This window comes from Methylosinus sp. shoA (assembly GCF_059718125.1).
Map to the genome: position 1 here is coordinate 793,087 of NZ_AP046091.1, position 110,605 is coordinate 903,691.

At 66.2% G+C, this 110,605-nt stretch carries 111 protein-coding genes, 1 tRNA gene, 1 other RNA gene, 2 pseudogenes and 3 riboswitches (2 of these 118 running past the window's edge); of the genes and pseudogenes, 50 read left to right on the forward strand and 65 right to left on the reverse strand.

Features of this window, described 5'->3' with window-relative positions; all coding sequences use genetic code 11:
- A protein-coding gene (locus AC6IW9_RS03640) for an LLM class flavin-dependent oxidoreductase (protein ID WP_497772428.1) crosses the window boundary here: on the forward strand, positions 1-137 show its 3' portion. Its footprint begins 868 nt before the window's first position; 137 of the gene's 1,005 nt are visible here — the last part of the coding sequence; its start codon lies off the left edge, out of view; the stop codon is at positions 135-137.
- A 10-nt stretch (positions 138-147) separates the two neighbouring features.
- On the opposite strand, the gene AC6IW9_RS03645 is transcribed toward AC6IW9_RS03640, so the two are convergent.
- On the reverse strand, positions 148-1,218 hold the full coding sequence (locus tag AC6IW9_RS03645; RefSeq protein WP_497769197.1) for an SGNH/GDSL hydrolase family protein: 1,071 nt from the start codon (positions 1,216-1,218) through the stop codon (positions 148-150).
- A 268-nt stretch (positions 1,219-1,486) separates the two neighbouring features.
- A complete protein-coding gene (locus AC6IW9_RS03650) occupies positions 1,487-1,681 on the reverse strand; it encodes a type II toxin-antitoxin system VapB family antitoxin (protein ID WP_497769198.1) in 195 nt (64 codons plus the stop codon).
- 108 nt (positions 1,682-1,789) lie between these two features.
- Here AC6IW9_RS03650 and uvrB point away from each other — a divergent pair, with 108 nt between their 5' ends.
- The 4 genes from uvrB (at position 1,790) to modC (ending at position 6,912) form a co-directional block, all read left to right on the forward strand.
- The gene (uvrB, locus tag AC6IW9_RS03655; protein ID WP_497772430.1) at positions 1,790-4,318 is read left to right on the forward strand and encodes an excinuclease ABC subunit UvrB; all 2,529 of its coding nucleotides are present in this window, start codon (positions 1,790-1,792) and stop codon (positions 4,316-4,318) included.
- A gap of 400 nt (positions 4,319-4,718) precedes the next feature.
- Positions 4,719-5,054 (forward strand): thioredoxin, encoded by a 336-nt coding sequence (gene trxA / locus AC6IW9_RS03660; RefSeq protein ID WP_497769199.1) that lies wholly within the window; start codon positions 4,719-4,721, stop codon positions 5,052-5,054.
- A gap of 65 nt (positions 5,055-5,119) precedes the next feature.
- Positions 5,120-5,815, forward strand: coding sequence for a molybdate ABC transporter permease subunit (modB, locus tag AC6IW9_RS03665; RefSeq protein ID WP_497769200.1), 696 nt, complete (start codon positions 5,120-5,122; stop codon positions 5,813-5,815).
- The gene (gene modC / locus AC6IW9_RS03670) at positions 5,812-6,912 is read left to right on the forward strand and encodes a molybdenum ABC transporter ATP-binding protein (protein ID WP_497769201.1); all 1,101 of its coding nucleotides are present in this window, start codon (positions 5,812-5,814) and stop codon (positions 6,910-6,912) included. Before modB ends, modC begins: the two co-directional genes overlap by 4 nt.
- 91 nt (positions 6,913-7,003) lie before the next feature.
- Here the strand turns inward: modC and purB are convergent, their stop codons facing one another.
- The gene (purB, locus tag AC6IW9_RS03675; protein ID WP_497769202.1) at positions 7,004-8,311 is read right to left on the reverse strand and encodes an adenylosuccinate lyase; all 1,308 of its coding nucleotides are present in this window, start codon (positions 8,309-8,311) and stop codon (positions 7,004-7,006) included.
- Between the two features lie 431 nt (positions 8,312-8,742).
- On the opposite strand from purB, the gene AC6IW9_RS03680 reads away from it, so the two are divergent.
- Positions 8,743-9,777, forward strand: a complete 1,035-nt coding sequence (locus AC6IW9_RS03680; RefSeq protein ID WP_497769203.1) for a hypothetical protein — start codon at positions 8,743-8,745, stop codon at positions 9,775-9,777.
- A 206-nt stretch (positions 9,778-9,983) separates the two neighbouring features.
- On the opposite strand, the gene fabI is transcribed toward AC6IW9_RS03680, so the two are convergent.
- Positions 9,984-10,850, reverse strand: a complete 867-nt coding sequence (fabI, locus tag AC6IW9_RS03685) for an enoyl-ACP reductase FabI (RefSeq protein ID WP_497769204.1) — start codon at positions 10,848-10,850, stop codon at positions 9,984-9,986.
- 264 nt (positions 10,851-11,114) lie between these two features.
- Here fabI and AC6IW9_RS03690 point away from each other — a divergent pair, with 264 nt between their 5' ends.
- The 3 genes from AC6IW9_RS03690 to AC6IW9_RS03700 all read left to right on the forward strand — a co-directional run bounded on the left by AC6IW9_RS03690 (position 11,115) and on the right by AC6IW9_RS03700 (position 14,500).
- Positions 11,115-11,603 (forward strand): sigma factor-like helix-turn-helix DNA-binding protein, encoded by a 489-nt coding sequence (locus tag AC6IW9_RS03690; RefSeq protein ID WP_497769205.1) that lies wholly within the window; start codon positions 11,115-11,117, stop codon positions 11,601-11,603.
- 17 nt (positions 11,604-11,620) lie between these two features.
- Entirely contained in the window at positions 11,621-12,466 is an 846-nt protein-coding gene (locus tag AC6IW9_RS03695) for an anti-sigma factor family protein (RefSeq protein ID WP_497769206.1), read from the forward strand.
- Between the two features lie 147 nt (positions 12,467-12,613).
- Positions 12,614-14,500 (forward strand): acyltransferase family protein, encoded by a 1,887-nt coding sequence (locus AC6IW9_RS03700; protein WP_497769207.1) that lies wholly within the window; start codon positions 12,614-12,616, stop codon positions 14,498-14,500.
- Between the two features lie 9 nt (positions 14,501-14,509).
- Here AC6IW9_RS03700 and AC6IW9_RS03705 read toward each other — a convergent pair whose 3' ends face one another.
- The 3 genes from AC6IW9_RS03705 to AC6IW9_RS03715 form a co-directional block, all read right to left on the reverse strand.
- Positions 14,510-14,959: a DUF2147 domain-containing protein gene (locus tag AC6IW9_RS03705; protein WP_497769208.1), complete on the reverse strand. Its 450-nt coding sequence runs from the start codon at positions 14,957-14,959 to the stop codon at positions 14,510-14,512.
- 66 nt (positions 14,960-15,025) lie between these two features.
- Positions 15,026-15,463, reverse strand: coding sequence for an anthrone oxygenase family protein (locus AC6IW9_RS03710; RefSeq protein ID WP_497769209.1), 438 nt, complete (start codon positions 15,461-15,463; stop codon positions 15,026-15,028).
- A 148-nt stretch (positions 15,464-15,611) separates the two neighbouring features.
- Positions 15,612-16,679, reverse strand: coding sequence for a GSCFA domain-containing protein (locus AC6IW9_RS03715; protein ID WP_497769211.1), 1,068 nt, complete (start codon positions 16,677-16,679; stop codon positions 15,612-15,614).
- 155 nt (positions 16,680-16,834) lie between these two features.
- On the opposite strand from AC6IW9_RS03715, the gene AC6IW9_RS03720 reads away from it, so the two are divergent.
- Positions 16,835-17,887 (forward strand): WcbI family polysaccharide biosynthesis putative acetyltransferase, encoded by a 1,053-nt coding sequence (locus AC6IW9_RS03720; RefSeq protein WP_497769212.1) that lies wholly within the window; start codon positions 16,835-16,837, stop codon positions 17,885-17,887.
- Positions 17,888-17,927: 40 nt separating this feature from the next.
- On the opposite strand, the gene AC6IW9_RS03725 is transcribed toward AC6IW9_RS03720, so the two are convergent.
- The gene (locus AC6IW9_RS03725) at positions 17,928-19,298 is read right to left on the reverse strand and encodes an ATP-binding protein (protein WP_497769214.1); all 1,371 of its coding nucleotides are present in this window, start codon (positions 19,296-19,298) and stop codon (positions 17,928-17,930) included.
- Positions 19,295-19,957, reverse strand: a complete 663-nt coding sequence (locus tag AC6IW9_RS03730) for a response regulator transcription factor (RefSeq protein ID WP_497769216.1) — start codon at positions 19,955-19,957, stop codon at positions 19,295-19,297. Before AC6IW9_RS03730 ends, AC6IW9_RS03725 begins: the two co-directional genes overlap by 4 nt.
- A 115-nt stretch (positions 19,958-20,072) precedes the next feature.
- Between AC6IW9_RS03730 and AC6IW9_RS03735 the strand changes: the two genes are divergently transcribed.
- From AC6IW9_RS03735 to AC6IW9_RS03745, 3 genes are read left to right on the forward strand one after another with little or no spacing between them, the layout of a single operon-like run.
- The gene (locus tag AC6IW9_RS03735; protein WP_497769218.1) at positions 20,073-21,209 is read left to right on the forward strand and encodes an efflux RND transporter periplasmic adaptor subunit; all 1,137 of its coding nucleotides are present in this window, start codon (positions 20,073-20,075) and stop codon (positions 21,207-21,209) included.
- A gap of 10 nt (positions 21,210-21,219) precedes the next feature.
- Positions 21,220-24,360 (forward strand): efflux RND transporter permease subunit, encoded by a 3,141-nt coding sequence (locus AC6IW9_RS03740; protein WP_497769221.1) that lies wholly within the window; start codon positions 21,220-21,222, stop codon positions 24,358-24,360.
- Positions 24,357-25,646, forward strand: coding sequence for a TolC family protein (locus tag AC6IW9_RS03745; RefSeq protein ID WP_497769222.1), 1,290 nt, complete (start codon positions 24,357-24,359; stop codon positions 25,644-25,646). Before AC6IW9_RS03740 ends, AC6IW9_RS03745 begins: the two co-directional genes overlap by 4 nt.
- A gap of 19 nt (positions 25,647-25,665) precedes the next feature.
- Here the strand turns inward: AC6IW9_RS03745 and AC6IW9_RS03750 are convergent, their stop codons facing one another.
- The gene (locus AC6IW9_RS03750) at positions 25,666-26,766 is read right to left on the reverse strand and encodes a histidine phosphatase family protein (protein WP_497769223.1); all 1,101 of its coding nucleotides are present in this window, start codon (positions 26,764-26,766) and stop codon (positions 25,666-25,668) included.
- Between the two features lie 70 nt (positions 26,767-26,836).
- Entirely contained in the window at positions 26,837-27,679 is an 843-nt protein-coding gene (locus AC6IW9_RS03755; protein ID WP_497769224.1) for a hypothetical protein, read from the reverse strand.
- Positions 27,680-27,953: 274 nt separating this feature from the next.
- Here AC6IW9_RS03755 and AC6IW9_RS03760 point away from each other — a divergent pair, with 274 nt between their 5' ends.
- Both AC6IW9_RS03760 and AC6IW9_RS03765 read left to right on the forward strand, forming a co-directional pair.
- Complete coding sequence (locus tag AC6IW9_RS03760) at positions 27,954-28,283, forward strand: hypothetical protein (RefSeq protein WP_497769225.1); 330 nt, start codon at positions 27,954-27,956, stop codon at positions 28,281-28,283.
- Positions 28,284-28,446: 163 nt separating this feature from the next.
- Complete coding sequence (locus AC6IW9_RS03765; protein WP_497769226.1) at positions 28,447-28,935, forward strand: TOBE domain-containing protein; 489 nt, start codon at positions 28,447-28,449, stop codon at positions 28,933-28,935.
- Here AC6IW9_RS03765 and AC6IW9_RS03770 read toward each other — a convergent pair.
- The 6 genes from AC6IW9_RS03770 to AC6IW9_RS03795 all read right to left on the reverse strand — a co-directional run bounded on the left by AC6IW9_RS03770 (position 28,850) and on the right by AC6IW9_RS03795 (position 33,895).
- On the reverse strand, positions 28,850-29,263 hold the full coding sequence (locus AC6IW9_RS03770) for a winged helix-turn-helix domain-containing protein (RefSeq protein WP_497769228.1): 414 nt from the start codon (positions 29,261-29,263) through the stop codon (positions 28,850-28,852). The two genes, AC6IW9_RS03765 and AC6IW9_RS03770, sit on opposite strands and share 86 nt — an antisense overlap.
- Before the next feature lie 84 nt (positions 29,264-29,347).
- Entirely contained in the window at positions 29,348-30,220 is an 873-nt protein-coding gene (locus AC6IW9_RS03775; protein ID WP_497769231.1) for a xanthine dehydrogenase, read from the reverse strand.
- 185 nt (positions 30,221-30,405) lie between these two features.
- The gene (locus tag AC6IW9_RS03780) at positions 30,406-31,377 is read right to left on the reverse strand and encodes an LLM class flavin-dependent oxidoreductase (RefSeq protein WP_497769234.1); all 972 of its coding nucleotides are present in this window, start codon (positions 31,375-31,377) and stop codon (positions 30,406-30,408) included.
- Between the two features lie 128 nt (positions 31,378-31,505).
- Positions 31,506-32,726: a class I SAM-dependent methyltransferase gene (locus AC6IW9_RS03785; RefSeq protein WP_497769238.1), complete on the reverse strand. Its 1,221-nt coding sequence runs from the start codon at positions 32,724-32,726 to the stop codon at positions 31,506-31,508.
- Positions 32,727-32,841: 115 nt separating this feature from the next.
- A complete protein-coding gene (locus AC6IW9_RS03790) occupies positions 32,842-33,378 on the reverse strand; it encodes a hypothetical protein (RefSeq protein ID WP_497769241.1) in 537 nt (178 codons plus the stop codon).
- Between the two features lie 328 nt (positions 33,379-33,706).
- Positions 33,707-33,895, reverse strand: a complete 189-nt coding sequence (locus AC6IW9_RS03795) for a hypothetical protein (RefSeq protein WP_497769243.1) — start codon at positions 33,893-33,895, stop codon at positions 33,707-33,709.
- Positions 33,896-34,031: 136 nt separating this feature from the next.
- Positions 34,032-34,121, forward strand: a riboswitch (glycine riboswitch).
- A 4-nt stretch (positions 34,122-34,125) separates the two neighbouring features.
- Positions 34,126-34,217, forward strand: a riboswitch (glycine riboswitch).
- Positions 34,218-34,265: 48 nt separating this feature from the next.
- Between AC6IW9_RS03795 and gcvT the strand changes: the two genes are divergently transcribed.
- From gcvT to AC6IW9_RS03830, 7 genes are all read left to right on the forward strand, one after another.
- Positions 34,266-35,429 carry a glycine cleavage system aminomethyltransferase GcvT gene (gcvT, locus tag AC6IW9_RS03800; RefSeq protein WP_497769246.1) on the forward strand — a complete coding sequence of 388 codons (1,164 nt, stop codon included), beginning with the start codon at positions 34,266-34,268 and terminating at the stop codon, positions 35,427-35,429.
- Positions 35,426-35,812 (forward strand): glycine cleavage system protein GcvH, encoded by a 387-nt coding sequence (gene gcvH, locus AC6IW9_RS03805; protein ID WP_497769248.1) that lies wholly within the window; start codon positions 35,426-35,428, stop codon positions 35,810-35,812. The genes gcvT and gcvH overlap by 4 nt, the downstream gene beginning before the upstream one ends.
- A 144-nt stretch (positions 35,813-35,956) precedes the next feature.
- Positions 35,957-37,291: an aminomethyl-transferring glycine dehydrogenase subunit GcvPA gene (gene gcvPA / locus AC6IW9_RS03810; protein ID WP_497769251.1), complete on the forward strand. Its 1,335-nt coding sequence runs from the start codon at positions 35,957-35,959 to the stop codon at positions 37,289-37,291.
- Entirely contained in the window at positions 37,291-38,802 is a 1,512-nt protein-coding gene (gene gcvPB, locus AC6IW9_RS03815) for an aminomethyl-transferring glycine dehydrogenase subunit GcvPB (RefSeq protein WP_497769255.1), read from the forward strand. The genes gcvPA and gcvPB overlap by 1 nt, the downstream gene beginning before the upstream one ends.
- 439 nt (positions 38,803-39,241) lie before the next feature.
- Complete coding sequence (locus tag AC6IW9_RS03820; RefSeq protein WP_497769258.1) at positions 39,242-39,859, forward strand: TetR/AcrR family transcriptional regulator; 618 nt, start codon at positions 39,242-39,244, stop codon at positions 39,857-39,859.
- 89 nt (positions 39,860-39,948) lie between these two features.
- Positions 39,949-41,085, forward strand: coding sequence for a methyltransferase (locus AC6IW9_RS03825; protein ID WP_497769261.1), 1,137 nt, complete (start codon positions 39,949-39,951; stop codon positions 41,083-41,085).
- Positions 41,086-41,163: 78 nt separating this feature from the next.
- The gene (locus AC6IW9_RS03830) at positions 41,164-41,895 is read left to right on the forward strand and encodes a trypsin-like peptidase domain-containing protein (RefSeq protein ID WP_497769264.1); all 732 of its coding nucleotides are present in this window, start codon (positions 41,164-41,166) and stop codon (positions 41,893-41,895) included.
- 89 nt (positions 41,896-41,984) lie between these two features.
- On the opposite strand, the gene AC6IW9_RS03835 is transcribed toward AC6IW9_RS03830, so the two are convergent.
- The 17 genes and pseudogenes from AC6IW9_RS03835 to AC6IW9_RS03915 all read right to left on the reverse strand — a co-directional run bounded on the left by AC6IW9_RS03835 (position 41,985) and on the right by AC6IW9_RS03915 (position 51,446).
- Positions 41,985-42,377: a hypothetical protein gene (locus AC6IW9_RS03835; protein ID WP_497772432.1), complete on the reverse strand. Its 393-nt coding sequence runs from the start codon at positions 42,375-42,377 to the stop codon at positions 41,985-41,987.
- The gene (locus AC6IW9_RS03840) at positions 42,371-43,429 is read right to left on the reverse strand and encodes an RCC1 domain-containing protein (protein WP_497769267.1); all 1,059 of its coding nucleotides are present in this window, start codon (positions 43,427-43,429) and stop codon (positions 42,371-42,373) included. The genes AC6IW9_RS03835 and AC6IW9_RS03840 overlap by 7 nt, the downstream gene beginning before the upstream one ends.
- Positions 43,430-43,468: 39 nt before the next feature.
- Positions 43,469-43,819, reverse strand: a complete 351-nt coding sequence (locus tag AC6IW9_RS03845) for an RHS repeat-associated core domain-containing protein (protein WP_497769269.1) — start codon at positions 43,817-43,819, stop codon at positions 43,469-43,471.
- A 145-nt stretch (positions 43,820-43,964) separates the two neighbouring features.
- Positions 43,965-44,231, reverse strand: a complete 267-nt coding sequence (locus AC6IW9_RS03850) for a DUF6959 family protein (RefSeq protein ID WP_497769272.1) — start codon at positions 44,229-44,231, stop codon at positions 43,965-43,967.
- A gap of 398 nt (positions 44,232-44,629) precedes the next feature.
- Entirely contained in the window at positions 44,630-45,202 is a 573-nt protein-coding gene (locus AC6IW9_RS03855; RefSeq protein ID WP_497769275.1) for an RHS repeat-associated core domain-containing protein, read from the reverse strand.
- 53 nt (positions 45,203-45,255) lie between these two features.
- Positions 45,256-45,549: a hypothetical protein gene (locus tag AC6IW9_RS03860; RefSeq protein WP_497769277.1), complete on the reverse strand. Its 294-nt coding sequence runs from the start codon at positions 45,547-45,549 to the stop codon at positions 45,256-45,258.
- Positions 45,546-46,082 (reverse strand): hypothetical protein, encoded by a 537-nt coding sequence (locus tag AC6IW9_RS03865; RefSeq protein WP_497769279.1) that lies wholly within the window; start codon positions 46,080-46,082, stop codon positions 45,546-45,548. The genes AC6IW9_RS03860 and AC6IW9_RS03865 overlap by 4 nt, the downstream gene beginning before the upstream one ends.
- A 228-nt stretch (positions 46,083-46,310) precedes the next feature.
- Positions 46,311-46,607, reverse strand: coding sequence for a hypothetical protein (locus tag AC6IW9_RS03870; protein ID WP_497769281.1), 297 nt, complete (start codon positions 46,605-46,607; stop codon positions 46,311-46,313).
- An 11-nt stretch (positions 46,608-46,618) separates the two neighbouring features.
- Positions 46,619-47,113 carry an HNH endonuclease gene (locus tag AC6IW9_RS03875; protein WP_497769282.1) on the reverse strand — a complete coding sequence of 165 codons (495 nt, stop codon included), beginning with the start codon at positions 47,111-47,113 and terminating at the stop codon, positions 46,619-46,621.
- Positions 47,114-47,131: 18 nt separating this feature from the next.
- Positions 47,132-47,431, reverse strand: coding sequence for an RHS repeat-associated core domain-containing protein (locus tag AC6IW9_RS03880; RefSeq protein ID WP_497769283.1), 300 nt, complete (start codon positions 47,429-47,431; stop codon positions 47,132-47,134).
- Between the two features lie 6 nt (positions 47,432-47,437).
- A complete protein-coding gene (locus tag AC6IW9_RS03885; RefSeq protein WP_497769284.1) occupies positions 47,438-47,833 on the reverse strand; it encodes a hypothetical protein in 396 nt (131 codons plus the stop codon).
- 267 nt (positions 47,834-48,100) lie between these two features.
- Positions 48,101-48,364: a hypothetical protein gene (locus AC6IW9_RS03890; RefSeq protein ID WP_497769285.1), complete on the reverse strand. Its 264-nt coding sequence runs from the start codon at positions 48,362-48,364 to the stop codon at positions 48,101-48,103.
- Positions 48,365-48,535: 171 nt separating this feature from the next.
- The gene (locus AC6IW9_RS03895; RefSeq protein WP_497769286.1) at positions 48,536-48,832 is read right to left on the reverse strand and encodes an Imm27 family immunity protein; all 297 of its coding nucleotides are present in this window, start codon (positions 48,830-48,832) and stop codon (positions 48,536-48,538) included.
- Complete coding sequence (locus tag AC6IW9_RS03900; RefSeq protein ID WP_497769287.1) at positions 48,829-49,671, reverse strand: polymorphic toxin type 10 domain-containing protein; 843 nt, start codon at positions 49,669-49,671, stop codon at positions 48,829-48,831. The genes AC6IW9_RS03895 and AC6IW9_RS03900 overlap by 4 nt, the downstream gene beginning before the upstream one ends.
- Positions 49,672-50,124: 453 nt before the next feature.
- Positions 50,125-50,616, reverse strand: coding sequence for a hypothetical protein (locus AC6IW9_RS03905; RefSeq protein ID WP_497769288.1), 492 nt, complete (start codon positions 50,614-50,616; stop codon positions 50,125-50,127).
- Positions 50,617-50,670: 54 nt separating this feature from the next.
- Positions 50,671-51,090 (reverse strand): annotated as a pseudogene (locus tag AC6IW9_RS03910) (RHS repeat domain-containing protein); the annotation flags it as partial.
- Positions 51,036-51,446 (reverse strand): hypothetical protein, encoded by a 411-nt coding sequence (locus AC6IW9_RS03915; RefSeq protein ID WP_497769289.1) that lies wholly within the window; start codon positions 51,444-51,446, stop codon positions 51,036-51,038. The gene AC6IW9_RS03915 and the pseudogene AC6IW9_RS03910, both read right to left, overlap by 55 nt.
- A 229-nt stretch (positions 51,447-51,675) precedes the next feature.
- Here AC6IW9_RS03915 and tnpA point away from each other — a divergent pair, with 229 nt between their 5' ends.
- Genes tnpA through tnpC form a run of 3 tightly spaced genes read left to right on the forward strand, consistent with a single transcriptional unit; the run spans position 51,676 to position 54,120 of the window.
- Entirely contained in the window at positions 51,676-52,083 is a 408-nt protein-coding gene (gene tnpA, locus AC6IW9_RS03920) for an IS66-like element accessory protein TnpA (protein ID WP_497763764.1), read from the forward strand.
- Positions 52,080-52,433: an IS66 family insertion sequence element accessory protein TnpB gene (gene tnpB / locus AC6IW9_RS03925; RefSeq protein ID WP_497763765.1), complete on the forward strand. Its 354-nt coding sequence runs from the start codon at positions 52,080-52,082 to the stop codon at positions 52,431-52,433. The genes tnpA and tnpB overlap by 4 nt, the downstream gene beginning before the upstream one ends.
- A 49-nt stretch (positions 52,434-52,482) precedes the next feature.
- The gene (gene tnpC, locus AC6IW9_RS03930; protein WP_497763766.1) at positions 52,483-54,120 is read left to right on the forward strand and encodes an IS66 family transposase; all 1,638 of its coding nucleotides are present in this window, start codon (positions 52,483-52,485) and stop codon (positions 54,118-54,120) included.
- Here the strand turns inward: tnpC and AC6IW9_RS03935 are convergent.
- The 8 genes and pseudogenes from AC6IW9_RS03935 to AC6IW9_RS03970 form a co-directional block, all read right to left on the reverse strand.
- On the reverse strand, positions 54,006-54,626 hold the full coding sequence (locus tag AC6IW9_RS03935) for a hypothetical protein (RefSeq protein ID WP_497769290.1): 621 nt from the start codon (positions 54,624-54,626) through the stop codon (positions 54,006-54,008). The genes tnpC and AC6IW9_RS03935 overlap by 115 nt on opposite strands.
- A gap of 9 nt (positions 54,627-54,635) precedes the next feature.
- Positions 54,636-54,698, reverse strand: a pseudogene (locus AC6IW9_RS03940) (hypothetical protein); the annotation flags it as partial.
- Between the two features lie 254 nt (positions 54,699-54,952).
- On the reverse strand, positions 54,953-55,432 hold the full coding sequence (gene comJ / locus AC6IW9_RS03945) for a competence protein ComJ (protein ID WP_497769291.1): 480 nt from the start codon (positions 55,430-55,432) through the stop codon (positions 54,953-54,955).
- Positions 55,433-55,434: 2 nt separating this feature from the next.
- Positions 55,435-57,024 (reverse strand): RHS repeat-associated core domain-containing protein, encoded by a 1,590-nt coding sequence (locus AC6IW9_RS03950; RefSeq protein ID WP_497769292.1) that lies wholly within the window; start codon positions 57,022-57,024, stop codon positions 55,435-55,437.
- A gap of 361 nt (positions 57,025-57,385) precedes the next feature.
- Complete coding sequence (locus AC6IW9_RS03955) at positions 57,386-57,892, reverse strand: DUF4265 domain-containing protein (RefSeq protein WP_497769293.1); 507 nt, start codon at positions 57,890-57,892, stop codon at positions 57,386-57,388.
- Entirely contained in the window at positions 57,879-60,008 is a 2,130-nt protein-coding gene (locus tag AC6IW9_RS03960; protein WP_497769294.1) for an RHS repeat-associated core domain-containing protein, read from the reverse strand. The genes AC6IW9_RS03955 and AC6IW9_RS03960 overlap by 14 nt, the downstream gene beginning before the upstream one ends.
- A complete protein-coding gene (locus tag AC6IW9_RS03965; RefSeq protein WP_497769295.1) occupies positions 59,944-60,270 on the reverse strand; it encodes a hypothetical protein in 327 nt (108 codons plus the stop codon). The genes AC6IW9_RS03960 and AC6IW9_RS03965 overlap by 65 nt, the downstream gene beginning before the upstream one ends.
- A 24-nt stretch (positions 60,271-60,294) precedes the next feature.
- Positions 60,295-64,398, reverse strand: coding sequence for an RHS repeat-associated core domain-containing protein (locus AC6IW9_RS03970; RefSeq protein WP_497769296.1), 4,104 nt, complete (start codon positions 64,396-64,398; stop codon positions 60,295-60,297).
- 517 nt (positions 64,399-64,915) lie between these two features.
- On the opposite strand from AC6IW9_RS03970, the gene leuD reads away from it, so the two are divergent.
- The 5 genes from leuD to ptsN all read left to right on the forward strand — a co-directional run bounded on the left by leuD (position 64,916) and on the right by ptsN (position 69,901).
- Complete coding sequence (gene leuD / locus AC6IW9_RS03975) at positions 64,916-65,521, forward strand: 3-isopropylmalate dehydratase small subunit (RefSeq protein WP_497769297.1); 606 nt, start codon at positions 64,916-64,918, stop codon at positions 65,519-65,521.
- 131 nt (positions 65,522-65,652) lie between these two features.
- Positions 65,653-66,621 carry an LPS export ABC transporter ATP-binding protein gene (gene lptB / locus AC6IW9_RS03980; protein WP_497769298.1) on the forward strand — a complete coding sequence of 323 codons (969 nt, stop codon included), beginning with the start codon at positions 65,653-65,655 and terminating at the stop codon, positions 66,619-66,621.
- A gap of 170 nt (positions 66,622-66,791) precedes the next feature.
- Complete coding sequence (rpoN, locus tag AC6IW9_RS03985) at positions 66,792-68,372, forward strand: RNA polymerase factor sigma-54 (RefSeq protein WP_497769299.1); 1,581 nt, start codon at positions 66,792-66,794, stop codon at positions 68,370-68,372.
- Between the two features lie 264 nt (positions 68,373-68,636).
- Complete coding sequence (hpf, locus tag AC6IW9_RS03990; protein WP_497769300.1) at positions 68,637-69,212, forward strand: ribosome hibernation-promoting factor, HPF/YfiA family; 576 nt, start codon at positions 68,637-68,639, stop codon at positions 69,210-69,212.
- Positions 69,213-69,436: 224 nt separating this feature from the next.
- Complete coding sequence (gene ptsN / locus AC6IW9_RS03995) at positions 69,437-69,901, forward strand: PTS IIA-like nitrogen regulatory protein PtsN (protein WP_497769301.1); 465 nt, start codon at positions 69,437-69,439, stop codon at positions 69,899-69,901.
- Positions 69,902-69,951: 50 nt separating this feature from the next.
- Here the strand turns inward: ptsN and AC6IW9_RS04000 are convergent, their stop codons facing one another.
- Both AC6IW9_RS04000 and AC6IW9_RS04005 read right to left on the reverse strand, forming a co-directional pair.
- On the reverse strand, positions 69,952-70,221 hold the full coding sequence (locus AC6IW9_RS04000; protein ID WP_040567183.1) for a con-10 family general stress protein: 270 nt from the start codon (positions 70,219-70,221) through the stop codon (positions 69,952-69,954).
- A gap of 163 nt (positions 70,222-70,384) precedes the next feature.
- A complete protein-coding gene (locus AC6IW9_RS04005; RefSeq protein WP_497769302.1) occupies positions 70,385-71,200 on the reverse strand; it encodes a response regulator in 816 nt (271 codons plus the stop codon).
- A 188-nt stretch (positions 71,201-71,388) separates the two neighbouring features.
- Here AC6IW9_RS04005 and AC6IW9_RS04010 point away from each other — a divergent pair, with 188 nt between their 5' ends.
- The 3 genes from AC6IW9_RS04010 to fumC all read left to right on the forward strand — a co-directional run bounded on the left by AC6IW9_RS04010 (position 71,389) and on the right by fumC (position 73,784).
- Complete coding sequence (locus AC6IW9_RS04010; protein WP_497769303.1) at positions 71,389-71,745, forward strand: NepR family anti-sigma factor; 357 nt, start codon at positions 71,389-71,391, stop codon at positions 71,743-71,745.
- Positions 71,745-72,323 (forward strand): sigma-70 family RNA polymerase sigma factor, encoded by a 579-nt coding sequence (locus tag AC6IW9_RS04015; protein ID WP_497769304.1) that lies wholly within the window; start codon positions 71,745-71,747, stop codon positions 72,321-72,323. Before AC6IW9_RS04010 ends, AC6IW9_RS04015 begins: the two co-directional genes overlap by 1 nt.
- Before the next feature lie 63 nt (positions 72,324-72,386).
- Positions 72,387-73,784 (forward strand): class II fumarate hydratase, encoded by a 1,398-nt coding sequence (gene fumC / locus AC6IW9_RS04020; protein ID WP_497769305.1) that lies wholly within the window; start codon positions 72,387-72,389, stop codon positions 73,782-73,784.
- Here fumC and AC6IW9_RS04025 read toward each other — a convergent pair whose 3' ends face one another.
- Complete coding sequence (locus AC6IW9_RS04025) at positions 73,785-76,034, reverse strand: transglycosylase domain-containing protein (RefSeq protein ID WP_497772436.1); 2,250 nt, start codon at positions 76,032-76,034, stop codon at positions 73,785-73,787. It abuts the gene before it with no gap.
- 122 nt (positions 76,035-76,156) lie between these two features.
- On the opposite strand from AC6IW9_RS04025, the gene AC6IW9_RS04030 reads away from it, so the two are divergent.
- Together AC6IW9_RS04030 and AC6IW9_RS04035 are read left to right on the forward strand one after the other, a co-directional pair.
- The gene (locus AC6IW9_RS04030) at positions 76,157-77,101 is read left to right on the forward strand and encodes a metallophosphoesterase (RefSeq protein WP_497769306.1); all 945 of its coding nucleotides are present in this window, start codon (positions 76,157-76,159) and stop codon (positions 77,099-77,101) included.
- 99 nt (positions 77,102-77,200) lie between these two features.
- A tRNA-Lys gene (locus AC6IW9_RS04035) sits at positions 77,201-77,276 on the forward strand.
- Between the two features lie 169 nt (positions 77,277-77,445).
- Here the strand turns inward: AC6IW9_RS04035 and AC6IW9_RS04040 are convergent.
- Positions 77,446-77,589: a hypothetical protein gene (locus tag AC6IW9_RS04040; RefSeq protein ID WP_497769307.1), complete on the reverse strand. Its 144-nt coding sequence runs from the start codon at positions 77,587-77,589 to the stop codon at positions 77,446-77,448.
- 221 nt (positions 77,590-77,810) lie between these two features.
- Between AC6IW9_RS04040 and AC6IW9_RS04045 the strand changes: the two genes are divergently transcribed.
- From AC6IW9_RS04045 to cobT, 5 genes are all read left to right on the forward strand, one after another.
- A complete protein-coding gene (locus tag AC6IW9_RS04045; RefSeq protein ID WP_497769308.1) occupies positions 77,811-78,203 on the forward strand; it encodes a type II toxin-antitoxin system HicA family toxin in 393 nt (130 codons plus the stop codon).
- Positions 78,204-78,403: riboswitch (cobalamin riboswitch) on the forward strand. It begins immediately after the preceding gene.
- Positions 78,404-78,556: 153 nt separating this feature from the next.
- Positions 78,557-79,540: an aminotransferase class I/II-fold pyridoxal phosphate-dependent enzyme gene (locus AC6IW9_RS04050; protein WP_497769309.1), complete on the forward strand. Its 984-nt coding sequence runs from the start codon at positions 78,557-78,559 to the stop codon at positions 79,538-79,540.
- Positions 79,537-80,466, forward strand: a complete 930-nt coding sequence (cbiB, locus tag AC6IW9_RS04055; RefSeq protein ID WP_497769310.1) for an adenosylcobinamide-phosphate synthase CbiB — start codon at positions 79,537-79,539, stop codon at positions 80,464-80,466. The genes AC6IW9_RS04050 and cbiB overlap by 4 nt, the downstream gene beginning before the upstream one ends.
- Positions 80,451-81,911: a cobyric acid synthase gene (locus AC6IW9_RS04060; protein WP_497769312.1), complete on the forward strand. Its 1,461-nt coding sequence runs from the start codon at positions 80,451-80,453 to the stop codon at positions 81,909-81,911. Before cbiB ends, AC6IW9_RS04060 begins: the two co-directional genes overlap by 16 nt.
- A complete protein-coding gene (gene cobT, locus AC6IW9_RS04065) occupies positions 81,908-82,942 on the forward strand; it encodes a nicotinate-nucleotide--dimethylbenzimidazole phosphoribosyltransferase (protein ID WP_497769314.1) in 1,035 nt (344 codons plus the stop codon). Before AC6IW9_RS04060 ends, cobT begins: the two co-directional genes overlap by 4 nt.
- Positions 82,943-82,965: 23 nt before the next feature.
- Here cobT and AC6IW9_RS04070 read toward each other — a convergent pair whose 3' ends face one another.
- The 8 genes from AC6IW9_RS04070 to AC6IW9_RS04105 all read right to left on the reverse strand — a co-directional run bounded on the left by AC6IW9_RS04070 (position 82,966) and on the right by AC6IW9_RS04105 (position 91,780).
- Positions 82,966-83,811, reverse strand: a complete 846-nt coding sequence (locus AC6IW9_RS04070; protein ID WP_497769317.1) for a C40 family peptidase — start codon at positions 83,809-83,811, stop codon at positions 82,966-82,968.
- Entirely contained in the window at positions 83,808-85,205 is a 1,398-nt protein-coding gene (locus tag AC6IW9_RS04075) for a leucyl aminopeptidase family protein (protein WP_497769320.1), read from the reverse strand. The genes AC6IW9_RS04070 and AC6IW9_RS04075 overlap by 4 nt, the downstream gene beginning before the upstream one ends.
- Positions 85,206-85,282: 77 nt before the next feature.
- Positions 85,283-86,914, reverse strand: coding sequence for an ABC transporter ATP-binding protein (locus tag AC6IW9_RS04080; RefSeq protein ID WP_497769323.1), 1,632 nt, complete (start codon positions 86,912-86,914; stop codon positions 85,283-85,285).
- The gene (locus AC6IW9_RS04085; RefSeq protein ID WP_497769325.1) at positions 86,911-87,357 is read right to left on the reverse strand and encodes a type II toxin-antitoxin system VapC family toxin; all 447 of its coding nucleotides are present in this window, start codon (positions 87,355-87,357) and stop codon (positions 86,911-86,913) included. The genes AC6IW9_RS04080 and AC6IW9_RS04085 overlap by 4 nt, the downstream gene beginning before the upstream one ends.
- A complete protein-coding gene (locus tag AC6IW9_RS04090; protein WP_497769328.1) occupies positions 87,354-87,590 on the reverse strand; it encodes a hypothetical protein in 237 nt (78 codons plus the stop codon). Before AC6IW9_RS04090 ends, AC6IW9_RS04085 begins: the two co-directional genes overlap by 4 nt.
- Positions 87,591-87,625: 35 nt before the next feature.
- Positions 87,626-88,804, reverse strand: coding sequence for an ABC transporter permease (locus AC6IW9_RS04095; RefSeq protein ID WP_497769330.1), 1,179 nt, complete (start codon positions 88,802-88,804; stop codon positions 87,626-87,628).
- A gap of 3 nt (positions 88,805-88,807) precedes the next feature.
- Complete coding sequence (locus AC6IW9_RS04100) at positions 88,808-89,911, reverse strand: microcin C ABC transporter permease YejB (protein WP_497769333.1); 1,104 nt, start codon at positions 89,909-89,911, stop codon at positions 88,808-88,810.
- Between the two features lie 6 nt (positions 89,912-89,917).
- On the reverse strand, positions 89,918-91,780 hold the full coding sequence (locus AC6IW9_RS04105; RefSeq protein ID WP_497772438.1) for an extracellular solute-binding protein: 1,863 nt from the start codon (positions 91,778-91,780) through the stop codon (positions 89,918-89,920).
- Between the two features lie 336 nt (positions 91,781-92,116).
- Between AC6IW9_RS04105 and AC6IW9_RS04110 the strand changes: the two genes are divergently transcribed.
- Positions 92,117-93,571, forward strand: a complete 1,455-nt coding sequence (locus AC6IW9_RS04110) for a succinate-semialdehyde dehydrogenase (protein ID WP_497769336.1) — start codon at positions 92,117-92,119, stop codon at positions 93,569-93,571.
- Positions 93,572-93,865: 294 nt separating this feature from the next.
- Here AC6IW9_RS04110 and AC6IW9_RS04115 read toward each other — a convergent pair whose 3' ends face one another.
- The gene (locus AC6IW9_RS04115) at positions 93,866-94,288 is read right to left on the reverse strand and encodes a SufE family protein (RefSeq protein WP_497769339.1); all 423 of its coding nucleotides are present in this window, start codon (positions 94,286-94,288) and stop codon (positions 93,866-93,868) included.
- A 116-nt stretch (positions 94,289-94,404) separates the two neighbouring features.
- Positions 94,405-94,698, reverse strand: coding sequence for a hypothetical protein (locus AC6IW9_RS04120; RefSeq protein ID WP_497769341.1), 294 nt, complete (start codon positions 94,696-94,698; stop codon positions 94,405-94,407).
- 219 nt (positions 94,699-94,917) lie between these two features.
- Here AC6IW9_RS04120 and AC6IW9_RS04125 point away from each other — a divergent pair, with 219 nt between their 5' ends.
- Genes AC6IW9_RS04125 through AC6IW9_RS04135 form a run of 3 tightly spaced genes read left to right on the forward strand, consistent with a single transcriptional unit; the run spans position 94,918 to position 97,751 of the window.
- Positions 94,918-96,723 carry a sensor histidine kinase gene (locus tag AC6IW9_RS04125; protein WP_497769343.1) on the forward strand — a complete coding sequence of 602 codons (1,806 nt, stop codon included), beginning with the start codon at positions 94,918-94,920 and terminating at the stop codon, positions 96,721-96,723.
- A complete protein-coding gene (locus AC6IW9_RS04130) occupies positions 96,716-97,393 on the forward strand; it encodes a peptidoglycan-binding domain-containing protein (RefSeq protein ID WP_497769345.1) in 678 nt (225 codons plus the stop codon). The genes AC6IW9_RS04125 and AC6IW9_RS04130 overlap by 8 nt, the downstream gene beginning before the upstream one ends.
- A gap of 10 nt (positions 97,394-97,403) precedes the next feature.
- The gene (locus AC6IW9_RS04135) at positions 97,404-97,751 is read left to right on the forward strand and encodes a DUF1491 family protein (RefSeq protein WP_497769348.1); all 348 of its coding nucleotides are present in this window, start codon (positions 97,404-97,406) and stop codon (positions 97,749-97,751) included.
- Here the strand turns inward: AC6IW9_RS04135 and AC6IW9_RS04140 are convergent.
- Entirely contained in the window at positions 97,741-98,436 is a 696-nt protein-coding gene (locus AC6IW9_RS04140; protein ID WP_497769351.1) for a hypothetical protein, read from the reverse strand. The genes AC6IW9_RS04135 and AC6IW9_RS04140 overlap by 11 nt on opposite strands.
- Positions 98,437-98,499: 63 nt before the next feature.
- Here AC6IW9_RS04140 and AC6IW9_RS04145 point away from each other — a divergent pair, with 63 nt between their 5' ends.
- Entirely contained in the window at positions 98,500-98,802 is a 303-nt protein-coding gene (locus tag AC6IW9_RS04145) for a hypothetical protein (protein ID WP_497769354.1), read from the forward strand.
- A 109-nt stretch (positions 98,803-98,911) separates the two neighbouring features.
- Entirely contained in the window at positions 98,912-99,121 is a 210-nt protein-coding gene (locus AC6IW9_RS04150) for a hypothetical protein (RefSeq protein WP_497769357.1), read from the forward strand.
- A 13-nt stretch (positions 99,122-99,134) separates the two neighbouring features.
- On the opposite strand, the gene AC6IW9_RS04155 is transcribed toward AC6IW9_RS04150, so the two are convergent.
- Positions 99,135-99,644, reverse strand: coding sequence for a CAP domain-containing protein (locus AC6IW9_RS04155; RefSeq protein WP_497769359.1), 510 nt, complete (start codon positions 99,642-99,644; stop codon positions 99,135-99,137).
- Positions 99,645-99,801: 157 nt separating this feature from the next.
- On the opposite strand from AC6IW9_RS04155, the gene AC6IW9_RS04160 reads away from it, so the two are divergent.
- Positions 99,802-101,490: a lysine--tRNA ligase gene (locus AC6IW9_RS04160; RefSeq protein WP_497769361.1), complete on the forward strand. Its 1,689-nt coding sequence runs from the start codon at positions 99,802-99,804 to the stop codon at positions 101,488-101,490.
- Positions 101,491-101,505: 15 nt separating this feature from the next.
- On the opposite strand, the gene AC6IW9_RS04165 is transcribed toward AC6IW9_RS04160, so the two are convergent.
- Positions 101,506-102,327, reverse strand: a complete 822-nt coding sequence (locus AC6IW9_RS04165; protein WP_497769364.1) for a MipA/OmpV family protein — start codon at positions 102,325-102,327, stop codon at positions 101,506-101,508.
- A 681-nt stretch (positions 102,328-103,008) separates the two neighbouring features.
- On the opposite strand from AC6IW9_RS04165, the gene AC6IW9_RS04170 reads away from it, so the two are divergent.
- Positions 103,009-103,527 (forward strand): hypothetical protein, encoded by a 519-nt coding sequence (locus AC6IW9_RS04170; RefSeq protein WP_497769367.1) that lies wholly within the window; start codon positions 103,009-103,011, stop codon positions 103,525-103,527.
- A gap of 33 nt (positions 103,528-103,560) precedes the next feature.
- Here the strand turns inward: AC6IW9_RS04170 and AC6IW9_RS04175 are convergent, their stop codons facing one another.
- From AC6IW9_RS04175 to AC6IW9_RS04200, 6 genes are all read right to left on the reverse strand, one after another.
- Positions 103,561-104,139, reverse strand: coding sequence for a 5-formyltetrahydrofolate cyclo-ligase (locus AC6IW9_RS04175; protein ID WP_497769370.1), 579 nt, complete (start codon positions 104,137-104,139; stop codon positions 103,561-103,563).
- A 23-nt stretch (positions 104,140-104,162) separates the two neighbouring features.
- Positions 104,163-104,318: non-coding RNA, 6S RNA (gene ssrS / locus AC6IW9_RS04180), on the reverse strand.
- Positions 104,319-104,450: 132 nt separating this feature from the next.
- Positions 104,451-106,661: a hypothetical protein gene (locus tag AC6IW9_RS04185; protein ID WP_497769372.1), complete on the reverse strand. Its 2,211-nt coding sequence runs from the start codon at positions 106,659-106,661 to the stop codon at positions 104,451-104,453.
- 669 nt (positions 106,662-107,330) lie between these two features.
- Complete coding sequence (locus AC6IW9_RS04190; protein ID WP_497769374.1) at positions 107,331-108,059, reverse strand: class I SAM-dependent methyltransferase; 729 nt, start codon at positions 108,057-108,059, stop codon at positions 107,331-107,333.
- Positions 108,056-109,291, reverse strand: a complete 1,236-nt coding sequence (mnmA, locus tag AC6IW9_RS04195; protein ID WP_497769376.1) for a tRNA 2-thiouridine(34) synthase MnmA — start codon at positions 109,289-109,291, stop codon at positions 108,056-108,058. Before mnmA ends, AC6IW9_RS04190 begins: the two co-directional genes overlap by 4 nt.
- A gap of 133 nt (positions 109,292-109,424) precedes the next feature.
- Complete coding sequence (locus AC6IW9_RS04200) at positions 109,425-110,051, reverse strand: GNAT family N-acetyltransferase (protein ID WP_497769380.1); 627 nt, start codon at positions 110,049-110,051, stop codon at positions 109,425-109,427.
- 238 nt (positions 110,052-110,289) lie between these two features.
- Between AC6IW9_RS04200 and AC6IW9_RS04205 the strand changes: the two genes are divergently transcribed.
- Positions 110,290-110,502: a hypothetical protein gene (locus tag AC6IW9_RS04205; RefSeq protein ID WP_497769382.1), complete on the forward strand. Its 213-nt coding sequence runs from the start codon at positions 110,290-110,292 to the stop codon at positions 110,500-110,502.
- A 102-nt stretch (positions 110,503-110,604) separates the two neighbouring features.
- Position 110,605, forward strand: a 1-nt sliver of a protein-coding gene (locus AC6IW9_RS04210; RefSeq protein WP_497769384.1) for a ribose-phosphate pyrophosphokinase. Its footprint extends 941 nt past the window's final position; a 1-nt sliver of its 942-nt coding sequence is all that appears in the window; the start codon is cut by the window's right edge — 1 of its three bases falls inside, at position 110,605; its stop codon lies off the right edge, out of view.

A 110,605-nucleotide genomic window follows, 5' to 3' on the forward strand; every position in this document is an offset into this window, starting at 1 on the left:
AGCAGACCGGCGCGCGCGCCATTCTGCTCAAGCCGATTTCGCGCGACGCGGAGAAAAACCTGCGGGCGCTCGAGGATTTCGCCCGTCATATCCGTCCCTCGCTCGGCGAGGAGACGACGGCCGAAGCCGCGCAATAGGCCGGCGCCGTCAGACCTCGCTCGCGGGGAATGCGGCCTCCTCCGCCGGCTCGGGCGGTCGGCGCAGCGGCGGCGGCCGCCAAAACATCACGCCGTGAATCTCGAGGCGATGCGCGCCGAAGGGCGCCTCGGGCGGCGTCGACAAGGGCGTCCTGTCCTCGCGCAGGCGCATGAGCTCCGCTTCGCTCTCGGGCATGGAGATTTCGAGATCGTCGGCGCAGAACAGGGGCTTCGTCAGGTAATGCAGCAGCATGAGGCGCGGGGCGGCCAACCGCATTCCGGATTGCGCATTCTTGCGCAATTTGCGCCGGCCGGCGGCGAGCGCGAATTCGCCCGCGGTCTCCGTCGATCGCAGCATCACGCCGACCAGTTCCCCGCGCCCCGTCCATCGGGCGGCGCCGCCGCGCGCGATCTCCAGAAATTCCCCGGAGAAGACGGTCGAAGCGAGATCGACGCGCCGGCAGGGCCCCAGCGTCTGCGCCTCGGCGGCGCGACGATAGAAGAACGCCGGCGGCCGCGACGGTCGCCCGGCGGGAACCGTCACACGGCCGAGCGCGATCTCGAGCAGCAGCCGATCCACGACCCGCTTGGACATCTCCTCGGAGAGATGATGCTCGTCGGCGAAATCCTCGGGACAGGGCGGTCCGATGATCTCGTCGAGCGTGAGGCAGCGCACGCCATAGTCACGCGCGACTTCGAGATACAGCTGCTTGACCACGCTGACGCAGGCGTGAACGCGCTGGCTTCCGATCGGCTGCACTTCCAGGCAGAGGAAGACGAGGGCGAGGCCGCGGCTCGCGCAAAAGCCGATCACGTCGAGCAGAGTCTCGCGCAGCCGGGCCGGCGTGACGCAGCCCGAATCGAGCAGCATCATATCGTTCAGCGAATATTCGAAGACCACGAGGTCGGGGAGCGGCGCGTCCTCGCGCTCCAGCTCCATCAGCCGCAGCAGCCCGAACAGCGAGCCGACCGCGCCGAGGAAGCGGTTCGCGACCACGTGCCGTTTCGCCGCCGCCTGAAACTGCCTGGCCCAGCCGTAAGAAATTCCCGTATTGGAGCCCCCGACCAGAATGATGTTCATCGCCTCGTCTTCATCGCCTCGTGCCGCCCAGCGGGCTATGTCTGCCGCGACGCTCTTTTAGCGGGGGAGAGCGGCGGAGTTAAGCGGATCGGGATGAACGGCGCCTTCTCGGATGACCTTGCAATCGAGGCCGATCGGAGTGACGGGTGGATGAAAGTCGACGCGGGAGATCTTTATGACGGCCTCGTTCAAAGCTACTGCCTGGACAATGGGAAGCGCCTGAAGAGTGGCGCCGGATATGGTTCCACACGGCTCGAATCGACGAGAATCACCTATCCTTCCGCATGGCTTCGAGATCACCGCTCCAGTCGAGCTTTCCGCGCAGCGTTCGGATGTCCTTCTGTCGTTGCAGGCGGAGCAGCGTGCGCAGCGCGAGCTCGACGGTCTCCTTCTTGGTCTCGAGCCCCGCTGCCCGCATGGCGTCCCGCATCAGCTTGTCGTCGATCACGATGTTGGTGCGCATGTGTATTTATTCCCCCTCCTAATACACATGCTGGTCCGCGCTTGCGCCGAATTCAAGCATGCTTCATTCCGCTTCCATTCCTCCCCGTCCGGGGCCATATTCGCGGCCATGGCCTCTTCCCCGAAAAAGCCGAAGAACCCCGCGAAACCGATGCGCGCCAAGGCCGCCAAGCCCGAGGTCGCGCCCATCGCGCCGCATCTCCAGGCCCTGCTCAATCCCGGCCTCGCCGGGCGGCAGGCCGGCTTCGAGGAGGCGCCGCAGGCGGCCTATGACCCCGGCGCCGTGAGCGGCCTCGACGAGGAACTGGCCGAGAAGCTCGACCTGCGCGGACCGGGCGGCGTGACGGCGACGATGGAGAGCCTCGAGCAATTGCTGAAGCTCGGCGATCCCAATCTGCGCGAGAAGAGGCCCTGGACGCCGCATCGGCCGGAGCGCCCGCAGAAGAGCGAGGGCGGCGTCAAATTCGACCTCGTCTCCGATTATCAGCCGCGCGGCGACCAGCCGCAGGCGATCGACGAACTCGTGGCCGGCATAGAGGCCGATGAGCGCGACCAGGTGCTGCTCGGCGTCACCGGCTCCGGCAAGACCTTCACGATGGCGCAGGTCATCGCTCGCACCCAGCGGCCGGCGCTGGTGCTCGCGCCCAACAAGACGCTCGCCGCCCAGCTCTATGGCGAGTTCAAGAGCTTCTTCCCCGACAACGCCGTCGAATATTTCGTGTCTTATTACGATTATTACCAGCCCGAGGCCTATGTGCCGCGCACCGACACCTATATCGAGAAGGAATCGTCGGTGAACGAGCAGATCGACCGCATGCGCCACGCCGCCACGCGCGCGCTGCTCGAGCGCGACGACGTCATCATCGTCGCCTCGGTTTCCTGCATCTACGGCATCGGCTCGGTCGAGACCTATACGGCGATGACCTTCGGCGTCGGCCTCGGCGAGAAATTGGAGCAGCGCCAGCTCGTCATCGATCTCGTCGCCCTGCAATACCGCCGTGTCAGCTCCGATTTCACGCGCGGAACATTTCGCGTGCGCGGCGATACGGTCGATATTTTTCCGGCCCACTATGAGGACCGCGGCTGGCGCATCGGCTTCTTCGGCGACGAGGTGGAGTCGATCTGCGAGTTCGATCCGTTGACGGGCAAGAAGACGCAGGACCTCGAATTCGTGAAGGTCTATGCGAACTCCCATTATGTGACGCCGCGCCCGACGCTGCTGCAATCGATCAAAGCGATCAAGGACGAATTGCGCGCGCGGCTCGACGAGCTGAACCGCGCCGGGCGTCTCGTGGAAGCGCAGCGGCTCGAGCAGCGCACGCGTTTCGATCTCGAGATGATGGAGGCGACCGGCTCCTGCGCCGGCATCGAGAATTATTCGCGCTATCTCACCGGCCGCAAGCCGGGCGAGCCGCCGCCGACATTGTTCGAATATCTGCCCGACAACGCCATCGTCTTCGCCGACGAGAGCCATGTCTCCATTCCGCAGATCGGCGGCATGTATCGCGGCGACTTCCGCCGCAAGGCGACGCTCGCCGAATATGGCTTCCGTCTGCCCTCCTGCATGGACAATCGCCCGCTGCGCTTCGAGGAATGGGACGCGATGCGTCCGCAGACCATCGCCGTCTCCGCGACGCCGGGCAATTGGGAGATGGAGCGCGCCGGCGGCGTGTTCGTCGAGCAGGTGATCCGGCCCACGGGCCTCATCGATCCGCCGGTGGAGATACGTCCCGCGCGCTCGCAGGTCGACGATCTCTTAGGCGAAGTGAAGGCCGTGAGCGATCTCGGCTATCGCTCGCTCGTCACCGTGCTGACCAAGCGCATGGCGGAGGATCTGACCGAATATCTGCACGAGAACGGCGTGCGCGTGCGCTATATGCACTCCGACATCGATACGATCGAGCGCATCGAGATCATCCGCGACCTGCGCCTCGGCGCCTTCGACGTGCTGGTCGGCATCAATCTTCTGCGCGAGGGATTGGACATTCCCGAATGCGGCTTCGTCGGCATTCTCGACGCCGACAAGGAAGGTTTTTTGCGCTCGGAGACGTCGCTCGTGCAGACGATCGGGCGCGCGGCGCGCAATGTCGACGGGCGCGTGATTCTCTACGCCGATCATGTCACCGGCTCGATGCGGCGCGCCATCGACGAGACCGATCGCCGTCGCGCCAAGCAGCAGGCCTACAACGCCGAGCACGGCATCACGCCGGCGAGCATCAAGCGCGACATCGCCGATATTCTCGGCTCGCTCGCCGAGCAGGATCATGTGACGGTCGACGCCGGCCTCTCCGAACTGGCGCCGGGCCACAATATGCAGGCGACGCTCGCCGATCTCGAGAAGCGCATGAAGGCGGCCGCCGCCGATCTCGCCTTCGAGGAGGCCGCGCGCCTGCGCGACGAGATTTCACGCCTGCAGCGGGCGGAGCTATTGGCCGAAGCCAATCCGCTGATGCGTCCGCGCGGGCGCGGCGGAATCGGGGACGAGTCTCTCCCCGGAACCCGTGCGCGCAAGCCGACCGACGCGGACATGGGACCGCATAATTTCGGCGGCGGCGAAGCGCGGCCGCTGTCGCGTCCGCTCCCACGCTCGATGGCCGGCAAGGCGGGAACGAAGGTGGTGAAGGGAAAGCTTCAATAGGACCGCCTGGAACATTGCGACACAGGCCACAGCCACTGTCGAAGCCGCCATCTTCAGTCCCTCATCGAAACGATCCCCTGCGGGGAGAAAATATGGTTAACCGCACAGTTACAATTCGTAGGTTATTGCTTCTGTCAATCGATGATCCGGCCAGCGGCGCCAAATGATCGTCAGATTGCAGGCGCGCTAAATTTGGTCGTACCCGCGTGATACTCGGCCGAGACGAATCTGATCGGGCTCTCAAGCAGAACTCCGACGGACGCCGCGCGCATTCATTTTGCGGTTCTGCAGGAATCCTTCGCGACAGCCCGCGGAGCCCCGCGCCCTCCGTTCCCCTCGCCTTGACGCGGCAGGGCCGGCTTCCTACTCTTTCGCCACGTTTCACTTCGAAAGGCGAACCATGTCCACGGCCACCGTCAAAGTCTCCGACGCGAGTTTCGAAGCCGAGGTTCTGAAATCCGACCAGCCGGTCGTCGTGGATTTCTGGGCCGAATGGTGCGGCCCCTGCCGCACCATCGCTCCGGCGCTCGAGGAAATCGCTACAGAGCTCAAGGATAAGCTGAAAGTCGTCAAGCTCAACGTCGACGAGAATCCCAATGTCGCCGGAGCGCTCGGCATCCGCTCTATTCCGACGCTCATCGTCTTCAAGGACGGCAAGGCCGCCGCGCAGAAGGTCGGCGCCGCGCCCAAGGGCGAATTGCTGCGCTGGATCAACGGCGCCATCGGCGCTGTGTAAGCTCTCGACGTAACGTCGGCGAAGGCGTAAGGCTCCGAAAACGCTCGTCTCGGAGCCTCTCGCCCTTGCTGGACTTCTCCCCTCAGGAGCTGACGGCGATCGCCCTCAGCCTGAAGGTCGCGGGGACGGCCACCGTCGTCTCCCTGCCCCTCGCCATCTTCGTCGCCTATGCGCTGGCGCGCTGGCGCTTTCCCGGCCATGCAGCGCTCAACGCCCTCATCCATCTGCCGCTGGTCATGCCGCCCGTCGTCACCGGCTTCGCGCTGCTGCTGCTGCTCGGCCGCCGCGCGCCGGTCGGACATTTTCTCGCCGAATATCTCGGAATCGTCTTCGCCTTCCGCTGGACGGGCGCGGCGCTCGCCGCGGCGGTGATGAGCTTCCCGCTGATGATCCGGCCGATCCGCCTCTCCTTCGAGAGCATCGACGAGCGGCTCGGGCAGGCTTCGCGTTCGCTCGGCGCCGATCCGCTATGGACCTTCTTCCTCGTCACTCTGCCGCTCGCAGCGCCCGGCGTCATCGTCGGCGCCATCCTCGGCTTCGCCAAGGCGCTCGGCGAGTTCGGCGCGACCATCACCTTCGTCTCGAACATTCCGGGCGAGACGCAGACCATTCCCGCTGCGATCTACAGCCTCACCCAGACGCCCGACGGCGACGCCGACGCGCTGCGGCTCGCCGCCGTCTCGGCCGTCATCGCCATTGCGGCGCTCATCGTGTCGGAGATTCTGCAGAAGCGCGCCGACGCGACGAGGGCCGGCAAATGATCGCGGTCGACGGAATCCGCCTGCGCCGCGGCGATTTCGAGCTCTCGGCCTCCTTCGCCAGCATGGCGCGCATTCTCGCGCTCTATGGGCCGTCCGGTTCGGGCAAGACGACGCTCGCCCATCTCGTCGCCGGTCTCGCGGCACCGGACGAGGGCCGCATCGCCATCGATGGCGCCGCGCTGGTCGACACGGCGGAGCGGCTGTTCGTTCCGCCGGAGAAGCGGCGCATCGGCCTCGTCTTTCAGGACGCGCTGCTGTTTCCGCATCTCGACGTGAAGACCAACATCGTGTTCGGCCGCTTCTTCACGCCCGTCGCGGAGCGGCGCGTTCCCTTCGACGCCGTCGTCGAGACGCTCGGCGTCGTCCATCTCCTGCGGCGGCGGCCGGGGACGCTCTCGGGAGGCGAGCGCCAGCGCGTCGGCCTCGCCCGCGCGCTTCTGTGCTCGCCGCGCCTGCTGGTGATGGACGAGCCGATGGCCTCGCTCGATTTCGACCGTCGCCAGGAGATCATGGGGCTGATCGAGCGGCTGCGCGACGAATTCTCCATTCCGATCCTGCTCGTCTCCCACGCGGCCGACGAAATCCTGCGGCTCGCCGACGAGGTGGTGGCGCTCGAGCGCGGCCGCGTCGTCGCGCAGGGCCTGCCCTCCGAGACGATCGCGGCGGCGAGCCGGGCGGTCGAGGGCGGCCGCTTCTCCGTGGTGAGCGCGCTGCATGCGCGCGCCGGCGCCTTCGATCCGCGCTATGGCGTGACGCGGCTCGCGCATCCGGCCGGCGAGATCGTGGTGGCGGCGCGCGTCGCCGACGGCGAGCGGCCGGTGCGCGCGCTGATCAAGGCCACCGATGTGGCGCTGGCCCGCCGCCGGCCGAGCGAATCCAGCATTCGCACCGTGCTCGAGGGACAAATCCGCACGATCGACGAGGACGAGGGGCCGCTCGCCTTCGTGCAGATCGCCATGGCCGGCGGCGACCTGCTCACCGCCTCGGTGACGCGGCTCTCGGTCGCCGAGATGAATCTGACGGTCGGCGGCTCCGTCTTCGCGCTGGTGAAATCCGTGGCGCTGGACGAGAGGGGGCTGGGAGCGGCGCAGCCCTGAGCCGCTCTCGACGCGTCCGCCATTCGCGCACAGGCGCCGGCGATGACGGCAAGCGACGTCGCCACGCTGTTCGAGACCGAGCGACCGCGCCTCACTTCTCGCCGAATACACGATCGAAGATCGTGTCGACATGTTTGAAGTGATAGGCGAGATCGAATAATTCGTCGAGCTCCGCGGGCGAGAGCTTCGCGCTCACCTCGGCGTCGGCGCCGAGAAGAGCGCGGAACTCGCCCTCGCCGCGCCACACGGGCATGGCGTTGCGCTGCACCAGCGCATAGGCGTCCTCGCGCGAGACGCCCTTCTGCGTCAGCGCCAGCAGCACGCGCTGCGAATGCACGAGACCGCCGAGGCGGTCGAGATTCTTCTTCATGTTCTCGGGATAGATCACGAGCCGATCGACGACGCCGGTCAAGCGCGCCAGCGCGAAATCGAGCGTCACCGTCGCATCGGGGCCGATGTTGCGCTCGACCGAGGAATGGGAGATGTCGCGCTCGTGCCAGAGCGCGACATTTTCCAACGCCGGCGTCACCATGCCGCGCACCAGGCGCGCGAGGCCGGTGAGATTTTCAGTGAGCACCGGATTGCGCTTGTGCGGCATGGCGGAGGAGCCTTTCTGCCCGGCGGAGAAATATTCCTCCGCCTCCAGCACCTCGGTGCGCTGCAAATGGCGAATTTCGGTCGCGAGACGCTCGACCGACGACGCCACGACGCCGAGGGTCGCGAAAAAAGCGGCGTGGCGGTCGCGCGGAATGACCTGGGTGGAGACCGGCTCGACCGCGAGGCCCAATTGCTTCGCCACATGCGCCTCGACGCGCGGATCGACATTGGCGAATGTGCCGACGGCGCCGGAGATGGCGCAGGTCGCGACCTCTTTCCGCGCCGCGACGAGACGTTCGCGGGCGCGGGTGAATTCGGCATAGGCCTGCGCGAGCTTCAGGCCGAAGGTCGTCGGCTCCGCGTGAATGCCGTGCGAGCGGCCGATCGTCGGCGTATGTTTGTGCTCGAGCGCGCGGCGCTTCAGCGCGGCGAGCAATCCGTCCACATCGGCGATCAAGAGATCGGCGGCGCGCGCCAATTGCACGGCGAGGCAGGTGTCGAGCACGTCGGAGCTCGTCATGCCCTGATGGACGAAGCGCGAGTCCGGGCCGATGAACTCGCCGAGATGGGTGAGAAAGGCGATGACGTCGTGCTTCGTCACGCGCTCGATCTCCTCGATGCGCGCGACGTCGAAGGTGACGAAATCGGCCTTGTCCCAAATCGCCTTGGCGCTCTCCTTCGGGATGACGCCGCTCTCGGCGAGCGCGTCGCAGGCATAGGCCTCGATCTCGAACCAGATGCGGAAGCGCGTCTGCGGCTCCCAGATCTTGGTCATTTCGGGCCGGGAATAGCGCGGGATCATGGGCGTCGACACCTCGAAGAGCAGAGACGCGGCTCGTTTAAGCCGTCCGGCCCGCCGAGTGAAGAGGCGAGGCCGGGTTTTGCGCCGCGGGCGAAGAACGCGTCGTTTTGCGAAATCGCCTGTTTCGGCTGATTTTTTCTTCTCGGGCGCCGCCGCCCCGCCCCGCGGAGGGCTTTCCCCACAGACCACCGTGAGCTGAACTGATTGTTATCCGCGGCGCAGTTGGTTATAGAGGAAACAGCGTCGCTTCGGTCCCCGAGGCGGCGGTTCGAAGACTGGTTCCGACATGCTCTCGAAGGGACATCGGACTCCGACAGCCGCTTTTCGGCGTCCGGCATGGAGCGTTTGATCTGGAGCTGTTTCAGCGACCGATCCTATACCGGAAAGAGGAGGTTATGATGAAAGGGTTTCATCTGTTTCACGAAAAACAGATGTTTGGCGTCCTTCTATCGCCGCTTCTCCTTCTCTCGTCCGAAGCGCTCGCCGCCGAAGCTCTCGCGACGACCGCCGCTCCCAACTCCGCTCTGGGAACCAGCGCCGCGAAAGGGCTCTCTCCCTCCGTGCAGGAGGCCATAAAGGGCGCCGCCACCAAGGCCGCGGTCGTCACGGCTTCGCCGGCCGTGACCTATTCCAAGGCCCAATACGCCACCGCAGGCGTCGCTCTGCGCAATCGCCGAGTCGGCGCCATACAGATCAGCGGAATCGTCGCCCCGGTGAAGAAGGCTTATCTCTATTGGGCGTTCCTCTATCGATCCGCTCCGCCTTCGACGCAGACGGTCCGTTTCTGTGGCGTCGGGGCCTCGAACCCCGCCAACTGCACCATCACGAAGACCGGCACGCTGCTCGCCACCGGGACGGACACCTGCTGGAAGAGCAACGGCATCGCTGTCTACCGGGCGGATGTGACGACGCTGGTTCCCCGCAATGGACTCTATTTCGTGACGCTCGGAAGCGGCGCCTCCGCCACGGACAGCGGCGCCGATCCCTGGACCTCCCTCGCTTTCCCCGCCGCGGAAGGCGCGGCGCTCGTCGTCGTAGGCACGGGGACCCGAAATGTCGCGGTCTATGACAAAGGCATAGCCGGAGCGACCTTCTACGGCTCGGCCAGCTACACGCTGAACATCCCGGGCGGGGTCAAGACGACGCCTGTTCTGTGGGACAATATCGGCGCCGACGGCCAGACCGGCCTCTCCGGCGGACGCGGCTTCGGCGTCGCCAAGGAGAAAACCTTTGTCAACGACGTGCAGATCGCCGGTCCCGGCGTGAACGTGACCGTCAGTGGCGTGACCGGCAGCGATTGGGACGGCGGGGTCGGCTCGCCCCTGCCGCAGCTCTGGGACGTCACCGGCCACACCCTGCCCACCGCCGCCGCGCCGGTCGGCAAGCCGTCTCTCGGGGTTCGATTCATTTCGGTCGGCGACACTTACGACTGCGTGACGCCGGTCGCGAATGTAATCGCCTATTGAGTGCTGCGGCTCGCCTCGAGACGTCCCCGCTCCGCTTCGGGCGCCCCTTCACCCATAGGGAGTAAAGGGGCCTCGCTGAGCAAGGTCGGATGAGGGAACCCGCCGCGAAAGTCGACGGAGGAGAAGTCTTCCACCGGCCCGCTCGCGGCGTTCCTCTCCCTCCGGGAGAGGAACGCCCTTGTCCCCGCAGCTTCACCGGGCGGCCTTCACTTCTCCTGCGGCAGCAGAGCGAGGAGTTGCGCCATCTTCGGCGCGGCGCTCGGATTCATCATTCCGACGACATGATATCCGGCGTCGACATGCAGCACTTCGCCGGACACGCCACGCGCCCAGGGCGAGAGCAGATAGACGGCCGTCTCGCCCACTTCCTCGATGGTGACGACCCGGCGCAGCGGCGCATTATATTCGTTCCATCTCAGAATATAGCGGAAGTCGCCGATGCCGGAAGCGGCGAGCGTCTTGATCGGCCCGGCCGAAATGGCGTTGACGCGGATGTTCTTGACGCCGAGATCGGCGGCGAGGTAGCGCACCGACGCCTCGAGCGCGGCCTTGGCGACGCCCATCACATTGTAATGGGGCATCCACTTCTCGGCGCCGTAATAGGTGAGCGTGAGCAGCGAGCCGCCGTCCGGCATCAGCTTCTCGGCGCGCTGTGCGAGAGCGGTGAAGGAGTAGCAGGAGATCAGCAGCGACTGGGTGAAGTTCTCCGCCGTGGTGTCGACATAGCGGCCGTCGAGCTGATCCTTGTCCGAATAGGCGAGGCAATGGACGACGAAATCCAGCTTGCCCCACAGCCGCTCGACCTCGGCGAAGACCGCGTCGATCGTCTCGGGTTCGCTCACGTCGCAGCGGCCGGCGACCACGGCGCCGAGCTCCTCGGCGAGCGGACGGACGCGCTTTTCCAGCGCCTCGACCTGATAAGTGAGCGCGAGCTCGGCTCCTGCCTCGCGCGCCGCCTTGGCGATGCCCCAGGCGATCGAGCGGTTGTTGGCGACGCCGAGGACGAGGCCGCGCTTGCCGGCGAGAACGCCGCTGTTGAGAGTGCCGTTCGACGTCGGTTCTGGCTGCGACATATAGAATGAGTCCTGATGGGCCGCTCGGCCGGCCGGCTCGCCGTCCGCCGTCGAACGCGCCGTTGGATGGCTGCGCAAAATGCGCCGACGCGGGAAGCGCGAAGGCGCGCGGACCGCACGACCGCCGCCTGAGCGGACAAAAGACATAAATCTTAGGGCGCGGTGATAGTCAATCGCGGCGGAGTGGCATAATATCGGCGAAGGGAGCGAACCCGAGCCGAGCGAGATAAAGTCGCTGAGACCCCGCGCGCAATGGGCCGACCGATGGGCAAGCCGGACGATTTCGCGGAGACGTTGGAAAGGCTGACGCCCGGATTGCGGCGCTATGCCCGCGCATTGCTCGCCGGCGCCGACAACGAGCTCGCCGACGAGCTGGCTCAAGCCGCACTGCAGACCACCGCCGACGAGGCGGCCGCCGACACCGCTGCCCTGGATCCGCGGGTGGATCTCTATGTCGCGCTGACCAACGCCGCCCAGCGGGTCTTGCGCTCGACCCCGGCGCAACGCCCGTCCCTGCGCCAGCCCGCCATCATGCACCGCTTGGCCGATCTCGCCTTCGAGGAACGCGAGACGCTCCTGCTCGTCGCGCTCGAGGGTTTCACTTATGAGGAGGTCGCGCGGATCACCCGCACCGACCGGCCTGTGGTGATGATGCGCCTGATGCGCGCGCGCTCGGCGCTCACCGCGCTCGACCGACGCCCCGCCCAGGACGCCGGCCGACGTCCGGGACCTCATCTACGTCTCGTGAAATAGACATGCGCGCCGATCCGGTGGACGAATCAGAGTTGCACGCCTATGTCGACGGCGAGCTCGAGGCCGAGGAGCGCAGGCGGATCGAGGATCACCTTCACAAGCATCAGGAGGACGCCGCGCTGGTCGAGGGCTGGCGGCGCCAGAATGCGGCGCTGCGCGCGGCCTTCGCGCAGGCCGCCAAGGAGCCGCTGCCGTCCGCGCTGCGCAGCGTGGCGAAGAGCAGGCTCTCCGGCACTTTCGGCTCGGGTGTGAATTGGGCGCGCTTCAGCCCGAGCAAGGCGTCGTCCTTGCGCACTTTGCGGCGCCCGGACACGAGCCGCAGGATCCAGCGTCGGCCGATGATCGCCATGTCGCTGCTGGCGCTCGTGGTCGCCTCGCTCGTCGCGGGCGCAACGCTGCTCGCCCTCACCAGCCCCGCAGCTCCCCCGGCCGAGCCTGCTTCGCACACGGCCGCTTTCGAGCGCGCCGAGATCGCCTATCGGACTTTCGCTGCGGACGAGCGGCCTGTGGAGCTCGGCGCCGACCGGGCCGCCGAGCTCTCGAAATGGCTCGCCGACCGCGTGGGCTTCGGGGCGCTGCCGGATCTGAGCGCCGCCGGGCTCGAGCTGCATGGCGGACGGCTGACGCCGGGCGCACAGGGCCCCGCGGGCCTCTTGTTCTATCGATCGGCCGAGGGCGCGTTGGTCGGCCTCTATTTCGAGCGCGCGACGGGCGAACGCGTCTTCAGCCCGCCGCCGCGCGCGACGCCGGGGCTCGAGGCCGTCGAGTGGCGTGCGGGGGGGCGCGCCTTCGTGTTGCTCGGCTCCGTCAGCACGGAAACTCTGCACGCCGCCGCCGAGCTCGCTGCACGCTCCTCGCGCTGACGACCCCCACGCGCGCCATGCGCAATTTTCTGTGCTGGCATGGTTTCTCCTTCCTCACGACCAGTGCAAACGGAGCTGTTCCCAATCAACACATGATGATCGGGACGGCTGTCCCTGGTTGCGACGCACCCGCGAGTGGAAGAACGCATGAAAAGAGAAGAGGCCGCCGCCGATGGCGAGATCTCGGCCGTGCAATACCTTCGAGCCATAGCTGCGCTGCTCGTCGTCTACATCCACACAAAGGTCTACACCGACAAATTCTTCTGGCCTTTGCCGCGCGATTTCGGCGCTGCCGGCGTCGATCTGTTCTTCGTCATCAGCGGCTTCATCATGGTGGTCATCACCGCGCGGCGCCCCTTGCCGCCGCGGCAGTTTCTGCTCCGCCGGGCGATCCGCGTCGCGCCGCTCTATTGGCTGGTCACGCTCGCCATTCTCGTCGTCGGCCTGATCTGGCCCGCCGCGATGCTGCACAATCTCGTCACCTTCGACCATGTGGCGCTGTCTTTGCTGTTCATCCCTCACGTCAATCCGCTCGAAGGCTCCTACGCGCCCTTCTTCAAGCTCGGCTGGACGCTGAATTACGAGGTTTATTTCTATCTCGTCTTCGCCGCTCTGCTCGGCCTCGCCTCGCTTCGCCTGCGGCTCGCCGCGCTCACGGCGGTTTTTCTCGCGGCGGTCGCCTTCTATCTCGCCGTCGAGCCGGCCGATCCCTTCCTCCATCTCGCCTGCAACCCGATCATCCTCGAATTTCTGATCGGCGCCTGGATCGGCCGCTCTTATGTCGAGGGGAGAGTCGAACGAATCGGTCCGCGCTTGGCCGCCGCTCTGCTCGTCGCCGGCGTCGCGGCGATGATTTTATTCGATTCGGACGATCTGCTGCGGGTGACCACGGCCGGCGTCGGCGCCGCCGCGCTCATGCTCGCGCTGCTCTCGATCGAATCGCGCGGCCGCCTCCCCGTCTGGCCGTTCCTGGCTCTGCTCGGCGACGCCTCTTATTCCATCTATCTGGCGCATCCGCTCGTGCTGACGCCGGCGCGTCTCGTCGCCGATCGGCTGAGCCTGCCGGTCGCCGAGGCCGCGCCCGGAATGCTCGCGACGCTCGTGGTCATTGCGCTCGCGGGCGCGGCGGGCGTCGCCGCTCACCTGTGGGTGGAGCGACCCATTCTCGCGGCCTTGCGCGCGCTCTTGCTCGCGCCCTCTCGCGCCGCGCGCCCGCTCGCGGCCGCCGCGCGCGGCTCCTCCGCCGCAACGCTGTTCGTTCTCGCCGGCGCGCTGCCGCTCACGCCGGGAGCGACGCCGGCGCGCGGGGCCGAGCGTGCGCCGCGGCTCCTCCACGAAGAGGATTTTTCGCGCGCGAGCCGGCTGGACGAGGAGTTCTGGACCTATGAGATCGGCTTCATCCGCAATCACGAGCAGCAATATTATCGGGCGTCCAATGTCTTCGTCGACGGCGGGGCGCTCGTCATCGAAGGACGCGCGGAGGAGGTCGCCAATGCGGCCTTCGATCCGGACTCCGCGGATTGGACGCGCTCCACACCGACGGCCGACTTGACGTCGGGCAGCATCGTCACGCGCCGCCCCTTGCGTTACGGCGTGGTCGAGATCGTGGCGCGCCTGCCGGCGGGGGCCGGGACTTGGCCGGCCTTATGGATGCTGGGCGAGGACGGACGCCCCTATCGCGAGATCGACATGATGGAGGCCGTGGGCCAGCAGCCGGATCTCGTCTTCACCAGCGCCCACGCCGGTCCTTCGCTCCGAGAGCTGACCAATTGGTCGGCGAAGACGAAGCTCGCCGATCTCTCGACCCGATGGCGCGTCTATCGGCTCGACTGGACGCCCGAGCGGATCGCCGTCTCGATCGACAGCGAAACCGTTCTCTCCCTCGATCCCGCGCGCGCCGGCGCCTTTCATCGGCCGATGAATTTGCGCATCAACCTCGCGCTCGGCGGCGAATGGGGCGGCGCCGTCGACAGGAGCGTCCTGCCGGCGCGCTTCGAGATCAGATCGATCCGTATTTTCTCGGAAGGATCGTGAGAAGGGCGCTCATTGCGCCGGCGCGACCGCCATCGCATGGCGGGACGGCGGTCCGGAGACTCGCGTCCAGGTCTCGTCGCTGCACAGCACACCCCACAGGCACCCTTTCAATGTCAGGCGCGTCGGGCTGACGACGGTGATGAAGCCGTCATAGGTCTTGCCGTCCTCGACGTTGAACAGCTTGCCGGCCCATTCGTTCGGCCCGGTCTGCCTGGCGCCGCGCAGGATCACGGCGCCGATCGCGCTGCGATCCTCCGCATTCTGCGCCGAGAGGACCTTGGCGCAGAGCAGGCCATCGCAATCATAGAAGCTGAACTGCACGCCGCCTTCCGGCCGCAGCCACACGCCATGCGGATCATTGGCGGCGGCGCTGGCCGCAGGCGCGGCGGAGAGCAGCAGAGCGGCGACGGCGGCGTGCGCCGCGAGTGTCGAAAAATCCTGACCGAAAGAGCGTTTCATGTGGATGCTCCTCCTCGACTACGCTGCGAGGAAGCCTCGACGAACATCATGTCGAATGTTCGGCCTTCAGGCGCCGTGAGCGGTCGCAAAGACGAAGATCGCTGTCGCCAGCGCGCCGAGCGCAGTGAGCCCGAACTCGAGCCGTCCCCATGTTTCGATCGTCTTGCGCGCCTCCGGCCCCGCCTCGGCGGCGATCAGCGCCAAGATGCGATTGTTGAGCGGCACGATCGCGAAGAACATGAAAGGCCAAGCGGCGATGATCGCCGCGGAGCCGACGAGCCAGCGGAAGTCGTCCGAGGTCTTGTAGTCGATGAAACCGAAAACGGCGGAGAGCAGCGCGAGTCCGGCAAGAATGACGAAGCCGCGATGATCGCTGTCCTCCCATTCCGCGAGCAGAGCCTTGTCGTCGAGCCGCAGGCGCGCCGGCTGTTCCACGAAATTCACATAGAGTGAAGCGCCGGTGAACGCCGCCGCCGCGGCGAGCGCGAGTGAGCCGGTGACCATGCATGTCCTCCCCTTGCCTACGAAAGATATAGGCATGGCCGGCGCCGGCGCTAGAGCGCTTTCCGCTCGAACGGAATCGTTCGAGCGGACAGAATCCGCTCCAAACGAAAAGCTGGAGCGGCTTCCGATCCAACCGGATCGGAAGCCTCTAGGCCGCGTCGATGGCCTCTTCGTCACAGACGATGCGGGAATTGCTCGCCGCCTCGGCGACGACGTCGATCTTGACGACGCCTTCGGCTCCCTTGCTCTTCGCGCGATCGGTGAAGTGGTCGAAGAACACGCGCATGACGCGGTCGACTCCGTACGGACTGATGCGACGGGCGTCTTCTCCATAGAACATGGGGACGGTCACCGATACGGTTGCGAGATCGAAGGAAGGGAAATAGGCGATGTCGGGCCGCTCCCGCACGACCTCGTCGGCGGCGGCGCGCAGAATGGATTTCGACGCGCTGTTCGATTCGACGACGTGACGATCCTCGTAAGTCGCGACGGATGCGACCGGCGACACGCTGACGATCAGGCGCGCGCGCGGGTTCACCTCGCGAATGCGGTCGACGGCGGCGAGAAATTCGCGCACAACCTCGCTCGTCTTCATATTGTAGAATTCGAATACGTCCGGACGCCATTCGCCGCCGGCGACGCCGGGGGCGAGTTGCAGGATCGCGCCGTCGCCCTTGTGACGCCATGTCTCGGTCAGGCCGAAGGTGAAGACGAAGACGTCCATCGTCTCCAGCATCTCGCGGACTGCAGCGAGATGCCGCTCGCGATCGGAACGCATCTCGTCGAGAGTCGCGAAGCCGTCCGGCTCGATGCGCGGCCGGAACGGATCGACGAAGCGTCCGTCCTGCGGACGAGTCCAGAAATCGATCTGCGGAACGAAACGCCCATAGGCGCGCTCGATCAGCTGGCGCAGCTGCGCAGTCGTGTAGATGTTCCCGTAGCGGCAGGAATACATCGAATAGTTGCGGCGCAGCGCCTCCTGCGCGGACATTCCGGCGGGCGGCTGCTCGGCGAGATAATAATGATAGCCGCTCTCCTGCAGGCCGTGGGCGATCTCCTGCGCAAAGCAGCTGCCGGCCGTCGCCACTTTGTCTTGCGCCGTGATCACGAAGGGTGGCTCATGGGCGATCGGGTCGATGGCGAAGGGCGGCACGGATGCGACCGCCTTGCGCCAGAAATGGTGGTCGGGTAGGAAGCTGTAGGGATTGTCCGCCATGGTCGCCGCGCTACTCCCTTGATCTGCGCCGCCGAGAGTCCTGCGATCGGCGAGGCGCCGCCGCAGCGACAGAAACATAGGCGGAGCCCGAACGCTTGTCACGCTGGTGGGCGAGACCACCGCGTCGCGGGCGCTCATCCGGCCTATGGACCCGAATGCTGTCTCAGCTCGACAAAGAAATCGTACGATCCTGGACCCGCCACACCATCGCGCCGCGCGTCGCGCGCATCGCGCGCCGTCCCGAGCGCGACGGCGGACCGCGCATCGCAGTCCTCGGCAATTGCCAGAGCTATGGCGTCGCCTATGGCATGAAGCTGCTCGAGCCGAGCGCGACGATCGACCGCTTCACGATGCTCGGCCGATCGCATGTGAGCCTCGGCCTGCTGGTCAGGACGCTCGCAACCTACGACTACGTCTTCGTCCAAGAATTTTTCGCCGGCATTCTGCGCAACGGCGGGGACTCGCAAGAGCTCGTCCGGCTGCTGCCGAAGGCGAGGCTGTTTCCGTCGATCTGCTTCGCGGCCTTTCATCCCGATCTCGTCTTCGTTCAAGATCCGACGCCGCCGCACGGTTTTGTGGACGGCCCGCTCGGCCCCTATCAGTCGGCTCTCTGCCTGTTCGCCTATCTGAAGGGCCTCTCGCTCGACATGGCGAATGCGCTGTTCAACGAAAATGTGTTCGAGGCGGTCGGCTATCTCGACATGTGGGGCGAGGCTTCGCGCGAGCTCGTCGAGACGGCCCGCGGCAGGTTCGGCCTCGATTTCTCCGCCGAGCTCCTGGGCTGGTCGCGGCGCGGCGTGTTCATGTACAGCACGGTGCATCCAATGGGCTTCGTGCTGTGCGACATCGCGAAGAAGCTGCTGGGGGCCGCAGGCGTCGAGACCCGTGAGACGAACGCCCACTACTACGACATCGACGAACTCGCCCGCAGCGATATTTTTCCGGTCTATCCGCCGATTGCGAAGCGATACGGCGCGCAGGGAAGCTATCTGTTCAAATGCGCGAACCATCATATTTCCTACGGCGTCGGCGAGTTCCTCACGCTGCCGCAATTCCTCGCGCGGAGCTATGAGGCGTTCCGCCGGCCCGATCGGGCGAAGCTCCACAATCCACGCGTCGAGAGTTGGCTCGCCGACGAAGCGTCGAGCCGCGTAATGATCGAGCTCGCGCGCGAAAATCTGGCGGCGGGGCTGACGCCGACGCTATGACGCGGCGCACGCATGGCGGCCGCAAGCCCGCCTTCGCCCGTCAGGGCGAAGGCAGCGGCTTCTGATCCTCCGCCCGCGTGCGCGAGAGGTCCGCTTCGACGCGCAGGCCGCCGAGGTCCGAGCGCGAGAAGCGCATCGCGCCCCCATATGCGTCGAGCACGTCCTGGACGATCGCGAGGCCGAGGCCGGCCCCCCCGCGCTCGTCGAGCCGGCCGCCACGCTCGCGGATCAGCGCCTCGCTCTCCGCCGGCAGGCCCGGACCATCGTCCTCGACGACGAAATGGCCGTCCGCGGCGGAGATCCGCACGCGGCTCGCCGCATGGCGCGCGGCGTTCTCCATCAGATTGCCGAGAATCTCCATCAGATCGACACGCTCGACCGCGACGCGCGTGCCGGGCGCGATGCGCAGGTCGAACACGGCCACGGCGCCGGCGCCCGCGAGTGTGCGCGCCAGAGCGTCGACGACCTCGGCGACCGGCGTCGGCTCCGGCGCGCGCGCATGACGGATGCTGCGCGCCCGGGCCAGCTCGCGCTCCACATGCCGGTGCATCGCGTCGCCGATGCGGTCCAGCGATTGCGCGATGTCGATCTCGCCACGCTCGCGCAGGAGCCGCGCGTCGGCGGCGAGAGCCGTCAGCGGCGTCTTCAGCCCGTGGGCGAGATCGGAGGCGCGGTTGCGCGCCCGCTCGACCTCCTTCTCGCGCTCGTCCAGGAGGCCGTTGACCTCGTCGACGAGGGCCTGCACTTCTCTCGGCCCCTCATGGCCCAATCGGCGACGCGCGCCTCTCGCGATCTCTCCGACCTCGGCGCCGAGCCGCGCCAGCGGCGCGAGGCCCAGCCCGACCTGCACCCACATGGCGAAAGCGAGCCCCAGCGCGATCAACGCCAGCGTCGCGACGAGCTCTGTGGCGAAAGCGTCGCGCGCCCCGGCGACGGCGACGAGGTCGAGCGCGGCGAGCACGCGCACGCGCAAGGGCGCGTCATGGTCGCCGAGCAGGATGCAGCGCAGGCCGCCGCGCAACGGTTTGCCGCGCGGACCGACCATCCTGTAGTAGCGGATCACATTGTCCGGCTCGCAGCCGGCGGGAAATTCGAGGCTCCTGTCGCCGAGCGACGGCGAGCGCTCGATCTCGTTCTCGTCATCCGTCGCGACCTGCCAGTAGAAGCCGGAATACAGCCGCTCGAAGCGCGGATCCGGCGCGCTTCGGATGACGCGCAGCCGCCCCTTCGAGGCGTCGACGGTCAGCTCGGAGACGATCTTGCGGATATAAGTCTCGATATCGTCGTCCATCGTGCGTTCGAGATGATGCTCGAACAAGAGGACGAGGCCGAAGCCCGCGAGCGCCAGCGCGACGACCATGGCCAGCGCGCCGGCCAGGAACAGGCGCAGCCGCAGCGAGCGGGTCCTCACGCGTCGAAGTCCGGCACCAGATAGCCGAATCCCCGCCGCGTCTCGATGAAGCGCGGGCCGATCTTCTTGCGCACGCGGCCGATCAGCACCTCGATCGCATTGGAGTGCTGCTGATCATGGCCGTAGACATGCTCGGCGAGCTCCGATTGCGCCACGACCTGCCCACGCCGGTGCATCAGATAGGCGACGAGACGATATTCGATCGCGGTCACCTCCACGGGGGAGTCGTTGACCTTGATCCTCATGCTGCGCTCGTCGAGCGAGACGAGCCCGTTGCGCGTGACCGAGGAGGCGCGGCCGGCCGAACGGCGGATCACCGAGCGCAGCCGGGCCAGCAGCTCCTCCATTCGGAAGGGCTTGGGCAGATAATCATCCGCCCCCGCGTCTATGCCTTCGACGCGTTCGCTCCAGGAGCCGCGCGCGCTCAGCGCCAGCACCGGCGTGGCCCGGCCCTGCTCGCGCCAGCGCTCGAGCACGGTCAGTCCATCGAGGCCCGGCAGGCCGAGGTCGAGGATGACGGCGCCGAAATCCTCCGTGTCGCCGAGAAACCAGGCCTCCTCGCCATTTCCGACGGTTTCGACCAGATAGCCCGCCTCCACGAGGGCGCGCGCCACGTCGCGGGCGATGCGTTCATCGTCTTCGACCAGGAGGATTCGCATGGGAGGGCGTCGCGATGCTACAATCCGGCGTCAGCGTCGAGCTCGAGTTCGTCAGCCGTCTGTCAGCTTCGATAGGCCAAATTCGACCGCGACGCAAAGGCTCCGCCCTCCCCGCATGAAAAAATCGATCTTTCAGAATCTTGCGCGTGCGGCGCGGCTCGGCGCCGCTCTCGCCGCGGCCATGGGGACGACGCTCGCTTCCGCCGCCGACGACGTGCCGATCCCGCTCACCGACCAGGCGATCGAAGCGGCGGGCATAGAGACGAAGCCGATCGAGAAATCCTCGGGGAGCGACGAACTCGTGGTTCCGGGGACGGTCGCCGTTCCGCCTCACCAGATGCGCATGGTGGCCGCGCCCGCCGCCGGCCTCGTCGAGACGCTGCTCGTCTCGCCGGACGAGGAGGTGAAGGAGGGCGATCCGATCGCCACTCTGAAGTCCTCCGAGCTCATCGAATCGCAGCGCGCCTTTCTTCAGGCCGCCGCCGACGCCGCGCTCGCGGCCGAGAAGCTGCGGCGCGACGAGCAGCTCTACAAGGAGCGGATCATCGCCGAGCGGCGGCTGCTCGTCACGCGGGCGGAGGCGGCGCAGGCGCGCTCGGTGCTCGACGAACGCGCGCAACTGCTCGCTCTGGACGGAATGAGCGAACAGGCGATCGAGACTTTGCGCAAGGAGCGCAAGCTCGGAGCCTCGCTCACCGTGCGCGCGCCGACATCCGGCGTCATCCTCGCCCGGCTCGCGACGGTCGGCGACCGAATTCAAGCGTCCGCGCCGCTCGTCAGCATCGCGCGGCTCGATCCCGTCTGGGTCAATCTGCAGATCCCGATCGGCCGCTCGGTCGGGCTCGACCGCGCCGACCGCGTCGTCCTGCCGAGCCTCGGCGCCGAGGGCAAGCTGATCCGCATCGGCCGCACGGCCGATCCGGCGACCCAATCGGTCACCGCCGTGGCCGAGTTTCGTCCCGGCAGAAACCCCATCCGGCCGGGTCAGGCGGTGCAAGCCATTCTGCGGCTCGGCGGCGCCGGCGGCGTGCAATGGCGCGTCCCGGCCGACGCCGTCGTCCACCATAAAGACCTCGACTGGATCTTCGTGCGCGCGCCCGACGGCTTCCGCGCCGTTCCGGTCAAGCTGGTGTCGGAGACGCCGCAGTCCGCTTCGGTGCAGGCGCAGCTCGCCGCCTCGGATCGCGTGGCGACGCGCGGCATGCTGACGCTGCTGGCCGAGCTCGCAGCCAAGGACGCGGGCGCCAAATAAGCGAAGGACAATGCTCGATCAACTCATCCGCACGGCGCTCGGTCAGAGGCTCCTCGTTCTCCTCGGGGCGCTGGGGCTCGCCGTCTGGGGCGCCCACGCCTATTCGAGGTTGCCGATCGACGCCTTCCCCGATGTCGCGCCCGTCCAAGTGCTCGTCTCCATGCGCGCGCCGGGCCTGACGCCCGAGGAGCTCGAGAATCGCGTCACCGCGCCCATCGAGATCGCCGTTCGCGGCGTGCCCAATCTCGTGCGCATGCGCTCGATGACGCGCTATTCGGTCGCGCTGCTGACCTTCGAATTCACCGAGGGGACGGACATCTACTGGGCGCGCGTGCAGGTCAACGAGCGCCTCGCCTCGGTCGCCGACCAGCTTCCCGAGGGGGCCTCGGGCGGTCTCGCGCCCATCGTCACGCCGCTCGGCGAGATGCTGATGTTCACGGTGGTCGGCGGCGGCCTCTCGCCCACCGAGCAGCGCAGCCTCGTCGACTGGACGATCCGTCCGGCGCTGCGCAGCCTGCCGGGCGTCGCCGACGTCAATGTGCTCGGCGGCTTCGTGCGCACTTTCGAGGTCGCGCCCTCGCCGCCGGCCATGGCGGCGCGCGGCATCACCGTGGCGATGCTGAAGGACGCGCTCGCCGAGAACAACCGCAACGACGGCGCCGGCCGCGTGCGCGACGGCGAGGAGGCGCTGCTCGTGCGCGCCGAAGGGCGCCTGCGCTCGCTCGATGACATTCGCTCCGTGGTGGTCGCCGCCAAGCCGACGGGCGTCGTGCGGGTGGGCGACGTGGCCGAGGTGCGCAACGGCTCGCTCGCGCGCAACGGCGTCGCGACGCGCAACGGCGAGGCGGAGGCTGTGTGGGCCCTCGTCCTCGGCCTGCGCGGCGCCGACGCCAGCATGGTCGTCTCGGGCGTCAAGGAGAAGCTCGAGGAGCTGAAGCCGAGGCTGCCGCCCGGCGTCGGCATCGATATTTTCTACGATCGCAGCGATCTCATCGGCAAAGCCGTCTGGACGGTGCAGAAGGTGCTCATCGAGGCGATCGCCCTCGTCGTCATCCTCTTGTTCCTGTTCCTCGGCAATCTGCGCGCGGCGGTCGTCGTCTCGCTGATGCTGCCGCTCGCGGCGCTCGCGACTTTCGCGATCATGCGCCTCTGGGGCCTCTCGGCCAACATCATGTCGCTCGGCGGCCTCGCCATCGCCATCGGAATATTGGTCGATTGCGCCGTGGTCGTCGTCGAGAACGTCGAGCATCGGCTGACCTCGGTGCGCGAGGCCGATCTCGGCGAGCGCGTCCGCCTGACCTATGAGTCGGCGAAGGAGGTGGCGACGCCGCTCATTTCCGGCGCCGTGATCATCATCACCGTCTTCCTGCCGCTGCTCTCGCTCGAAGGGCTCGAGGGCCGATTGTTCGCGCCGGTCGCGCTCACCATCGCCTTCGCGCTCGCCTCGGCGCTGTTCCTGTCGCTGACCGTGGTGCCGGCGCTGAGCGCGACGCTGCTGCGCGCCGGCGAGACCGACGAGCCGCCGATCGTCCGCAGGCTGTCGAACTTTTACAATCCGCTGCTGGAGCGGGCGCTGCGCCGTCCGCTGGTCGTCGGCGGCGTCGTGACCGCGGGCCTCGCGCTGGCGCTGCTCGCCTCCAACAATATCGGCCAAACCTTCATGCCGGTGATGGACGAAGGCACGCCGGTCATCACCGTGCGCAAGCATCCGACCATCAGCGTCGACGTCGCCGCCGAAACGGACATGCGCATCGAGCGCGCCCTCATGGCGCGCGTGCCGGAAGTGAAGGGCGTCATGGGTCGCGCCGGCGCCGACGAGCTCGGCATCGATCCTGTCGGCCTCAACGAGACCGATATGTTCTTGACGCTCGCGCCGCAGAAGGAGTGGCGCGGCAAGGGAATGGACTGGCTCATCGGCGAGATGCGCCAAGTGCTCGAATCCATTCCCGGCATCTCCTTCGCCTTTTCGCAGCCGATCGACATGCGCGTGCAGGAGATGATCATCGGCGCGCGCGGCGACGTGGTGGTGAAAGTGTTCGGCGACGATCTCGACGAGTTGAACCGCCTCGCGCGCGAGGTGGCGGCGACGCTGCGCAGGATTCCCGGCTCGGAGGACGTCTTCGCGCTCAAGAACGACGGAATGCGCTATCTGACGACGAAGATCGACCGTCTCGCCGCCGGCCGCTTCGGCCTCAACGCCAGCGAAATCCAGGATGGATTGCGTGTCTGGGTCGACGGTCGGCAAGTCGGGCTGGTGCTCGAAGGGCCGATCCGCACGCCACTGATGCTGCGCGGCGATCCGGTGTCGCGGCGGTCGCCCGTCGATTTCGCCCGGCTGCCGGTCGTTTCCCCCGACGGCAAGGTCGTCGAGCTCTCGCAGCTCGCCGACATCCGCGTCGACGACGGCCCCATTCAGGTGATCCGCGAGGAGGGGCGGCGCTTCGCCACCGTGCTCGCCAATGTCTCCGGCCGCGACCTCGTGGGCTTCGTCGACGACGCCAAGGCCGCCGTCGCCAAGGAGGTGAAGGCGCCGCTCGGCTATCAATTCGTCTGGGGCGGACAGTTCGAGAATCAGCAGCGCGCCTCGGCGCGCCTCGCCATCGTCGTGCCGCTGGCGCTCGCGCTGATCTTCTTCCTCCTCTATCTCACCTTCAATTCGCTCGCTCAGGCGGCGCTCGTCTTCTGCAATGTGCCCTTCGCCGCGATCGGCGGCGTCATCGGCCTGTGGATTTCGGGCGAGTTCCTGTCGGTGCCCGCCTCTGTCGGCTTCATCGCCCTCATCGGCATCGCCGTGCTCAACGGCGTAGTGCTGATCTCCTACATCAACAAGCTGGTGGCCGAGGGCCGGCCGGCGCCCGAGGCGGTGCGCGAAGGGGCGAAGCGGCGCATGCGGCCGGTCATTCTGACGGCGACGATCGCCGCCTTCGGGCTGATGCCTTTCCTCTTCGCGACGGGCCCCGGCGCCGAGATCCAGCGGCCGCTCGCCATCGTCGTGATCGGCGGCCTCATCACCGCGACGGCGCTCACGCTCGTGCTGCTGCCGATCCTCTATGATCGCTTCCGCCTGCCGCGCCGCGCGAACGCGCCCGCGCGGCGCGAGACGGCCCGGCCCGACTCGCCTCCGGCGAAATGGCGGATCGCCCGCCGATGAAGCGTCTCCAGCAGGTTCGTGGTTCGGCGCGCGCGGCCGTCCTCCTCGCCGCGCTCCTTTTCGCCGCTTCACCCGCGGACGCCGCCGAGCGCAAGCCGGCCCCGCCGCGCCAGTCCTATGCGCTGGCGCGCCATCTGGAGATCGCCATCGAGATCGACGCTTCGAGCCTGTCGCTCGAAGCGCGTCATCGCGCCATCTCGGCCCGCTTCGCCACGGCGAGCTCGATCACGCCCGGCTCGCCCTATCTCGGCGGACTGCAGCGCCGCAACGTCAGGGGCAATCTGCGCGACTACAACGAAACGGAGGTCGAGGCCGGAATGCCGCTGTGGCTGCCCGGTCAGCGCGACGCTTTCGCCGCGACGGTGACGACGGGCCTGCACGAGGTCGAGCAGCGGCTGGCGCAGCGTCGGCTCGAGGTCGCGCGAATGCTGCGCGACGCCTGGTGGAACGCCCAGCGCGCCGCGCGCAATGTCGCGGTCGCCCGCAGCCGCGTGGCGACGGCCCGCGATCTCGGCAGGGACATGCGCCGGCGCGTCGAGCTGGGCGACGCCGCACAGGGCGACGCGCTGCTCGCGCAGAACGAGACGCTCGCCGCCGAGACCGAGCTCGCGCAGATGGAGGGCGAGGAGAAGACCGCGCGGGTCGACTATATGGTCCTGACGGGCGGCCTGCCCCCGGACGGCGCTCTCGAGGCCGTTCGGCCGCCGACCGACATCGAGGACCATCCGGCCTTACGGGCGCCGCGCGCCGCCCTCGTGCGCGCCGAGGCGGAGCTGCGGCTCATCCATGCGACGCCGATCGAGAGCCCCGACATCGGCGTTTTCGGCCGATATGAATACAACAACCAATATTCGACCGATCCGTCCCAGCAGCTCTCGAACCAGCGCACGGATTCGACGACGGTCGGCGTGCGTGTTCGCGTTCCCCTGCCCACGCCGGGCCGAAACGAGCCGCGCATCGCCGACGCGCAGGCGGAGATGCGGCGCGCGACCGCCGAATACGAGCGCGCCAAGCGCGTCGTGCTCGGAGAGATCGCTGCGGCGCGCGTTGCGCTCGCGGCGGCGCAGCGGGCGGCCGCTCTCGCCGCCGAACGGCTGTCGGTCGCCAATGATCAGTTCGAGCTGTCGCGGAAATCCTTCAGCCTCGGCGAGATCAGCGCCATGGATCTCTATCGCGTGCGCCAGATTCAGCTCGAGGCCCAGCGCATGCATGCGAACGCCGTGGTCAACGCCGGCGCCGCCGTCTCCCGCCTCAATCAGGCGCTGGGCCATGCGCCGGGATTGTAGGCGATAGGGCAATCGCAAGTCACGAGTCGCGAAGCGTCTCCAGCAGCCAGTCCAGCGCCTCGGGAAAGACGAGTTCCTCGGAGGCGGCGATCTCCGCCGCGCTCCACCACTTCCAGCCGAGCACGTCGCGACGCTCGACGTCGGTGAAATGGCGCGGATCGAGTTTGAAGTCGCCGACCCGCACGGCGTAGAAGCGCTCGCTGGCCTGCACCCATTCCTCGCCGAGCTGCATCGGAAATTCGCGGGCGGCGACGATCGGTCCGAGCTCGACGCCTTCGAGACCCGTCTCCTCGAACAGTTCACGACGCGCAGCGCGGTCGAACGTCTCGCCCGCCTCGAGCGCGCCGCCGACCGCGCCCCAGAAATGCGCATGTCCGCGCGCGGTCAAATGCGGCGCGAGACGCGAGGAGTAGCGCAGCAGCAGCGCCTCGTTCGCTTCGTTCAGCAGCAGAACGCGCGCCGCCTCACGGCGTCGCAACCTGCCGCCCTCGTAGGGGATGGCGAGAGCGGGCCGGCTGCTCTCCTGCGCCCAGCGCGTCAGCCGCCAGACGCCGTTCTCATAGGCGAACCAGCTCGGCGCCGCGTTCAGCACCGGCGTTTCGCGCTTCACCGAGAGGCCGACGCCGGTCGCGATGCGATAGGCGATGTCGAGAACGCCGGCATGGGCGATGACCAGCACGGTCTCGCCCGTATGGCGCTCGGCGATCGCATCGAGCTCGGCGCGCACGCGCGCGGCGAATTGCACATGGCTCTCGCCGCCGCCGAGAATGGTGAAATGCGGCCGGCGGCGGCGGTGCATCGCATATTGGCGGGGATAGAGCCGCTCTACTTCGTCCGAGACGAGGCCTTGCCATTCGCCGTCGTGCTTCTCGCGCAGCGCGGCGCTGGCGACGATCGGCAGCGCGAGCCGGGAGGCGATCGGCGTCGCCGTCTGCAGCGCGCGTTTCAGATCACTACTGTAGATGCGGTCGAAGCGCTCGTCCGCGAGCTCTCGCGCCAGAGCCTCCGCCTGCGCGAAGCCTTTGACGTTGAGGGGGATGTCGAGCTGTCCCTGGACGCGCCGCTCGAGATTCCAGTTGGTCTCGCCGTGGCGCGCCAGACAAATGCGCGTCAGCGCCATGAAATCGCTCCGGGGGACGCCCTCCGTCTAACGACCTACGGGCCGATAGTCCAGAGCGGACGGAGGCGGATCAGCCGGAAAAGCCGCTTCCGCCTTGATTCAGCGCGTCCCACGAGAAGGGAGTCCAGCCCTCCGCCTGCATTTCTATGGCGAAGGCGACGCCCCGCGCCACCAGGCGGTTGCGCGCGGTCATGCCGGCGACCTGCGCGCCGGTCGCCGCGGCGATGTCCGCGAGCGGGGCGCCGGCGGCGACGGCGCGCCCGTGCTTGATGATCCCGCGAATGCGCCCGGCATGCGGCGCGGGGACAGGAACGCCGTCGATCGCGCCGAAGGCTTCGCCCGCCTCGACGACATTGCCGATATCCTTGGCCAGGGCGAAGATGCCGGACACCGGCGCGCGCGCCGGCTCGCTATCGCCGGGCTCGGGGGCGGGCGCCGGACTCGGCCCCTCGCCCGCGCGCCGGATCGCGCCCGGGTCCTTGCCATAGGCGTCGATCGCGATGTCGCAGGTCTCGCCGGCGATGGAGTCCGGCGCGACGCCGATCGTCAGGCCCGCCAGATTGCGGATGTGGAAGGGCTCCTTGCGCGGCGTCATTTCGGCGTCGACGATGACCTCCCAAGGCCAGCGGTCGAGGATCTGCTGCAGCGGATGGGTCAGCACGGGAATGAACATGCGGCTGCGCAGGCCGAGCATGAATTCGGCGACGAGATCGGCGCGACGCGCCTCGACGCCCTCGAGCACGCTCGAACCGTCGAACCAAGCGTCGGAGAATGTCATCTTGCGGCGCAGGTCCGGCGGCGGCGCGGCCTGATGCATGGCGACGACGTGGTCGGCGAGAAACAATTCGCGCGCGATCGCCGAGGCGGTCTCTCCGATCCCGAGGATCAGCACGCAGGAATGTCGATCGGACATGGCTCGAACCGTCCTCTATTGCAGCTCTACGGCGCAGAGCAAGAATCGGGCCTCGGCAAGCCGTTCCCTCCGCTGCGACGCACTGGTGTCGCGTAATTTGGCGCCAGTGACTTTTTGCCGCAACAAAATCGGGCTTGTTTGGAGATCTTGCAATATACAAATTTATACGGCTCATATATAAACGCGCGTCCGGTTCCGCGCTGCTGGAGCAGCCGGCGACGGAAGGACCGAAGATTCGGAGAGCGCCGCCGGGGCGGCGAAGATGGAGGTTGATGTGCAAGCGAATGTCTCTTCGACGGAAGCGACCGAGATCGGCAATGTGGCGCCCATGGGCGTCGCGACGCCTGCGGCCGAAGCGGTTCCTGCGTCCGACGCCGGCGTCGCATCAGAGGTTTCCGACGGCTTCGTCGTTCACGTGCGCTTCCGTCCCGACACGACTGTCTGGACGATCGACGAGTGCCCATCCCATCTCACGCCTCAGGAATGGTTCCATCTGCTCTGCCGTCGCGTCGGCGATCGCTTCGCGACGCGCATGGGCGGCCGCGGCGACTTCCGCATCAGCCGCGCGCAGCTCGAGGCGCTGAAGGCCCGCAATCCGAGCTGATCGGCAAATTCACGCAAAAATCACGGACGCCGCGCCGCGGCGTTCGGAACCGAAGGACCTCCGCGATGGCTTCGGCCTCGCGCTCCGCCTTCGGCTCCAGATCGGGGACCGCGCGCGGCCGGGAAGAAGCACGACTGGCGCGTTTCTCGCTTCCGTGGCGGGCATGCTGGACGCCACATCGCCCCTTTTCGCCCGAACTCATCGCTTCGTGACGCTTTTCCCGGCGCGCCTGCTCCGTCACGACGAGGAGATGGGGCTGTCGACCTTGCTGTTCGCGGGCGGCGAGCTGCGCGTGCCCCTGGTGGACGCCGCGGTCGGGACCGTCATCGAGGCCGAAATCGATGCGAGCGACGTATCCATCGCTCTGTCGCGTCCGATGGATGTGACTATTCTCAACCGTCTGCCCGGCGAAATCGTCGCGCTTCACCGCCTCGCGCCTCCTTTCGTCGTCGCGACCTTGTCGCTTTGCGGCGCGGAGCTTCAGGCCGTCATTACGCGCGAATCGGTCGAGCGCCTCGCCCTCGTCGAAGGGCTGCGCGCCTGGGCGATGATCAAGGCCGTGGCGATCAGCGGCCGGACGCTCGATCCCGATGCGGCTCCGCATCCGCGTCGCTGGCCGTCTTCTGGTAGGACCAGTTCAAAGACGCGATGACCTCGTCCAGAATACGTTTGGCCGAATGCGCAGCGTGACGCTCGATGGAGCGGTAGACGCTCGCCAGCCGCTCGCCGAAAGGCGTGATTTCGGCGCCGCCCTCGCGGCGGCCCGGAAAAGTGGCGACGACCGGGCTCTCGAAACTGCGGTTGAGCGCATCCACCGACAGCCAGCATTTTCGATAAGAGAGGCCGAGCGCGCGGCTCGCGCCGATGATGGAACGCTCCTTGCGGACGGCGTCGATCAGTTCTAGGTCCTGCGGTCCGAGCGAGGCGCCGTTGGGCAGCCTCAGCAACACTCCGACCTGCACCGGCTCCGTTCGCGCCATCCGCATCTCCCGCACCGCGATCAGCAATATAGCGTTCAACATAGCAGAAATACGACGGGCCTGTCACATTTGCGACAAGTCCGCTCATTGAGCCACGAAGGGCCCCGGAGTGAGCGCGGCGGCGCGCTCGGCGAGCCTCACGCGAATGGCGCGCGAAACGGCGCTGGCGACGAGCGCCGACCGCTCGTCGATTCCGATCCAGCGCGCCGCGCGGCCGCGCGGATCGATCTCGAGGACTTTCACGCCGCAGGGAATATGGGCGCCGTCGCGCACGACGCCGCGCAGCACGCCGTCGAGCGGCGCGGTGATCGGCTCGCCGCCGAGGTGGCCGACGACGAAGTCCTTGAACACGCGCTGGCCGATGTCGATCGCCGTGTGCCACAAGCCCGGCGAGCGGGAATAGACGAAGCGCTCCTCCCCGACTCCCCCGAGGAGGCCCGGAACATGATCCGCAGCTTCCGTCTCGCCTTCATGGACGATGCGGCCGGCTTCGGACGGCTTGGTCTCTATGGCGATGTCGCAATTGCGGTCGACCGCGAAATTCGGGCCGAGGCCGACGGCCAATCCGGCGAGATGGCGCAGATCGGGCGTGACGCGGTATTTCTGCAGCCGCGCGTCGACCAGCGCGTCGGGCGCGCGCAGCGCGACGAGATCGTGGAACTGCAGAGGCGTCACCGCGACATGCGTCGAATAGTCGAGAATGGCGAGCAGCTCGAGCGCCGTCTCCGCCCGCTCGCTCGTCACGCCGTCGAGCGTGATGCGCTCGCCATAGAGGCTGTCGTGAAACGCCATCTGCCGCCGGATGACCGGAGGGAACGGATCGTGACTCAAAACGACGGCCCAGCCGAGCCTATGCATATGGACGGCGACCGCCGAGGCGATCTCATTCGTGCCCAAAATCACCACCAGCGGACGTTTCCGTCGCGGCTGGGCGAAGAGGTCTTCCGACGCGCGCATGCTCTCCTCCTGATCCGCTGGAGAGGAAAGCAAGGCCCGCGCCACCGCGGAATTCAATTATTATTCAATAATAACAATAGATTGCAGGATCGTCGCGGCGCCTCGCCGCCGGGCGCCAGCTATATTGTCGTGGATATAACAGGAGCAGAGCGCGAAAAGCGACAATCGCTTCGGCCGCGCGTCGGTCAGTCCACGGGCAGGCGCAGCCGGATCTCGTCGACGAAGGCGGCGAGGCAGCGTTTGACCGTGTCGAACTGCGCGGAGGTCGGAATGATCGCGAGGCCGTGCACGCCGAACTCCTCGTTCAGCCGGTTCACATGCGCGGCCACCTCTTTATAGTCGCCGACGAGCGACATGGACATCAGCGCCTGCGGATCGAGCTCGCCGCCTCCCTCGCGATCCCGTCCCTTCATTTGCTCGCAGAACGCCTCGAGATAGGGGCGGGCGATCGAGATCGCCTCGTCGCGCCCCGATGTCGCGAAGCCGAAGCGCGCCAGCACCAGGCGCGGATCGCCTTCCGGCGCCTCCTCGCGATAGATGGAGAGCATGCGGCGCAGCCGCGCCTCGGCGCAGGTCGCCGAGGCCATGAGGCCATAGCCCTTGCGCGCGGCGAGCCGGATCGTGCTGTCCGTGGTCGTGGCGATCCAGGTGGGGATGGGCTGGTCCGGCCGCGGCGCGAGGCTCAGACTGTCGACATCGAAGAACCGGCCCTTATGCGTGACCTCGGGCTCCTGCAGCAGGCGCTGCACGAGTTCCAGCGCCTCGAGCGCGCGCCCGCCGACGTCGGCGGGCGCGACGCCGAAACGGCCCGCGCCGGCGGAAAAGGCGGCGCCGCTGGCGACGCCGAGATTGAAGCGGCCCTTGGTCAAGAGATCGATGCTGGCGACGTCCTCGGCGAACTGGATCGGGTCGCGCAGCGCGGGGAGGAAGGCGGCGGAGCCGATACGCGCCCGCATGGTGACTCCGGCGGCGTATCCGAGCATCACGGAGCAGGCGCCGCTCGGCCAGCGATCGTCGAAATGATGCTCGGCGATCCAGATGTCGTCATAGCGCATGCGTTCGGCTTCGCGCACCAGGATGAGCTGGCGCGTCAAGGCGCGGCCCGCCTCGGCGGTCGGATTGTCGAACAGGCACAGATAGCCAAATCTCGGATTCATAGCGCAGCTCCAGCAGGCCCCGGCCGCTGGAGAGGTGCAACAAGCGAGCCGGAAGCCCCAGGCAGCGCTTTTTAGAGAAATAGCCGCGCGCTCTCGTAGCGCATGCGCGACGGAGCGGCGCGCGCAGGTCAGAAACCCGACAAGCCGCGCGCGCTCTGGACGAGATAATCGCGGGTGATCGGCGCGGCGTCGATCCTCTTGCTGAGCTGGAGCTGGAAATTCACCAGCCCCGAGTGGCGGAAGCCCGCTTCGCAGCTCGCCAGATAGAACTCCCACATGCGGCAGAAGCGCTCGTCGTAGAGCTCGGCGACGCGGGCGCGATTGGCGGCGAAGCGCGCGCGCCAGGCCCGCAGCGTCTCTGCGTAGTGCAGCCGCATCACCTCGAGATCGGCGAGATAGAGCCCCGCGCGCTCGACATGCGGCGCGATCTCGGAGAGCGAGGGAATATGGCCGCCGGGAAAGATATATTTGTCGAGCCAGGGGCTGTCGCCGCCGGGCCCCCCCGCCGTGGCGATGGTGTCGACGAGGGCGACGCCGTCCGCGTCGAGCAGCTCGCGCAGCCGCTCGAAATATTCGCCGTAGCGGCCGAGCCCGACATGTTCGAACATGCCGACGGAGACGATGCGGTCGTAAGTCCCCGTCTCGCGCCGATAGTCGCGGACCTCGAAGCGCACGCGATCGTCGAGGCCCGCCGCGCGCGCGCATCGTCGCGCGTAATCGCATTGCGACCGCGACAAGGTGAGGCCCGTGACCTCGACATCCGCGACGCGCGCGAGATGGAGAGCGAGGCCGCCCCAGCCGCAGCCTATGTCCAGCACTCTCTGTCCCGGCGCCGGCACGAGCTTCGCCGCGATCAGATCCATCTTGCGCCGCTGCGCCGTTTCCAGCGTGTCGCCGGGCGAGGCGAAATAGGCGCAGGAATATTGGCGGTCGGCGTCGAGGAACAATTCGTAGAGACGATCGGAGAGGTCGTAATGGCTGGCGATCTCGTCCGGCGCGGCCGTGAGCGAATTGCTGCGCGCGAGCCGCCGTTGCAGGCGGCGCATGAGCGCCTTCGCGCCCCACAGCCAATGGGCGTAGCGCAGGCCGAAATTGGAAAAGCACAGATCGAGGAAGTCGTAGACGTCGCCGCCCTGCACGACGAAGGAGCCGTCCATATAGGCCTCGCCGAGCGTCAGATCGGGCGAGAGGACGAGCGCGCGGGCGAGACGGGCGTTCTTGATCTCGACCGTCACCGAGGGCGCGCCGCTGCCGAAGCTCGCGCAATAGCCGCGCGGGCCGATGAGAGTCAGAGAGCCGTTGACGATCGTGGACTCGAGCAATCGGTCCAGAGGGAACATGGACGACATGGCCTGCTCCTCGCGAGGTGTCCGCGGTCAGGAGCAAACATATCGCGGCGCGCCGGATTGCCACCGCTTCGGAGCGGCGTTCGCGCCGCTCCGAAGCGCTTCTCGCGCAAAGGCGTCAGCGGCCCCAGGCCTCGAAGCTCGACGTATGCTTGGCGCGCTCGAGCTCGTCCGCCTGGCCGTTCAGCTGAATATGGCGTCGCTCGGCGACGTCGCGCTCGAGCCCGTCCTTGAGAATGGCGATCTTCAGCTGCTCGGTGGCCTGACGGCTCAGCGCGTTGATCCAGCGATTGATGTTGGCGACGACGATGTCCTTGCGGAGGGCGTCGGCCTCCTTCCCGGCGTCTTCGCTCTTGAGGATGTCGAGCTCCCTGACCGCGGCCGCCTTCTGCTTGTCGAGATCGGCGAGCCTGGACCCGAGCGCGGCGTCCTCGGGCGTCTTGTCGAGTTTCTCCTGCGTCTCGGCGCGCGTCTTGTCGATCGCCTTCACGCCATCCGTCAGCCAGGACGTCTGCTGCTCGAGCAGATCATTCTTAGTCTTCTCGAAATAATTGGGCAGAGGAAAAAAGGGGCTGAGCTCCACGGCCGAGGCCGGCGTCGCGAGGAGCGGCGCGCAAAGGGCGGCGAGGCCGAGCGCGGCGGATTTGAACGTCATGTCTCTCTCCCATGCTGCGGGTCGTTCGCGCCTTGCGAAGGACGCCGGCCGTTTTTCGGCCGTACTCCGCCCGCTTCGAGCGGCGCTCAACATGGGCCATAGCCCTGACGCTGGCAAGAAGGTCGACGTCTTTGCCAGGGCAGCAGGTGAAGGCTCCCTCATGCCGAGGAGCCGCTTCGCGGGCTCCTCGGCATGAGGGCGAGAACGCTGGTCCTTCACCCGACGCCCTGGCGTCATTGCGCGGAGCGGAGCGACGACGCATCCCCGGGGCCGCCTCGCGACTCTGGTTTGCTTCGCGTCGCTCGTTATGACGAAGGCTCGCGCGCCGTCAGCTCTGATGGGGCCCGAGCGTCTCCTTGATGATCTGTTCGATCCGCCGCCATTTCTCGGCGTCCTCGCGCCGGCCCTGCTCCTCGAGCGCGCGCGCCTTCTGCGCGGCTTCGGCCACGGCCTTGTCGCCGTGAGCGTCATAGAGCTGCCGGGCGTAGTCCTGAAGATCGACGATGCTCGTGCTCATGGTTCTCCCCTTTCGTGGCGCGCCTCGCGAAATGGCGCGGCGCGGCGGCCTTTCAATCATTTTCGTCTCGAAGCGCGACGAAATGCGCGCCGCCTCGTCTTGACGCGCGCAGCCTTCGAACTCACATTTGGAACAGTCGATTCTCGCGGGAGAGGCCGGCCGCCGCGCCGGAGCCGAAGGCGCAACCGCCCCGGAAACGCTCAGGCAAAAGGACCGCGGGAACGAGTGAACTCTGGAAAGCGGCGCGATTTTTTACGATCGCGCCCACCGACGGGCGTAACCCGCGGCGACGCGGGGAAATCTCTCAGGTCTCCAGACAGAGGGGGCGACAGGGCGGGACAAATGCGTCCCGCGCACGCCGGAGCGCCCCGTGAACGAGCACGCCCCTTCCCTTGCCGTCGCCGAAACGCCCTGCGCCGGGCGCGCGGCGACCCCGCTCGACGCGCTGCACCGAAAGCTCGGCGCGCGCATGGCGCCTTTCGCCGGATATTCGCTTCCGCTGCATTATCCGAAGGGAGTCATCGCGGAGCATCTGCACACACGCGAGAAGGCGAGCCTGTTCGACGTCTCGCATATGGGCCAGGCTACGTTGACCGGCCGCGGCGCCGCGCGCCTGCTCGAGACTCTGGTCCCCGCCGATCTCGACGGCCTCGCGCCGGGACGCACGCGCTATACGCAATTGCTCGCCGAGGACGGCGGCATTCTCGACGATCTGATGGCGACGCGCCTGCCCGGACGCGAGGAGCGGCTGTTGCTCGTCGTCAACGCCGCCGCCAAGAGCCAGGACTTCGCGCTTCTGCGTCGTGAGCTGCCGGAGCTCTCGCTCACCGTGCTCGCCGACCGCGCGCTTCTCGCGCTGCAGGGACCGCGCGCGGCAAGCGTCCTTGCGGCGATTCTGCCCGGCGTCGAGGACGCGCCCTTCCTGGGCTGGCTCGCGACGGATTATGAGGGCGCATCGGCGTTCGTCTCGCGCTCGGGCTACACGGGCGAGGATGGTTTCGAGATCTCCGTTCCCGCTCATCTCGCGACGCGGCTCGCCGAGCGCCTGCTCGCCCATGAGGATGTGGCGCCGGCCGGACTCGCCGCGCGCGATTCGCTGCGGCTCGAGGCGGGGCTCTGCCTCTATGGCCATGACATCGACGCCACGACCGATCCCGTCGAGGCCGGCCTGCTGTGGTCGATCGGCAAGCGCCGGCGCGAAGAGGGAGGCTTTCCCGGCTTCGCGCGCATTCGCGCCGCGATCGAGAACGGCCCCGCGCGTCGCCGTGTCGGCCTGCTGCCGCAGAGCAAGGCGCCGCTGCGCGAGGGCGCGACGCTCACGGCGCCCGACGGGCGCATCGTCGGCCGCGTCACCTCCGGCGGCTATTCGCCGAGCCTCTCGCGACCGATCGCCATGGGCTATGTCGACAGCGCTTTCGCGACGCCGGGCGCGCGGCTCGCAGGCGAGCTGCGCGGAAAGCCGATCGACGTCGATGTCGCGACATTGCCTTTTGTCCCGCATCGATATGCTTCGCAAGGAAAGGGTCGAGCATGAGCGGCGAGCGATACACCAAGGATCACGAATATGTCCGGCTGGAAGGCCGCGGCGACGACCAGGTCGCCGTGGTCGGCGTCTCCGATTATGCGCAGGCGCAGCTCGGCGACATCGTCTTCATCGAACTGCCCGAGCCCGGCGCGCGCGTCGACAAGGGCGGCCAATTGGCGACGATCGAGAGCGTGAAGGCGGCGAGCGAAGTCTATTCGCCGATCTCCGGCGAGGTCGTCTCCGCCAATGACGCGCTCGACGACGAGCCGGCGAGCGTCAACGAGGATCCGCTCGGCAAGGGCTGGCTCGCGAAGCTGCGCATCGCCGACGCAAAGGAGCTCGAGGGACTGATGGACGAGGACGCCTATCGCGCTTTCGTCGAGAGTCTCTAGAGGCGTCGGCCCCTCCCCGGCCCTCCTCCGCTGCGCGGGAGAGGGAGCAGGCTTCGCTTCATAGACGTTTTACGAAACGCCCGACGCTTCCCTCTCCCGCGCAGCGGGGGAGCGTGAGGGAGGAGGCGCTCAACAGGAGGCGACATGCGCTATCTGCCTTTGACCGACGAGGATCGCGCCGAGATGCGCGCAGCGATCGGCGTCGCGACGAGCGACGATCTCTATGCGGATGTTCCCGAGGACGTGCTGCTGAAGGCGCCGCTCCATCTGCCGCGCGGCCGATCGGAGATGGAGGTCGAGCGCATTCTCGCCGCGCTCGCGCGAAGGAATGTCACGGCTTCCCACGCCTTTCTCGGCGCCGGCGCCTATCGGCATCACATCCCCGCGAGCGTCGATCATCTGATCCAGCGCTCGGAATTCCTCACCAGCTACACGCCCTATCAGCCGGAAATTTCGCAGGGCACGCTGCAAGTCCTGTTCGAGTTCCAGACGCAGGTCGCGGCGCTTACCGGCATGGAGATCGCCAACGCCTCCATGTATGACGGCTCGACCGCCTGCGCCGAGGCGGCGCTGATGGCGCATCGCATCGCCAGGCGCCGCAAGGCCGTGCTCTCCGGCGGCCTGCATCTGCATTACGCCGAGGTCGTGCGCACGATCTCGCGCTTTTCCGGCGCCGAGGTCGTCACGCTCCCGCCGGACGTTTTCGCGCGCGAGGACATTGTTGCGCACATAGACGACGACGTTTCTTGTGTGATCGTGCAGACGCCGGATGTGTTCGGCAATCTGCGCGATCTTTCGCCCCTTGCCGACGCTTGCCACGCCAGAGGCGCGCTGCTCGTCGCCGTTTTCACCGAGGTCGTGTCGCTCGGCCTCGTGACGCCGCCCGGAGCCATGGGCGCGGATATCGTCGTCGGCGAAGGCCAGTCGCTCGGCAATCCGCTCTCCTTCGGCGGCCCCTATGTCGGCCTGTTCGCGACGAAGCATGATTATCTGCGGCAAACGCCCGGGCGCCTCAGCGGCGAGACCGTCGACGCCGACGGACGCCGTTCGTTCGTGCTGACGCTCTCGGCGCGCGAGCAGCACATCCGCCGCGACAAGGCGACATCGAACATCTGCACCAACTCCGGCCTCTGCGCGCTGGCCTTCGGCATTCATCTGAGCCTGCTCGGCGAAACCGGCCTGCGGCGGCTCGCGCGCGCCAATCATGCGAGCGCCGTTCGCCTCGCCGATCGTCTCGCGCGCATCGCCGGCGTCGAGGTGCTGAACGAGACCTTCTTCAACGAATTCACGCTGCGCGTTCGTGGCGACGCGGCGGCGCTCGTCGAGACGATGGCGGCGCAGGACGTCCTCGCCGGCGTTCCGGTCTCGCGCCTTCTGCCCGGCGCCGGACTCGACGATCTTCTGCTCGTCGCCAGCACCGAAGTCCTCACGCACGAAGATCACGACGCCTTCATCGCCGCACTCGAAGGAGCGCTGTAATGCTCGATCATGCGAATCATCCGGCGCCGCCGGAGACTTTCAGCGGCGATCGCGGACTCGATCAGGAAGAGCCGCTGCTGTTCGAGATCGGCCGCGCCGGTGTGACCGGCGTCGACATCGACGAGCCGGACCCGTTCACGCCACGCCTCGGCGCGCTTGAGCGCAAAGGCGCGATCGGCTTGCCGGGCCTCTCCGAGCCGGAGGCGGTGCGCCATTATGTGCGGCTGTCGCGCAAGAATTATTCGATCGACGCCGGGCTCTATCCGCTCGGCTCCTGCACGATGAAGCACAATCCGCGCCTCGGCGAGAAAATGGCGCGCCTCGAGGGCTTTTCCGACATTCATCCGTTGCAGCCGCAATCCGCCGTGCAAGGCGCGCTGGCGCTGATGGAGGAGCTGTCGCGCTTCCTGCTCGAGCTCGCCGATATGAGCGCGGTGGCGCTGTCGCCCAAGGCCGGCGCGCATGGCGAACTGTGCGGGCTGATGACGATCGAGGCGGCGCTGCGCGCGCGCGGCGAGGCGAAGACGCGACGCACCGTGCTCATTCCGCAATCGGCGCATGGCACCAATCCGGCGAGCGCCGCTCTGCTCGGCTTCGAGGTGCGCGCCATTCCCGCGGGCGAGGACGGAATCGTCCATGCCGATGCGGTCGCCGCCGCGCTCGACGAGAGCGTCGCCGCGATCATGCTGACCAATCCCAACACTTGCGGCCTGTTCGAGCGCGATGTCGCCTCGATCGCACGGCTCGTGCACGAGGCGGGCGGCTATTTCTATTGCGACGGCGCCAATTTCAACGCCATCGCCGGCGTCGCGCGGCCGGGCGACATGGGCGTCGACGCGATGCATCTCAATCTGCACAAGACCTTTTCCACGCCGCACGGCGGCGGCGGTCCGGGCGCGGGCCCCGTCCTGCTGTCGGCGCGGCTCGCGCCTTTCGCGCCGGTTCCTTTCCTCGTCCGCGACGGCGAGACGCTGCGGCTCGTCGAGCATGTGGACGAAACGCAGAGCTTCGGCCGGCTCACGGCCTTTCACGGCCAGATGGGCATGTTCGTGCGCGCGCTCTCTTTTCTGCTCTCGCATGGCGGCGACGGCGTCGCGCAGGCCTCGCGCGACGCTGTTCTCGCGGCGAATTATGTGCGCGCGAGGCTCGCAGACGTGATGACGCAGCCGTTCGGCGATCGGACCTGCATGCACGAGGTCCTGTTCGACGACGCCTTCCTGAAAGGAACCGGCGTGACGACGCTCGATTTCGCCAAGGCGATGATCGACGAGGGCTATCATCCGATGACGATCTATTTTCCGCTCGTCGTCCATGGCGCCATGCTGATCGAGCCGACCGAATCGGAATCGAAACGCTCGCTGGATCGCTTCGTCGCGACGCTGCGCGCGCTCGCCCTGAGCGCGAAGCGCGGCGAGACGGAGCGCTTCACTCGAGCGCCGCGCCATGCGCCTCGCCGGCGGCCGGACGAGGCCGCCGCGGCGCGCAAGCCCGTTTTGAGCTGGCGCGGCTGAGGCGCTCCGGGACCGTCATCGCGCGGAGCGGAGCGACGAAACGATTCAGGGCCGCCCCACGTCGCTCGATCGCTTCGCCGCGCCTTTGCCGTGCGGCCGGCAAACATGCACGCATCGCGCCTCGCGAGGGTCGCATATTTCCTGCGCGCCGGAATTCAAGATGCAGGCTCCGGTTATTTCAACAGCGGCGTCATGCCGATGAATGTCGCCGGCATGCGCGAATCTCCGCCTGCTTTTCTGGATCTCGCCCGGCGGCGGATCGCGTTCTCTCGCGGCGGGCCGCTCCCAAGCGCCGTCCCTTGCCCTCCTGGGCGCGCGGGCTCACGGAGGGAGCGCGCAGGCTGATCGGATGAGGTCGCGGCGGCCCGAGGGTCCTTCCCTTCGCGCCTGGACTATGCGACGGCTCGGGCTCGTCCCTCGCCGCATCCTCCGCGCACCCATGTCGAAGCGAAAATATCATCATGGCGCTCTCAAGGAGGCGCTGGTCGAGGCGGCGCTGGAGCTGCTGGCCGAGGGCGGACCGGCCGGTCTCAGCCTCGGCGAGGCGGCGAAGCGCGTCGGCGTCACCGCCGCCGCGCCCTATCGTCATTTCGCCAGCCGCGAGGAGCTCTTGAACGAGGTCGCGCGGCGCGGCTTCCTCTCTTTCGGCGAGGCTCTGGAGAAGGGCTGGGACGAAGGCCGGCCGGATGCGGCGACGGCCATGTGGCGCATGTGCGCCGCTTATCTCGCTTTCGCCCGCGCCGAGCCCGGCCTCTATGCCGCCATGTTCGGCTCGGCGGCGACGCTCGCGGCTGAAGCCTCGGCCGACGCCGCCGATCATGCGCTGGAGATCTTGTGGCGCTCGGTGGTCGCCTTTCTGCAGCAGCGCGGCGTGTCGGCGCAGGGCGCGCGCAAGCTGGCGCTTCAGGTCTGGGCGCTCGCCCATGGCGCGGCCATGCTGGCGATCTCCGGCCATCTCGACCCCGCCAAGGGGCTCGATCCGGTCCCGGTGCTCGACGGCGCGATCCGCAATCTGATGGAGACCGCGATCCGCCGCGCCGAATCGGCGGCGCCGTAACCGGCGGCGGGGCGTTCGGCAAAATCGGCGTTTCTCCGCCCGCGCTTTTCCGCTAGGAGCGCCTTATCTTCTCGCGGCGGAGGGCGCCTATGGGTCAGTTCTGGCGGGACAGGCTTCGGCGCGTTCGCGATCGCCTGACGTCGAGCCCGCGCTTCCAGCGCCTCGCGGCGGCGCATCCGCTCACGCGCAAGGCGGCGCAGCGCCGGGCGCGCGCCGCGCTCGATCTCTGCGCGGGCTTCGTCTATTCGCAGGTTCTGCTCGCCTGCGTGCGGCTGAAGCTGCTCGAGCTGCTGCTCGAATCGCCGAGGAGCCTCGAGCAGATCGCCGAGAAGACCGAGCTGTCGCCCGAGGCGGCGGCGCGGCTGCTCGACGCCGCCGCCTCGCTCGGGCTCGTCGACCGCCGCGGCAAGGGCCGTTATGGGCTCGGCGACATCGGCGCGGCGCTCGTCGGCAACAAGGCCGCGCTGGCGCTCGTCGCCCATCAGCCCATGCTCTACGCCGACCTCGCCGATCCTGTCGCGCTCCTGCGGGGAAAGGAGGAGGCGGAGTCCAGGCTCGCCGATTATTGGCCTTATTCCGCCGCCGAGCGACCGACCGAACTCACGGCGGAGGCGGTCGCGCCCTATAGCGCGCTGATGGCCGAGTCGCAGCCGCTCGTCGCGCAGGAGGCGATCGGCGCCTATAATTTCCGGCGCCATAGGCGGCTCATGGACGTCGGCGGCGGCGAAGGCGCTTTTCTCGCCGCGGCCGCGGCCAGCGCGCCGAAGCTGGAACTGATGCTGTTCGATCTCCCGGCCGTGGTCGAGCGCGCCCGCGCGCGCATCGAGGCGGCGGGGCTGACGAAGCGCACGCGCTTCTTTTCCGGCGACTTCCTCGCCGATCCGCTGCCGGCGGGCGCGGACGTGATCACTCTGGTGCGCATCGTCCATGATCACGACGACGCCTCGGCGCTCGAGCTCCTGCGCAATGTGCGCCGCGCTCTGCCGCGCGACGGCGTGCTGCTCGTCGTCGAGGCCATGTCCGGCGTCGCGGGCGCCGAGCCGCTCGACGCCTATTACGGCTTCTACACCCTGGCCATGGGCCGCGGCGAGCCACGCACCGTCGCCGAGCTGGAACGCATCGCGAAGAAGGCCGGCTTCGGCCGCTTCCGCCTGCTGCGCAATCCGATGCCGATCGTCGCCAGCATTCTGCTCGCCCGGCCCGATCCGGATTATCACGGTCCGTGAGACATGCGCGATCGACCCGGGAGGCTTGCCCCGGCCGCGCTGCGCGTCCATGTGTTCGACCAGAGGAGCGCAAAGCCGATGATCGAACCCCTGCTGCTCACCGCCGCCCGGCTCTGCACCTTCGACGGGCAGGCTCCGCTGACCAATGCGAGCAGCTTCTTCTTCGAGCGCGACGAGCGCCTGTTCCTGGTGACGAGCCGTCATGTGCTGAAGGACGCCGCGAGCGGGCACCTGCCCGACCGGATCGAGATCGAGCTGCATGTCGACGCCGAGAACATGGCCAGGTCGACGGGTTTCTCCATTCCGCTCTACGAGGACGGCAAGAGCGTCTGGCGCCAGGGCGTCGACGCCGCCGGCGAGGTCGATGTCGCGGCGATCGAGATCGAGCGCCGGGCGCTGCCGGAGCCGACCATCTATCGCGCCTTCACCCCCACGCATCTCCCGAGCGGATTCGATCAGGTGGAGATCGGCTCGTCCGTGCTCGTCGTCGGCTTTCCGCTCGGCTTTCACGACACGCTGCATCACATGCCGGTGGCGCGCCAGGGCGTCGTCGCCTCCGCCTTCGGCCTGCGCTTCCAGGGACAGGGCTATTTTCTGACCGATGCGCGCACTCATCGCGGCGCGAGCGGCGCCCCGGTGGTCGCGCGCAGGCCGGCGACGGAAGACGCCCGGGGGGGCCTGCCGTGGACGCTGCTCGGCGTCCATTCGGCGCGACTCGACGTCGGCTCCCGCGATCTCGGACAGGACGAGGCGCTCGGCCTCAACTGTGCATGGTACGCGGATATTCTATTGGCGCTAACAAAGAATTGAGACGCGCTCGCCGGCCTCCTTCGCGCGGCGCGAGGGCCGGAGCGCGCCCGCACAGAAGCCGGAGCGGCACGGCCCTCATGATCGAGAGGTCACCGCACCCATTGCGGAACGACGGCCGAGGCACCTTTGTGGCTCGCGTTTCCCGCATAGCTGGCGCGCAGAAGATGCCAGCCGGCGATCAGACTGGACGTCGAGAGTCGCGCTCGCGCGCGCAGCAGGCCGGCAAAGCCGGTCGCGGTCGCGGGGATGTAGCGGTCCGCATTGGTCCCGTCGCCGATCGCGCCATAATAATTGTCGCCCCAGCAACGCAGAGCGCGGTTGGTCAGCAGCGCGCACGAGTAATTCCCTCCGCTCGCCACGGCCACGGCGACGCCGCCGAGGCTCGACACCGGCCAGGGCGTGAGGCGCCCGGTCGTCGTTCCGTCGCCCAGCTCTCCGTCATAATTCCGCCCCCAGCAGCGAACGCCGCCGGAGCTCAGCAGGGCGCAGGTGGATAGGCGCCGGCGTCGGCCGCCACGACGCCGCTCTTCAGGCCCGAGACTTGCGCGGGCGCGAGGCGGTCGCCTTGAGACCCGTCGCCGATCTGGCCGTAAGTGTTGTCTCCCCAGCATTTGAGCGCGCCCGCAGAGGTGACGGCGCAGCTGTGCGAGCCGTCGGCGGTCACGGCGATTACGCCTTTCGAGAGGCCGTAGACTTGCGTCGGAACATAACGGGTCGAGCCCGTTCCGTCTCCGACCTCGCCATTGTAATTGGCGCCCCAGCACCTCGCCCCGCCGGCGCTGGTGAGGGCGCAGCTGTGTTGCGCGCCGAGGGCCAGCGCCGTATAGACGGCAGCCGGACCGGCGACCACGCTCGGCGTGTAGCCGGTGTTGCTCCCGCCGTTTCCGAGCTGGCCGTAGCCGTTGTATCCCCAGCATTTGACGCCGCCGTCGTCGGTCAGAGCGCAAGTATGGTTGTCCCCCGCGGCGATGGCCACGACGCCGCTCGTCAAGCCGGCGACCTGCACGGGGAGCAGGCTGTTGATGGTGGTTCCATTGCCGAGCTGGCCATAGCCGTTATAACCCCAGCACTTGACGGCGCCGAGGGCGGTGAGGGCGCAGCTGTGGGAGCCGCCGGCCGCCACGGCGACAACGCCCGACGTCAATCCCTTGACCGAGGCTTGCTTCGATCGGGTGATGAGCGTGCCGTCGCCGAGCTGGCCGTAATTGTTGTAGCCCGAGCAGCGCACGCCGCCGTTCGTGTAGAGCGCGCAAATGTGGCGTCCGCCGGCCGCCAGCGTCGCTTGGCCGGCGCCCGACGCGCTCAGCGCCGCGGAGCCGAGGTTCGTCGAACCGTCGGCGAAGCGAACGCTCCCGGTCGGCGCGTCGGCGCCCAGCGAGTCGACCTCTGCCGACAGCTGCAGCGCCTGTCCCGCATCGGACGGGCTCGCGGTGACGAACTGCAGGCGCGTTGCGGTCTGCGCCGAGGCGGGCATGGTCAGGAGGACGAGCAAGGCGCCTATGGTCCAACGCGGGACACAAGACGAAACGGCCATTTTCTTCTCGCAAGTTCGTGTCGAAATCGTGTGCGGATGCTAGTTGCCGGCGCGCTTACGGTCAAGACAACGCTTTGCTGGATCCGCGGCTCCCGACGAGAGTTCGACCGAGGGCGGGAAGGACGTCTTCTTTGCCCTTCGGGTCGAGCCCGAGCGGATCGATCGCGCTGACCGGATCATTCCCGGCGTAAGCATAGTGTCGATCCCGCCCGCGAGGCCGATGGGATCGCTCTGGACATAGCGGCCGAGGGTCGGGGAATAGTCGCGGAAGCCATTGTTGTGCAACCGCGTCTCGGAAATCGTAGAGCTGGCCCGGGAAGCAGGTCGTGCGAAAAACCCGCGGTCGCCGTCGGCGCGCCATTGCCGAACGGGTCGTGGTCCCAGAACCACACACGCTGGTTCACCGAATTTGCGATCTCATGCGGCGCTCCGAGATGGTCTGGCATGATGTAATAGGCCACGCCGCCCTGCAGCGTCGCCACAGGCAGGTCGCCGAACCAGACGACTCATTCCAATCGCGATGCGCCTGCAGAGCTTACCGATACGGTAAGGCAATGCCTTTTTCTGCGCAGATTCGCTCAAAAAAAGTAAGCGCGCCACTTAATTGCTCTTTCAGATCCTCGATCTCGTCCGCAAGCTCCTTGAACTCTTTCGAATCGAGCATTCGCGCCATTCGTTGCACCTGCTCCTTAATAGAATGCAGCGTGTCCCCCTGTACGACCACTCCAGGGTAATTCCGCTCAGGTAGCTGCACCACGGCGAACTTGCCCGGGGGACTCAGAAGATCAACCTGCGACGCCATGGTTTCCTCGCTCACTGCGGCGTAAATGTGATGAACGGCCTGCTCGGATCGACCGCTTCTCTGAAGAAGTCTTGGTTCCGTGGCTCATCGAATCCTCTCGGTCCTTCGGGTAAAGAACCGCTAAGACTGTGGATTGTTCTGCTATTCGTACCTTCTGGCACGACATAGTCCCAGTCCGACATTGCCCGCGCTGTGCCTTTGGCACGACTCCCGACTACTGATATTTTAACGCCAGTTCTGTTGACCGCATTTTGAATACGGGGCAATTTCCTGAGCGGTAAGATTCCCAAGTTTAGCCCCGCCTCCGACTAGGGGCCCTACCGCCCTCCCCCCGGCACCCGGAATAGGCAGCATCACAGCGATAGAAAACGAATTTAAGACAAAAGCTTCAGTGGGAGTCATGGCCTCCGGTATCCAGGATCAGACCCGTGGCACATCGCTACACACCTAGCTCCGATAGCTCCGATGTCGATCTCCGGCAATTTTTCCGGTTCTTCTTCGCTCTCCGGACCGAGCCCGAGCGGATCGATCGCGCTGAGCGGATTGTTGCCGGCATAGGCGTATGTGTTGATTCCGCCTGCAAGCCCGATGGGATCGCTCTGGACATAGCGGCCGAGGGTCGGGGAATAGTCGCGGAAGCCGTTGTTGTGCAGCCGCGTCTCGGAATCGTAGATCTGGGCCCGGGAAGCGCAGGTCGTGTGCGAAAAACCCGCCGTCGCCGCCGGCGCGCCATTCGCCGCATTCACGATCTCGTGCGGCGCGCCGAGATGGTCCGGCATGATGTAATAGGCCACGCCGCCCTGAAGCGTCGCCACGGGCAGGTCGCCGAACCACACGATCTCCTCCGCCGCCGCGCCGCTCACGTAGACACCGAGCGCGCGGCCGGCGAGGTTGTAGACATGCTCGACCTTGCCGGGCGCTTGCTGCGGCAGGTCCTTCGCCCACCCGCTCGCCGAGCCCGTTGACGCCATAGGCCGTCGTCAGCGCGACCGTCACCCGGCCGAGACGGTTGCGCCTCAGGATCTCAAAGCACCTCGATCACTTTGCCGTTCGCCACGTCTTTCCCTTCCCAAAGAACAATCGGCTTTCCAGGTGACAGCTTAGGCAGCACATACTCCCGGTAGAGAAATTTAACAGGGAGCTGATACCACTCACCAAGCTCAACCTTCTGGTCGCCAAGGAAAACTCGACAGTCGAACCCCTCTCCGTCCACGAAAAGTGGGCACGAGTAATAACTCCCGAAGATCGGCGTCTTTCTACCGCCTTCAGCGGTCGTCTTGAACCTTACAGCGATAATTGCATCTGGATGCATCGTCATAGGACCCCCGGGATTCGCATGTGATTCATCACAATCGGCGTCAGTCCGGAAAGACGTTCGCTCGGAATGACCCAAGCAGAGATTCCGCGATCCACGGTCGCCGATGACAATCCGTCAAGGACACTGGGAGATACTGTCGTCTGGACCAGCGTATAAGGCGGGTCGCCGAACGCGCCAACAGCCTGCTTCGCATACGACGAAGCCTCCTCCGCCGACGTCGTGAAATATTTGCCTTCGGCCGAACCAAGGTTGCGGAACACGCCTTTGCCCTCAATATCCTTGAGTTCTGCCGGGCCGACTGCCCGATAGAGCTTTATCGCCGCGGCTTCAGCTCTAGCTGCCCCTCTGCTGGCAGCGATAGCGGTTGCCGCCCCGCCCGGCACGACCGGTATGACAGCCGCTGCAACATCGACCCCCAATCCGAGCGCATCGACCCCGGCGGATAAATAATTCCCGTTAAAAAGATTATCGAAGAAGGAGTAGAGGCCCAATCCGACATTGCCGGCGTCCCACACTGTCTCGGGGGTGAACATTCCCGACGGGTCCACGGAATTGAGCGGGTTGTTGTTCGCATAGGCGTCTGGTGCGCCGAATTCACGATCTCATGCGGCGCGCCGAGATGGTCCGGCATGATGGAATAGGCCACGCCGCCCTGCAGCGTCGTCACGGGCAGGTCGCCGAGCCAGACGATCTCCTCCAGCGCCGCGCCGCTCACATAGACGCTGAGCGCGCGGCCGGAGCCCAAGCATCAGACCCGCCGCTTACCGCACATAGACCCAGTCCGGGAACGCGTCGTTCTCTGCATAGAAGATCAGCAGATTCCGCTTCTCGGTTGCGGTCGGCTGCCGATCGCCGAACACCTCCAGCGCCTCATTGGCGACGTGCACTTCCAAGAAGTAGGCAAGCCCTTGCGTCAAGACTTCTTTGGGCGGCTTGAATTCATCGTCCAACTGCACCGCGACAGCAGGCGCAGTCTCGGACCACGGCTTTGCCGCAAAGATGCACAGCCTGTCGTCCAAGTCATCCGGCAAGCGGTCAATGAGAGTACCCAGGTCCATGGTCGTCAGCCTCAGTAGTCGGCGCCCCACAGCTTGAAGCCGCCGGTCTGGTTTGGATGCAGCAGGTGCTGCCATGCACCGCCTTGATGCTGATCACGCGGAACCAGTTGCAATATACCCGGCTGGTCCGACACGTGGTGCCAGCTCCAGCCTGCGGGACTTTGATCCAGTCGCTGGGGGATCGTGACGCCAAGGCTGTCCATCATCTTGGCGAACTCTGGATCTTTTTTCATCGCCGCAGCAAGATTCGTGTTCGCGTCAGCGAAATTTGAGCCTCGAGTTCCAACCCCCGCTTTGGCGATGGTCGCCTCAAATGCCACCGAGTAGTGCGCAGCCGCAGCGCCCTTTGCGGCCCCTCTGCTGGCAGCGATAGCGGTTGCCGCGCCGCCCGGCACGACTGGTATGATAGCCGCTGCAACATCGACCCCCAATCCGAGCGCATCGACCCCGGCGGATAAATAATTCCCGTTAAAAAGATTATTATCGAAGAAGGAGTAGAGGCCCAATCCGACATTGCTGGCGTCTCACGCTGTCTCGGGGGTGACGAACGTTCCCGACGGGTCCACGGAATTGAGCGGGTTGTTCTTCGCATAGGCGTAGGTGTTGATCCCGCCCTTGAGCCCGAGCGGATCGCTCTCGACATAACGGCCGAGCGGGGGATCATAATAGTCGCGATGGCCATTGCTGTGCAGCCCGGTCTCGGCGTCGTAGACCTGCCCCCGGAAGCGCAGGCAGTGCGAGAAGCCCCACGGCCGTGAACGCCATGGGTTGTCGTCGGCGCGCCGACGATCACATAGGCGAGTAAGACGCTCCGCCGGAATCAAAATTATTCAATGTTTATCGATAATTGGGGCGTCGCGCCAATACGGCGGCCGCGCGTTGAGCTCGGCCACGACCCGTTCGAAGGTTTCAACCGATGCGGGGTCGCCGTCGAAATAGGCATCCCAAAAACCTACGATTAAAAAAGGCGCAGGTCCGAGAGTCCAATTCGAATCTTTGAGTGTTCGGAACACCCAATTCGGCGGAAACTCCGGCGATGAGATCTCAAAACGGTCTGCGGCATGTAATCCCGGTGTAACACGATCATCTCCTAGTAATCGGTATTCTAGACGTCCGTTTCCTCCAGAGACAGTTAGAACCACGTATTCTTTGTCACGAGTGATCCACCCGTCACTGCGGCAACTCTCATCGATCCCGGGCTTGAGCTTTCGGCAAACAACTTTCATCGGCCGAGTCCTCTGTTAAATACGGTCTTGTAATCCAGACCGTAGTAGGGAAGCGCAGGCGGTGCGAGAAGCCTGCCGCCTGCGCGCCCTTGCCGAAGGGGATTCGACGTGCTTTTCGAACAGCGAGCCGTCAGCGGTTTTTCGTATGTGAAGGGCGGAAGCCGAACCCCATGTTTCCCTCCATCGTGAAGCCCATGCACCAAGAGCACTCGGGACCGATCAAGTAGTGATGCTGTGGAATCGCCAGTAGCTTGGGAAGCGCCTCCCTCATGCCTCGATTGGCCCCGCGAGCGCAAAGTCCGTCGCGCTGTCGCCCACATAAACCACATCGCCGGCCAAGCCGACCCTCTGCGCCACCTCGTCGAAGAACGAGATGAACTGTTCGACTTGTAGGACCTGCTCCTCCTCGGTTCGCTCGATCGAATCGGGAACGTCACTCCAATCGATCTTCGAGCCGCTGGCGGGGTACGCCTTCATGAGCTGCGCAAAGAAGGGCGACGAATCGCCCACCTCCCTGATGCGGTTGTCCACCCATTGGAACCATATGTGCGGGTCAAAGCATGTTCAGCCTGTGTCATCACAAGTGCGCCACCTTCGTTGTAGCCGGTGTGTTCCGCCGCTGCCTGCGGAATACGGTGTGCAGTTAGGCCATCGCCCTTGACGCCCTTCAGCGTCCGGCTGCTGGTCGGAGCGATCGCAAGATCAAGGTACGGTCGCGGCATCCCCATATTTTCGCCTCGCTTCATCTGCCGGAAGACACCGCAGTTGAGGAGGACCACCGCCTTGAAGTTCGCTTTGAGGATAGATCAGCTCCCAAAATCTGCCATCGGTGGGATCGCGATATAAAGCATCCCATCCGCTTTGATCGCGACCAAGTTCGACTAGGTGACTTTTCACAAGGTCGGCGATTCTTCGGCAAGTTTCATCTTCCACAACGCCACCCTGCGTTGTGATCCACTTGCCCTTAATTTCGGTTTCGTTGCGTGTAATCATTTTCATCGTACCAGCCGCATGGTTGCTCCTGTTGGGATCGGCCCGTTCGGAAGAACGAATTCCCTGGCTTCCCCAAGCGTTCTGCCGCCGCCGATAAAGCCGGGATCTGTTCTAAAAACAGGCGACGCTAGATCTATCTGCAGCGTCGGGAATTCGATAATGCGAAAGCCGGTCGGGCTTTGCGGAATGGTTAACCGCTCCGCAATTTGCGCGGCGTTCAGGCCTGCTATGTCATCGGCAGCCGTCACGAAAACATCTGCCGCCCCTGGTCGTCCCAAGGTCGTCGCCGGAACGCCCTCCGGTATGACGCGGACCAATTTTGAAGGGATGGGATTCGTTACACTCTTTGCGACCCCTCTGCTGGCAGCGATAGCGGTTGCCGCGCCGCCCGGCACGACTGGTATGATAGCCGCTGCAACATCGACCCCCAATCCGAGCGCATCGACCCCGGCGGATAAATAATTCCCGTTAAAAAGATTATCGAAGAAGGAGTAGAGGCCCAATCCGACATTGCCGGCGTCCCACACTGTCTCGGGGGCGAACATTCCCGACGGGTCCACGGAATTGAGCGGGTTGTTCTTCGCATAGGCGTAGGTGTTGATCCCGCCCGCGAGGCCGATCGGATCGCTCTGGACATAGCGGCCGAGGGTCGGCGGATAGTCGCGGAAGCCGTTGTTGTGAAGACGCGTCTCGGAATCGTAGATCTGCCCCGGGAAGCGCAGGTCATGCGAGAAGCCTGCCGCCGCCGTCGGCGTTCCATTGCCGAACGGGTCGTGGTCCCAGAACCACACCCGCTGGTTCGCCGCATTCACGATCTCATGCGGCGCGCCGAGATGGTCCGGCATGATGTAATAGGCCAGCCGTCCTGAAGCGTCGCCACGGGCAGATCGCCGAACCAGACGATCTCCTCCACCGCCGCGCCGCTCGCGCCATGCCGCCGCCGAGCATGTTGAACTGAGGCTCCGCTCTCGACGGGCCGAGAGGGCAGCGTTCGGCGCCTCCTCGTGACTCGCACTTCGGGGCGTCTGTGGTCACACCTCAAGCGATTTGAATGTCGAAGCCGCGAAATTTGAAGGCTGCTCGAACATTCTCGATGACCCTTTGCTTATCGGAAGCACTCAGGTCATCAAGTGAACCTCCGTGGGTAAACAGGATTAGTCCTGCAGGACCGGCTAGCATTTCCGAATCAAGAAACAGGATTTTTCCATTCTCCGTATATCGGAGCCCAGTTGGACCAAGCACCTCCACAGAGTAGCCTTGGTCACTCTCAATTACGTTTGGACGAGGAATTGTAAACGTCACCATCCGACTCCGTTGTAGATAATATTCGTGACATTCGGGTTTGATATCAATGCTGGATATTCAGTTGTCGCCCAAACACTTTGGGTTGAAATCAATGAGCCTTGAAAAACATGGACTTCGCCTGAAGCCGATCCGGCAAAGCCTCTTGAGGCATCTACCCACATTGGCCGCGCCTCAGTCAGCCAGTCAAGCCCTCGGGAAGCAGCTTCTATAGCTTGCCCTCGCGCTGTCATTTCCAAGGTTGTGGCACGGTTTGCAGCAGCCCATCCTTCCGCAGCAGATCTAGCTGCCTCGCCACCTGACCAGAACACTCTGGTGGTGCTTGCCGCTTCTGCGGCCCCTCTGCTGGCAGCGATAGCGGTTGCCGCCCCGCCCGGCACGACTGGTATGACAGCCGCTGCAACATCGACCCCCAATCCGAGCGCATCGACCCCGGCGGATAAATAATTCCCGTTAAAAAGATTATCGAAGAAGGAGTAGAGGCCCAATCCGACATTGCCGGCGTCCCACACTATCTCGGGGGTGAACGTTCCCGACGGGTCCACGGAATTGAGCGGGTTGTTCTTCGCATAGGTATAGGTGTTGATCCCGCCCGCGAGGCCGAGCGGGTCGCTCTGGACATAGCGGCCGAGAGTCGGGGAATAGTCGCGGAAGCCGTTGTTGTGAAGACGCGTCTCGGAATCGTAGATCTGCCCCGGGAAGCGCAGGTCGTGCGAAAAACCCGCCGCCGCCGTCGGCGTTCCATTGCCGAACGGGTCGTGGTCCCAGAACCAGACCTGGGCGTTCGCCGAATTGACGATCTGGCGCGGCGCGCCGAGATGGTCCGGCGCGACCTCGCCGAAGGACTGCTTCCAGCTCTTCGCTACCTGACGCCATGGATGGTAGGCAATGCGCCGACGCGAGCAACTTAAGGCTTGCGGAATAGCGCGCTTACCAAGCCCGCTGACTTCAGCTTGACGAATGCCCGAAGCTGAAAAATCTTCTGCCTATCGATAAACAGGGCCGCTACCTTCTCCCAGTTGCGTTGAAGCTGACTCGCCAAAGCCGCAACGTTCGGTGGTTCACCGAACTGTTGCTGCGTGAGTGAGTTGTCTACAAATTCGAGGACGTACTCGAGCTTGAACCATCCTGCCGCAATGCTTCCCGCATCTATAAAAACCTGTCCGCGGTCACGTTCGATGCGAAGTGAGAACGGCGTGCCGACCATCATCAGGCTAGCATTGCCGAATTCTCGCGGTCTATAGTCGCCGGCACCCTGAACAAGGCCCTTGTCAACGACGAACGAGAACTCAGGCGCGATGTTAGTCAAGTCGATCATGGCGTCACGATTTTAACGAGTCGGGTTCCATCGACGCTCGGGGCAAAACCCTGGCTCCCGAGGTACTCCAGTTCCCGCGCAAAGTAGCTCCCCGGTCGAACCTGATCCAGTGGCGTCGCTAGAATAATTTGTAAGCGCCGTTGCGACCCCATTGATTCTTCGGGTTCGGAAGGATTTTCGGATGTGAGATTCTTCTGAGGGACAGCCATGTCTCTGGAAGGATCCGAAGATGAACGAGAATGCGACGATCGAAACGGCTTTTGGCGCAGGATTTGTCGGACGTGTGGATTTTCGTCGTTCACGTTCGGGCAATCGGCTGTGGTCGAAGGAGCTGAAGGGCCGGATCGTACGAGAGAGTCTCGCGCCTGGAGCGCGCGTCGCCGACGTGGCCCGCAAATATCGGATATGCGCGCAGCAATTGACGCAGTGGCGCCGCCAGGCGCGCACCGGGCGGCTCGCGCTGGTGACCGACGGTCCCGCGGAGTTCGTGGAGATCGAGCTCGAGCAGCCCTCCGTTCGTAACGAGAGCGATGCGAAGATCGAGATCGTCGTCGGCAAGGTCGTGTTACGGCTGGATCAGGACACCGCGTCGACGCGCATCGCCGAGATCATGACGGCGCTGGAGCGCGGCGCGTGATCATTCCGTCGCAAGGGTTGCGGATCGTGCTCGCCGTGCGTCCCGTCGATTTCCGCTGCGGGCATGACGCGCTGGCCGCTCTCGTGCAAAACAAGCTCGGACTCGATCCGCATTCCGGGCTCATCGTCGTGTTCCGCTCGAAGCGAATGGATCGCTTGAAGATTTTGCTGTGGGACGGAACCGGACTCGTGCTCGTCTACAAGCGTCTCGGCGATAGCCGCTTTTCTTGGCCGCAGATCAGCGACGGCGTCCTGCAATTGAGCCGGGTGCAATTCGAAGCTCTATTCGACGGGCTCAACTGGAAGCGCGTCGGCGAGCGGATCGTGGCGACGCCGACCGCGGCGAACTGATCGCAACTTCGGCTTCATTCGGCGCCTCGCTTGCGATAGATTCGCCGACGTGACGCCGAGCTTCGATCCCTCCAGACTCGCAGAGCTGCCTGCCGAACTACGCGCATTGTTCGAAGCTCAGCGCGCCATGCTCGAAGCCGAACGCATCCGCGCCGATCATGAGCTCGCCGCGCGCCTTCACACCGAGAGCGAGCTCGCAGCGTCGAAGGAGACGGTCGAACGTCTGCAATTGCTCGTCAAGGAATATGAACGCGCGCGTTTCGGCAAGCGTTCGGAGAAACTCGATCCCGATCAGTTACAGCTCGTTCTGGAAGATATCGAGATCGCCATTGCCGAAGTCCAGGAGCGGGAAGACGATCGCGCGCGCCGCTCGGGGCGCCCGGCGACCAGGGAGCGCGCCGCCCGCGCCGCGCGCGCCTTTCCTGCTCATCTGCCGCGCGTCGAGCGCGTGATCGAGCCAGAAAGCCTCGCCTGTCCCTGCGGCTGCGGCCTGATGGTTCGGATCGGCGAGGACCGCTCCAGCCGCCTCGACGTGACGCCGGCGCAATATCGCGTCATCGAGACCGTGCGGCCCCGCTACGCCTGTCCGACAGGATGCGCGGGCGTCGCCCAGGCGCCGGCTCCTGCGCATCTGATCGAGGGCGGCGTTCCCACCGAGGCGCTGCTGGCGCAAGTGGCGGTCGCCAAGTTCAGCGAGCACATGCCGCTCTACCGTCAATCGCAGGTCTTCGCGCGCCACAGGATCATGCTCGACCGCGCCGTTCTGGCCGATTGGATGGGAACGACGGCCTTCCACCTCGCGCCGATCGTCGAGCGCATGAGCGCGCTGATGAAGCTGTCCGGCCGTCTATTCATGGACGAGACTCGGGCGCCGGTTCTCGATCCCGGCCGCGGCCGGACGAAAACTGGCTATCTCTGGGCGGTTCTGCGCGACGACCGCGGGCACGGCGGCGCCGATCCGCCGATCGTGGTCTATCATTACGCGCCGGGTCGCAGCGGCGAGCACGCCGAGCGGATGCTCGAAGGATTCGACGGCGTTCTCCAGGTCGACGGCTATGGCGGCTATCATCGTCTGGCGCGCGCCGAGCGCAAAGGTGGCGCCCCACTGCGGCTCGCCTGGTGTTGGAGCCATGGCAGGCGCGAGATCATCGCCGCCACGCCGAAAGCGGGCTCGCCCATCGCCGAGGCGATCCTGGCGCGCATCGCCGCGCTCTATGCGATCGAGGCGGACATCCGGGGCAAAGAGGCGCCGATCCGGCAGAGCGTTCGCGCCGAGCGGTCGCGGCCTCTTGTCGTCGAGCTCGAAGAGTTTTTGCGCGCCCAGGCCGCTCGCCTCTCCGGCCGCAGCGACATGGGCAAGGCGGTCGCCTATCTTCTGAATCATTGGGCCGGGCTGACCCTGTTCCTCGACGATGGACGCGTCGAGATGGACACCAACCTCGTCGAAAATCAGATTCGGCCGCTGACTCTCACGCGCAAGAATGCGTTATTCGCGGGGCACGATGAAGGTGGACGTTCCTGGTCACGTCTCGCTTCGCTCATTGCGACATGCAAGTTGAACAGCGTCGATCCCTATGCCTGGATGAAGGCGACGCTCGAGGCGATCGCCGATGGCCATCCGCAGTCGCGCATCGACGAGCTGATGCCCTGGGCCTTCAAATCCTCGTCGCCGACGCCAGCCGCCTGATCGCTCACCATTGCGCTGAACCAATCGCTGACAAAGCTTTGCGCCAAAGGCTTGCAATGCCTTGTCGCAACGAATTGCAAGCTATTCTTCCATTCCAGCGGCAATGGGACGACAACGGCGCTTACAATAATTTCGTCTCCGCGAGAGATTGTGCGATCGAGGAACTTCTGGTTAGCGGCCCAGCGCTCTGCCTCGGACAGCTTGTTCCAAGCAGCCTCCGGAATATCGAAAGTCCGTGCGTTGAGGCTATCGCCGAGCTTCTTGTACTCAGGGAAGTGACCGAGAATTGTCACGTCTTCTGCTGTCCCTGCAACCCCTCTACCTGCCTTGATAGCGGTTGCCGCCCCGCCCGGCACGACTGGTATGATAGCCGCTGCAACATCGACCCCCAATCCGAGCGCATCGACCCCGGCGGATAAATAATTCCCGTTAAAAAGATTATCGAAGAAGGAGTAGAGGCCCAATCCGACATTGCCGGCGTCCCACACTGTCTCGGGGGTGAACATTCCCGACGGGTCCACGGAATTGAGCGGGTTGTTCTTCGCATAGGCATAGGTGTTGATCCCCCCATCGAGCCCGAGCGGATCCCGGAGGCTGCAGGCCGATCGCGCTCACGCGCCCGCCGACGTCATAAGTATAGTTGATCTTATAGCCGGACGGATAGGTCACGCCGGTGAGCCGGCCGGGGCGGCGGCGTAGCTCCATTTCGTGACGAGCGTGACCGCGCCGAGATGGTCCGGAGCGATATGGTAGGATGCGCCGCCTTGGAGCGTCGCGACCGGCAGAGCCTTGATCCTGGGACTGCTCTGTTTGCGGCGAAAACTAGAACTTATTAGCCAAGCGCAGGCTGCGCGGTTGTTAGCAGCTCACCATCAATCGATAACTCTGAGTCTGCGCGGATTATGGCGAAGTGAGGAACATCACTCCTCGTGAACGTCAATAGCACACGCTCGTTATCGCTACCCGCTGGCTGCAAAAACTCGCACCGTAAAAGAAACGAACCAGCCGGCGCAGAAAGCGGGACGGTTTCAGTAATGCTCCCAATCTCGATCGCGCCATCAGCTGGAACTTCAAAGGGCACTTCCACTACGCGTACGGCTTCAGGATGCACGGCGCTGACATGATCAGTGAAGTTGATCTCGACAGAGTGTCGGCCAGACTCGACGATTGAGCGGAACGACACACTGCCGGGCCTCCAAGCAAAGCCTTGCGCGACATGCTGGTCGGTCCAGTCGTTGAACGGTTGCCGAAGCGAACTCGCGAAGATGGCAAGCTGGCTATACGAAACCTCAAATCTGATTACGGTCGCCACGATCAATCTCCAATCAATATTCGCACCTGCGCGCCGTCAGGTAGGCCCCGGCACGCATTGCCGATACAAGCCCCTGCCGACATGTTGTCGCGAGGGTTGATGGCCCGAACACTCGCATCGGCTCCGCCTTCTCGGAACATGGCTGGCGGGTACTCGTCCAGGTGCTTACCTGCCACCTTTTCGAGTCCACCGATTGCCGCCTGCCTATTTGCCACAGTACCTGCGCGATCAATAGTGAGAAGGTCCGGCTTGCCTGCCTTGATGGCGTCGGCGGCATGCTGCGCTGCTTCTCCATGCAGCTTGTGCGAGAGCGTTATCGCCGCGGCTTCGGCTCTAGCTGCCCCTCTGCTGGCAGCGATAGCGGTTGCCGCCCCGCCCGGCACGACCGGTATGACAGCCGCTGCAACATCGACCCCCAATCCGAGCGCATCGACCCCGGCGGATAAATAATTCCCGTTAAAAAGATTATCGAAGAAGGAGTAGAGGCCCAATCCGACATTGCCGGCGTCCCACACTGTCTCGGGGGTGAACATTCCCGACGGGTCCACGGAATTGAGCGGGTTGTTCTTCGCATAGGCGTAGGTGTTGATCCCTCCAGCGAGCCCGATGGGGTCGCTCTGGACATAGCGGCCGAGGGTCGGGGAATAATCGCGGAAGCCGTTGTTGTGAAGACGCGTCTCGGAATCGTAGATCTGGCCCGGGAAGCGCAGGTCGTGCGAGAAGCCTGCCGCCGCCGTCGGCGTTCCATTGCCGAACGGGTCGTGGTCCCAGAACCACACCCGCTGGTTCGCCGCATTCACGATCTCATGCGGCGCGCCGAGATGATCCGGCATGATGTAATAGGCCACGCCGCCCTGAAGCGTCGTCACCGGTAGGTCGCCGAACCAGACGATCTCCTCCACCGCCGCGCCGCTCGCGCCATAGGTCCCGATGATATGGCCGGAGAGGTCGTAGACATATGCGACCTGTCCGCTCGCCCCGCTCTTCGTCACGCGCTGGCCGAGATCGTTGACGCCGTAGCTCGTCGTCAGCGCGCCGACCTTCGCCTGCACGAGGCGATTGCGCTTGTCATAGGTCAAGGAGAAGTCGCCGGCCTGATTCTTCAGCCCGCCGACCTGATCCCACACGAAGGATTGGGTCGAGCCCGAGCTGTAAGTCACCTCGCTCATACGATTGCTGCTCGGCACGATCGTATAGACGGCGCCGCCGATCGAGGTGCGATTGCCCGTCGCGTCATATCCGTAGAGGATCGAGGTTGAGCCGCGCACATAGTTCGTCAGGCGGTCGTTGCGGTCATAGGAGAAGGATTTGACCGCGAGATTGCTCTCCGCGATCGACTTGATCCGCCCGCCGTTGTCATAGGCGTAGTTCAGATTATTGTTGGTCGAGGAGCTGATTTTCGTGATGCGGCCGTCGGCATTGAAGCTGCGGACATAGGAGCCGCCGCCGGAGACATTCGGGCTCCAGGACTTGACCGGCCCGAAGGGCGCGTAGGAGATCGCGCCGATCAGCGCCGACTGTGCGCCGTCCGGCCGCTGGAGGGTGATCGCGCTGACGCGCCCGACGCCGTCGTGGGAATAGAGGAGCTTCAATCCGGACGGATAGGTGTGGCCGATGAGGCGCCCGTTCGTGGCGTGATAGAACCATTTCGTCGTGAGCGTGACGGAGCCGGCAGTCCGCGTCTGTCGCCTTCGTCAGACGGTTCAGCTTGTCATAGGCGTAGGTCGTCGTCTGGCCGAGCGCGTCGGTCGAGGTCTTCACATTGATTGCTTGGTGGTGAGGCGGCCGTTGGGGTCATAACCGTTGCGGATCTCCGCGGCATCGGGCGTCGTCGGTACCGCGACTCTCGTCGCACGCCCCGAAAAACCGCGCAGCTCATATCATGTCACCGTTAATTCGATATCATATCGCGTAATTTTTCGTATTCGATGTCACCGTAATCAGACAGATCGACTATTGAAGGGTACGCTTCCCATCGATAGGGTGCCCCACATACCCTTCTTCAAACAGCCAAGTTCCTTCTCTTTGACCTTTTTCAAGGAGTTCATAAACCTCATAAATATCTGTTTCTGGCGGGATGTCTAACGCGTACAGCTCTCCTCCTCGAAAATTTGCTTTTTCCCACTCGCACCCAATTTTTCTGAGTGCTTCCAGCATATTATCCGCTTTAGTATCCTCAGATTGAATGAAAACTCTGTACGTTGAATGACCACCTCTTTCGGCCACGCCCTCGATTGTAGGGGTGTTATTAACGAAAGCTACAACCAGACGGTCGAAGTAGCTGACGCTTTTGGAAAAGAACGGAATGTTTTTAACCTCCACAATTGCCTTGTCTCCGACGGATTTTACGAAATCTACCCAAATACCTTCGCTCTCGGTTTCGTGCCAAGAGTCTGGATCCAGCATTAGGCGGATGCGAATCAAGTTTCGTTCTTCCATCGTCTCCTCAGACTCCACCATTCTTTATCCAATTATACCACTCTTGTGGTGTCCTTGGACCCTTTTCGAGATTGCATGACGGGCATGAGGGAGCGAGGTTTTCTTCGGACCCGTCACCTCCTCTCGACCTAGGAATAATGTGATCTCTGTGGAATTTTCCAGGGCCGGTCTCTCGCCCGCAATAGGTGCATGGCGGATAGTCCTTGCTGGTTCTTGGCTTACCAAGATTGCGCGGGAAGTCCATTCCCGCTCTCGGACCATTCGCCGTACCCTCCGGTAAATTCTCCAGGGGAGTCAGTTGCCGTGGAAAAGCCGGGGGACGAGCGCCCAATGTCACGAACGGCTCGATCAACGGCGTAGCCAGTTGAGCGTATTTCTGGCCTGAGGCCGTTCCGGAGACTTTGGGCTTCGGCTTCTGTGCTGCTATGTCGATCTCCGGCAAAACTTCCGGTTCTTCTTCGCTCTCCGGATCGAGCCCGAGCGGATCGATCACGCTGAGCGGATTGTTCCCGGCATAGGCGTAGGTGTTGATCCCGCCCGTGAGGCCGATGGGGTCGCTCTGGACATAGCGGCCGAGGGTCGGCGAATAGTCGCGGAAGCCGTTGTTGTGAAGCCGCGTCTCGGAATCGTAGATCTGGCCCGGGAAGCGCAGGTCGTGCGAGAAGCCCGCTGTCGCCGTCGGCGCGCCGTTGCCGAACGGGTCGTGGTCCCAGAACCACACCCGCTGGTTCGCCGCATTCACGATCTCATGCGGCGCGCCGAGATGATCCGGCATGATGTAATAGGCCACGCCGCCCTGAAGCGTCGTCACCGGCAGATCGCCGAACCAGACGATCTCCTCAACCGCCGCGCCGCTCGCGCCATAGGTCCCGATGATATGGCCGGAGAGGTCGTAGACATATGCGACCTGTCCGCTCGCCCCGCTCTTCGTCACGCGCTGGCCGAGATCGTTGACGCCATAGCTCGTCGTCAGCGCGCCGACCTTCGCCTGCACGAGGCGATTGCGCTTGTCATAGGTCAAGGAGAAGTCGCCGGCCTGATTCTTCAGCCCGCCGACCTGATCCCACACGAAGGATTGGGTCGAGCCCGAGCTGTAAGTCACCTCGCTCATACGATTGCTGCTCGGCACGATCGTATAGACGGCGCCGCCGATCGATGTCCGATTGCCCGTCGCGTCATAACCATAGGGAATGAAGGTCGAGCCGCGGACATAGTTCATCAGGCGGTCGTTGCGGTCATAGGAGAAGGATTTGACCGCGAGATTGCTCTCCGAGATCGATTTGATCCGCCCGCCTAAGTCGAAGGCGTAGGTCAGCCTGTTGCCGGTCGGGGAGGTGATGTCGGCGATGCGGCCGTCGAGATCGAAGCTGCGGACATAGGAGCCGCCGCCGGAGACATTCGGGCTCCAGGACTTGACCGGCCCGAAGGGCGCGTAGGAGATCGCGCCGATCAGCGCCGACTGTGCACCGTCCGGCCGCTGGAGGGTGATCGCGCTGACGCGCCCGGCGCCGTCGTGGGAATAGAGGAGCTTCAATCCGGACGGATAGGTGTGGCCGATGAGGCGCCCGTTCGTCGCGTGATAGAACCATTTCGTCGTGAGCGTGACGGCGCCGGTCGTCTGCGTCTTCTGAATCACATGACCGAAACCGTCATAGGCGAAGCTGGTCGTTCCGGTCGAATCGATCACAGAGCCGAGACGGCCGATGCCGTAAGCCCCCTGATCATAGGCATAGGTCGCCACGGAGCCGTCGGCATAGGTCGCCTTCACCAGCCGGCCCAGCTGGTCATAGAGGTAGGTCGTCGTCTGGCCGAACGCGTCGGTCGAGGTCAGCACATTGCCGGCGGCGTCATAGGTCTTGGCGGTGACGCGCGTATCCGGACTCGCGATCTGCTCCGGCAGGTCGAGCAGATTATTCGTGTAGCGCGTCACCAGCCCGCGCGGGTCGGTGACGCTGGCGAGGCGGCCGTTGGCGTCATAGGCGTTGCGGATCTTTGCGGCGTCCGGCGCCGTCGTCACCGTGAGCCGGTTCTGCGCATCATAGGCGAAAGCGGTCGCAAAGCCGATATGAAACCTATAATGAGAGAGAACGCAGAAAATCCAGAAACCATTTGCTAATTCGCAGCTCTCCGAGTTCATCAATCAGCATAGAAACAAAAGCATCATCAGGCATCATCATTTTATTATCTACAGAATATGCAATAAATTGCCCCGATACGCGGTGGATCAGTTCATTAAAACGCCGAAGCCGAGGGGGGTCTGCAACGTCTGATGAGTCTGGAACATATGTATCTCTTGCTAATATAGTTAGCTCTAGTATCACGCTCGCATGCCAACGAGCCCTTTGCTCTGCATCAAGACTTGATAGCTTATTTAATTCTAGCTTCCACTCTGGGGACATGGTGATATCCTATTTTAGGTTGCGTCAGTCTGGCCTATATATTTGCCTTGGGAGGTTATTTATATCATACCCACGCTGCTCTAAGATCAATGTTCGTACGTTTCCATTAAAAATCCTTCCGTCAGGAGAAACAATTAAAGGGTATGGGCTTGCTCCCGGACGAAGCGATTCTACTAGAGACTCTGTTGAAAATCGGTTCCAGAATTCGTAGCTGAAACGATTTGATCCAGACATTATTGTTGATTCCGGATGAATTCTACGCAGCGGTGGAAGTGTTTCTTGACCGGCAAGCACGAGTGGCAGTGCCTGCGCGGATTGCTGTCCTGCAAAATCGATCGTCGGTGAAGCCGCCTGATTGTCTCGCCGCGGTCGAGCGGCTCGCTTCCCAGCAATGTCGATCGTCGGCAAAACTTCCGGTTCTTCTTCGCTCTCCGGATCGAGCCCGAGCGGATCGATCACGCTGAGCGGATTGTTCCCGGCATAGGCGTAGGTGTTGATCCCTCCAGCGAGCCCGATGGGGTCGCTCTGGACATAGCGGCCGAGGGTCGGCGAATAGTCGCGGAAGCCGTTGTTGTGCAGCCGCGTCTCGGAATCGTAGATCTGACCCGGGAAGCGCAGGTCGTGCGAAAAACCCCCGGTCGCCGTCGGCGCACCATTGCCGAAGGGGTCGTGGTCCCAGAACCACACCCGCTGGTTCGCCGCATTCACGATCTCATGCGGCGCGCCCAGATGATCCGGCATGATGTAATAGGCCACGCCGCCCTGCAGCGTCGCCACGGGCAGGTCGCCGAACCAGACGATCTCCTCAACCGCCGCGCCGCTCGCGCCATAGGTCCCGATGATATGGCCAGAGAGGTCGTAGACATATGCGACCTGTCCGCTCGCCCCGTTCTTCGTCACGCGCTGGCCGAGATCGTTGACGCCGTAGCTCGTCGTCAGCGCGCCGACCTTCGCCTGCACGAGGCGATTGCGCTTGTCATAGGTCAAGGAGAAGTCGCCGGCCTGATTCTTCAGCCCGCCGACCTGATCCCAGACGAAGGATTGGGTCGAGCCCGAGCTGTAAGTCACCTCGCTCATACGATTGCTGCTCGGCACAATCGTATAGACGGAACCGCCGGCCGAGGTGCGATTGCCCGTCGCGTCATATCCGTAGAGGATCGAGGTCGAGCCGCGCACATAGTTCGTCAGGCGGTCGTCGACGTCATAGGAGAAGGATTTGACCGCGAGATTGCTCTCCGCGATCGACTTGATCCGCCCGCCGTTGTCATAGGCGTAGTTCAGATTATTGTTGGTCGAGGAGCTGATTTTCGTGATGCGGCCGTCGGCATTGAAGCTGAGGACATAGGAGCCGCCGCCGGAGACATTCGGGCTCCAGGACTTGACCGGCCCGAAGGGCGCGTAGGAGATCGCGCCGATCAGCGCCGACTGTGCGCCGTCCGGCCGCTGGAGGGTGATCGCGCTGACGCGCCCGGCGCCGTCGTAGGAATAGAGGAGCTTGAATCCGGACGGATAGGTGTGGCCGGTGAGGCGCCCGTTCGTGGCGTGATAGAACCATTTCGTCGTGAGCGTGACGGCGCCTGCGGTCTGCGTCTTCTGCACCACATGGCCGAAACCGTCATAGGCGAAGCTGGTCACGCCGGTCGAATCGGTCACCGAAGTGAGACGGCCGATTCCGTAAGCTCCCTGATCATAGGCATAGGTCGCTTTGGAGCCGTCGGCATAGGTCGCCTTCGCGAGCCTGTTCAGATTGTCATAGTCGTAGGTCGTCGTCTGGCCGAGCGCGTCGGTCGAGGTCTTCACATTGCCGGCGGCGTCATAGGTCTTGGTGGTCACGCGCGTGTCGGGGCTCGTGATCCTCTCCGGCAAGTCGAGCCAATTATTCGTGTAGCTCGTCACGAGCCCGCGCGGGTCGGTGACGCTGGCGAGGCGGCCGTTGGCGTCATAGGCGTTGCGGATCTTCGCGGCGTCCGGCGCCGTCGTCAACGTGAGCCGGTTCTGCGCGTCATAGGCGAAAGCGGTGGAATTGCCGTTCGGATCCTTCACGCCGATAATGTTACCGTTGGCGTCATAGGTGAAGATCGACGGCGTCGGGCTCACCGCGCCGCGATCCTCGGTGAGACGGCCGAGAGCATTATAGATGCGGCTGTGCGTGCGCGCCGGAGCCGGCGCGCTACCCTCGAACACCTCTTCCTTGGTGCGGTTTCCCGCCTTGTCGAGCGTATAGACGATGCGATTGCCGGCCGTGTCGCGAATGCTCGTGAGCCGATGCGCGCCATCGTAGCCGAAGTCCAGTCCGGCGCCCGTGGGCTCGCGTATCTTCAACAGCTGTCCGACCTTGTCATAAGTGTAGGTCGTCTGCTGCCCGAGGGTGACGCGCGAGGCGACCTGGCCGCGGAAATTATAGGTCAGCGTCGTGACGACGCCGTTCGGGTCCTGGATCGTCAGCGGCCGGCCGTTGGCGTCGTAGCTCGTGAACGCGGTGACATGACCGCGCGGATTGGTCACGCTCGCGAGATTGCCCATGGCGTCATAGGCGTAGCTCGTCACTCGGCCCAGCGGGTCCCACGCCTTCAGGAGCTGGCTGAAATCATTATAAAGATAGGAGCGCGTGCTCGACGCCGACGGCGTTGCGACCGTCTCGCTCGTCAGATTGCCGTTCGTGTATTTGTAGGTGAAGCTGCGCTCGCCGTCGGTGATCTTCGCCGGCAAGCGGTATTTCGGGTTCCATTCGGTCGTGATTTTGCGCTCGCTCGCTCTTCCGGCGGCGATCGTGACCGACGTCGGAAGATTACGATCCTGATCGTATTCGGCAGTCGTTCGAACGCCGTTGTAGTCCGTCTTGCGCTTCAGATTGCCGTGATCGTCGTAGAGATTGGCCTCACGCTGCTCGTTCGTGCCGCCGGGCGCGCAATCGGGGCAAAATCGCTGCTCCCCGAGCGGCTTCGCCAAGCCGTCGACGGCCGTCAGCGTGATGGTTTCCCGCGATCCGAGCGGCGTCGTGATCGAAACGGAATTCGACAGAAGATTGCTGTAGTCCACGTCGTATCGGGCGACGGAGCCGTTGAGCTCCGTGCGAACGGCGCGCCCGATCTCGTTGTTGAAATAGTCATAGTAGTAGCTCGAGTAGCGAGAGCCGTTTTCGTCGGTCACGCCGGTTATGGAGCGCACATAAAAACCATGCTCGTAATGATATTGGCGTCTCGATTCGTCGGGAAATTTTACCGCACCCAAACGATCGGAGCCCCAAGTATATTCATAGGTGTAGACTTTGCCATCGGGCGCTCGCACCCTCGCGACGCGGACAGCGGATCCGTCATATTCGAATGTCAGCGTGCGACCGAAGGGGTCGCGGACAGTCGAGAGACGGCCGGACTCGTCGTATCCGACAATCACCTTGACGCCTGCGCGGTTGGCGACGGAAAGGAGCCTGCCTTCTCTATCATAGGTCTCAATTTCGTCCCGATCGGCGATCAGCTTGAACTCCGTGCCCCAGCCGCCTCCCTCCAGCCGATAGCTCGAATAGGCCGGACGCGTCCACGGGCCGACACTCCCAGGCGCTACAACCCGCGTGAATGTCAAGACCTGCCCGTCGTCGCGCGTCACATAGGCCGTCTCGTAATAAACATTATAGACGCCGACAACCGTGATAAGAGTTACCGAGCGGCTGTAGGACGAGCGCCAATTTGCGAACTGATACGAGCCTTTGTCCTGGCTATTGTAGTAGCGCGCGAGCACTAGCGGGAAGCTTCCGGCCGACGTATAGTCGGTCTCGCTATTGTAGGCGTTGCCTGTCGCGTAATTGATCGGATCGCCGACGGAGGTCTTCCCCGAACCGCCGCGGCCCTGCGCTACGAAGCCGCCGGCTGGGCCAATGGCGTCTGAAAACTCCGCGGTGTAATCTGAAAAGACGGACGCACTATAAAGGCTGCTAGATCCAAGCCAAACATCAGGATGCCAACCCCGGTTGGCGCCAATATCGATCTCGTCGAGCGCTTCTTGCGCGGAGGCGGTCGATATCGCTGGCCAAACCCTTCCGGAAGCACATTCTAGCCACGATAGGACAAGACCAAGAATAATGACGACAGGGAATCGTGAACTCCATTTTTTCATTTTGATCTCCAAAAACATTGCGCACAAATTTTTCGCGCCGAAAACGGGAACTTCTGACAACCCAACCCTGCGTCGTCGCACGGCTGAGCCAGCAAACTAGCAATTGGTTGCTCATTGTCAAGCTCTAGACAGGCATCGCCAGGGCTCCGAATTCAGGTTAAAAGGTATCAATCGCCCTTTGAGGAGCGCGGATGACATCTCGAAGAGCGTCTGGAGGCGCTCATGAGCGCTCCATGGGCGCCGAGACCCGCGCACGCAACACAGCTGCGCCCTCACCAGCGCCGGCGGGGCGAGGCGCCGGGGGCGGCAATACAGTAGCGAGGTCGGAGACGGAACGGGCTCGACCCGCCATATTCCGACGCAAAGTCTACGGCCTCTCGCGCGGCGTGGTCCCGACCGCCGACGCCTCGCACAGCTGCGCCTTCACGGCGGCGACGCGCGCGTCCTCGGCCTGCGGCGCGCCCCGCGCTTTGCGAAACGGCCGCGATCTGTTAGAGGCGGATCGAGACACGAAACCGCCCGAAGGCTTTCCGAGATGGAAAAATTCGTCCGATTGACCGGCGTCGCCGCGCCCTTGCCGATCATGAACGTCGACACGGATATGATCATCCCCAAGCAATATCTGAAGACGATCGCCCGCACCGGCCTCGGCAAGGGGTTGTTCTCCGAGCTGCGCTATCGCGAGGACGGCTCCGAGAATCCGGATTTCGTGCTGAACCAGCCGGCCTATCGGAAGGCGCAGATTCTGATCGCGGGCGACAATTTCGGCTGCGGCTCGTCGCGCGAACATGCGCCCTGGGCGCTGCTCGACTTCGGCGTCCGCGCGGTGATCTCGACCAGCTTCGCCGATATCTTCTATAATAATTGCTTCAAGAACGGCATACTTCCGATCAAGGTCTCGCAGGCCGATCTCGACAGGCTGATGGACGACGCCGAGCGCGGCGCCAACGCCACGCTGACGATCGATCTCGAGGCGCAGGAAATCCGCGGGCCGGACGGCGGAGTGATCCGCTTCGACATCGACCCGTTCCGCAAGCAGTGCCTGCTCGAGGGTCTCGACGAGATCGGCCTCACCCTGCAGAAGGAGGCGGCGATCGAGAGCTTCGAGAAGAAGGCCGCCGCGGCGCATCCCTGGGCCTGAGTCCCGAAGGCGCGACTGACCGGGATTGCAAAATCGTAACGAGGCTTTTGCGTTCCGGCTTTGTAGAATTTATCGGAGGCGGCGCGGCTCGACGGCCGCGCCGCCTCCGCTCATCCGGGGACGCCTCCGACTTGCGCTTCAAGCCCTATCCATCGACGAGCGAGACCGGGCGCGGCGGGTTCTTCTCCCGCCTCGCGGAGCGGTTTCTCGTCCGCAGGGACGGGCCGAACGTGGCGGGGTCGCAGGCCGCGACGCGGGACATCGACGATCTGCGTGACCGAAACGCCCAAAATTCAGGCGCCGCATTCGCCGCCTGGACCGGCGCGGCGGCGGCCGCCGAAAGCGATCCGCCCCACGCCGCGGGAACGAACAGCCAGCAGGGCGTCCTCGCCATTCGCCATCTGGCCAAATCCTACAAGCAGCGCCGCGTGGTCGAGGATGTGAGCCTGCATGTGGCGCGCGGCGAGGCGGTCGGCCTGCTCGGCCCCAACGGAGCCGGGAAGACCACGGTGTTCTATATGATCACCGGTCTGGTGAAGCCCGACAGGGGCGTCATCGCGCTCGACGGCTATGACGTGACGGGTCTTCCCATGTATCGGCGGGCGCGGCTCGGCATCGGCTATCTGCCGCAGGAGGCCTCGATCTTCCGCGGCCTCAGCGTCGAGGACAATATCCGCGCCGTGCTGGAGATCACACAGCCGGACAAGCGGGAGCGCGAGCGCGAGCTCGACACCTTGCTCGAGGAGTTCAAGCTCGAGCGGCTACGGCATTCTCCGGCCATCGCGCTCTCAGGAGGCGAGCGGCGCCGCTGCGAGATCGCCCGCGCGCTCGCCGGGCGCCCATCCTTCATGCTGCTGGACGAGCCCTTCGCCGGTATCGACCCAATAGCCGTCGGCGGCATTCAAGACCTCGTCCGTCACCTCAAGAAGCGCGGCATCGGCGTGCTCATCACCGACCACAGCGTGCGCGAGACCCTGGGCCTGACCGACCGCGCCTACATTATCTACAACGGCCATGTGCTGACGGAGGGAACGCCCGAGGAGATCGTCGCCGACCCGGATGTTCGCCGCATCTATCTCGGCGAAGACTTCCGCATGTGACGCCGCGGGACGGAAGAGTTTCCGGCGATTAACTGCTAGGCGCTTTTTTCGGGGGGCGCCGAATAATTGGCCCTGCGCAAGAAACCGCAACGTGCTATAAGCAAGAAACAGGCCGAGAACGCCGTCGCCCGCCGCGGCGTCGACGGGGCAGAGGTTTCGAGTAGCGGATCATGGCGATTTCCACCAAACTGATGATGCGTCAGGGCCAGGCCCTGGTGATGACGCCTCAGCTGCTGCAGGCGATCAAGCTTCTCCAATTCTCCAATCTCGAGCTGTCGGCGTTTCTCCATGAGGAGCTCGAGCGCAATCCGCTGCTCGAGGCGGTCGACGCCAATGATTTTCCCGACGCGCCGCAGGAGGCGCATGGCGAGGCGGCGGCGGGCGAGCCGTCCGGCGCCGAAAGCCTCGGCGAGCCGGCCGAGGGCGATTGGGCGCGCGACAGCCTCGCCGTCGACGCGACGCAGCTCGCCGCCGAGCTCGGCACCGAGATCGGCAACGCCTTCGAGCTGGACAATGTGCGCAGCCCCGCGGATGCGCCGGGTTTGCTCGAAGGCGCCGGCCTCTCGGCCAATTCCTGGAGCGGCGCGGGAGGCGCCCCGGCGGACGGCGAGGCGCCCAATCTCGAAGCCTATGTCGCCGCTCAGGCCAGCCTGCACGATCACCTCGCCGAGCAGCTGGCGCTCGCCTGCGCGGACCCGGTCGACCGGCTCATCGGCCATGCGATCATCGACGCCATCGACGAGACCGGCTATCTCCGCGAGGACGCAGCCGAGATCGCCGTGCGGCTCGACGCCGATCCGGCGCGCGTCGCCGCCGTGCTCGCGATCATCCAGCGCTTCGAGCCTTCGGGCGTCGGCGCGCGCGACCTCTCCGAATGTCTCGCCATTCAGCTGCGCGAGCGCGACCGGCTCGATCCTGCGATGCAGATCTTCATTTCGAATCTGCCGCTGCTCGCCAAGCGCGATTTCGCCCAGCTCGCGCGGCTGTGCGGCGTCGATGACGAGGATATCGCCGATATGGCGGCCGAGGTGCGCCGCCTCGACCCCAAGCCCGGCCGCGCGTTCGGCGGCGCCCCCATTCAGCCGCTCGTCGCCGACGTGATCGTGCGGCCGGCGACCGACGGCTCCTGGATCGTCGAATTGAACTCGGACGCGTTGCCGCGCGTGCTGGTCAACCATTCCTACGCGGCGCAGGTGAGCGCCGGCGCCAAGCGCGACGGCGACAAGACCTTCATCTCGAGCTGCCTGCAGAACGCCAACTGGCTGACGAAGAGCCTCGAGCAGCGCTCGCGCACCATCCTCAAGGTCGCCTCCGAGATCGTGCGGCTGCAGGACGCCTTTCTCGCCAAGGGCGTCGAGCATCTGCGCCCCCTCAATCTGCGCACCATCGCCGACGCCATCGGCATGCACGAGTCGACCGTCTCGCGCGTCACCTCGAACAAATATATGACGACTCCGCGCGGCATTTTCGAGCTCAAATACTTCTTCTCCGCCTCCATTGCGACGACGAGCGGAGGCGAGGCGCATTCGGCGGAGGCGGTGCGCTACAAGATCAAGCAAATGATCGACAAGGAGAGTCCGTTCGACGTGCTGTCGGACGACGCCATCGTCGCCCGCCTCAAGGAGATCGACATCGACATCGCCCGGCGCACGGTCGCCAAATATCGCGACAGTCTGCGCATTCCGTCATCGGTCGATCGCCGCAGGGCCAAGCAGAGCCAGATGCGCGAGAACGTCCAACCGGCCATGTGAGAGGGCCGCGCGGCGGCCGATCGGCCATTGACTTCGAGCGTCCAGCAACTTAACGCTTCCGGTCGACGGTCGGGCAGCCGCGGAGCCCGGTGCCCGAATTTCCGCCACGTTCGAGCGGCAGAAAGAACGTCTGAGAGAGGAAGCGCCGTTCGGACGGAGCGGGCGGCCGGGCCACGAATGGCGAAGAGCTCGATTTAAGGGACATTTCCGTCAGCGGCGTGCGCCTCGCGGCGCGAGCGCGCGGCCCGATGAGGTGGAGCAGGCATGTCTTTGCGGGTGTCCGGCAAGAATATCAGCATCGGCGAGTCCCTGCGCGCGCATGTCGCCGAACGGCTCGGCGCCGCGGCGGCCAAATATTTCGACGGCGAGATCAGCGGCCATGTGACGATCGCGCCCGAGGGATCCGGCTATCGCGCCGATTGCAGCCTGCATCTCACTTCCGGCATTGTCTTGCAGGCCGACGGCCGCGCTCAGGAGCCCTACGCTTGCTTCGATCAGGCCGCCGATCGCATCGAAAAGCGGCTGCGCCGCTACAAGAGCCGGTTGAAGGACCATCACGCCGATCACGCGGCGGGCGCCGACCTCGGCGAAGTCGCCGCCAGCTATGTGCTCGAGGCGCCCGATCAGGAGATCGAGGCGCCCAAGGAATTCGCGCCGACCATCGTCGCCGAATCGACCGCGCGCCTGCGCCGCCTCAGCGTATCCGCGGCGGTTCTCGATCTCGATTTGACCGGCGCGCCGGTCGTCGTGTTCCGGCACGCCGATACGGGCCGTCTCAATGTTGTCTATCGGCGCGGCGACGACCATATCGGTTGGATCGACGCGCCGGGCGGAGAATAAGCGGCACATATCTTGCCACTAATCGGGGAAGCGGCGGCGATGAGAGTGCAACTGCTCCTGGAGCGCAACATCATACAGCGCGACGGCCACGGCGCCCCGACGGTGCAAAGCCCCGTCCCGACGCGCTGTCGTCCAGTCGGATAGACTCGGAACCGGCCTTCGCCGTGTTCGCGGCGGCGGCGAGTTCTCACGCCGAATCAGATCGTGAATGGGATTGACGCCTCATGCGGCTCGCTGATCTGCTCACATCGGAAGCGATTATTCCGTCGCTCAAGGCCAACACCAAGAAACAGGCGCTTCAGGACCTGAGCGAAAAGGCCGCGGAGATTTCCGGTCTGCCGGCGCGCGAGATATTTGACGCTCTGCTTCAGCGCGAGCGTCTCGGCTCGACGGGAATCGGCAACGGCATCGCCATTCCGCACGGCAAGCTGGCGCGAATCAAATCGATATTTGGAATTTTCGCGCGGCTCGAGCGCCCGATCGATTTCGACGCGCTGGACGGCGCGCCGGTCGATCTGGTTTTTCTGCTGATCGCCCCCGAATCGTCGGGGGCCGATCATTTGAAAGCGCTCGCTTGCGCCGCCCGCGTTCTGCGCGATCCGGGAGTGGTCGCGACCATTCGCGCGACCCGCGACCCTTCGGCCCTCTATTCCGTCATCGCGCAAACCACCAAGCCTCACGCCGCCTGACGCGCCCGGCGCTCTCGCGCCGAATCGCTCCGAGGCGCGGCGGCCGCGGATTACTCCGCGGCTGTCCTCGGCTTGGAGTGGGACGCATGACCGCCCTTTCGCCCGGCCTCGGACGCGAGCGTATGGTCGCGGGAAAAGCTGCGCTTCGTCGGATCGACGCTCTGGCCGCCCTTCCGTCCCGCTTTCGCCGCAAGCTCCGGATTTTGCGAGAAGCTGCGTTTCTCGTCGGGGACGTTCTGGCCGCCCTTGCGAGCGATGGCGCGCTGCTTCTCCGGATCCATCGACGCAAAGCCCCGGTTCGACTTCTTGGGTTCCTGCATAGCGGTCATTTGATCTACCTTCTCCTGTCCCCCGGGAGTCAACTCCCGAGTGAAGACAAGGTTGCGCTCTCTTTGAGCTGGATAGAAGTTTTTTTTGGTCAAACTTGACCTGTGGTCTATACGTACGAAATCAAACGACTACTTAAGCTGTCGCTTTCTGCATTCAATTGTGCTTACAATTGCCTTTGACATGGGAGCGCCTATCGAAAAACAAAGCTTGGCTGATGATCGCCTTCAGGCTGTCCACGCTGAATGGCTTGGCGATCAGGAAGGCGGGCTCCGGCGGCTCGCCTTTGAGGAAGCGTTCCGGATAAGCAGTGACGAAGATCACCGGCGTCGACACCGAGCCGAGGATTTCGTTTACCGCTTCCAGCCCCGAGCTGTTGTCGGCGAGTTGTATGTCGGCCAGTATCAGGCCGGGCGGCGTCTCGGCTATTGCGGCCACGGCCTCCTTGTGCGTGCGGGCCACGGCGACGACGCGATGCCCGAGCTCCTCGACCAGGGCGCGCAGATCGAGAGCGATCAGCGGCTCGTCCTCGATGATGAGCACGTCGGTGGCCAATTGGCCCGCGATCTCGGAGCTCGCGGCGTCGATGAGAGCCGCGGCGCGCGCTTCCGGAACGCCGAGCGCGCGGGCGATCTCGGAGAGCGAGAAGCCTTCGAGCGCATGGAGGAGAAAGGCGATGCGCGGCTGCAGCGAGATGGCTTCGAGATTGCGCTGCGCTCCCGTCTCCTCGGCCGGAGCCACGCCGGAATGGTCGGTATGCGCGTTGATGGGGCTCGAGGTCCAGATGTCGAGGAAGAGTCGGTACAGCGCGACGCGCAGATTCTCGTCGGCCTCGATGCGGCCGGGATCGGCGACCACCGTTTCGAGCGTCGCGAGCACATAGGCGTCGCCGCCCTCGCGGCTGCCGGACAAAGCGCGCGCGAAACGCCTGAGGTAAGGGAGGTGCCTTAGAATAGCCTGAGATAGGGACATTATGTGTCCTCGCTTTGCCGCAGTGCGGAACTCGAGCCGACTCTCGTGCGCTCCGCTGCGTCAAATCGTCGCCCCGACCCGGGGAACCTTTTGGTAAAATTAGCGTTGTCGTGGCGTCGGCGCAATGCAGTATAGCGCGGCCGCGTCAACGCGCCAGGGCATGGACTTTTGCAATTCTCGAGGAGCCGATGGGAAAAAGCAGCCGCAGAACCATTGCCGCCGCGCTCAGCAAATCCGACAGCCGAGGAGATGGGGAGGAGACGATTGGTCCGGTGCTCACACGTGAGGAACAGCATTCCGCGGCCGATCATGAAGGATTGGTGGTCTTGAATTCCCGACGTCCGCCGCGTGAGCGGAGCCCGCGCCCGACATCTAGGCACGAAGTCGACAAGAACAAGATCGGCGAGCAGATCGGCGACCAGTTGCGCGATTTGTATAACGACGTGCTGGGGCAGCCCGTGCCCGAGCGATTCCTCGAGCTCTTGAACAGGCTCGAAGCGGACACGATATCCTCTCCGAGTTCGAAGGCGCCCGGGGAGAGATAGTGCCGGAATCCGAGGCGGCGAAAGGCGATGGCAAGGGATCGAAAGCCGACCTCGTCGCGGCGATCCCCAATCTGCGCGCCTTTGCGGTCTCGCTCTGCGGCAACACGGACCGCGCCGACGATCTCGTCCAGGAGACATTGGTCAAGGCCTGGAGCAGCCTCGCCTCCTTCACCGAAGGCACCAATCTCACGGCTTGGCTGTTCACCATCCTCCGCAATATCCATTACAGCGAATATCGCAAGCGTCGCCGCGAGACGCCCGACCCCGACGGACTCATCGCCGCGCGGCTGGTGTCGCTGCCGGCTCAGAACGCGCATATGGATTTCCTCGACTTCCGCGCGGCGCTGCAGAAGCTGCCGCTCGACCAGCGCGAGGCGCTGATCCTCGTCGCCGCCTCCGGCCTCTCCTATGAGGAGGCCGCCGCCATCTGCAATTGCGCGCCCGGCACGATGAAGAGCCGCGTCAATCGCGCCCGCAACCGCCTCGCCGACGTTCTGTCGCTCTCGAGCGGCGCCGATATCGGCGACGCCTTTTTCGTCGGCGAGGCGACGGCGCTGCCGCGCGCCGGCAATGATTGATAGACCGCGGGAAATGCCGCATAGGGAAGCTCGAGCCCTCCCTTAGTCTGCGAGCATAGAGCGATGACCGACCAATTCCGTATCGAGCGCGATTCCTTCGGCGACATCGAGGTTCCGGCTTCCGCTTATTGGGGCGCGCAGACGGAGCGCTCGCGCCGCAATTTTCCGATCGGGGTCGGCCGCATGCCGATCGAGGTCGTCCATGCGCTGGCGCGGGTGAAGCTCGCGGCCGCGGAGGCCAATGCCGAGAAGGGCCTGCTGAAGCCGGACGTCGCCGCGGCCATCGCCGCGGCTGCGCGGGAGGTGATCGAGGGGAAGCTCGACGAGCATTTTCCGCTCGTCGTGTGGCAGACCGGCTCCGGCACCCAGTCCAACATGAACGTCAACGAGGTGATCGCCAATCGCGCCAATGAGACGCTGGGCGCGGGGCGCGGGGCCAAGTCCCCGGTCCACCCCAATGATCACGTCAATCTCGGCCAGTCCTCGAACGACAGTTTTCCGACCGCCATCCATGTCGCCGGCGCCATCGCCATCTCGCAGCGCCTGCTGCCGGCGGTCGAAAGGCTGCAGGCGGCTCTCCAGGCGAAGGCCGAGGCATTCGAGCATATCGTCAAGATCGGCCGCACGCATCTGCAGGATGCGACGCCGGTCACGCTCGGCCAGGAATTTTCCGGCTATGCGGCGCAGGCCGCGTTCGGCGCGAGGCGCATTCGCGAAGGGCTCGCCGATCTCTTCCTGCTCGCCCAGGGCGGCACGGCGGTCGGCACCGGCGTCAACACCTACAAGGGCTTCGCCGAGGCCGTCGCGGCAAAGATCGCGGCGCAGACGGGCCTGCCCTTCGTCACGGCGCCGAACAAATTCGAGGCGCTCGCGGCCCATGACGCCGTCGTCTTCGCCCATGGCGCTCTGAACGCGCTCGCCGCCGGCCTCTACAAGATCGCTTGCGACATTCGCCTGCTGGGCTGCGGTCCCCGTGCGGGCTTCGCGGAGCTGAAGCTGCCGGAGAACGAGCCCGGCTCCTCGATCATGCCGGGCAAGGTCAATCCGACTCAGGTCGAGTCGCTGACCATGGTCTGCACGCGCGTCTTCGGCAATCATGCGACGATCACCTTCGCCGCTTCGCAGGGCCATCTCGAGCTCAATGTGCTGAAGCCGGTGATCGCCTTCGCCCTGCTCGAATCGACGATCCTGCTCGCCGACGGCGTCGACAGTTTCGTCACGCGCTGCGTCGACGGCGTCGAGCCCGACGAGGCCAACATCGAGAGCTTCCTGGAGCGATCGCTGATGCTGGTGACGGCCCTCGCGCCGAAGATCGGCTATGACGCCGCCTCCAAGATCGCCCGCGCCGCGCATCACAACGGCACGACCTTGCGCGAGGAGGCGCTGAAATCCGGCAAGGTGACCGACGCCGAATTCGACGAATTGGTCCGGCCGGAGAAGATGCTCGCGCCGAACGATTGATCACTCGACCGTGATCTCGACGATGCGCGACGCCTCTTTTCGCAGCGGCAGCCGCGCCTGGATGCGATGCGTTCCCGGACGCATCGGCCAATAGACCGGCGCGTCGGTCTCGGCGAGCGCGAAGGGCTCGCCGTCGACATACCAGAGGATCTGCTGGGCCGACGGCGTCACTGACGCTTTCAGCGCGAGGCGGTTCAGCGCTTCCGGCTGCTCCGGATTGCGCCAGATATGGGTGCGATGCTCGGGCGTCGTGATCGCCAGCGCCGCAGGCTGCGCAGCGCTCGACGGCAGGGCGGGCGCCGCGAGCGCGGCGCCGGGGCGCTCGTCGGGCTTCACCCATTCCACCAGCGTTTCGCTGCAGGCGCCGCCGTTGGATCCGCCGGAAAGGCACATCGCGACCGGAACTCGTTCCTCGGGAGGCGAAAAGGAATCGTCGGAAAGATCGCCGGGCTTCGCGCCATGCACATGCGCGAGCACGGCATGGGCGAGCCGCGCGGCGGAGGCGGCGCCGCTCAGCCGGTTCATCGCGCCGGCGTCGCCGCGCCCGAGCCAGACGCCGACGATGGCCCTGCGCGAAAAAGCGATGGTCCAGGCGTCGCGATAGCCTTGCGAGGTTCCCGTCTTCGCCGCGACGGCGAAAGGATATTCGAGCGGCCCGTAGCGCGGAAAGCTCGGCAGCCGCGCGAGCGGATCGGCGAGCATCGAGGTGACGAGCCGCGCCGTGTCGCTCGACATCACGCGAATGGAGCGGCGCCGCCTCTGCTCCGCCGCGAAGACGAGATCGGAGAGGACGCCGTCCTCGGCGAGAGCGCCATAGGCGCGCACGAGCCGCTCGAGCCGCGTCGGCAGAGCGCCGATCGCCATGGCGACGCCGAAGGATTCGGCCGGCGCTTCGAGATCATGCAGGCCGAGATCGTGCAGGAAGCGGAAATTGGTCTCGAGCCCGACGCGGCGCAAGAGATTGGTCGCCGGCACATTGCGCGAATTGGCGAGCGCCTGGCGCGGCAGCATGGGGCCGAGAAACAGGCCGTCGGCATTGTCGACGCCCGAAGCGCCTTCGGGAACGTCCGTGACGATGTCGGTCGCCCGCAGCGCGCCGCGCTCGAAGGCGAGCGCATAGACGAAAGGCTTCAAGGTCGAGCCGGGCGAGCGCTGCACGCGGGTGAAGTCGATCGCGCCCTCGCGCGGATCGCGATAGTCGGAGGAGCCGACATCGGCGAGCACCGCGCCGGTTCCGCGCTCGACGACCATCACCGCGGCCTGTCGCGCGCCGGCTCCGCGCCAGAGCGACAGATAGCGCCGCGTCAGGCTCGCGACGCGCTCCTGCAGCGCGAGATCGACGCTCGCGTGAATGCGCGGGTCTTGCTCGGAGGTCGGCGCGACGAGTCCGTCGCGGATGAGCGCCTCGTAGCGCAAGGCGAGATGCAGAGCGTCCGGCCGCCGCGCGGCGCCGACGGGCCGCAGCGTCGCCAGCCGGCGCTCGGCGAGCGCCGCTTGCGTGGCGTCGACGAGACCTTCCTCGCGCAAATAGGCGAGCGCCCGCGCCGCCCGCGCCCGCGCGAGAGCAAGGCCGCGCTCGCGGAACAGATTCATCCGGCCCGGCGATTGCGGCACGGCGGCGAGCAGCGCGATCTCGGCGAGCGAGAGATCCTCGACCGGCTTGTCGAAATAGAAGCGCGCCGCGTGAGCGACGCCATGGCTGCCATTGCCATAGGGCGCGAGACGCAGATAATGGGCGAGCACGGCCTCACGGCCGTTGCGCGCGATCAGCGCGAGCGCGGTTACGGCCTCCGTGACCTTGGCGCCGAGGCTGCGCGGCGCCGGCGCCTGCATGCGCGCGACCTGCATGGCGATGGTCGAGGCGCCTTCACGCCGCCCGCGCCCGAAGAGATTGCGCCAGGCGGCGCGCAGCACGGCGCGCGGATCGACCCCCGGATGCGAGAAGAAGCGCCGATCCTCGAGCGCCAGCGTCGCGAGAACGATGCGCTCGGGAATTGCGCGCAGCGGCCAGTGGCCATGATCCGCGCGCGCGCCGATCTGGGTGACGAAGGCGCCGTTGCGGTCATAGACGATCGGCGTCGGCTCCGGCGCGACGAGCGCGGCGGGCGGAAGCAGGCCGGGCGCGCAGAGCGCGAGAACGCCGAAGAAGAGGCAGAGAAGAAGACGCGCCCTCCTTCTCCCGCCTACGGGAGAAGGCGGTCCCGCGAAGCGGGGTCGGACGAGGGCCGACACAGTTCCCGGCGCCCTCATCCGGCTCACTGCGTTCGCCGCCTTCTCCTCCGAGCGGAAGAAGGAGACACGAACTTTCTTCATTTCGCGCCGCCCGATGTGCGAGACTCGGGAGAGCGTCTGCGCAGGAGACGAACCGGACGATGACCGAGGACGAAGTTCCGCCCTGGCTCGAAGCACGGCTCGGAGCCGAGCGCGCCCGCGAGCGCCTCGCCGTCGAGCGCGAGCACGAGGCGCAGGCGTTCGGGCAGGGCCTGAATTTCTTCCATATCGAGAATGTCGCCTATTCTCCGCGCGTCATCCGCGCCGCGCTTCGTCTCGCCGGTCTCTATCGGCGCGGCCTCGCCAACGCCGAGAAGGTCGCGCTGCGGGAGAACGTCGTTGTCTCGGCGAAACTGCCGGCGGCCTTCGACGGCTTCACGATCCTACATCTCAGCGATCTGCATGTCGATCTCAACCCCGGCGCGATGGCGCGCGCGCGTTCGCTCGTCGAGGGGCTGCGCTACGATCTCTGCGTGCTCACCGGCGACTATCGCGGCGCGACCAAGGGCCCTTTCGAGGCGGCGCTCGCCGGCCTCGCGACTTTGCGCGAGGCGATCGCCGCGCCGATCCTCGCCGTGCTCGGCAATCACGACACGATCCGCATGACGCCGGGACTGGAAGCGATGGACATGACCGTGCTGCTCAACGAGCGCGAGGCGATCGAGCGCGGAGGCGCGCGCATTCAAGTTGCAGGAGTGGACGAGCCGCATTTCTTCCGCGCCGACGACATCGGCCGGGCCCTCGCCGGCGCGCCGCGCGAAGACTTCTCGATCCTGCTGTCGCACACGCCCGAGATCTACGCCCGCGCGGCCGCAGCCGGCGTCGACCTGCTGCTGGCCGGCCACACGCATGGCGGCCAGATCTGCCTGCCGGGCGGGACGCCCGTGACGCTCGATTCGGTCCTGCCGCGCGCGTTCGGCGCAGGCGCCTGGCGTCATGGCGAGATGCAGGGCTACACCTCGATCGGAGCCGGCTCCTCGGTCCTACCGGTCCGCTTCAACTGCCCGCCCGAGATCACTCTGCATCGGCTGCGCAAGGCGGGCTGACGCCGCGCGGAGCCCCGGCCCGGGCGAGTTTTTTCTGCGCGAAGCTGGACATGGGCCGACCGATTTGATATTTCCGCGCCTCGTTCGCGACGAGCGGACGGGCGCATAGCTCAGTTGGTAGAGCAGCTGACTCTTAATCAGCGGGTCCAAGGTTCGAGCCCTTGTGCGCCCACCAATCAAATCAGATAGTTGCGAGCGAAAATGTGGGGCGCAGCCGCTGCGCCCCCGCTTCGGTAAGCGCTCGGTAAGCAGAAAGCGGGATTTCGCGTCGCCGCGGCCGATCGCAGCCAAACGCGGTCGAAGGCGAGCGGCGGATTGCCGATGTGCGCGCCGCGCTGGTAACTTCACGGCAGCACTGGCGGCGCTAAATCCCGCAGCGGGAGTCCATGGCCGGCGGAAAAGCTCGAATGCGCGATCTCGCCTGTTTCGCTCGCGGCCATGCCGGCGATTAGGAAGGCGTTTGCCTCGATTTCGGCCTCGCCGTTCAAGGGCGATCGTTCGATGAAGTTCGCCGCGCCCTGGAGGAAGCCGTCAGCGAGTATGTCGCCGCGGCGCGAGAGGAAGACGACGCCACGCGCGCCAAGCTGTTGAACCGGCGCGCCCCGGCGGTGGTCGCCATCGCCTGGACGGCGCGCGTCCTCTGGTCCGCATGGCGACGGCGCGCGAGTGACGGCGACACGTCGGCCGCATTCCCCGTGGCCTGCCCGGCGTGACGTTCGACGCATTCGTTCGGATTCTGGAGTCGAACGGCTTTGTCTTGGCGAGGCAAGGGAAAGGCTCGCACGCGATCTATCGCGGCGAAGCGAATGGCGAGGTCCGGCTCGTCACCGTCGCCGCGCATCGCATGAGCGACGATATCGAGCCCGGCACGCTCGCGTCGATGATTCGCCAGTCGGGTTGCCGAAGAGGCTCTTTCGCTGATGCTGCCCGGCTGAAGCCGGCGCCTGCCTTTCGGGGAGCTCGCCACGCTCGACCTCGAATTCGCGATTCGCGCATTGGCGCTGGCGCTGTTCTTGACGCCAGCGAGCGCGCTCGGCCTTCCACAGGGCGGTTGCCCTTGGTTCATGCTTCCTGTGCGTTGACGGATTTCGAGGGCTGCTGATATATCGGCCGCGCGACAGGTTCCCCGCGAGGGGATGAGAAAGGGAACTCGGGTAGAGGCCCGGGCTGCCCCCGCAACTGTGAGCGGCCAGCGCATCCGTGATAGGCCACTGGGCGGCGTTTCGAGGCGCTCCCGGGAAGGCGGCGGACCGTCGCGACGACCCGCGAGCCAGGAGACCTGCCTGTCGCCGCTGTCGGCCATGAGCGCGGGGCGCGTCGCATGGCGCGGGTCGGACGCGACGACGGTTTCGTCGCGCGCCCTTCGGCCCGCCCGGCGTCCCGCCGGATGCGCCCCGTCGACTGCTGGAGGGGCCCCGTTGAGGATCTCGACCGCTCGCGCGGAGCGATAGCGCCATGGGCGGCTTCTCGCTCCATGGCGGCCGCGTGGCGACCGCGGAGCTCTTGTGGCCCGCCGCGCCCCGGCCGTGGATCGATCTCTCCACCGGGATCAATCCGGATCCCTATCCGGCCCGGCCGGCGCGCCGCGAGGCCCGTGCGCGCCTGCCCTTTCCCGAGGAGATCGCCGCGCTGGAGGCGGCCGCCGGCGCCGCCTTCGGGATGAGCGATCCGGCGAATGTCGTCGCCGTTCCCGGGGCCGAGGCCGGGCTGCGGCTCCTCCCTCATCTGCTCGGCGCCGGGGCGGTCTTCGTGCCCGGACCCACTTATGCGAGCCATTGCGAAGCCTGGACGCAGGCCGGCGCGCGGCTGGTCGACCGCGAGGAAGACGCCCGCACGATCGTCCTCGTCGACCCCAATAATCCCGACGGACACATGCGGAGACGCGAAACTCTCCTCGCCCTCGCCGACCGGCTCGGGGCGCGGGACGGCTGGCTCGTCGTCGACGAGAGCTTTGCCGACGTCTCGGACCATCCGAGCATTGCGGCGGCGGGCCATGAGCGCGTCGTGGCGCTGCGTTCTTTCGGCAAATTCTACGGGCTCGCCGGCCTGCGGCTAGGCTTCGCGCTCGCGCCGGTCGGGATGGCGGAGCGGCTGCGGCGGGGGCTCGGCGATTGGCCGGTCGGCGCCGACGCCATCGCCGCCGGTCTCGCCGCCTATCGGGACGAGGACTGGCGCGTTCGCGCCCGCGCGCGCCTGCGGGCCCGCGCCGATCGCCTGGACCGGCTGCTCGCGCGGGCCGGGCTGAACGTCGTCGGCGGAACGCCCCTGTTTCGTCTCGTCGAGGCCGTGGACGCCGGCGAGCGCTTCCACCGGCTGGCGGCGGCCGGAATCCTCACGCGGCCGTTCGGTCACTCGCCGCGCTGGCTGCGTTTCGGGCTGCCCCGCGCGGGTCAGTTCGCGCGCCTCGGAGCCGCGCTCGAACAGGCGTCGCGCACATGAGCCGGCTGACCCTCGCGGCGCTCGTGCTCGAGGCGGCGGTCGGCTATCCGGATCGCCTCCACCGGCGCCTGCCGCATCCCGTCGCTCATGTCGGCGCGGCCCTCACGACGCTGGAGGGCCGCTGGAACAGGCCCGAGCGCAGCGAAGGCGCACGGAGGGTCGCGGGGGCGGCCACGCTGGCGCTCGTCGCGGGCGGGGCGGCCCTCGCCGGCGCCCTCCCAATGCGGGCCCTCGGCCGCGGCCCGCTCGGAGGAGCCGCGCTGACGCTCCTGGCGACGACGGGCCTCGCTCAGCGCAGCCTCTATGATCATGTGGCGGCGGTCCATCGCCCGCTCGAAGGCGGCGATCTGGCCGAAGCGAGGCGGGCGCTGGGGCGCATCGTCGGCCGCGACACCGACCGGCTCGACGCCGGCGGCGTGGCGGCGGCCGCGCTCGAAAGCCTCGCCGAGAGCTTCAACGACGGCGTGGTGGCGCCCGCCTTCTGGCTGGCTTTGGGCGGGCTGCCCGGACTGTTCGCCTATAAGGCCGTGAACACGGCCGACAGCATGATCGGCCATAGGGAGCCGCGCTGGCGCAGCTTCGGCTGGGCCTCCGCCCGCGCGGACGATGTGATGAACCTCGCGCCGGCGCGCCTCGCCGGGGCGCTGATCGCGCTCGCCGGCGGGGGCGGCTGGCGGACGATGCTGCGGGACGCCCGCAAGCATGCGTCGCCCAACGCCGGCTGGCCCGAGGCGGCGATGGCCGGCGCGCTCGGCGTGCGATTGGGGGGACCGGCCTCCTATGACGGCGTGACGGTCGATCGGCCCGCATTCGGCGAGGGCCGCCCGCCGGACGCGCACGACCTCGGCCGCGGACTGAAAATCTATGTGAGAGCCTGCGCCCTGTTGTGGCTGCTGGCGGCGGGGGCGGCATGGCGGCGGCGCTGATGGTGCAGGGATGCGGCTCGGACGTCGGCAAGTCGACCCTTGTCGCCGGGCTCTGCCGCATCTTCGCCGATCACGGGCTCACGGTTCGTCCGTTCAAGCCGCAGAATATGAGCAACAACGCCGCGGTCGCCACGGACGGCGGCGAGATCGGGCGCGCCCAGGCGCTGCAGGCGCGCGCCTGCCGCACGCCGCCGACCGTGCATATGAACCCGGTGCTGCTGAAGCCGCAGAGCGACGTCGGCGCCCAGCTCATCGTCCGCGGGCGGATGGCCGGCGAGCTGCAGGCGCGCGATTTTCTCTCGCGCAAGCGGACGCTGCTGGACATTGCGCTCGACAGCTATCGCCGGCTCGCGGCCGAGGCGGATCTGGTGCTGGTCGAAGGCGCCGGCAGCCCGGCCGAGACCAATCTCCGGGCGGGGGACATCGCCAATATGGGCTTCGCCCATGCGGCCGATCTTCCCGTCGTGCTCGCCGGCGACATCGAGCGGGGCCATGTGATCGCGGCGCTGGTCGGCGCCCATGCGGTGCTGGACGAGGCCGACCGCGGACGCATCGAGGGCTTCCTCGTCAACAAGTTCCGCGGCGAGCCGAGCCTCTTCGACGCGGGCCGCCGCGAGATCGCCGCGCGCACGGGCTGGCGCGATCTCGGCATGGTCCCCTGGACGCCGGCGGCGCGCCTCCTGCCGGCGGAGGATGCCGTGGCCCTGGACCGCACGCCGGCCGGCGAAGGGCGAAAGCTGCGCGTCGCCGCCCTGCTCTTCCCCCACATCGCCAATTTCGACGATCTCGATCCGCTGCGGGCCGAGCCCGGCGTCGCCTTCGGCTTCGTCGCGCCCGGCCGGGCCATTCCCGGCGACGTCGATCTGGTGATCCTGCCCGGAACGAAGACGACCATCGGCGATCTGGCCTTTCTGCGCGCGCAGGGCTGGGACATCGACATCGCCGCTCATGTCCGCAGAGGCGGCCGCGTGCTCGGCCTCTGCGGCGGCTATCAGATGCTCGGCAGGACCATCGCCGATCCGCGCGGCCTCGAAGGACCGACCGGCGAAGTCGCGGGCCTCGGGCTTCTGGAGCTCGACACTGTGCTCGAGAGCGACAAGATCGTGCAGCCGGTGAGCGGCGCGCTCGCCGATGGCGGCGCGGAATTCTCCGGCTACGAGATTCATATCGGCGTCACGACCGGGCCGGCGCGCGGCCGTCCGCTGCTGCTGCGCGCGGACGGCGCGCCGGAAGGCGCAGTGAGCGCCGACGGCCGCATCGCCGGCGCCTATGTTCACGGCCTCTTCGATCGCGGCGCCGCCCGCGCCGCTCTGCTCGCCCGATTCGGAGGGACCTCCGCCGGCGGCGACCATGATGTCGCGGTGGAGGCCGCGCTCGACGAGATCGCCGACACTCTGAGGCGAAGCCTCGACATCTCCGCCCTCGAAAGGATCGCCGGCCTTTGACCTTTGAGCCTCCCATCCTGCCGCCCTTCGATCCCGCTTTCGCGGCGCGCCTGCGCGCGCGGATCGACGGCTTGGCCAAGCCGCCGGGCTCGCTCGGCCGCCTCGAGGAGCTCGCCCTGCAGCTTGCGCTGATCCAGGGAAAGGAACGGCCGAAGATCGAACGCGTGGAGGCCTATGTGTTCGCCGGCGACCACGGGCTCACGGCGGAGGGAGTCTCCGCTTTTCCGTCCGCGGTCACCGCCGCGATGGTCGGGACGTTCCTCGCCGGACGCGCGAGCGTGAACGCTCTGGCGGCGGCCTGCGGCGTCGAGGTGATCGTGGTCGACGCCGGCGTCGACGCCGAATTTCCCGCCCATCCCCGCCTGATCGACGCCAAGATCCGGCGCGGCTCGCGCAACGCCGCGGTCGAGCCGGCGCTCACGGCCGCCGAGGTCGAGGCGGCTCTCGTCCGCGGCGGCGAGATCGCGGCGGCCTCGGACGCGGACGCCCTGGCGATCGGCGAGATGGGCATCGGCAACAGCGCCTCGGCGGCGCTCCTCATGCATCGTCTCACGCCGGCGCCCTTGGCCGATTGCGTCGGCGCCGGCGCCGGACACGACGCGGAGGGCCTCGCCCGCAAGCGGGCGGCGCTGGAGCGCGCGTCGGCGCGCGCGCCGGCGAGCGAGCCACTGGCCGTGCTCGCCGAATTCGGCGGGCTGGAGATCGCCATGATGGCCGGCGCTTTCCTGGGCGGGGCGGCGGCCGGCAAGGCGATGGTGGTCGACGGCTTCATTTCCAGCGCCGCCGCGCTCGCCGCCCTGCGCCTCGCGCCCGGACTGGCGGAGCGGCTGATCTTCGCCCATGTCTCGGCCGAGCGCGGCCACGCCGGCATGATGGCGGCGATCGGCGCACGCCCGCTGCTCGATCTCTCCATGCGGCTCGGGGAGGGCAGCGGCGGCGCGCTGGCCGCGCCCTTGCTGCGCGCAGCCGCGCGGCTGATGAGCGACACCGCCTCGCTCGAGGATGTGCTGGCCGGCCGCCTCGCGCCGTGATCGTCGTCGCGAAGATCGATCCTCTAGCCCACTCTCCTGACGCTCGTCACCGGCGAGCCGGACGCCAGGATGCGCGCGCGGGCGGGCGCGAAGGGCTCGCTCGCCACCTGCATGTGATGGGCGTTGGCGTGCAGCAGAGTCTCCGCGTCCCGCAACACGCCCACATGGCCCTTCCAGAACACGAGATCGCCGCGCCGTAGCGGCGCGCCTTCGGGCAGAGGCTCGCCCAGCGCCTTCTCCTGCAGATCGGTGTCGCGCGGCGCCGCGATTCCGGCGAAGGCGAGCGCGGTCTGCACGAGCCCCGAGCAGTCGATTCCGAGCCAGGATTTGCCGCCCCAGAGATAGGGCGCGCCGATCAGCATTTCCGCAAAGGAGACGAAATCGGCGACGCGCTCCTCGCGCGGCATGAGATGCGCGCGATAGATGAAGCCGCCGTCGGCCGCGACGAGAAAGGAGTCGCGCTCGCCGACGATCTCGACCTCGGCGCCGAGCGGCAGGGCGAGCAGCGGCGGGTCCTTTATGTCCGGCCGCGGAAAGACGAAAGTGCGCGGAACGCGCACGCTATGCGTCGGGCTCTCGATGCGGCTCCACAGCAAATTGGCGGGGAGCCAGCCGACATAGGAATCGCGCTCGAGCTGCGCCCAGGCCCAGCCCTCTTCTTCATCGTAAACCGTGACGAGTTCGCCGTAGAGCGCCTGCGTGTCGAGCCGCGAATCGGGCCGCGGCTCGCGCTTCAGATCGGCGACGCCCTCCTTCACCTGCATGCGCCGGCCCTCGACGAAGCGGGCCGCCTTCACGCGCCCCTCGAGATGGCGCGCGGCGAGATCGGGGCGCGCCGGCGTCAGGCGCTTGTCGAATGCGTCGCTCACTTCTTGGTCGCGCTCCAGCGGGCGGCGCGCTCCTCGATGAGATCATAGAGCAGGCGCGCCGTCTGGATCTCGCCGCCCTCCGGCCGTCCGGGCCTGGTCGAGCCGTTCCAGGCGAAGAGATCGAAATGCGCCCAGCGCTCCGGCGCGGAGACGAAGCGCCGCAGGAACAAGGCCGCGGTGATCGAGCCGGCGTGCGGCCCGCTCGACACATTGACGAGATCGGACGCCTTGCCGTCGAGCTGGGAATCATATGGCTCCCAAAGAGGCAGGCACCAGACCGGATCGCCGAGCTTGCGGCCATGCGCCTCGATCTCCTGCGCCAGCGCGTCGTCGCCCGTATAGAGCGCCGGCAGCTCCGGCCCGAGCGCCACGCGCGCGGCGCCGGTCAGCGTCGCAAAATCGATCAGCAGCTCCGGCTCCTCTTCGCTCGCCAGCGCCAGCGCGTCGGCAAGGATGAGGCGCCCTTCGGCGTCGGTGTTGCCGATCTCGACCGTGAGGCCCTTGCGGCTCGGATAAATATCGCCGGGCCGCATGGCGTTCGCCGATATGGCGTTCTCGACGATCGGCAGCAGCACGCGCAGGCGCAGCGGCGTTTGCGCGCCCATCAGCATGTCGGCGAGCGCGAGAGCCGTGGCGGCGCCGCCCATGTCCTTCTTCATCAGCAGCATGGCGCTGCTCGGCTTGATGTCGAGCCCGCCGCTGTCGAAGCAGACGCCCTTGCCGACGAGCGTGACCTTGCGCGCGTTCTCGGGACCGAAGGCGATGTCGACGAGCCGCGGCGCTTCGGAGGCGGCGCGGCCGACGGCGTGGATCAGCGGGAGATTCTCGGCGAGCAGCGCGTCGCCGACGATGACGCGCGCCTCCGCCCCATGCTTTGCTGCGAGCTGCAGCGCCGCCTCGGCGAGCGCCGTCGGCCCGAGATCATTGGCCGGCGTATTGACGAGATCGCGGCCGAAGCGAATCGCCGCCGCGACACGCTCGATACGGACGCGGTCGGCCTCCTGCGGCGCGCAGAGGCGCGGCGGCTCTTTCTTGCGCTCGCGATAGCGCGAGAAGGAATAGGCGGAGAGCAGAAAGGCGAGCGCCGCCGCTTCCCCGTCCGCGACGCCCTCGCGCAGCCGATAGAGCCCCGCGGGCAGAATGGTCGCGAGCTTGCCGGGCAGGAAGGGATCGCGGTGACGCGCGCTCGGCGCCTCGACGCCGAAGAGGACGAGCGCCGGCGCGCCATCCGGCCCCGGCGCCAGCAGATGCGCGCCCGCCTTGCCGTCGAAGCCGCTCGCCTTCGCGAAGGCGGCGATCGGCGGGGGCAGCGTTTCGGCGTGGATCGGCCAGCTCTCCTTGTCGACGAAATCGATCGGCGTGGCTTGTTCCGACCAGTCTTGCAGCTGGCTCATCTCTTTCTCCTCGGGCGCGGCGTCCCGTCGCAATTCTTCGGCCGCCCGGAGCTGAAGGCAAGGAGCTTGCCGGCCGCTCACGCGGCCGGGTCGGCCTTGTGATTGTCGGTCTCGATGCGGAAGGCGGCCGCGAACAGCGCGCGCGTATACTCGCTCTTGGGCGCGGCGAAAACATCTACCGCCGGCCCCTCCTCCACCACTTTGCCGTGACGCATCACGATGAGATGAGCGGCGAGCGATTTCACCACTTTGAGATCATGGCTGATGAAGAGATAGGCTAGGCTGTGCTTCTCCTGCAGATCGCGCAGGAGATCGACGATCTGCGCCTGCACCGACATGTCGAGCGCCGAGGTCGGCTCGTCGAGCACGATGAATTTGGGCTTCAGCACGATGGCGCGGGCGATGGCGATGCGCTGGCGCTGGCCGCCGGAAAATTCGTGCGGATAGCGGTCCATCATCGCCGGGTCGAGCCCGGTCTCGGCCAGCGCCTGCGCGACGATCTCGCGCGTCTCGTCGAGCGGGAGGCCGCGCATCTGCACGCCCAGCCCTTCCGCGACGATCTCGGCCACCGACATGCGCGGCGAGAGCGAGCCGTAAGGGTCCTGGAAAACGATCTGCATGTCGCGGCGCAGCGGGCGCATTTCCGCGACGGTCTTCGCGTCGATGCGCTCGCCGAGATAGAGGATCGGCCCGTCCGATCGGATGAGCCGCAGCAGCGCGAGGCCGAGCGTCGTCTTGCCGGAGCCCGATTCGCCGACCACGCCGACCGTCGAGCCGCGGCGCACGGCGAGCGTGACGCCGTCGACCGCTTTGATATGGCCGACCGTGCGCCGCAGGAAGCCGCGCTTGATCGGGAACCAGACGCGCAGATCGTCGGCGCTCACCAGCACCGGCGCGCTCGCATCCTCCTGCGGCGGCGCGCCCTTGGGCTCGGCCGCGAGCAGCGCCTGGGTATAGGGGTGCTCCGGCGCCGTGAACACTTTCTCGACCGGCCCCTTCTCGACGATGCGGCCATGCTGCATGACGCAGACGTCGTCGGCGAAACGCCGCACGAGGCCGAGGTCGTGCGTGATGAACAGCATGGCCATGCCATAGATCTTCTGCACGCGCTCGAGCAAAGCGAGAATCTGCGCCTGCACGGTGACGTCGAGCGCCGTCGTCGGCTCGTCGGCGATGAGCAGATCCGGACGATTGGCGAGAGCCATTGCAATCATCACGCGCTGACGCTGGCCGCCGGACAATTGATGCGGATAGGCGGAGAGGCGCTCTCGCGGATTTGGAATTCCGACCTCTTCCAGCAGCTCGACGACACGCGCGCGAATTTTTTCCGCGCCGCGCGCGCCGTGCAGCTCGAGGATCTCGCCGATCTGCTGCTCGATCGTCTGCAGCGGATTGAGCGAGGTCATCGGCTCCTGGAAGACCATTGTGATCTTCGCGCCGCGAATGGCGCGCAGCTTCGCGTCGGAGAGCGTCAGAATATTCTCGCCCGCAAAGTCTATGCTCCCGGAAGGAGGGATCGCCGCGGGCGGCAGCAGGCGCACGATGGAGAGCGCGGTGATCGATTTGCCGGAGCCCGATTCGCCGACGAGCGCCAGCGTGCGCCCGCGCTCGAGCGAGAAGGACACTTTGTCGACCGCGAGCGTCTCCTTGCCGCCTTGCGCGAAGGCGATGGAGAGGTCGCGGACGTCGAGGAGGGGGGAGGCGGTCATGCGAGGGCGCGGATCGCTTCTGCGGTATCTGGGCCGAGGTCGAGGAAAGCGAGACCATCCGGTGCGTCGATTTTTTTGTCAGCCGTGACGAATGCGAGGCATTGTTCCAGCGTCGCGGTCGCGACATGGATCGCGTCCGGCAGCTTGGTTCTCCGACTGACGGCTCGGTGACGCGCCGCTTCGATCAGAAGGTCGCGATCGACAGAGCGCGTGACGTATCCCCTCGGAGAATCGAGCAGCTCTAAATAAGAACCATAAAGTTCGACATCGCCGGCGGCGACCGGCTTCACCAGCAGCTCGGCGACTATCAGCTCGCTGAGAACGCCCGTCGCCATACCGCTTCTCACGAGATGTAGCACTGCGCGAGCGCAATCCGACAGCGGGCCGTCCTTTTCGAAAGCCTCGATGAAGATATTCGTATCGAGATAGATACGGACCGTCATCGCTCGCGATGACTCCACTCGTCCCTCGACGACCGAACATAGCCGTTCACTTCTTCAGAGGACTTGAAGTAGTTTCGACGAATGTGTTCGTGACGAGAGAACCAATCGGTCATGCGTTCCGCTTCAGGCTCGACGACGATCGTCACCGTGACCTTCGCATTCTCCCCGATCTCCTTGCGCAGATCCTCGGGTAGGCGCGAAGCTGGGTAATGTTCCCGGACAATCTTGTTCATGGAGCGGCTCCCGTCGTTGCGACCATATCACAGTCTCACCGAAACGTCTTTCTCGGGTCGAAGGCGTCGCGCACCGCTTCGCCGATGAACACCAGGAGCGAGAGCATCAGCGCGATCACCACGAAGCCGGTGAGCCCGAGCCAGGGCGCCTGGAGGTTGGACTTGCCCTGCAGCAGCAGTTCCCCCAGCGACGGCGAGCCCGGCGGCAGGCCGAAGCCTAAGAAGTCCAGCGAGGTCAGCGTCGTGATCGAGGAATTGAGCACGAAGGGCAGGAAGGTCAAGGTCGCGACCGTCGCATTGGGCAGGAGATGCCGCGTGATGATGCGGAAATTCGAAAGCCCCAGCGCCCGCGCGGCGTTCACATATTCGAAATTGCGCGCGCGCAGGAACTCCGCGCGCACGACATGCACGAGCGACACCCAGGAAAACAGCAGCAATATGCCGAGCAGCACGAAGAAGCCCGGCACGAGAAAAGACGAGATGATGATGAGCAGATAGAGCTGCGGCAGCGACGACCACACTTCGATGAAACGCTGGAACACGAGGTCGACGCGCCCGCCGAAATAGCCTTGCACCGCCCCCGCGGCGACGCCGACGATCGAAGAGACGCCGGCCAATATGAGGCCGAACAGCACCGAGATGCGGAAGCCGTAGAGCAGCCGCGCCACCACGTCGCGGCCCTGATCGTCGGTGCCGAGCCAGTTCCATTCGATCGCCGCGCAGCCGAGACGCGCATTCTCGGGCCCGAGCTTCTTGGCCGCCGCCGCCTCGCACTGCGCCTTGCTCAACAACCACGTCGGCGGCGAGGGCGCCGGCGTCGGCAGATCGAGATTATGCGTGTTGTAGGAATAGCGGACCGGCGGCCAGAGCATCCAGCCATTGGCCTCGATCTCCTTCTCGATGACCGGATCGCGATAATCGGTGCGCGCGAGAAAGCCGCCGAATTTTTCCTCCGGATAATCCTTGAAGACAGGAAACAGCAGCTCGCCTTTGTAAAAGGCGAGAATGGGCTTGTCGTTGGCGATGAAATTGGCGAGCAGCGACAGCACGAACAGCGTCATGAACAGGAAGAACGACAGGAAGCCGCGGCGATTGGCCTTGAAATTGGCGAGCCTGCGGCGGTCGATCGGACGCAGCCGCAAGAGCCCGTCGCCGGGAATCGCCGGCGCGAGACGCTGTTTCGGATCGAGGGAGAGTGCGCGCGTCTCGTTCATGGATCACACCTCGCGCGTCTCGAAATCGATGCGCGGATCGATCCATGTATAGGTCAAGTCGGACAGGAGATTCACCACGAGCCCGAGCAGCGCGAAAATATAGAGATTGGCGAAGACCACCGGATAATCGCGATTCACGATCGATTCATAGGAGAGATAGCCGAGGCCGTCGAGCGAGAAGATCGTCTCGATCAGCACCGAGCCGGTGAGAAAAGCGTGAACGAAAGCGCCTGGAAAACCAGCGATCACGATCAACATCGCGTTGCGGAACACGTGTCCGTAGAGCACGCGATTCTCGGTCAGCCCCTTCATGCGCGCCGTCTGCACATATTGCTTGCGGATCTCGTCGAGGAAGGAGTTCTTGGTGAGGAACGTCTGCGTCGCGAAGGCGCCGAGCGTCATCGCCGAGACCGGCAGGAAGATGTGCCAGAGATAATCGCCGATCTTCGCCGGCAGCGAGAGCTCGGCGAAATTCTCGGAGGTGAGGCCGCGCAATGGAAATACCTGCCAGAACGAGCCGCCGGCGAACAGCACGATCAGCAGCATGGCGAAGAGGAAGCTCGGAATGGCGTAGCCGACGATGATGAGATTGGAGGTCCAGGAGTCGAAGCGCTCGCCGTCGCGCACCGCCTTGGCGATGCCGAGCGGAATCGACACCGAATAGGAGATCAGAGTCATCCACAGGCCGAGCGACATGGAGACGGGCAGCTTTTCGCCGATCAGCTTCAGCACGCTCTCGTCGCGGAAATAGCTGCGGCCGAAATCGAAGACCGCGTAGTTCTTCACCATCAGCAGGAAGCGTTCCCACGCCGGCTTGTCGAAGCCGAACTGCTTTTCCAGCTCGGCGACGAATTTCGGATCGAGCCCCTGAGCGCCGCGATATTTGGAGCCGGCGTCGGCGCCGATCTGCGCTCCGCCGGCGCGGCCGACGTCGCCGGCGCCGCCCGAGAAGCGCGACGTCGCGCCCGCGTCGACTCCCTGAAGCTGCGCGATGACGCGCTCGACCGGACCGCCGGGCGCGAACTGCACCACGACGAAGGAGATGAGCATGATGCCGAAGATCGTCGGAATCATCAGCAAGAGGCGTCGCGCGATATAGGCTCCCATGTCGGTTCAGCGCCCTTTGAAATTGATCTTGCGCGCCTTTTCCTCGTCCCACCACCATGTCGAAGCAATGCCGAGGTCGAAGCGCGGAGATTTCTCGGGACGGCCGAGAACGTCCCAATAGGCGATCCGGAATGCCGCCAGATAATAATGCGGAATCCAATAACGTCCGGCAATCAGCACGCGGTCGAGCGCACGGCAGATGACGACGAGCTCCTCGCGCGTCGTGGCGACGAGCGCCTTCTCGATCAGCGCGTCGACGACCGGGTCGTCGACGCCGATATAGTTCTGCGATCCCTTCGAGCGCGCCGCGTCCGAGCCGAAAAGGACGCGCAACTCCTCGCCCGGGGAATAGGCGATGCGATAGCGGATCGACATCACGTCATAGTCGTAGTCGTCGAGACGCGACTTGTATTGAGCGGCGTCGACGATGCGAAGCCGCGCATTGACGCCGAGCAGCCGTAGATTCTTGATGAAGGGCTGCGTATGGCGTTCGTACATGCCGGAGAAATCGAGAAATTCGAATTCCAGCGGTTTTCCATCTGGTAGATAAAGGACGCCGTTCTTGCGCGTGCATCCGGCCGCCGTAAATAATTCAGCCGCCTTGCGCAGCAGCGAGCGGTCTTGTCCAGAGCCGTCCGACACCGGCGGGCGGAACGGCTCGCCGAAAACTTCCGCGGGCAGACGGTCGCGGAACGGCTCCAGCAGCGCTCTCTCCGCTTCGCTCGGTGTCCCAACCGCCTTGAGATCGGAATTCTCGAAATAGGACGTCGTGCGCTTGTAGGCGTCATACATTATATTCTTGTTGGTCCATTCGAAATCCCAGGCGTAACCGATCGCCTCGCGCACGCGCTTGTCCTTGAACACGGGGCGGCGCGTGTTGAAATACCATCCCTGCGTACCCGAGATATTCTCGTCTGGGATGATTTCGCGCTTCACGCGCCCGTCACGAAAGGCCGGAAAGTCGTATCCCGTCGCCCATACGGAAGAGGTGAACTCTTCATGCGCCGTGAAGGCGCCGGCTTTGAAGGCTTCGAAAGCGACGTTGCGGTCGGCAAAATAGTCGAAGCGGATCACTTCGAAATTGGCTTGGCCGACATTGACCGGCAGATCCTTCGCCCAATAGTCCGGCACGCGCTGGAAGGAGATGAAGCGGCCGGGGTCCAGCGGACCGACCTTGTAGGCGGAGGAGCCGAGCGGCGGCTCGAGGCTCGTCTCGTTGAACTTATGCTTGGTGTAATAGGCTTTGGAGAAGATCGGCTGACTCGCTACGATGATCGGCAGCTCGCGCGCGCGGCCGGGCGCGAGCTTCACGACGAGCACATCGTCGGCGACGGCCGTGGCGCCGACGAGATCGCGCAGCATTTGCGAGATCATCGGATGGCCTTCGGTCTTCAGCAGGTTCAGCGAGAAAGCCGCGTCATGCGCGGTCAGCGGCGTTCCGTCGTGGAAGCGCGCCTCCCTGCGCAGGAGGAAGGTGTAGGTGAGCTTGTCGGCGGAGACGCGCACCTTCTTGGCGACGAGGCCGTAGAGCGCGTCGCGCTCGTCGAGGCTGGAGGTCATCAGCGTGTCATAGACGAGACCGATGCCGGCGGCCGGATTTCCGCGCAGGATAAAAGGGTTCAGCGAATCATAGCTGCTCTTCTCGGGAGGCGGCGGCTCCATGACGAGCGCGCCGCCCTTGGGCGCCGCGGGATTCACATAGGCGAAATGCAGGAAATCTTCTTTTTCGGCCAGCTCGCCGAAGATCGAGAGGCCATGGCTCTCGGTCTCGCCGGCTGCGGCCTCCGCAAGAGCCGGGCGGATCATCCAGCCGGGCGCGGCGAGGCCGGCGAGGTTCGAGAGAGCGGAGAGCGCGCCGCGGCGCGTCATCGGGAGAAAGCTGCGGAAGTCGGCCAAGGTTGAGATCTCGCATGTCGTGCGTCGGGGCGGGCGCGAGCGGCGCCGCGAATCCCCGTGATTATGTCGGTTTTCGGCGACGAAGCCATATGAGATTGCGCATCGTCCCGCTCATGACGCGCAAGGCCGCGCCATGGTTCCGGCCAGCGCGAGCGAGCGCCCGCATAAGGCCGGAAAGCGCCGGATTTCGGGCAGCGCGAGCGCTGCGCCCACCGGGCCCCTCGGATTTGCCGGATGCGGATGTTGTGTCGACGGGCGAAGGCGCCGTATTCGAGAGCACCTTCGTTTCGCGTCCGGAGCGCAGCCGAGATGACCGCCAGAGAGCCCCGTCCGTTTCGCCAACAGGCTTTCATCGACGGCGCCTTCGCCGCCGCCGACACTGGCGCAACCTTCGCGGTGCGCGATCCGGCGACCGGCGCTCTTCTCGCCGAGGTTCCGGACATGGGCGCGGCCGAAACGCGCAGGGCGATCGAGGCGGCCGCGCGCGCGCTGCCCGGCTGGCGGGGACGCCTCGCCAAGGAACGGGCCCAGATCCTGCGCCGCTGGCACGACCTCCTGCTCGCCGAGCAGGAGCGCCTCGCGCAGATCATCACCGCCGAGCAGGGCAAGCCGCTCGCCGAGGCGCGCGGCGAGATCGCCTATGGCGCGGCCTATCTCGACTGGTTCGCCGAGGAAGGCCGCCGCGTCTATGGCGACGTGATCCCGCAGCAGTCGCGCGACAAGCGCATTCTCGTGCTCAAGCAGGCGATCGGCGTCACGGCGGCGATCACGCCCTGGAACTTCCCTTCCGCCATGATCGCTCGCAAGGCCGGCGCGGCGCTCGCCGCCGGCTGCACGATGGTGGTGAAGCCGGCCGAGCTGACGCCGCTGTCGGCCATCGCCCTCGCCGAGCTCGCGCAGCGCGCCGGCGTGCCGGACGGCGTGTTCAACGTGGTGACGACGAACGATCCCGCGCCCGTGGGCGCCGAGCTGACCGGGAACCCGCTCGTTCGCAAGATCACCTTCACCGGATCGACCGAGGTCGGCAAAATCCTGCTGCGCCGAGCCGCCGAGAATGTGCAGAAATGTTCGATGGAGCTCGGCGGCAATGCGCCCTTCGTCGTTTTTTCCGACGCCGATCTCGATCTCGCGGTGAAGGGCGCGCTGGCGACCAAATATCGTAACAGCGGCCAGACCTGCGTCTGCGCCAATCGTTTCCTCGTGCAGAGAGGCGTAGCCGACGCCTTCGCCGAAAAACTCGCCGCGGCCGTCGCCGCGTTGAAGGTCGGACGCGGCGCCGAGCCGGGGGTCGTCATCGGCCCGCTGATCGAGGAGGCGGCGGTGGAAAAGGTCGAGCGTCTCGTCGCCGACGCGCGCGAGCGCGGCGCGAAAGTGCTGACCGGCGGCGCGCGCCACGCGCTCGGCGGGACATTTTATGCGCCGACCGTGATCGCGGGCGTCGACCCCGACATGCAGATTTTCGGCGAGGAGATTTTCGGGCCCGTGGCCGCGATCACGCCCTTCGAAGACGAGGCGGACGCCATTCGCCTCGCCAATTCGACGCAATATGGATTAGCCGCTTATTTCTACAGCCGCGATCTCGCCCGCGCCTTCCGCGTCGCCGAGGCTCTGGAGTTCGGCATGGTGGGGGTCAACGAATCGCTGATGTCGAGCGAGGCCGCGCCCTTCGGCGGCGTCAAGCAATCGGGGATGGGGCGTGAGGGCTCGAAATACGGAATCGAGGACTATCTCGAGATCAAATATGTATGCCTCGGCAATATGTGACGTGTTCTGGATCAAGGGGTCCCCGCGAAGATCGCGGCGGCGGCCCGTCCTTCGAGACGCCTGCTTCGCAGGCTCCTCAGGACGAGGAGCCCGGTTTATTGTGAATCCCTCATGCTGAGGAGCGTCTGAAAGGCGCGTCTCGAAGCACGGGCCGCGTCCAGGGTCTTCGTCCCCTCGCCCTGAGGAGCCCGCGAAGCGGGCGTCTCGAAGGGCGGCCGCTTCAACGCCTTCTGGAACATCCTTCGAGGCTTTTGCGCCGCAAAAAGCGCCTCGGGATGAGGAGGCTACTTTCTGCTACGACGCCAGAGCGGCGCGGGCCTCGGTCTTGATGCGCTCGACCATGGAGCGCACGCCGTTGCTGCGCTGCGGAGTGAGGTGCTGGGCGAGGCCGAGGTCGGTGAACAGCGGCATGGCGTCGAGGCCGATGATCTCGTCCGCGGGACGGCCCGAATAGAGCGCGAGGATCAGAGCCACGAGCCCGCGCACGATATGGGCGTCGCTGTCGCCGCGGAACGACAGAACCGGCGCGCCGGGCCCCTCCTTGCTCGTCTTGCTCTCCAGCCACACTTGGCTGGCGCAGCCGCGCACTTTGTTCTCCTCGGTATAGGCCTCCTTGGGCAGAGGCTCCAGCGTGCGGCCGAGCTCGATCAGATAGCGGTAGCGATCCTCCCACTCGTCGAGCATTTCGAAATTGCCGATGATCTCGTCTATGGCCATGTCCGTCGCCCGATGTTCGCTCGCCCGAGAATGAGCGCGCCGACGCCCAGTCTCATATGGCGACTGTCCGTTTTCGCGCAATCGCCTCGTCGGATGCAAGCGTGGCGCCGGGCCGATCAACGCCTGTCGGCCTCGCCCTTGGCCTCTTGCAGCTTCTCGGCGGCGCGCAGGCAGTCGCGCGGATGCGCGAGGCAATGGTCCAGCGCCGCCTCGGCCGCCCGGCCGACGGCCCGATCCGCGGCATCCGAAAGGGCCGCGCGCGCTGTCGCCGCGAACTCGCCCGAAGCGCCGGCCCGCGCCGGGGAGCGGGCGGCGACATGAGATAGTCCATCGCGCTCTCCGTCCTCGCGCGCGGCGATCACCAGAAGGACGATTCCGAGGAAGATGAGGCATTTCAGCAAGAACAGCACGGCGGTGGTCCCCTTCGTCGACGGCCTCGGCCGCCTCGCCCACAATCCGCCTCGATTGCTACCGTGGCGTAAACGCCCGCCGCGCCGCTTTCGGCAAGGAGTTGCAAACCATAAGGCGCATTCTCCCCGCAATGCGTCGCAAAGGCGTCGTTCCTGTGATCGGTTTAGCAGTCACTTAAGACGGATTTGCCAGATTGTCGGCGACCAGGAGCGCGAAATTTGCGTAAGCTTTCTGTAACTTGGCCGCTGACTGCGAGAGAGTGGATCGAGCGGCTGGCGCAATCGGGGCCCGCCCTCGCCGAAGCGGAGCGCGCGCGCCGCATCGCCTTTCTCGCGCCGCGCCTCGCGCTCGCCGCGGCCGTTCTGCTGGCGACGCCCGTGTGGGTCGTCGTCGCGGGCGCGCCCAGCTCGGGAGAGAGCCTGCTGTTCGCGCTCGCTCAGTTTCCGCTGCTGTCGGTCGTCGCGCTGCTGCGCTTCGACGATCTGCGCGCCGCCCTGGCGGTGTCGGCCGCCGGCTGGCCGATCTTCGCCGGCGCCTGCGTGGCGGTCGCCGACGCCCCGGCTGCGGCCGTCGCTCCGCTTTTGGCGATGGGGCTCCTCGAGGCGACGCTGGCTTTCGACATCGCCATGATCGGCGCCGTCGCTGTCGCCGCCGCCGGCGTTCTTTCGCTCGCCGCTTTCGCAGCGGGCGAAGCCTTCGCCATTGCTTTTGCTGCGCCGCTCCTCGCCTATGCGACGGCTCTCGCCGCCGGCGCGATCCGCGTCGCGCGCGTCGATTCGGGCGAGACGCGCCGCAGAGCGGCGGACCTCGCCCTGCTCGGCGAGGCCGCCGGCGATCTCATCGTCGGCTTCGACGAAGGCGGCGCCGTCTCCCGCCTCGTCGGCGAGCGGCGCGAGACTTACGGGCTCGAGGCTCACGACCTCATGGGACGCGGCTTTTTTCATCGCGTCCATGTCGCCGACCGGCCGGCCTTTCTGAAGCTCGTCTCCGACACGATCGCCGCGAATGCGCCGGCGTCGGCCGAGCTGCGGCTGCGCGTCGGCTCTGCGCCCGGCGCCGGCGAATATGCGGAGCCGGTGTTCCATGTCTTCGAGGCGCGCAGCCGGCCGGCCCGCGACGCCGGGGCCCGGGTGATCTGCTTTCTCGCCGACGTGACGGCGGCGCGCCGCGCCGAAGAGGCTCTCGCCGCGGCCTGCCGCGAGAGTGAACTGGCGAGCGTCGGCAAGACCCGCTTCCTCGCCAATGTGAGCCATGAGCTGCGCACCCCGCTCAACGCCATCATCGGCTTCTCGGACATGCTGGCGAGCGAGCAGCTCGCCCCGGCCGATCCGGCCAAGCGCCGCGAATATGCGGAGATCATCCGCAATTCGGGCCAGCATCTGCTCGCCGTCGTCAATTCGATCCTCGACATGTCGAAGATCGAATCGGGCTCGATGCAGATCGTGCCGGAGCCCTTCTCCGCGCCCGAGCTCGTCGAGCAATGCATGCAGATGATGCAGCTCAAAGCCGAGCAGGCCCGCGTCGAGCTCGCGAGCGACTACGCCGACGGGCTGCAGGAGATCGTCGGCGACAAGCGCGCCTGCAAGCAGATCCTCATCAATCTCCTGTCCAATGCGGTGAAGTTCACGCCCGCCGAGGGCCGCGTGACGGTGCGGCTCTATCCGGACGGAAATCGGCTGGCGATCGCGGTCACCGACAGCGGCATCGGCATCGCCGCGGCCGATCTCGGCCGGCTCGGCGATCCCTTCTTCCAGGCCAGCGCCTGCCATGATCGCGCCTATGAGGGCACAGGCCTCGGCCTCTCCGTGGTGCGCGGCCTCGTCGGGCTGCACGGCGGCGCGATCGCCGTCGAGAGCGCGCCGCAGCGCGGCACTTGCGTGACCGTGCGCCTGCCGCTCGACTGCCGGCCGCATCAGAACCGCCCGCCCGCTCTCGCCAAGATCGAGACGATCGCGCGCCGTGGCGCGATCCGCCCGGGCGACGATCTCCAAATCCGCGATGAAATGGTGAAGAAAATTGCGTGAAGCTCTCGCCGCCGCCAATCACGACATGCTGCTCGACGACGACCGCCGCGGCGAGAAGCGCCGCGCCGGCCGCGGCGGCAGGAAGACCGCGGCGGCGCGCCTGTTCGGCGGACGCCGCCGCGCCATGGTGTTTCTGAGCTTCGCCGCGCTCGCCGCGATCGGCGTGCCGCTCAACGCGCTCTATCTGCAGGACGGACGCCATCCCGCGCCGCTGTTCCAGAAGGCGCCGGCGGAGCCCGCGCCGCGGCATGCGCATTTCGAGGCGCCCCCCGCGCCGCCCCCGCGCGCGGCGATCGACGAGCCGGCCCCAGAGGCCGCGGCGCCCAGGCCGGCGGCGATGAATGCGGAGCCTGCCCGGCCGGCGGAGAAGCGCCATGGCGACGCCATCGGCGCTCTCCTCGGCGGCGGCGTGAAATCCGCAGAGAGCGCGAAAGACGTCCGGCAGGCGCAGCAGGCGCTCGCCAAATTGGGCTATTCCGTCCAGACCGACGGCGTGATGGGCGCCGCGACGCGGCGGGCGCTGGAGAAATTCGAACGCGCCAACGGCCTGCCCGCCAAGGGCGAGCTGGACGCGGCCGTGCTGCGCCGTCTGCGCGCGAAGGCCGCGGCGGCGGCGCCTGCACCGATGGCGCATCCCATCCATCCGACGCCGCCTGCGCGGACCAACTGACCTGAGCCCGATGAGACTGCGCTCGGACCTCTTCGTCGCCGCTCTGATCCGCCGCGCCGAGATCGCCGGAGCGGCGGCGATGCTGCGCCGTCGCGGGGCCGCCGAAGCCGGCGCCGTGTTCGTGAAGATCGACCGGCTCGACGGCCGCGCCGCTCTGCTCGGACCCGCGCCGCAGAGCGAGGAACTCCCGGAAGGCGTGGACCGCCTGTTCGCACGCCTGCATCGAGACGAATGGATCGCGCCCTTCGAGGCCGAGGAGCGGATGAAGAAGGAGATCGCCTTCGACGCCGATCTCTGGCTCGTCGAGATCGAGGACCGCGACGGGCGGCCCTTCGTCGATCTCTCGCCTACAGGCTGACCTTGGCGCCGGGCCGGCGCCGGCCTTTGCCGCGCCGCGTCAGCCCGCTTTCGGACGCCGGAAGGCGCTGGACGGGGGGGAAAGCGACGCGCTCCTTCTCGGGCCGGACCGCGCCGGTCATCGCCGCGACGAGCCGCTGCGCCGCCCGCGGCGGCGTCGAGCGCATCAGCGCGACGAGCGCGCGCACGCGCGCGACATCCGGCGCGGCGCGCTCCGCGCCGATGAAAATGCGGATCGCCGCGTCTTCGTCGACGCCGAGCGCGAGCAGCGCCAAGGCCAGCGCCTCGCCGCCCGGATCGAAGAGAATCGCGCGCGCCCGCGCCTTGCGGCAGTCGAGCCCTTCGGCCAGAGCCTCGGCCAGCGCCTCCGGATCGCGCGCCAGCGCGCAGTCTCTTATCCGAACGACGATGTGCGCCGCGGGCCGGCCGATCGTCTCCGGGCCGACCGAGGCCAGCGCCCGAGCGCTGGCCTCCAGGATGATCGCGCGGCGCTCGCGCGCGTCGGCGGCGAGGAACAATGGTTCGGCGTCGATCGCCAGATCGTCGCGATCGAGCAGGATGCGGCCGAGCTCGAGATCGTCGCGGCCCATCTGCGTCAGCGCGCGCCGCGCCGCCTGATCGAGATGGATGCGCCGATTGGCGGCGAGGGCGCAGAGCACCTCGCTCTCGCCGCGCGACGCGAGCACGGCGACGATCTTGCGGTCGAGCGTCGCGCGCCGGGCGATGGCCGCCGCGAGCTCGGCCGGGCCGTGCTCGGCGGTGACGCGCGCGAGTCCGGGATGCAGCGCCGGCGCGCGCTCGAAGACGATGCGCGCCGTCCGTCCGCCCTTCTCGAGCAGCGCGGCGAGGACGCCTGGCGGCGTTTCCGGATGGCGGCAGAGATCCGCCGCGCAATCGGCGACGGAGTCGGCGTCGAGCAGGGGGATCAGGCCACAGGCGAGTTTTTCGAACTGATCGAGATCGCTCCGGGAATGCAGGGGGCGCGCGACGAACGGGTCGACGATCGCCCTGAGCAGCGCCGATCCGCCCGATGTCGTTCAGGTCTGCCGTGAGGCATCGACAATCGCACCGAAAGAAGATTCGCCTGTGATGGTTTTAGGACGGTTCCGTTGACGCGACATTAACTCTCGGCGTTTCTGCTGTGAAACGCGACGGTGACGCGTGCGATCGCGCCGCATCGTCGCGGGGGGCGACGGCATGGGCGAGATCATGGCCTTCAGGCCGAAGGCGAGGGTCGCGGCGAGCGCGCCGCCGACTCCGGGCGGCGCGCAGATCCTGTTCTTCCTCGGCGTGCGCTATGTGCGGGAGGAGACTGCGGCGAAAGGCTCGCCGCGCGGGCGCAGCGGCGGCAAACGCAAGACGCGCGCGTGAACGGCGGCGACGGTCAATCGGCGAGAATCAACGCCCAGTAGACTTTGTAGCGGGTCCCCGGCGCATAGGCCGTGGCGATCCCCATGCGGGTGGCGCCTTTCATCAAAAGATTGCGATTGTGCGGCGGCGACTGCCGCCAACCCGAGAAAGCCTCCGCGAGCGTATGATAGCCGGCCGAGACGTTCTCCGCCGCGCCGGCGCTCTTCATTCCCCGCGCCGTGAGGCGCATGTCCAGCGCCCCGCGCACATTGTGGTCGAGCGAATTGGCGGCGGCCATGGCGTCGGCCTGAGCCTGCGCGGCCTGCTGGAGAGTCTCGTCGATCTCGAGTGGCGAGAGGGCGTTGTTACGCCGATGGAGCGAGATCATCTCGCGCGCCGCCTGCGCATCGACGCGCGCGCCGGGCGCGGCGAGCGAGCGATAGAAGCTCGGCCGACCCGAGTCCGGCGCGACGCTCTCGCGATCGCCGCACGCGCAGAGCGTGAGGAGCGCCGCCGGCGCCAGGAAACGAAGCAGGAAGGTCATGACGCGTGGCCGGTTCGCATGAAGACGTTTCGCCCGAGGGCGGAGAATCGCGCGCCACTATAGAGGCGTCGGCTCGACGTCGAAACGCTCGACGGCGCGTTGACGCGGGCGGCCTGCGCCCATAGTGTGCGCGGCCCTTCGCAAATGCAGCATGATCATGCCCACGCCCGACGTCTTGCCTCCCGAACTTCTCGAAGCCGCCCGCGTCTCGCCGGCCTGGCCGTTCGAAGAGGCGCGCAAGCTCGTCGAGCGAGTCGCCGAGACGGGGCAGACCAGCGTCCTGTTCGAGACCGGCTACGGCCCGTCGGGGCTGCCGCATATCGGCACCTTCGGCGAGGTGGCGCGCACCAGCATGGTGCGCCACGCCTTCGAGGTCTTGACCGAGGGCAGGATCGCGACGCGCCTCCTCGCCTTCTCGGACGATATGGACGGGCTGCGCAAGGTTCCGGACAATATTCCCAACAAGGAGCTCGTCACCGCTCATCTCGGCAAGCCGCTCACCAGGGTGCCGGACCCGTTCGGGACGCATGAGAGCTTCGGCGCGCACAATAATGCGCGGCTTCGCGCCTTTCTCGACGCCTTCGGCTTTTCGTACGAATTCGCCTCCTCGACGGACTATTACGCATCCGGCCGCTTCGACGCCGCGCTGCGGCAGATGCTCGCGCGCTACGACGAGGTGATGAAGATCATGCTGCCGACCTTTCGCGAGGAGCGGGCGGCGACCTATTCGCCCTTCCTGCCGATCCATCCGAAAACCGGCGTCGTCATGCAGGTTCCGCTCGACGCCGTCGACGCCGCCGCGGGGACCATCTCCTGGCGCGATCCGCAGACGGGCGAGGCTTTCGTCACCCCGGTCACAGGGGGCGCGTGCAAGCTACAATGGAAGCCGGACTGGGCCATGCGCTGGTATGCGCTCTCGGTCGATTACGAAATGGCCGGCAAGGACCTCATCGATTCGGTGAAGCTGTCCTCCGCCATCGTGCGCGCGCTCGGCGGCCGGCCGCCCGAAGGCTTCAATTACGAGCTCTTCCTCGACGAGAAGGGCCAGAAGATTTCCAAGTCGAAGGGCAATGGGCTGACGATCGAGGAATGGCTGACCTACGCCAGCCCCGAGAGCCTCTCCCAATTCATGTATCAGAAGCCGACGGCGGCGAAGAAGCTCTACTTCGACGTGATCCCGCGCAATGTCGACGATTATCTCTCCTTCCTCGACGCCTATCGGAGACAGGCGTGGAAGGAGCGGCTCGGCAATCCTGTCTGGCACGTCCATTTCGGCGCGCCGCCGGAGCCGGAAACGCTCGTTCATGCGGGCGAGACCAAGGGGACGACGATCTCCTTCTCCATGCTCCTCAATCTGGCGACCGTCGCCAACGCCGAGGACCCCGCTGTGCTCTGGGGCTTCCTGCGGCGCTATGCGCCGCAGGTCTCGCCGCAGAACCATCCGCGGCTCGACGAGCTCGTCGGCTATGCGGTGGCTTATTTCCGTGACTTCGTGCGGCCGGCCAAGCGCTATCGCGCCGTCGACGACGTCGAGTGCGCGGTGCTGACGACATTGTCGGAGACGCTCGCCGCCCTGCCGAAGGACGCGAGCGCCGAAGACATTCAGACCGCGCTCTATGACGTCGCGCGCGCCGTGCCGCGCTATCAGGACCTCGCGGCCAAGGGCGCGACGCCGGAGCGGCCGGGCGTCTCGAATGAATTCTTCAATATGCTCTATCAGGTCTTGCTCGGCGAGAGCCGCGGTCCGCGTTTCGGCTCCTTCGTCGCCCTCTACGGAGTCGAGGAGACGCGCGGCCTCATCGCCAAGGCGCTCGCCGGAGAGCTGGCGGCGCCGGCCGCGGTGTGAGCGCGGCCGCGCGGCTCACCACGCGAAACCGCGGATCTCGAAAGATCGGGCGATCGACAGGCCGGCGGTGAATTGATTGCGCGAGCCGAGATCGGACGGAATAGGGCTCGAGCCGACGCTGCCGGTCAGCCGCTGCAGGCCGCCATAGACGGTGGCGTTCCAATTCTTGGTGAAATCGTAGCGGAAGGTGGCGAGCCCGCCAGCGGAAGTGAAGCCGCCGGTCGCCTCATAGGGCGCGAGGCCGCCGTTGAGAAGCGACTCATAGGGCGTCACCGAAAAGAAGGCGTTGGCGTAGCGATTGTCGCCGAGGCTGATGCGCGGCCCGATCGAGACCGTGGCGCGGCCGTCGCCGCCGAAGAGATCGGCGCCGAGCGCGGCGACGAAGCCCTCATGGCCGTCGATTCCCTGCCGCAGCTCGGCGCGTGTGCGGAAATGCTCGCCCGCGCGATATTCGATGAAGCCGCCGAGCTCATGGGTGAGCGACACCGTATGCACGCCGGTCAGACCATCGCGCTGCCCGCGCCGGAACACGAAATTCGCCACCGGACCGGCGCGGAATCCGTGCGCGTCCACCAGCGCGAGGCCGAAACCATCGTCCGGCGTCGAGAACAGCTCCGGCTCGCCGATACGGCGAATGTCGATCGCGGGAAAGGGATAGGGCCGCAGCCTCGCCGATCCGGGGAAGCTCGGCGCCAGCGCGCCGATGCCGCGCAACGTCACGATCCAGCCGTCGGGAACTGCGGCGATCGGCAAATCCCCCGCATGGGCGGCCGGCGCCGCAGCAAGAAACGCGAAGCCGAGCGCGGTGCGGACGGCATGCGGGCGCAGGTCCGGCAAGATCGATCCTCCGTCGGGCGACGTAACCCAGTTTTCATATTTTATCAGTCGCCCGCCCGCGGCGCCAAGAGCCGGCGCGCGCTTGCGCCGCCGCGTGTTTGCCGGCCGAAGTTTCCGGGCGGCGAATTTCGCCGCTCCCGGGCGGGCGCGCCCGCGTCTCTCCCGCGCCGTCGACCGCAAGATCGCCGAGGGGCCCGCCGGAGAGGAGCACGGCCCCGCGTTGACGGCCCCCTTCGCCGAGGCTAAGGTCCCGCCATGCCGCACGCTGACGATAATCAAAATTCGGGCCAGTCCCTTTCGACGCCGCCGGCGAACGCCGCCGCAGAGTCTCGCGACCCGACTCCTACGGCTCCAGCGCCGGCCCGGCCGAGCGCTCCGCCCGCGGCGATTGCTCCCGAGGCCGCTACTCCGGCGCCCACCCCCGCCAAAACGGCGCCCGCGCCCGCCGCAGCCGCTCCGAGGCCCGCTGCGCTGCAGCCGGCTACGCTGGCCGCCGCGGCAAAGCCCGTCGCGGCTCAATCCCCCAAACCGGACGCCGCTCCAAGGCCCGCGCCGCCGCCTGCGAAGCCGGACCCTGCTCCTGCCGCGGCGGCTCCGAAGCCCGCCGCGCCGCAGCCCGCAAAGCCGGACGCCGCGCCAAAGCCCGCGGCGGCCGAAAGTGATCTCGCGGCCCAGGTCGCGGTGTTGACAGCCAAGAGGGAAAAGCTCGTCAAGATCGCCACCGAGGCGCGAGCGGCCGCCGAAGAGGCCAAGAAGGAATTAGCCGCCGCGCAAGCGCAGATCGCGTCGCTCACCGAGGAGAAGGCGAAGGCGCTCTCGACCGCCGCCGCGGCGCAGAGTCAGCTCGATGCGGCCCGCGAGGACATTCGCAAACGGACCGGCGCCGTCGCAGCGGCGGGCGACGGGACGAAAGCGCAGGAGCAGATTCGTCTGCTCACCGAAGAGCGGAACCGGTTGTCGGCGGACGTCGCGCGCATCTCGGCCGCCGCCGAGGCGGTCGCGCACGAGCTCGCCGCCGCGCGGGAGCACATCGCCGGCCTCACCGAGCTCCGTGACCGCGCCGGCGCCGAGTCCGCCGAGATCAGGGCCTGGGCCGAGAATGTGCTGGCGCACGCCAATCGTCTGCACGAAAGATTGCAGTTGCTCGATCGCGAGAGCCTGACGGCGTTCATCCGCCGCCGCTATTTCCAACGCGGCTGACGCCGACCGGCGCCGGAAAGCGGGCGCGCGCCTTCAGACGGCGATCAGCTCTCGCTCGGTCAGCAGAAAGTCGAGCCGTTGGTCGTGAGGCTCGATCGGCACGCATTCCGCTTCCTGACAGGCATAGGCGACGCCGATCGCGACGACGCGTTTTTTGCCGTGCAGCTCCGATAAGGTCGCATCATAGATGCCGCCGCCATAGCCGAGACGGCTGCCCCTTCGGTCGAAGGCCGCGAGCGGCGCGAAAATGATATCGGGCTGGAAAGACGGCTTGTCCTGCGACGGCTCGGACAGCCCGAATGGACCTTTGACCAGCTCGTCGCCCGGCACGAAGGCGCGAAAAATCAGCGGGCGACGCACCGCCGTCATCACCGGCAGAACCGTCGCAATCCCACGGGAGGCGAGCGCGTCGATGAAAGGACGCGTATTGAGCTCGCTGCGGATCGGCCAGTAAACGGAGACCACCTCATCGGGCCGCCGTGCGAGTTCCCGCGTCAGCGTCAACGCGCCCTCGGCGACGCGCAGGGCCGCCTCATGGGCTTCGTGATGGGTAACCAAGTCGCGGCGGGCCAGGGAGCGTCGGCGCAGGTCGGTCTTGACGTCGGCGGACATGAAATCCTGTCGTCCGAGAGAGGCGCGGGCCGCGTGAGCCGTGGGACATCGATCCCGGGAACCTACAACGTAGGTGGGCGCCATAGTGGCCGAGCCCACGGGCAAGGCCAGGGACAGCTCCCTTGGAGATCGATAAGGCCCCGGGGAATTAAGGTCCGACACGCACCCCGCAGCGCCGCGTCGCTAATTTAGTCGCGAGCGAGCCGAAACGCCAGAGGCGAACCTGTTCGGACGCCCCATCCCCATCCTGCATTTCCATCTTGGCGCGTGGATCGCTTGCCGCCGGCGCCGGTCGGCGGCGATGCGGAGCCTCAAGGCGTGTTGTTCAAAAGCTTGCGATTGAGCACGATCGAGTGACGCAAGTCATTGCCCGCCGCCGGACGGATCTTCTGATTCAGCGCGGCTCCGCCGTCGATCGGAACGATCACGCCGCCGTTCGCGAGGCCGCCGAAACGCAGGATCGACCACAGCCAGCCCGACTGCAGCCCGGGCGCGGCCGCGCCGAAGACCGTCCGCACTTCGGCCACGCTGGGGAGAGCGGCGAGATCGGAGAGGCCGGTCCTCTGCGCTCTCGCCCATGCGGCGAGGCGGTTGCGCGCCGCGGAGTCGCCGTCCAAGACGCGCAAGGCGAGCGTCTTCAACGCGAGATAATTCTTGAGCCCGCTCGCCGAGTCGACGGGCGAGAAATGAGAGATGTCGATCTCCGCACCCTGCTCATGGCCGGCGCTCCAGAGGCTACGCCCATGCTCGCCCGAAATGTCGTCGACGCGCGACAGGAGCCCGGCGTTCGTCTTCAGCCATTCATGGCCGCCCTTCGACGTCCAGCCGTCGCCGCCCGACTCGCGCTGCCCATAGCGGGAGATATTGGCCGGCAAGCTCCACAACGCATGGACCAGAGGCGAATCGAGCTCCAATGTCTTGGGGACCCCGGCGACTTTCGCCTTGATTGTGAAATGATAGCACATGTTGTGCGCCGGGGGCGTCGCGCCATCGACCGGCGACAGGATCGGATTGCCCTTTCCGAAGGTCACGAACACGCGAAAGCCATCGGAACCGAGCGCCGTCGGCCTTCCCCGGAAGACCGTGACGCCGCTCGACGGGGCGGTCCCGAAGCCGATCTGGGCTTCGACGGATTCGATTCGCGCGCTGGCGAGGTCGTAAGGAGGCTCGATCTTGAAATCGAAGCCCTTTCGAAACGTGTTCGGCCGAGTCTTCGGGGGGATGCTGAAATAATCGTCGGGCCCCGCGACCTGTTCGTAGACGCCGGCGACCGTCGCCCGCAACTCGGCGGGCGGCTCTCCGAGCGTGGCCTGCACGGTCGTCGGCAGGACGCTGTCGCCGACATTCATGGCCGAGCCGATCAAAATGAGCGTCGCTGCCGCGGAGCGGGTGAGCGCCGACACATCGAGCGTCTCCGTCACGACGCCGGTCGTGCCGCCGCAACGCCACAAGGGTTGGAGGCTCGTCTGCGAATTGACGTTGCGCGCGATCCGGAACAGCACGCGGCCCCGCCCCGAGATCACGGAGAGATCCCAATTATCGTTGAATTTGCTCTGATTGAGGACGTAGAAGGGATATTCCGTCGACGAGACGGTATAGGAGAGCGTGACTTTCGCCGTCCCCTTCGGCACCGTGAGCGTCGCCGTCTGGGAAATTCGTGCGTTCTGCTGCGCGGAGGTCGCCGAGATCGATACCTGGCCGGCCGCAGCGGGAGCCGCCGCCGGGGCGGCGCGGACGGCCGCCGCCTTCTGCGCCTCGAGGCGCTTCGCACGCTCGGCGGCGTCGGATTCGTCCGCCGCGAGCGTCGGAACGCCGGGCGAAGCGGACGGGATGATCGTGAGCGGCGTCCCTCCGGCCTGATGGGCGTCCGGACCGAGCAGCCTCAGCCGAGCCTCGACGTTGCGGTCGATGAAAGCGACGCCGCTGCCGCTGTAGATCGTCGATCCGACTTGCCGCTGAGCCGAGAGGGCGACATTGAGGGCGGGAGTCGAGGCGAATGTGAACCGGCCGTTCTGGTCCGATCGCGTCGACAAAGACGCGCCCGCCCCCAACAGGTCGAGCTTTACGACCACGTCGTTCACCGGGACGGAGGGATTGGAGGCCGGCGGGAGCAGCCGGCCCGAAATCGTCGACCGGCCGATCCAGAAATCCCGCGTCGCGCGCAGCAGCGCGCCATCGGCGGTCAGCGCCTCCACCTTCAGCACATGCCGCGCGTCGACGTTCAGAAACTGAGCCAGATTGACGCCGCCGGGCACACGCAGCGTATTTCCGTTCACGATCTGGAATTGCGCGGTGACGTCGAAAATTTCGCCCGACGAGGTTCTTTCGACCGTGACCGACGTGATCTCCGAGACGGGCAGCGGCCGGCCCCGCACGGGATCGACGAGGGACGCCGAAAAGCCCGTCGACGTCAGAGGCAGGACGGGGAGGAACGAGGATGTCAGCGCCGCCGGGACGACCGTCGCGAGGCCCTCGCCGGTCAGCACGACGTCGACGCCCCTGTTCTGGGCGGGATCGGTCACTTCGATCTCGACGGCGCCGCCGGCCAGGCCGGGAGCGACCGCTCCGATCCGATGGGTTCCCGCCGGCAAGGACGAAATGACATATCGTCCATCGGAAGCCGTGCGCCGACCTTCTTACCGTCGACATAGACGAGAGCGCCGGCCGCAGCGGGGCCGGCGGCAGCCTCGAAAGAGGTCCGGACGAGAATGGCGGCATCGGCTGCGCCCGCGGCGGCCAGCCATACGGCCGACAGCGCGAAACACCGCAGCAGAAGAACGGCGCTTCTTCCTCGCCTGTCGGAGGCGGGGCGCTCCCCTCTTGCGACGTGGGAGAGGAAGCCTGCGATCGACATTCCGAACCTCCGAGAAATGCCCGAACGAAAAGTGCTCGTTCTTAACAGGCCGAGGCCGGATCGGCAATGCCTGCGCTCGAGGCTGCCGGGACGATGGAGTGAAGGACCAGAGTCCGCGCCCTCGTGTCGAGGAGCGGCGAAGCGGGCGTCTTTAAGCCCCACAGGGCGCGACGCTCCACAGGTCCGGAAAACGAGGGGAAAGGCGCGAGGCGCTCGAGGGGTCTCGGCCATATGCGGCGCCCCCGCAGCGCTGTTCGCCTGGAACAAAGCGGCGACCGCCTCCGGCCCGACGCGGCTGGACGAGGACGAGCGCCCGTCGGAGTGCGCGGAAGGCCCCTCACACGCGCTCGAGCGGTCTCCGGTCGCCGACGACCGGCGGACGGGCGCCGTCGCCGGAGGTCGCCAGGCGCTCGACCCTGGTCAGCGTGAACAGGCCCAGGGGCGGCAAGACGCGCCGATCGAGGAGCCGCATGTCCGGCCGCGAGTCGATCCAGTCGCCGATGATCGACCAGGGGAATTGCACGCGCCAGCCGAGCAGCGAGGCGACGCGCTCGCCGATGAAGGATTCGAACGTCGACCAATCCCGCGAGCTCACATGATTGACGAGCACGATCTCCCCGCCCGGACGCACGACGCGGGCGAGCTCGTCCAGCGTGTCCTCGGGGCTCGGCGCCACGGTCAGCAGATAGGGCGCGACGACGCAGGCGAAACAGGCGTCGGAAAACGCGAGACGACTCGCATCCATGCGGGCGAGGCCGACGACCTGCGCGAGGCGCTGGCGGGCGACGCGGACGGAGGCGCGCTTGAGCATAGGCTCGGAGAGGTCGACGGCGACGACCCGCGCGCCGGGCCGGAACATCGGCAACTCCAGCCCGGTGCCGACGCCGACGTCGAGAATGCGCCCGTCGGCGCGGGAGGCGATCGCCGCCACGGCGATGCGTCCCGGGCCGAGAAGGTTGGAGAAGATCAGATCATAGATCGGCGCCCAGCGCGCATAGGCCGCTTCTATCGCCGTGCGGTCGAGCGCGTGAGCGAGGATGCGAAAGCCCGGGCGCGCGTCCGTCATGTCGTGCCCCCGCTCGCCGCGACAATGGGCTCCGGCGGCTCGGCGGCGTGCTCGGCCGCGGCGATGAACCCGCCGCCGAGCACCCGCGCGCGCGCATCGCCGCGGTCGTAGAACACGCAGGCCTGGCCGGGCGAGACGCCGAACTCGCCCGCTTCGAACAGCACCTGCGCCCCGCCGCCGGCGAGCGGCCGCAGCCGCGCTGGAACGGGGGAGCGGGTCGAGCGCACCCGCGCCTCGATCTCGAGACCGCCCTCGGGCAGATCGGCGAGCGCGCCCTCTCCGATCCAGTTCACGTCGCGCAGCCGCACGCTGCGCGTCTCCAGCGCCTCGCGCGGGCCGACGACGACGCGCGCCCGCGCGGCGTCGAGCCGGACCACATACAAAGGATCGCTCGCGCGTCCGGCGACCGCGGCGCCGAGGCCGAGACCGCGCCGCTGTCCGATGGTGTAATGGATGACGCCGGCGTGGCGGCCGAGCACGCGCCCGTCCACATGGACGATCTCGCCCGGCACGGCGGCGCCGGGCGACAGGCGCTCGACGATGTCGGTGTAATGGCCGCTCGGGACGAAGCAGATGTCCTGGCTGTCGGGCTTCTCGGCCACGTCGAGATCGAAGCGGCGCGCGAACTCGCGCACCTCGGTCTTGGCGTATTCGCCGAGCGGAAAGCGCAGCATGTCGAGTTGCGTGCGCGTCGTGGCGAAGAGGAAATAGCTCTGGTCGCGCGAGGCGTCCATCGCGCGGAAGAGGCCGCGCCCGCCGCGCGTCGCCCGCGAGGCGATGTAATGTCCCGTGGCCAGAACGTCGGCGCCGAGGTCTTTCGCCGTCTCGAACAGATCGACGAATTTCACGAATTGATTGCAGGCGACGCAAGGGACCGGAGTCTCGCCGCTGGCGTAGCTCTGGGCGAAACCGTCGATCACCGTCTCGCGGAAGCGAGTCTCGAAATCGAGCACGTAATGGGGAATGCCGAGCCGAGCCGCGACGCGGCGGGCGTCGTGGATGTCCTGGCCGGCGCAGCAGGCGCCCTTGCGATGCGCGGCCTCGCCGTGATCGTAAAGCTGGAGCGTGACGCCGACGACGTCATAGCCCTCCTCGGCGAGCAGAGCGGCGACGACGCTCGAATCGACGCCGCCGGACATGGCCACGACGACGCGCGTGTCCTGCGCCGGCTTGGGCAGGTCCAAGCTGTTCAAGTCCGTTCTCTCGGGGGCGCGTGCGTCTTCCGTCGTCATCGAAGAACCGTCCGAAGCGCGTTCGGCGACGACCACCCGCGGAATGAAACATCCGCCCGGACGGCTCGCTGCTCGGTTTTCTTAAGCACCATACGAGTCGTGAGGCAATCGCCCGGCCCGCCGGCCGCCCGCCTCAGCCTCTATCTGCCGCCGGCGCGCGGGCGTTCAAGGCCGAAAGCGATGTTTTCTGGCGCCCTCCGGCGTCGAAATTCTCCGGCGCGAGAAAAGCCTCGAAGGCGGCCTTGCGCGCCGGCCATTCCCGGTCGAGCATGGAGAACCAGGCCGTGTCGCGGTTACGCCCCTTGACGATCATGTGCTGACGGAAAAGGCCTTCGGGGACGAAGCCGAGACGAATGGCCGCGGCCTTGGACCTCTCGTTGGCGTCGTCGCATTTCCAGACATAGCGGCGGCAGCCGAGCGTCTCGAATGCATGCGCCGCGAAGAGATATTGCGCCTCCGTCGCCGCCGCCGTCCGTTGCAGCGCAGGGGAATAGAGAACCCAGCCCACCTCGACCGCGCGATGGGCCGGCTCGACGTTCAGATAGGCCTGAAAGCCGAGGACGCGGCCGCTTCCCTTTTCGACCACCGCGAAAAACAGCGGCTCGTCGGCGCGCGCCTTCTGCGCGAGGTCGGAGCGGAAAGCCGAAGCGTCGGCGAATGGGCCGATGAACATGTAGCGCCACACATCCTCGCGCTCCGTCCCATGCGTCGCCTGATAGAGCGCTTCGGCGTGAGCGTCGACGAGCGGGACGAGCGTCACGCGCCGCCCCTCGAGGACAATGCGGGACGGCGCGCGAAAGACTACGGGGGGTGTCGACGAAGCCGGGGGCTCTAATTGTGACATTATTGTCTCACTGTTCGGGCCGAAGCGTTCCGACGCGTGATAACGCATCGATTTGGCATGGAACATGCCGTAACCTATCGACAAGCCTCGACCGGCCTCGACGCCGGCGCCGGGAGGATGCGGACCCGCGGATTCTTCACGAGGAGATCTGTCGATGACGCCCTATTCGATCCTGATCCTGATCTGCTCCCTTTCCGTGTCTCCGAGCGAGTGCCGGCCCGAGACGGCGATCGATGTGGTGCAGGGCCCGAAGGTTTCGAGCGTCCTGCAATGCGGGCTGATGGGCCAGACGACCATCGCCGGCGTGGCGATCGCGCCGCGCGAGGGGCGGGAATATATGAAGATCGTCTGCCGACGGCCCGCGTAGCGTTCGCGACCCACGGCCCGGGTGTCACAATACCGCCGTATTGTCCGCGCCGTCCATCGCTGCTAAGAGGCCGGCCGAGTCTTCGAGTAAGGATCCCAGTCTA

Bases quoted from the DNA above. Each gene is read 5' to 3' on its own strand.
- AC6IW9_RS03850 (WP_497769272.1), bottom strand. From the start codon at position 44,231: ATGGCGTCGCAGGTTGATCTTCTGAGTCCCCCGGGCAAGTTCGCCGTG.
- AC6IW9_RS03785 (WP_497769238.1), bottom strand. From the start codon at position 32,726: ATGTCGTCCATGTTCCCTCTGGACCGATTGCTCGAGTCCACGATCGTC.
- AC6IW9_RS04115 (WP_497769339.1), bottom strand. From the start codon at position 94,288: ATGGCCATAGACGAGATCATCGGCAATTTCGAAATGCTCGACGAGTGG.
- AC6IW9_RS03865 (WP_497769279.1), bottom strand. From the start codon at position 46,082: ATGTTCACCCCCGAGACAGTGTGGGACGCCGGCAATGTCGGATTGGGC.
- AC6IW9_RS03960 (WP_497769294.1), bottom strand. From the start codon at position 60,008: ATGAACTCGGAGAGCTGCGAATTAGCAAATGGTTTCTGGATTTTCTGC.
- fabI (WP_497769204.1), bottom strand. From the start codon at position 10,850: ATGTCGCAGCCAGAACCGACGTCGAACGGCACTCTCAACAGCGGCGTT.
- AC6IW9_RS04105 (WP_497772438.1), bottom strand. From the start codon at position 91,780: ATGACGCGCCGCGGCGCGCTCTCCGCTCTCTCGAACCTCGCCGGCCTC.
- mnmA (WP_497769376.1), bottom strand. From the start codon at position 109,291: ATGACGACGGAAGACGCACGCGCCCCCGAGAGAACGGACTTGAACAGC.
- AC6IW9_RS03720 (WP_497769212.1), top strand. From the start codon at position 16,835: ATGCTGTCTCAGCTCGACAAAGAAATCGTACGATCCTGGACCCGCCAC.
- AC6IW9_RS03825 (WP_497769261.1), top strand. From the start codon at position 39,949: ATGGGTCAGTTCTGGCGGGACAGGCTTCGGCGCGTTCGCGATCGCCTG.
- AC6IW9_RS04075 (WP_497769320.1), bottom strand. From the start codon at position 85,205: ATGAGCCAGCTGCAAGACTGGTCGGAACAAGCCACGCCGATCGATTTC.
- AC6IW9_RS04135 (WP_497769348.1), top strand. From the start codon at position 97,404: ATGAGACTGCGCTCGGACCTCTTCGTCGCCGCTCTGATCCGCCGCGCC.
- AC6IW9_RS04025 (WP_497772436.1), bottom strand. From the start codon at position 76,034: ATGAGGGCGCCGGGAACTGTGTCGGCCCTCGTCCGACCCCGCTTCGCG.
- AC6IW9_RS03710 (WP_497769209.1), bottom strand. From the start codon at position 15,463: ATGGTCACCGGCTCACTCGCGCTCGCCGCGGCGGCGGCGTTCACCGGC.
- AC6IW9_RS03735 (WP_497769218.1), top strand. From the start codon at position 20,073: ATGAAAAAATCGATCTTTCAGAATCTTGCGCGTGCGGCGCGGCTCGGC.
- uvrB (WP_497772430.1), top strand. From the start codon at position 1,790: ATGGCCTCTTCCCCGAAAAAGCCGAAGAACCCCGCGAAACCGATGCGC.
- AC6IW9_RS03775 (WP_497769231.1), bottom strand. From the start codon at position 30,220: ATGCGCGCGTCGGAAGACCTCTTCGCCCAGCCGCGACGGAAACGTCCG.
- AC6IW9_RS03860 (WP_497769277.1), bottom strand. From the start codon at position 45,549: ATGACGATGCATCCAGATGCAATTATCGCTGTAAGGTTCAAGACGACC.
- AC6IW9_RS03790 (WP_497769241.1), bottom strand. From the start codon at position 33,378: ATGACGTTCAAATCCGCCGCGCTCGGCCTCGCCGCCCTTTGCGCGCCG.
- AC6IW9_RS03770 (WP_497769228.1), bottom strand. From the start codon at position 29,263: ATGGCGCGAACGGAGCCGGTGCAGGTCGGAGTGTTGCTGAGGCTGCCC.
- purB (WP_497769202.1), bottom strand. From the start codon at position 8,311: ATGATCCCGCGCTATTCCCGGCCCGAAATGACCAAGATCTGGGAGCCG.
- rpoN (WP_497769299.1), top strand. From the start codon at position 66,792: ATGGCGATTTCCACCAAACTGATGATGCGTCAGGGCCAGGCCCTGGTG.
- AC6IW9_RS04030 (WP_497769306.1), top strand. From the start codon at position 76,157: ATGACCGAGGACGAAGTTCCGCCCTGGCTCGAAGCACGGCTCGGAGCC.
- leuD (WP_497769297.1), top strand. From the start codon at position 64,916: ATGGAAAAATTCGTCCGATTGACCGGCGTCGCCGCGCCCTTGCCGATC.
- AC6IW9_RS03935 (WP_497769290.1), bottom strand. From the start codon at position 54,626: ATGTTCACCCCCGAGACAGTGTGGGACGCCGGCAATGTCGGATTGGGC.
- gcvH (WP_497769248.1), top strand. From the start codon at position 35,426: ATGAGCGGCGAGCGATACACCAAGGATCACGAATATGTCCGGCTGGAA.
- AC6IW9_RS04060 (WP_497769312.1), top strand. From the start codon at position 80,451: ATGGCGGCGGCGCTGATGGTGCAGGGATGCGGCTCGGACGTCGGCAAG.
- AC6IW9_RS04005 (WP_497769302.1), bottom strand. From the start codon at position 71,200: ATGTCCCTATCTCAGGCTATTCTAAGGCACCTCCCTTACCTCAGGCGT.
- AC6IW9_RS04010 (WP_497769303.1), top strand. From the start codon at position 71,389: ATGGGAAAAAGCAGCCGCAGAACCATTGCCGCCGCGCTCAGCAAATCC.
- AC6IW9_RS03970 (WP_497769296.1), bottom strand. From the start codon at position 64,398: ATGTTTTTGGAGATCAAAATGAAAAAATGGAGTTCACGATTCCCTGTC.
- fumC (WP_497769305.1), top strand. From the start codon at position 72,387: ATGACCGACCAATTCCGTATCGAGCGCGATTCCTTCGGCGACATCGAG.
- AC6IW9_RS04175 (WP_497769370.1), bottom strand. From the start codon at position 104,139: ATGTCCGCCGACGTCAAGACCGACCTGCGCCGACGCTCCCTGGCCCGC.
- AC6IW9_RS03915 (WP_497769289.1), bottom strand. From the start codon at position 51,446: ATGATCGACTTGACTAACATCGCGCCTGAGTTCTCGTTCGTCGTTGAC.
- AC6IW9_RS03885 (WP_497769284.1), bottom strand. From the start codon at position 47,833: ATGAAAGTTGTTTGCCGAAAGCTCAAGCCCGGGATCGATGAGAGTTGC.
- AC6IW9_RS03765 (WP_497769226.1), top strand. From the start codon at position 28,447: ATGCTGGACGCCACATCGCCCCTTTTCGCCCGAACTCATCGCTTCGTG.
- hpf (WP_497769300.1), top strand. From the start codon at position 68,637: ATGTCTTTGCGGGTGTCCGGCAAGAATATCAGCATCGGCGAGTCCCTG.
- AC6IW9_RS03740 (WP_497769221.1), top strand. From the start codon at position 21,220: ATGCTCGATCAACTCATCCGCACGGCGCTCGGTCAGAGGCTCCTCGTT.
- gcvPB (WP_497769255.1), top strand. From the start codon at position 37,291: ATGCTCGATCATGCGAATCATCCGGCGCCGCCGGAGACTTTCAGCGGC.
- AC6IW9_RS04085 (WP_497769325.1), bottom strand. From the start codon at position 87,357: ATGACGGTCCGTATCTATCTCGATACGAATATCTTCATCGAGGCTTTC.
- AC6IW9_RS03700 (WP_497769207.1), top strand. From the start codon at position 12,614: ATGAAAAGAGAAGAGGCCGCCGCCGATGGCGAGATCTCGGCCGTGCAA.
- AC6IW9_RS03855 (WP_497769275.1), bottom strand. From the start codon at position 45,202: ATGGCGTCAACGGGCTCGGCGAGCGGGTGGGCGAAGGACCTGCCGCAG.
- AC6IW9_RS04110 (WP_497769336.1), top strand. From the start codon at position 92,117: ATGACCGCCAGAGAGCCCCGTCCGTTTCGCCAACAGGCTTTCATCGAC.
- AC6IW9_RS03715 (WP_497769211.1), bottom strand. From the start codon at position 16,679: ATGGCGGACAATCCCTACAGCTTCCTACCCGACCACCATTTCTGGCGC.
- AC6IW9_RS03755 (WP_497769224.1), bottom strand. From the start codon at position 27,679: ATGTCCGATCGACATTCCTGCGTGCTGATCCTCGGGATCGGAGAGACC.
- AC6IW9_RS04205 (WP_497769382.1), top strand. From the start codon at position 110,290: ATGACGCCCTATTCGATCCTGATCCTGATCTGCTCCCTTTCCGTGTCT.
- gcvPA (WP_497769251.1), top strand. From the start codon at position 35,957: ATGCGCTATCTGCCTTTGACCGACGAGGATCGCGCCGAGATGCGCGCA.
- AC6IW9_RS03680 (WP_497769203.1), top strand. From the start codon at position 8,743: ATGTTTGGCGTCCTTCTATCGCCGCTTCTCCTTCTCTCGTCCGAAGCG.
- AC6IW9_RS04080 (WP_497769323.1), bottom strand. From the start codon at position 86,914: ATGACCGCCTCCCCCCTCCTCGACGTCCGCGACCTCTCCATCGCCTTC.
- cbiB (WP_497769310.1), top strand. From the start codon at position 79,537: ATGAGCCGGCTGACCCTCGCGGCGCTCGTGCTCGAGGCGGCGGTCGGC.
- AC6IW9_RS04190 (WP_497769374.1), bottom strand. From the start codon at position 108,059: ATGACGGACGCGCGCCCGGGCTTTCGCATCCTCGCTCACGCGCTCGAC.
- AC6IW9_RS03840 (WP_497769267.1), bottom strand. From the start codon at position 43,429: ATGGCCGTTTCGTCTTGTGTCCCGCGTTGGACCATAGGCGCCTTGCTC.
- modC (WP_497769201.1), top strand. From the start codon at position 5,812: ATGATCGCGGTCGACGGAATCCGCCTGCGCCGCGGCGATTTCGAGCTC.
- AC6IW9_RS03645 (WP_497769197.1), bottom strand. From the start codon at position 1,218: ATGAACATCATTCTGGTCGGGGGCTCCAATACGGGAATTTCTTACGGC.
- AC6IW9_RS04050 (WP_497769309.1), top strand. From the start codon at position 78,557: ATGGGCGGCTTCTCGCTCCATGGCGGCCGCGTGGCGACCGCGGAGCTC.
- AC6IW9_RS03820 (WP_497769258.1), top strand. From the start codon at position 39,242: ATGTCGAAGCGAAAATATCATCATGGCGCTCTCAAGGAGGCGCTGGTC.
- AC6IW9_RS03705 (WP_497769208.1), bottom strand. From the start codon at position 14,959: ATGAAACGCTCTTTCGGTCAGGATTTTTCGACACTCGCGGCGCACGCC.
- AC6IW9_RS03955 (WP_497769293.1), bottom strand. From the start codon at position 57,892: ATGGTGGAGTCTGAGGAGACGATGGAAGAACGAAACTTGATTCGCATC.
- AC6IW9_RS03830 (WP_497769264.1), top strand. From the start codon at position 41,164: ATGATCGAACCCCTGCTGCTCACCGCCGCCCGGCTCTGCACCTTCGAC.
- AC6IW9_RS04095 (WP_497769330.1), bottom strand. From the start codon at position 88,804: ATGAACGAGACGCGCGCACTCTCCCTCGATCCGAAACAGCGTCTCGCG.
- AC6IW9_RS04000 (WP_040567183.1), bottom strand. From the start codon at position 70,221: ATGCAGGAACCCAAGAAGTCGAACCGGGGCTTTGCGTCGATGGATCCG.
- AC6IW9_RS03690 (WP_497769205.1), top strand. From the start codon at position 11,115: ATGGGCAAGCCGGACGATTTCGCGGAGACGTTGGAAAGGCTGACGCCC.
- AC6IW9_RS04090 (WP_497769328.1), bottom strand. From the start codon at position 87,590: ATGAACAAGATTGTCCGGGAACATTACCCAGCTTCGCGCCTACCCGAG.
- AC6IW9_RS03895 (WP_497769286.1), bottom strand. From the start codon at position 48,832: ATGAAAATGATTACACGCAACGAAACCGAAATTAAGGGCAAGTGGATC.
- AC6IW9_RS03870 (WP_497769281.1), bottom strand. From the start codon at position 46,607: ATGGACCTGGGTACTCTCATTGACCGCTTGCCGGATGACTTGGACGAC.
- AC6IW9_RS03965 (WP_497769295.1), bottom strand. From the start codon at position 60,270: ATGTCCCCAGAGTGGAAGCTAGAATTAAATAAGCTATCAAGTCTTGAT.
- AC6IW9_RS04160 (WP_497769361.1), top strand. From the start codon at position 99,802: ATGCCCACGCCCGACGTCTTGCCTCCCGAACTTCTCGAAGCCGCCCGC.
- trxA (WP_497769199.1), top strand. From the start codon at position 4,719: ATGTCCACGGCCACCGTCAAAGTCTCCGACGCGAGTTTCGAAGCCGAG.
- AC6IW9_RS03780 (WP_497769234.1), bottom strand. From the start codon at position 31,377: ATGAATCCGAGATTTGGCTATCTGTGCCTGTTCGACAATCCGACCGCC.
- AC6IW9_RS04155 (WP_497769359.1), bottom strand. From the start codon at position 99,644: ATGACCTTCCTGCTTCGTTTCCTGGCGCCGGCGGCGCTCCTCACGCTC.
- AC6IW9_RS04100 (WP_497769333.1), bottom strand. From the start codon at position 89,911: ATGGGAGCCTATATCGCGCGACGCCTCTTGCTGATGATTCCGACGATC.
- tnpA (WP_497763764.1), top strand. From the start codon at position 51,676: ATGAACGAGAATGCGACGATCGAAACGGCTTTTGGCGCAGGATTTGTC.
- AC6IW9_RS03795 (WP_497769243.1), bottom strand. From the start codon at position 33,895: ATGAGCACGAGCATCGTCGATCTTCAGGACTACGCCCGGCAGCTCTAT.
- AC6IW9_RS03900 (WP_497769287.1), bottom strand. From the start codon at position 49,671: ATGCCGGACCATCTCGGCGCGCCGCATGAGATCGTGAATGCGGCGAAC.
- AC6IW9_RS03750 (WP_497769223.1), bottom strand. From the start codon at position 26,766: ATGGCGCTGACGCGCATTTGTCTGGCGCGCCACGGCGAGACCAACTGG.
- AC6IW9_RS03730 (WP_497769216.1), bottom strand. From the start codon at position 19,957: ATGCGAATCCTCCTGGTCGAAGACGATGAACGCATCGCCCGCGACGTG.
- AC6IW9_RS03650 (WP_497769198.1), bottom strand. From the start codon at position 1,681: ATGCGCACCAACATCGTGATCGACGACAAGCTGATGCGGGACGCCATG.
- AC6IW9_RS03745 (WP_497769222.1), top strand. From the start codon at position 24,357: ATGAAGCGTCTCCAGCAGGTTCGTGGTTCGGCGCGCGCGGCCGTCCTC.
- ptsN (WP_497769301.1), top strand. From the start codon at position 69,437: ATGCGGCTCGCTGATCTGCTCACATCGGAAGCGATTATTCCGTCGCTC.